Source organism: Nitrospirillum pindoramense, from assembly GCF_007827955.1.
In the GTDB taxonomy this organism is placed as follows: domain Bacteria; phylum Pseudomonadota; class Alphaproteobacteria; order Azospirillales; family Azospirillaceae; genus Nitrospirillum; species Nitrospirillum amazonense_B.
Genome location: NZ_VITR01000016.1, coordinates 1 through 115,094 on the forward strand (window position 1 = coordinate 1; position 115,094 = coordinate 115,094).

At 68.0% G+C, this 115,094-nt stretch carries 102 protein-coding genes, 1 tRNA gene and 1 riboswitch (1 of these 104 running past the window's edge); of the genes, 68 read left to right on the top strand and 35 right to left on the bottom strand.

The features are described 5' to 3' along the window. Positions 1-92: 92 nt before the first annotated feature. The 5 genes from FBZ90_RS22440 to FBZ90_RS22460 all read right to left on the bottom strand — a co-directional run bounded on the left by FBZ90_RS22440 (position 93) and on the right by FBZ90_RS22460 (position 4,139). The gene (locus FBZ90_RS22440) at positions 93-776 is read right to left on the bottom strand and encodes a phytanoyl-CoA dioxygenase family protein (protein ID WP_145735231.1); all 684 of its coding nucleotides are present in this window, start codon (positions 774-776) and stop codon (positions 93-95) included. Then, positions 773-2,047: a PQQ-dependent sugar dehydrogenase gene (locus tag FBZ90_RS22445; RefSeq protein ID WP_145735232.1), complete on the bottom strand. Its 1,275-nt coding sequence runs from the start codon at positions 2,045-2,047 to the stop codon at positions 773-775. Before FBZ90_RS22445 ends, FBZ90_RS22440 begins: the two co-directional genes overlap by 4 nt. A gap of 77 nt (positions 2,048-2,124) precedes the next feature. Then, positions 2,125-2,991 (bottom strand): aldo/keto reductase family oxidoreductase, encoded by an 867-nt coding sequence (locus FBZ90_RS22450; RefSeq protein ID WP_145735233.1) that lies wholly within the window; start codon positions 2,989-2,991, stop codon positions 2,125-2,127. A 191-nt stretch (positions 2,992-3,182) separates the two neighbouring features. Continuing rightward, positions 3,183-3,274 (bottom strand) — tRNA-Ser (locus tag FBZ90_RS22455). 94 nt (positions 3,275-3,368) lie between these two features. Beyond that, positions 3,369-4,139: a YggS family pyridoxal phosphate-dependent enzyme gene (locus FBZ90_RS22460; RefSeq protein WP_145735234.1), complete on the bottom strand. Its 771-nt coding sequence runs from the start codon at positions 4,137-4,139 to the stop codon at positions 3,369-3,371. Between the two features lie 188 nt (positions 4,140-4,327). On the opposite strand from FBZ90_RS22460, the gene FBZ90_RS22465 reads away from it, so the two are divergent. The 5 genes from FBZ90_RS22465 (at position 4,328) to holA (ending at position 10,576) form a co-directional block, all read left to right on the top strand. Then, a complete protein-coding gene (locus tag FBZ90_RS22465; protein ID WP_145735235.1) occupies positions 4,328-5,518 on the top strand; it encodes a porin in 1,191 nt (396 codons plus the stop codon). 137 nt (positions 5,519-5,655) lie between these two features. Beyond that, positions 5,656-6,198, top strand: a complete 543-nt coding sequence (locus tag FBZ90_RS22470) for a DUF3576 domain-containing protein (protein WP_246130697.1) — start codon at positions 5,656-5,658, stop codon at positions 6,196-6,198. 125 nt (positions 6,199-6,323) lie between these two features. Beyond that, positions 6,324-8,912, top strand: a complete 2,589-nt coding sequence (gene leuS, locus FBZ90_RS22475; protein ID WP_145735236.1) for a leucine--tRNA ligase — start codon at positions 6,324-6,326, stop codon at positions 8,910-8,912. Continuing rightward, a complete protein-coding gene (gene lptE / locus FBZ90_RS22480; protein ID WP_145735237.1) occupies positions 8,899-9,471 on the top strand; it encodes an LPS assembly lipoprotein LptE in 573 nt (190 codons plus the stop codon). Before leuS ends, lptE begins: the two co-directional genes overlap by 14 nt. A gap of 73 nt (positions 9,472-9,544) precedes the next feature. Next, a complete protein-coding gene (gene holA, locus FBZ90_RS22485; RefSeq protein ID WP_145735238.1) occupies positions 9,545-10,576 on the top strand; it encodes a DNA polymerase III subunit delta in 1,032 nt (343 codons plus the stop codon). A gap of 79 nt (positions 10,577-10,655) precedes the next feature. On the opposite strand, the gene FBZ90_RS22490 is transcribed toward holA, so the two are convergent. The 7 genes from FBZ90_RS22490 to FBZ90_RS22520 form a co-directional block, all read right to left on the bottom strand. Beyond that, entirely contained in the window at positions 10,656-11,561 is a 906-nt protein-coding gene (locus FBZ90_RS22490) for a ParB/RepB/Spo0J family partition protein (protein ID WP_420872614.1), read from the bottom strand. After that, positions 11,530-12,348, bottom strand: a complete 819-nt coding sequence (locus FBZ90_RS22495) for a ParA family protein (RefSeq protein ID WP_145735239.1) — start codon at positions 12,346-12,348, stop codon at positions 11,530-11,532. The genes FBZ90_RS22490 and FBZ90_RS22495 overlap by 32 nt, the downstream gene beginning before the upstream one ends. Next, positions 12,338-12,946: a 16S rRNA (guanine(527)-N(7))-methyltransferase RsmG gene (rsmG, locus tag FBZ90_RS22500; RefSeq protein WP_145735240.1), complete on the bottom strand. Its 609-nt coding sequence runs from the start codon at positions 12,944-12,946 to the stop codon at positions 12,338-12,340. The genes FBZ90_RS22495 and rsmG overlap by 11 nt, the downstream gene beginning before the upstream one ends. Continuing rightward, positions 12,943-14,844, bottom strand: coding sequence for a tRNA uridine-5-carboxymethylaminomethyl(34) synthesis enzyme MnmG (gene mnmG / locus FBZ90_RS22505; RefSeq protein ID WP_145735241.1), 1,902 nt, complete (start codon positions 14,842-14,844; stop codon positions 12,943-12,945). Before mnmG ends, rsmG begins: the two co-directional genes overlap by 4 nt. Before the next feature lie 239 nt (positions 14,845-15,083). Further along, entirely contained in the window at positions 15,084-16,424 is a 1,341-nt protein-coding gene (mnmE, locus tag FBZ90_RS22510) for a tRNA uridine-5-carboxymethylaminomethyl(34) synthesis GTPase MnmE (RefSeq protein ID WP_145735242.1), read from the bottom strand. 10 nt (positions 16,425-16,434) lie between these two features. Next, the gene (locus FBZ90_RS22515; protein ID WP_145735243.1) at positions 16,435-16,809 is read right to left on the bottom strand and encodes a (2Fe-2S) ferredoxin domain-containing protein; all 375 of its coding nucleotides are present in this window, start codon (positions 16,807-16,809) and stop codon (positions 16,435-16,437) included. Beyond that, entirely contained in the window at positions 16,806-17,060 is a 255-nt protein-coding gene (locus tag FBZ90_RS22520) for a DUF6489 family protein (protein WP_145735244.1), read from the bottom strand. Before FBZ90_RS22520 ends, FBZ90_RS22515 begins: the two co-directional genes overlap by 4 nt. Before the next feature lie 179 nt (positions 17,061-17,239). Here FBZ90_RS22520 and FBZ90_RS22525 point away from each other — a divergent pair, with 179 nt between their 5' ends. The 3 genes from FBZ90_RS22525 to FBZ90_RS22535 all read left to right on the top strand — a co-directional run bounded on the left by FBZ90_RS22525 (position 17,240) and on the right by FBZ90_RS22535 (position 21,213). Continuing rightward, positions 17,240-19,300: a thioredoxin domain-containing protein gene (locus FBZ90_RS22525; RefSeq protein ID WP_145735245.1), complete on the top strand. Its 2,061-nt coding sequence runs from the start codon at positions 17,240-17,242 to the stop codon at positions 19,298-19,300. A 118-nt stretch (positions 19,301-19,418) separates the two neighbouring features. Continuing rightward, positions 19,419-20,114, top strand: a complete 696-nt coding sequence (locus FBZ90_RS22530) for a dienelactone hydrolase family protein (RefSeq protein ID WP_145735246.1) — start codon at positions 19,419-19,421, stop codon at positions 20,112-20,114. A 124-nt stretch (positions 20,115-20,238) separates the two neighbouring features. After that, entirely contained in the window at positions 20,239-21,213 is a 975-nt protein-coding gene (locus FBZ90_RS22535; RefSeq protein ID WP_145735247.1) for a quinone oxidoreductase family protein, read from the top strand. Between the two features lie 2 nt (positions 21,214-21,215). On the opposite strand, the gene dnaQ is transcribed toward FBZ90_RS22535, so the two are convergent. The 5 genes from dnaQ to FBZ90_RS22560 are packed head-to-tail and all read right to left on the bottom strand — an operon-like array spanning position 21,216 to position 25,065. Then, positions 21,216-21,929, bottom strand: a complete 714-nt coding sequence (gene dnaQ / locus FBZ90_RS22540; RefSeq protein ID WP_145735248.1) for a DNA polymerase III subunit epsilon — start codon at positions 21,927-21,929, stop codon at positions 21,216-21,218. A 9-nt stretch (positions 21,930-21,938) separates the two neighbouring features. Continuing rightward, positions 21,939-22,583 carry a dephospho-CoA kinase gene (gene coaE, locus FBZ90_RS22545; protein WP_145735249.1) on the bottom strand — a complete coding sequence of 215 codons (645 nt, stop codon included), beginning with the start codon at positions 22,581-22,583 and terminating at the stop codon, positions 21,939-21,941. 59 nt (positions 22,584-22,642) lie between these two features. Continuing rightward, entirely contained in the window at positions 22,643-23,491 is an 849-nt protein-coding gene (locus FBZ90_RS22550) for a shikimate dehydrogenase (RefSeq protein ID WP_145735250.1), read from the bottom strand. A gap of 14 nt (positions 23,492-23,505) precedes the next feature. Beyond that, entirely contained in the window at positions 23,506-24,150 is a 645-nt protein-coding gene (locus FBZ90_RS22555; protein ID WP_145735251.1) for a Maf family protein, read from the bottom strand. Between the two features lie 6 nt (positions 24,151-24,156). Further along, on the bottom strand, positions 24,157-25,065 hold the full coding sequence (locus FBZ90_RS22560) for a pyruvate, water dikinase regulatory protein (protein ID WP_145735252.1): 909 nt from the start codon (positions 25,063-25,065) through the stop codon (positions 24,157-24,159). A gap of 468 nt (positions 25,066-25,533) precedes the next feature. Between FBZ90_RS22560 and hemE the strand changes: the two genes are divergently transcribed. The 6 genes from hemE (at position 25,534) to FBZ90_RS22590 (ending at position 31,252) form a co-directional block, all read left to right on the top strand. Further along, the gene (hemE, locus tag FBZ90_RS22565; protein WP_186456003.1) at positions 25,534-26,595 is read left to right on the top strand and encodes a uroporphyrinogen decarboxylase; all 1,062 of its coding nucleotides are present in this window, start codon (positions 25,534-25,536) and stop codon (positions 26,593-26,595) included. A gap of 60 nt (positions 26,596-26,655) precedes the next feature. Further along, entirely contained in the window at positions 26,656-27,750 is a 1,095-nt protein-coding gene (gene hemH / locus FBZ90_RS22570; RefSeq protein ID WP_145735253.1) for a ferrochelatase, read from the top strand. A 45-nt stretch (positions 27,751-27,795) separates the two neighbouring features. Further along, positions 27,796-28,224, top strand: a complete 429-nt coding sequence (gene hemJ, locus FBZ90_RS22575; RefSeq protein WP_145735254.1) for a protoporphyrinogen oxidase HemJ — start codon at positions 27,796-27,798, stop codon at positions 28,222-28,224. 379 nt (positions 28,225-28,603) lie between these two features. Beyond that, on the top strand, positions 28,604-29,866 hold the full coding sequence (gene rho / locus FBZ90_RS22580) for a transcription termination factor Rho (RefSeq protein ID WP_004271485.1): 1,263 nt from the start codon (positions 28,604-28,606) through the stop codon (positions 29,864-29,866). A gap of 274 nt (positions 29,867-30,140) precedes the next feature. Continuing rightward, positions 30,141-30,746 carry a response regulator transcription factor gene (locus tag FBZ90_RS22585; protein WP_145735255.1) on the top strand — a complete coding sequence of 202 codons (606 nt, stop codon included), beginning with the start codon at positions 30,141-30,143 and terminating at the stop codon, positions 30,744-30,746. Continuing rightward, positions 30,746-31,252, top strand: coding sequence for a hypothetical protein (locus FBZ90_RS22590; protein WP_145735256.1), 507 nt, complete (start codon positions 30,746-30,748; stop codon positions 31,250-31,252). The genes FBZ90_RS22585 and FBZ90_RS22590 overlap by 1 nt, the downstream gene beginning before the upstream one ends. 93 nt (positions 31,253-31,345) lie before the next feature. Here FBZ90_RS22590 and secB read toward each other — a convergent pair whose 3' ends face one another. Then, complete coding sequence (gene secB, locus FBZ90_RS22595) at positions 31,346-31,849, bottom strand: protein-export chaperone SecB (RefSeq protein WP_145735257.1); 504 nt, start codon at positions 31,847-31,849, stop codon at positions 31,346-31,348. 180 nt (positions 31,850-32,029) lie between these two features. Further along, positions 32,030-32,107: riboswitch (SAM riboswitch) on the top strand. A 61-nt stretch (positions 32,108-32,168) separates the two neighbouring features. Here secB and metZ point away from each other — a divergent pair. The 11 genes from metZ (at position 32,169) to FBZ90_RS22650 (ending at position 45,830) form a co-directional block, all read left to right on the top strand. Further along, positions 32,169-33,380, top strand: coding sequence for an O-succinylhomoserine sulfhydrylase (gene metZ / locus FBZ90_RS22600; RefSeq protein ID WP_145735258.1), 1,212 nt, complete (start codon positions 32,169-32,171; stop codon positions 33,378-33,380). Positions 33,381-33,517: 137 nt separating this feature from the next. Then, entirely contained in the window at positions 33,518-34,138 is a 621-nt protein-coding gene (locus FBZ90_RS22605) for a hypothetical protein (RefSeq protein ID WP_145735259.1), read from the top strand. Between the two features lie 360 nt (positions 34,139-34,498). After that, on the top strand, positions 34,499-37,363 hold the full coding sequence (locus FBZ90_RS22610; protein ID WP_246130705.1) for a [protein-PII] uridylyltransferase: 2,865 nt from the start codon (positions 34,499-34,501) through the stop codon (positions 37,361-37,363). 189 nt (positions 37,364-37,552) lie between these two features. After that, the gene (gene murJ, locus FBZ90_RS22615) at positions 37,553-39,109 is read left to right on the top strand and encodes a murein biosynthesis integral membrane protein MurJ (RefSeq protein WP_145735260.1); all 1,557 of its coding nucleotides are present in this window, start codon (positions 37,553-37,555) and stop codon (positions 39,107-39,109) included. Between the two features lie 99 nt (positions 39,110-39,208). Beyond that, entirely contained in the window at positions 39,209-40,207 is a 999-nt protein-coding gene (gene trpS / locus FBZ90_RS22620) for a tryptophan--tRNA ligase (protein ID WP_145735261.1), read from the top strand. Positions 40,208-40,354: 147 nt separating this feature from the next. Further along, positions 40,355-41,278 carry a sulfite exporter TauE/SafE family protein gene (locus FBZ90_RS22625; protein ID WP_145735262.1) on the top strand — a complete coding sequence of 308 codons (924 nt, stop codon included), beginning with the start codon at positions 40,355-40,357 and terminating at the stop codon, positions 41,276-41,278. After that, complete coding sequence (locus tag FBZ90_RS22630) at positions 41,275-42,036, top strand: TIGR02186 family protein (RefSeq protein ID WP_246130711.1); 762 nt, start codon at positions 41,275-41,277, stop codon at positions 42,034-42,036. The genes FBZ90_RS22625 and FBZ90_RS22630 overlap by 4 nt, the downstream gene beginning before the upstream one ends. Before the next feature lie 45 nt (positions 42,037-42,081). Next, a complete protein-coding gene (locus FBZ90_RS22635) occupies positions 42,082-42,591 on the top strand; it encodes a universal stress protein (protein ID WP_145735263.1) in 510 nt (169 codons plus the stop codon). A gap of 408 nt (positions 42,592-42,999) precedes the next feature. Further along, positions 43,000-43,554, top strand: coding sequence for a NifU family protein (locus FBZ90_RS22640; RefSeq protein ID WP_145735264.1), 555 nt, complete (start codon positions 43,000-43,002; stop codon positions 43,552-43,554). 462 nt (positions 43,555-44,016) lie between these two features. After that, on the top strand, positions 44,017-45,090 hold the full coding sequence (locus FBZ90_RS22645) for a glucosaminidase domain-containing protein (protein ID WP_186455996.1): 1,074 nt from the start codon (positions 44,017-44,019) through the stop codon (positions 45,088-45,090). A 149-nt stretch (positions 45,091-45,239) separates the two neighbouring features. Continuing rightward, complete coding sequence (locus tag FBZ90_RS22650; RefSeq protein WP_145735266.1) at positions 45,240-45,830, top strand: malonic semialdehyde reductase; 591 nt, start codon at positions 45,240-45,242, stop codon at positions 45,828-45,830. 9 nt (positions 45,831-45,839) lie between these two features. On the opposite strand, the gene ddpX is transcribed toward FBZ90_RS22650, so the two are convergent. Then, the gene (ddpX, locus tag FBZ90_RS22655) at positions 45,840-46,427 is read right to left on the bottom strand and encodes a D-alanyl-D-alanine dipeptidase (protein WP_145735267.1); all 588 of its coding nucleotides are present in this window, start codon (positions 46,425-46,427) and stop codon (positions 45,840-45,842) included. A 45-nt stretch (positions 46,428-46,472) separates the two neighbouring features. On the opposite strand from ddpX, the gene tsaB reads away from it, so the two are divergent. Both tsaB and FBZ90_RS22665 read left to right on the top strand, forming a co-directional pair. Continuing rightward, positions 46,473-47,258 (top strand): tRNA (adenosine(37)-N6)-threonylcarbamoyltransferase complex dimerization subunit type 1 TsaB, encoded by a 786-nt coding sequence (gene tsaB, locus FBZ90_RS22660; RefSeq protein ID WP_145735268.1) that lies wholly within the window; start codon positions 46,473-46,475, stop codon positions 47,256-47,258. Beyond that, entirely contained in the window at positions 47,255-47,755 is a 501-nt protein-coding gene (locus tag FBZ90_RS22665) for a GNAT family N-acetyltransferase (protein WP_246130719.1), read from the top strand. Before tsaB ends, FBZ90_RS22665 begins: the two co-directional genes overlap by 4 nt. A 43-nt stretch (positions 47,756-47,798) precedes the next feature. On the opposite strand, the gene FBZ90_RS22670 is transcribed toward FBZ90_RS22665, so the two are convergent. Then, positions 47,799-48,008, bottom strand: a complete 210-nt coding sequence (locus FBZ90_RS22670; protein WP_145735269.1) for a sulfurtransferase TusA family protein — start codon at positions 48,006-48,008, stop codon at positions 47,799-47,801. Between the two features lie 132 nt (positions 48,009-48,140). On the opposite strand from FBZ90_RS22670, the gene FBZ90_RS22675 reads away from it, so the two are divergent. The 11 genes from FBZ90_RS22675 to trmB all read left to right on the top strand — a co-directional run bounded on the left by FBZ90_RS22675 (position 48,141) and on the right by trmB (position 59,582). After that, positions 48,141-48,554 carry a Ros/MucR family transcriptional regulator gene (locus FBZ90_RS22675; protein ID WP_145735270.1) on the top strand — a complete coding sequence of 138 codons (414 nt, stop codon included), beginning with the start codon at positions 48,141-48,143 and terminating at the stop codon, positions 48,552-48,554. A 531-nt stretch (positions 48,555-49,085) separates the two neighbouring features. Further along, positions 49,086-49,901 carry a GNAT family N-acetyltransferase gene (locus tag FBZ90_RS22680; protein ID WP_145735271.1) on the top strand — a complete coding sequence of 272 codons (816 nt, stop codon included), beginning with the start codon at positions 49,086-49,088 and terminating at the stop codon, positions 49,899-49,901. Positions 49,902-49,951: 50 nt separating this feature from the next. Then, positions 49,952-50,827 carry a lysophospholipid acyltransferase family protein gene (locus FBZ90_RS22685; RefSeq protein ID WP_145735272.1) on the top strand — a complete coding sequence of 292 codons (876 nt, stop codon included), beginning with the start codon at positions 49,952-49,954 and terminating at the stop codon, positions 50,825-50,827. 173 nt (positions 50,828-51,000) lie between these two features. Continuing rightward, a complete protein-coding gene (gene miaB, locus FBZ90_RS22690) occupies positions 51,001-52,437 on the top strand; it encodes a tRNA (N6-isopentenyl adenosine(37)-C2)-methylthiotransferase MiaB (protein ID WP_420872615.1) in 1,437 nt (478 codons plus the stop codon). A 5-nt stretch (positions 52,438-52,442) separates the two neighbouring features. Next, positions 52,443-53,465 carry a PhoH family protein gene (locus FBZ90_RS22695; RefSeq protein ID WP_145735364.1) on the top strand — a complete coding sequence of 341 codons (1,023 nt, stop codon included), beginning with the start codon at positions 52,443-52,445 and terminating at the stop codon, positions 53,463-53,465. Further along, positions 53,462-54,064 (top strand): rRNA maturation RNase YbeY, encoded by a 603-nt coding sequence (gene ybeY, locus FBZ90_RS22700; protein ID WP_145735273.1) that lies wholly within the window; start codon positions 53,462-53,464, stop codon positions 54,062-54,064. Before FBZ90_RS22695 ends, ybeY begins: the two co-directional genes overlap by 4 nt. Positions 54,065-54,067: 3 nt before the next feature. After that, positions 54,068-54,994, top strand: coding sequence for a hemolysin family protein (locus tag FBZ90_RS22705; RefSeq protein WP_145735274.1), 927 nt, complete (start codon positions 54,068-54,070; stop codon positions 54,992-54,994). Positions 54,995-55,023: 29 nt separating this feature from the next. After that, positions 55,024-56,721 carry an apolipoprotein N-acyltransferase gene (gene lnt / locus FBZ90_RS22710; protein ID WP_145735275.1) on the top strand — a complete coding sequence of 566 codons (1,698 nt, stop codon included), beginning with the start codon at positions 55,024-55,026 and terminating at the stop codon, positions 56,719-56,721. Positions 56,722-56,982: 261 nt separating this feature from the next. Continuing rightward, positions 56,983-57,453 (top strand): helix-turn-helix domain-containing protein, encoded by a 471-nt coding sequence (locus FBZ90_RS22715; protein WP_145735276.1) that lies wholly within the window; start codon positions 56,983-56,985, stop codon positions 57,451-57,453. Between the two features lie 137 nt (positions 57,454-57,590). After that, a complete protein-coding gene (gene metK / locus FBZ90_RS22720; RefSeq protein ID WP_145735277.1) occupies positions 57,591-58,751 on the top strand; it encodes a methionine adenosyltransferase in 1,161 nt (386 codons plus the stop codon). 120 nt (positions 58,752-58,871) lie between these two features. Beyond that, positions 58,872-59,582, top strand: coding sequence for a tRNA (guanine(46)-N(7))-methyltransferase TrmB (gene trmB, locus FBZ90_RS22725; protein ID WP_145735278.1), 711 nt, complete (start codon positions 58,872-58,874; stop codon positions 59,580-59,582). A gap of 46 nt (positions 59,583-59,628) precedes the next feature. Here trmB and FBZ90_RS22730 read toward each other — a convergent pair whose 3' ends face one another. Next, positions 59,629-60,696 (bottom strand): serine hydrolase domain-containing protein, encoded by a 1,068-nt coding sequence (locus FBZ90_RS22730; protein ID WP_145735279.1) that lies wholly within the window; start codon positions 60,694-60,696, stop codon positions 59,629-59,631. After that, complete coding sequence (locus tag FBZ90_RS22735) at positions 60,690-61,346, bottom strand: alpha/beta hydrolase (RefSeq protein WP_246130722.1); 657 nt, start codon at positions 61,344-61,346, stop codon at positions 60,690-60,692. The genes FBZ90_RS22730 and FBZ90_RS22735 overlap by 7 nt, the downstream gene beginning before the upstream one ends. A 126-nt stretch (positions 61,347-61,472) precedes the next feature. On the opposite strand from FBZ90_RS22735, the gene FBZ90_RS22740 reads away from it, so the two are divergent. From FBZ90_RS22740 to mtnA, 5 genes are all read left to right on the top strand, one after another. Then, the gene (locus FBZ90_RS22740; RefSeq protein WP_145735281.1) at positions 61,473-62,774 is read left to right on the top strand and encodes a glycosyltransferase family 4 protein; all 1,302 of its coding nucleotides are present in this window, start codon (positions 61,473-61,475) and stop codon (positions 62,772-62,774) included. Next, positions 62,771-63,793, top strand: coding sequence for a glycosyltransferase family 9 protein (locus tag FBZ90_RS22745; RefSeq protein ID WP_246130724.1), 1,023 nt, complete (start codon positions 62,771-62,773; stop codon positions 63,791-63,793). The genes FBZ90_RS22740 and FBZ90_RS22745 overlap by 4 nt, the downstream gene beginning before the upstream one ends. Before the next feature lie 159 nt (positions 63,794-63,952). Continuing rightward, positions 63,953-65,941: a threonine--tRNA ligase gene (gene thrS / locus FBZ90_RS22750; protein WP_145735282.1), complete on the top strand. Its 1,989-nt coding sequence runs from the start codon at positions 63,953-63,955 to the stop codon at positions 65,939-65,941. A gap of 173 nt (positions 65,942-66,114) precedes the next feature. After that, entirely contained in the window at positions 66,115-66,651 is a 537-nt protein-coding gene (gene infC, locus FBZ90_RS22755; RefSeq protein ID WP_145735283.1) for a translation initiation factor IF-3, read from the top strand. Positions 66,652-66,911: 260 nt separating this feature from the next. After that, the gene (gene mtnA, locus FBZ90_RS22760; protein ID WP_145735284.1) at positions 66,912-68,036 is read left to right on the top strand and encodes an S-methyl-5-thioribose-1-phosphate isomerase; all 1,125 of its coding nucleotides are present in this window, start codon (positions 66,912-66,914) and stop codon (positions 68,034-68,036) included. 9 nt (positions 68,037-68,045) lie between these two features. On the opposite strand, the gene FBZ90_RS28170 is transcribed toward mtnA, so the two are convergent. From FBZ90_RS28170 to FBZ90_RS22780, 4 genes are all read right to left on the bottom strand, one after another. Then, positions 68,046-70,490: a serine hydrolase gene (locus FBZ90_RS28170; protein ID WP_211102261.1), complete on the bottom strand. Its 2,445-nt coding sequence runs from the start codon at positions 70,488-70,490 to the stop codon at positions 68,046-68,048. A gap of 125 nt (positions 70,491-70,615) precedes the next feature. Then, positions 70,616-71,953: an S-methyl-5-thioribose kinase gene (mtnK, locus tag FBZ90_RS22770; protein ID WP_145735285.1), complete on the bottom strand. Its 1,338-nt coding sequence runs from the start codon at positions 71,951-71,953 to the stop codon at positions 70,616-70,618. A gap of 136 nt (positions 71,954-72,089) precedes the next feature. Further along, the gene (locus FBZ90_RS22775; RefSeq protein WP_145735286.1) at positions 72,090-72,797 is read right to left on the bottom strand and encodes a class II aldolase/adducin family protein; all 708 of its coding nucleotides are present in this window, start codon (positions 72,795-72,797) and stop codon (positions 72,090-72,092) included. Beyond that, positions 72,797-73,393, bottom strand: a complete 597-nt coding sequence (locus tag FBZ90_RS22780) for an SH3 domain-containing protein (RefSeq protein WP_246130732.1) — start codon at positions 73,391-73,393, stop codon at positions 72,797-72,799. Before FBZ90_RS22780 ends, FBZ90_RS22775 begins: the two co-directional genes overlap by 1 nt. Before the next feature lie 242 nt (positions 73,394-73,635). On the opposite strand from FBZ90_RS22780, the gene FBZ90_RS22785 reads away from it, so the two are divergent. The 10 genes from FBZ90_RS22785 to FBZ90_RS22830 all read left to right on the top strand — a co-directional run bounded on the left by FBZ90_RS22785 (position 73,636) and on the right by FBZ90_RS22830 (position 85,950). Further along, positions 73,636-74,625 (top strand): 2-hydroxyacid dehydrogenase, encoded by a 990-nt coding sequence (locus FBZ90_RS22785; protein WP_145735287.1) that lies wholly within the window; start codon positions 73,636-73,638, stop codon positions 74,623-74,625. A gap of 406 nt (positions 74,626-75,031) precedes the next feature. Continuing rightward, complete coding sequence (gene rimP / locus FBZ90_RS22790) at positions 75,032-75,526, top strand: ribosome maturation factor RimP (protein WP_145735288.1); 495 nt, start codon at positions 75,032-75,034, stop codon at positions 75,524-75,526. 73 nt (positions 75,527-75,599) lie between these two features. After that, positions 75,600-77,099, top strand: coding sequence for a transcription termination factor NusA (nusA, locus tag FBZ90_RS22795; RefSeq protein ID WP_145735289.1), 1,500 nt, complete (start codon positions 75,600-75,602; stop codon positions 77,097-77,099). A gap of 27 nt (positions 77,100-77,126) precedes the next feature. Further along, positions 77,127-77,819, top strand: a complete 693-nt coding sequence (locus FBZ90_RS22800; protein WP_186455997.1) for an RNA-binding protein — start codon at positions 77,127-77,129, stop codon at positions 77,817-77,819. A 57-nt stretch (positions 77,820-77,876) separates the two neighbouring features. After that, complete coding sequence (gene infB / locus FBZ90_RS22805; RefSeq protein WP_145735290.1) at positions 77,877-80,615, top strand: translation initiation factor IF-2; 2,739 nt, start codon at positions 77,877-77,879, stop codon at positions 80,613-80,615. Positions 80,616-80,809: 194 nt separating this feature from the next. Next, positions 80,810-81,277, top strand: a complete 468-nt coding sequence (gene rbfA, locus FBZ90_RS22810) for a 30S ribosome-binding factor RbfA (protein ID WP_145735291.1) — start codon at positions 80,810-80,812, stop codon at positions 81,275-81,277. Beyond that, on the top strand, positions 81,267-82,208 hold the full coding sequence (truB, locus tag FBZ90_RS22815; RefSeq protein WP_145735292.1) for a tRNA pseudouridine(55) synthase TruB: 942 nt from the start codon (positions 81,267-81,269) through the stop codon (positions 82,206-82,208). Before rbfA ends, truB begins: the two co-directional genes overlap by 11 nt. A gap of 15 nt (positions 82,209-82,223) precedes the next feature. Further along, positions 82,224-82,493, top strand: coding sequence for a 30S ribosomal protein S15 (gene rpsO, locus FBZ90_RS22820; protein ID WP_004271802.1), 270 nt, complete (start codon positions 82,224-82,226; stop codon positions 82,491-82,493). A 294-nt stretch (positions 82,494-82,787) separates the two neighbouring features. After that, positions 82,788-84,917, top strand: a complete 2,130-nt coding sequence (gene pnp, locus FBZ90_RS22825; protein ID WP_145735293.1) for a polyribonucleotide nucleotidyltransferase — start codon at positions 82,788-82,790, stop codon at positions 84,915-84,917. Between the two features lie 388 nt (positions 84,918-85,305). Continuing rightward, a complete protein-coding gene (locus FBZ90_RS22830; RefSeq protein ID WP_145735294.1) occupies positions 85,306-85,950 on the top strand; it encodes an outer membrane protein in 645 nt (214 codons plus the stop codon). Positions 85,951-86,064: 114 nt separating this feature from the next. Here FBZ90_RS22830 and FBZ90_RS22835 read toward each other — a convergent pair whose 3' ends face one another. From FBZ90_RS22835 to FBZ90_RS22845, 3 genes are all read right to left on the bottom strand, one after another. Next, a complete protein-coding gene (locus FBZ90_RS22835) occupies positions 86,065-86,667 on the bottom strand; it encodes a YcbK family protein (RefSeq protein ID WP_145735295.1) in 603 nt (200 codons plus the stop codon). Beyond that, positions 86,664-87,335, bottom strand: coding sequence for a response regulator transcription factor (locus FBZ90_RS22840; protein ID WP_145735296.1), 672 nt, complete (start codon positions 87,333-87,335; stop codon positions 86,664-86,666). Before FBZ90_RS22840 ends, FBZ90_RS22835 begins: the two co-directional genes overlap by 4 nt. 123 nt (positions 87,336-87,458) lie before the next feature. Next, positions 87,459-88,343, bottom strand: coding sequence for a hypothetical protein (locus FBZ90_RS22845; protein ID WP_145735297.1), 885 nt, complete (start codon positions 88,341-88,343; stop codon positions 87,459-87,461). Positions 88,344-88,854: 511 nt separating this feature from the next. Here FBZ90_RS22845 and ribA point away from each other — a divergent pair. From ribA to irrA, 6 genes are all read left to right on the top strand, one after another. Further along, complete coding sequence (ribA, locus tag FBZ90_RS22850; RefSeq protein WP_145735298.1) at positions 88,855-90,006, top strand: GTP cyclohydrolase II; 1,152 nt, start codon at positions 88,855-88,857, stop codon at positions 90,004-90,006. 167 nt (positions 90,007-90,173) lie between these two features. After that, positions 90,174-91,976, top strand: a complete 1,803-nt coding sequence (locus tag FBZ90_RS22855) for a hypothetical protein (RefSeq protein ID WP_145735299.1) — start codon at positions 90,174-90,176, stop codon at positions 91,974-91,976. A 68-nt stretch (positions 91,977-92,044) separates the two neighbouring features. After that, positions 92,045-92,635 carry a L,D-transpeptidase family protein gene (locus FBZ90_RS22860; protein ID WP_145735300.1) on the top strand — a complete coding sequence of 197 codons (591 nt, stop codon included), beginning with the start codon at positions 92,045-92,047 and terminating at the stop codon, positions 92,633-92,635. Next, positions 92,632-93,384, top strand: coding sequence for a glycerophosphodiester phosphodiesterase (ugpQ, locus tag FBZ90_RS22865; RefSeq protein WP_186455998.1), 753 nt, complete (start codon positions 92,632-92,634; stop codon positions 93,382-93,384). The genes FBZ90_RS22860 and ugpQ overlap by 4 nt, the downstream gene beginning before the upstream one ends. Positions 93,385-93,597: 213 nt before the next feature. Then, complete coding sequence (locus FBZ90_RS22870; protein WP_246130745.1) at positions 93,598-94,995, top strand: NAD(P)H-dependent flavin oxidoreductase; 1,398 nt, start codon at positions 93,598-93,600, stop codon at positions 94,993-94,995. Between the two features lie 222 nt (positions 94,996-95,217). Continuing rightward, positions 95,218-95,661, top strand: coding sequence for an iron response transcriptional regulator IrrA (gene irrA, locus FBZ90_RS22875; protein WP_145735301.1), 444 nt, complete (start codon positions 95,218-95,220; stop codon positions 95,659-95,661). A 103-nt stretch (positions 95,662-95,764) separates the two neighbouring features. On the opposite strand, the gene FBZ90_RS27965 is transcribed toward irrA, so the two are convergent. Next, the gene (locus FBZ90_RS27965) at positions 95,765-96,190 is read right to left on the bottom strand and encodes a hypothetical protein (RefSeq protein ID WP_186455999.1); all 426 of its coding nucleotides are present in this window, start codon (positions 96,188-96,190) and stop codon (positions 95,765-95,767) included. A 214-nt stretch (positions 96,191-96,404) separates the two neighbouring features. Between FBZ90_RS27965 and FBZ90_RS22885 the strand changes: the two genes are divergently transcribed. Next, the gene (locus FBZ90_RS22885) at positions 96,405-97,082 is read left to right on the top strand and encodes an NAD(P)H-binding protein (protein ID WP_145735302.1); all 678 of its coding nucleotides are present in this window, start codon (positions 96,405-96,407) and stop codon (positions 97,080-97,082) included. Between the two features lie 2 nt (positions 97,083-97,084). Here FBZ90_RS22885 and FBZ90_RS22890 read toward each other — a convergent pair whose 3' ends face one another. Then, positions 97,085-97,666 carry a pyridoxamine 5'-phosphate oxidase family protein gene (locus FBZ90_RS22890; RefSeq protein ID WP_145735303.1) on the bottom strand — a complete coding sequence of 194 codons (582 nt, stop codon included), beginning with the start codon at positions 97,664-97,666 and terminating at the stop codon, positions 97,085-97,087. A gap of 194 nt (positions 97,667-97,860) precedes the next feature. Between FBZ90_RS22890 and FBZ90_RS22895 the strand changes: the two genes are divergently transcribed. The 6 genes from FBZ90_RS22895 (at position 97,861) to FBZ90_RS22920 (ending at position 104,936) form a co-directional block, all read left to right on the top strand. After that, on the top strand, positions 97,861-98,565 hold the full coding sequence (locus FBZ90_RS22895; protein ID WP_145735304.1) for a response regulator transcription factor: 705 nt from the start codon (positions 97,861-97,863) through the stop codon (positions 98,563-98,565). 10 nt (positions 98,566-98,575) lie between these two features. After that, entirely contained in the window at positions 98,576-100,369 is a 1,794-nt protein-coding gene (locus FBZ90_RS22900; RefSeq protein WP_246130747.1) for a stimulus-sensing domain-containing protein, read from the top strand. 173 nt (positions 100,370-100,542) lie between these two features. Further along, positions 100,543-101,751: a tryptophan synthase subunit beta gene (gene trpB, locus FBZ90_RS22905; protein WP_145735305.1), complete on the top strand. Its 1,209-nt coding sequence runs from the start codon at positions 100,543-100,545 to the stop codon at positions 101,749-101,751. Beyond that, positions 101,748-102,584, top strand: a complete 837-nt coding sequence (gene trpA, locus FBZ90_RS22910) for a tryptophan synthase subunit alpha (RefSeq protein WP_145735306.1) — start codon at positions 101,748-101,750, stop codon at positions 102,582-102,584. The genes trpB and trpA overlap by 4 nt, the downstream gene beginning before the upstream one ends. Before the next feature lie 108 nt (positions 102,585-102,692). Beyond that, entirely contained in the window at positions 102,693-103,610 is a 918-nt protein-coding gene (gene accD, locus FBZ90_RS22915) for an acetyl-CoA carboxylase, carboxyltransferase subunit beta (RefSeq protein WP_145735307.1), read from the top strand. 39 nt (positions 103,611-103,649) lie between these two features. Next, on the top strand, positions 103,650-104,936 hold the full coding sequence (locus FBZ90_RS22920; protein WP_211102265.1) for a bifunctional folylpolyglutamate synthase/dihydrofolate synthase: 1,287 nt from the start codon (positions 103,650-103,652) through the stop codon (positions 104,934-104,936). Positions 104,937-104,979: 43 nt separating this feature from the next. On the opposite strand, the gene FBZ90_RS22925 is transcribed toward FBZ90_RS22920, so the two are convergent. Together FBZ90_RS22925 and trxA are read right to left on the bottom strand one after the other, a co-directional pair. Next, complete coding sequence (locus tag FBZ90_RS22925) at positions 104,980-107,325, bottom strand: TonB-dependent receptor (protein WP_246130749.1); 2,346 nt, start codon at positions 107,323-107,325, stop codon at positions 104,980-104,982. A 214-nt stretch (positions 107,326-107,539) separates the two neighbouring features. Next, the gene (trxA, locus tag FBZ90_RS22930) at positions 107,540-107,854 is read right to left on the bottom strand and encodes a thioredoxin TrxA (protein WP_420872617.1); all 315 of its coding nucleotides are present in this window, start codon (positions 107,852-107,854) and stop codon (positions 107,540-107,542) included. A gap of 573 nt (positions 107,855-108,427) precedes the next feature. On the opposite strand from trxA, the gene FBZ90_RS22935 reads away from it, so the two are divergent. Then, on the top strand, positions 108,428-109,540 hold the full coding sequence (locus FBZ90_RS22935; RefSeq protein ID WP_145735310.1) for a hypothetical protein: 1,113 nt from the start codon (positions 108,428-108,430) through the stop codon (positions 109,538-109,540). Further along, on the top strand, positions 109,537-110,928 hold the full coding sequence (locus tag FBZ90_RS22940; protein ID WP_145735311.1) for a hypothetical protein: 1,392 nt from the start codon (positions 109,537-109,539) through the stop codon (positions 110,926-110,928). The genes FBZ90_RS22935 and FBZ90_RS22940 overlap by 4 nt, the downstream gene beginning before the upstream one ends. A 16-nt stretch (positions 110,929-110,944) precedes the next feature. Here FBZ90_RS22940 and addA read toward each other — a convergent pair whose 3' ends face one another. Together addA and addB are read right to left on the bottom strand one after the other, a co-directional pair. Continuing rightward, a complete protein-coding gene (addA, locus tag FBZ90_RS22945) occupies positions 110,945-114,577 on the bottom strand; it encodes a double-strand break repair helicase AddA (RefSeq protein ID WP_145735312.1) in 3,633 nt (1,210 codons plus the stop codon). Beyond that, positions 114,574-115,094, bottom strand: partial view of a double-strand break repair protein AddB gene (addB, locus tag FBZ90_RS22950; protein WP_145735313.1) — the final stretch only. 2,515 nt of this gene lie beyond the right edge of the window; only the last 521 of its 3,036 coding nucleotides appear in the window; its start codon lies beyond the right edge, outside the window; the stop codon is at positions 114,574-114,576. Before addB ends, addA begins: the two co-directional genes overlap by 4 nt.

Sequence of the window (115,094 nt, forward strand, 5' to 3'; positions counted from 1 at the left end):
CGAATGTCTCCGCCACGCATCCCATCCTCCTCATCGTCATGAGGAAGCGAATCACGACAGGAACTCAGACGAAAGGGTTTTTCCGCATCCTGCTAAACCCCCAGCCAGCGCAGCCCGCCCGGCAGGTCGCCGATGGCGTAGTCGACCTGCAGCACCCGCCGGCGCCGGGGGCGGGTGGCGGCGGCGGAGGCGTGCAGGATGAGGGTGGCGTAGAGCCAGACATCGCCGGCCTCCGCCAGGCACGCCACCTGGCCGCAGCGGCGCACCGTGTCTGCGATCTCGCCCTCGGCCACCCGGCCCAGGCGGTGGGATCCGGGCGCCACCAGCAACGGGGCGTTATCGACATCCACCGGGTCAAGATGGACGCGCAGGGTGACCATGCCGGCAAGCAGATCCGCCGGCGGCGTCCCATGAGCCAAGCCGTCCTTGACACTCCAGGGGCCATAGCCCGGCACCTCCGCCCGTGCCGCCACGGCGATGGTCCGGTCCTGGTGCCAACCCAGGGCCCAATTGCTGCCGGCCGTCTTGTCGAACAGGATGGCGCGTACCGGCCGGGCATCCAACCCCAGGGCGGGGACGGCCCCCAAGGCGGAGATGGCAAGGCGACCCACGGGGCCATCGGCGTTCAGGAAGGCGCCCAGTCCGGCGATGCCGTGCAGGCGCGCGCCCGCACGGACCGGGGGAACGTCGGACAGCACCTGGGTCAGCCGCGCCAGGTCGACCGGCGACAGCACGCCGGGGTGGCGCTCGGCGCCATCGCGGGCGAAGGTGGTCATGGCGCCCTGGCCCCCTTGGCCAGCCGCAACAGCGTGCCGTTATGGTCCTCCGTCACCAGCACGCTGCCATCGGGCAGGCGGGCCAGGGATACGGGCGTGCCCTGGGGGTGGTCGCCGGTCACGGCCTCCCAGCCCGAAATGATGTCCCGGATCGCGCCGGTGGGATGGCCGCGCGCGTCGATCGGCAGGGCCACGACGCGGTGGCCCGTGTCGCGATAGCCATGCAGGGTGATCAGCAGGGTGCCGGCCAGGCCGGGCAGCGGCCCCTCGGCATAGGGCAGCAGGCCCAGCGGGGCGGCGTGCGGCGGCAGCAACAGGGTGGGCGCCTGCTTGGCCTTGCAGTCGGCCACCGTGTAATGGCTGCGGTATTCCGGGCTGGGCACGCCATCGTCATAGCAATAGGGCCATCCGTAATCCGCCCCCTCCTTCACCACCAGATAGAGGTCGTGCGGCACCGCCTCGTCATCCAAAGCCGGGTCGGCGTCGGAGATGTTGTCGCGGGCGTTGGTGGCGGTGATCACCTGGTCGCCGGGCAAGACCGCCAGCGCCACAGCGTTGCGCAAGCCACGGGCATAGGGCCGCACGCCCGTGATGTCCACGGGGGCGGCACCGGGCGTCACATGCAGGATGACGCCTCGGGGCACGGCGCCCACCGTTTCCGGGCAGGCCACACCGGCGTCGGGCGGGGTGTCCTGGCCTTTCTTGCCACCCGGGCTTTCGCAATGGTCGGTGGCGGAGCCGACATTGACGAACAGCGACCCGTCCGGTGCCACCGCCAGGGCCGGCAGCGGGTGCAGCCCGGTCTTGGGCAGGCCGACAACCACGTCGCGCAGGCTGGCGGCCACGTCGGCGGCGTTGGGGTCGAGCGAGACGATGCGCCCCAGCACGCTCATGTACAGGCGCCCGTCCGGCGCCGGCGCCAAGGCGTGGGGCTCATCCAGGCCGGTCAGCAACACCTCCGGCGGCGCCTTGCCCAAATTCCTCAGGCGCAGCAGCCGGCCGTGGTTGTGACGCCAGCCGCCCCCCAGATCCACGACATAGAGGTCGGACCCCAGGACCGCCAAGCCCCGGACAAACCCCAGTTGACTGGCGACCAGACCGACGCACAGCCCTGGCGCCGTCGCCAGGTTCACCGCCGGATAGCCGTCGCACGTCCCCTGGGTGGTGTAGCCGACATGGACCCGGGCGTCCGCGGGCGTGGCCGCCGCCAGCAGGGCCAGCAGGCCGGCGCCCAGGACCTTGCGACCGTCGCGGATATGTCTGGCGGGCATCGCCCCCTCCCATGCCGATGGCTTCCGCACCAACATAGCGCGGGGACGGCGCCCGGCCAGCCGCTTCCTTCGCTTCCTCAATGGGCGGCGGGCGCCTCCGTCAGGACGTCCAGCTCGGCCATCACCTCATCCGTCAGCTGCAGCTCGGCCGCCGCCAGGTTCTCCCGCAGGTGCGCGACGGAGGAGGTGCCGGGGATCAGCAGGATGTTGGGCGACCGGCGCAGCAGCCAGGCCAATGCCACCTGCATCGGCGTGGCCCCCAACCGCGCCGCGACATCGGACAGGGCGGTGGACTGCAAGGGGGTGAAACCGCCCAGCGGGAAGAACGGCACATAGGCGGTGCCGTCGCGGGCCAGATCGTCAATCAGGGCGTCATCGGCGCGATGAACCAGGTTGTAGTGGTTCTGCACACAGGCCACGCGGCAGATGCGCCGGGCCTCCGCGATCTGGGCCGCGGTCACGTTGCTGACGCCGATATGGCGGATCAGGCCCCGGCGTTGCAGGTCGGCCAGCACGGTCAGGGGCGCCTCGATCGAGCCCTCGGCCGGCCCATGCACGTCGAACATGGCGCGCAGATTGACCACCTCCAGCACATCCAGGCCCAGGTTGCGCAGGTTGTCCTGCACCGCCTGGGTCAGCTGGTCCCGCGAGAAGGCCGGGTTCCACGAGCCGTCGCTTCCCCGCACGGCGCCGACCTTGGTGACGATGACCAGATCGTCGGCATAGGGGTGCAGCGCCTCGCGGATCAGTTGGTTGGTGACATGGGGCCCGTAGAAGTCACTGGTGTCGATGTGGTTGACGCCGGACTCGACGGCGGCGCGCAGCACGGCCAGCGCCGCGTCGCGGTCCCTGGGCGGACCGAACACGCCGGGCCCGGCCAACTGCATGGCGCCATAGCCCAGCCGATTCACGGCGCGGTGTCCAAGGGTATAAGTGCTGTTCATGGTGGGGCATCCCCTGTTCTGGAAGATGCCGTAGAAGTAGGCGCCGATGACGTGCGCGATAATCCAGCCCAATCGAAATGGGTTGTTCGGCAAATCGAACAGTGGGCGCCGGATAGGCGCGAACGCGAATAGGCGACGTCGCGCACGCCTCCGTGGGGGTCGCGTGGTTAGCGCTGTATTTTATGGGAAAGTGGCGGAGGGGATGGGATTCGAACCCACGATACGGTTTTGGCCGTATACCCGCTTTCCAGGCGAGCGCCTTCAACCACTCGGCCACCCCTCCGTCCGGAATGGGGCGGGACCATATAGAGACATGGCACCCACGGCAAGCGCCTTTTTTGGGTGCCCCGTTCCCGGCTGAATTTTCCGCGGAAACCTTAGCCTTCGCCCGCCTCCGCGCCCTCATGGATAGGTTCGGGGGCGGCTTCGGTGGCGGGTTTAAGCCGCTCGCCAAACAGGGCGGTGCCGACGCGAACCTGGGTGGCGCCCATGCGCACCGCCAGGTCGTAATCGCCGCTCATGCCCATGGACACCTCGGCCAAACCCGCCTTGCGCGCCAGGTCGGCCAACAAGGCGAAGTGCATGGCGGGTTCCTCCTCCGCCGGGGGGATGGCCATCAGGCCGGCGATCTCCAACCCGTGACTGTCGCGGCAAGCGGCCAGAAAGGCGGGCACGTCGGCGGGGGCGATGCCGGCCTTCTGCGCTTCCTCGCCCGTGTTCACCTCCACCAGCAGGCGGGGCAGGCGGCCCTGGCGCTTGCCTTCGGCGGCCAGCGCCTCGGCCAGGCGCTCGCGGTCCACCGTCTGGATGACATCGAACAGGGCCACGGCGTCCTTGACCTTGTTGGTCTGCAGGGGGCCGATCAGGTGCAGCTCGACATCGGGATACCGCGCCTTCAGCTCCGGCCACTTGGCCTTGGCCTCCTGCACCCGGTTCTCACCGAACACCCGCTGCCCGGCCTCGAGCGCCGCGCGGATCTTCTCCACCGGCTGGACCTTGGACACGGCCACCAGGCTGACGCCGGCCGGATCGCGGCCGACGGCATGGGCGGCGGCATCGATGACGCCGCGCACGGTGGCCAGGCGGGTGGCGACATCGGCATCCGCAGGCGGGGCGGGCGGGGCGGGGGGCTTGCTGGCGCGGGTCATGGCGGTGCCAAGGTTGTGTATGGGCGGTTGTGTGCCGACAGGATCGACGGTAAAGCGTGCTCCAGGCCAATGGGCGCCGGGCACGGGGGCAACTTTCCTGCGCCACGCCGCCCAAGGCAAGGCTCGCGTATCGGCATCCGCCGCCTATATCACTTGTTCCGCCGCATTTCCCGGACACGGAAGAGCCCATGACCCGCTTCAGGACCCGCCCCATCCCCGCCGTCCTGCGCCTTCCCCTGTGCGCCGCCCCCCTGTGCGCCGCCCCCCTGTGCGCCGCCTCCCTTTGCGCCGCCATCGCCGTGCTGGCCCCCCTGCACGCGGCCCGCGCCCAGGTCGACTATCACCTGTCGGGCGTGGCCCAGGGCGGGGTGGTCGGTACCGATCGGCCAGCGGCGGGGGACGCCCATTGGGACGCGGTCGGCGCCTATGCCGTCACCGGCAGCCTAGAGACGGTAACGGACAGCGGCGTGACCTACGGCGCGCTGCTGCGCGTCGGCTCAGGCAACACCGGGCGCAGCACCGACCGGCCGGGCAACGCCGACCGGCAGGGGATCGGCATCGACCAGGCCTATGTCTACGCCGCCGGCGGCTGGGGCAAGGTCCGCCTGGGCCAGAGCTGGGGGGCGTCGGAGCGGGCGACCGACCTGCTGCCTCTGCTGGTGGGCGGGGAGATGGACGGCTTCTGGACGCAGAGCGGACGCGTGCGGCCCCCAGGTACGGCGCTGGGCCGCGCCTATGCCGCCCGCGACAGCGACGACGCCACCAAGGTGGATTATGAGACGCCCCGCCTGTTCGGCCTGAAGGCCGGCCTTTCCTACGCCCCGGAGCGCCGGGCCTTCGGCCAGGACATCGTGGCCGCCAGCACCATCCCAGCCGAGACCAACTTCTGGGAGGGGGCCGTGAACTATCGGGGCGACTGGGGCCCCCTGCAGTATGAGCTGGGCGCCGCCTACAACCATGCCGACGCCGCCCACGGCTGGCTGCGCGACACCTCCACCGTCACGCTGGCCGGCGGCCTGACCTATGGCGGCTTCACGGTGGGCACGGTGCTGTTCGACGATGGCGACAGCGGCCTGCTGCGCAACCGTACCGCCCCCTCCCCCGGCGACACCCGGGGCGCCACTGTGCAGGGCACCTACGAGAACGGCCCCTATGGCCTGACCCTGTTCTGGCACGGCAGCGAGACGGAGAATTGGACGACCTACCAGGCCTATGGCCTGGGTTTGTCGTGGAAGGTGAGGGGAGACACCACCCTGGGTCTGGACCTGATCCACTGGGCTGCGGATCTGGAGAGCGGCAACCCGGCCGCGATGGCGGGACAGTCCAGTCCGCACCCGACAGGTAACGTGGCCACCGCCGTGGTAGAATTCCGTTTCTAGGTTTCCGTCCACCGCCGCCCGTCCCCATCCGCGCGCACCATCCCCCGCGCCCCACCCTGCGCCAACGTTACGCTTCGTCACGGCCGCTTGGCCGGCCTTGCGTCCCAGCGGCTTTTTTGATCTAAGGAACCGTTCTCGTGACCCTGGGTGACAATCACATGCCGTCGCGCTCCGCTTTTTTCATTGGCCGCTCCCTCCTGGTTGCCGGACTTCTGCTTTCCACGTCCGCTTGCTCCTGGCTGGGCTGGGGCGATGACGACGACGCGAAGGCCGCCCCCAAGCCCGTCTCGATCCTGATGCGCCAGAACACCTCTGGCCCGGTCGGCACGTCCAACACCGCCGTGCAGGCGGTGGGCCCGACGGTCAACGCCTTCCTGTGGCGCGCGTCGCTGGACACCATCGGCTTCCTGCCGCTGATTTCGGCCGACCCCTACACCGGCGTGATCATCACCGACTGGTACAGCCCGCCCAGCACCCCGGGCGAGCGGTTCAAGATCAACCTGTACGTCCTGGACAGCACGCTGCGCGCCGATGGCGTGCGCGTGACCGTGTTCCGCCAGGTCGACCAGGGTGGCCAGTGGCGCGACGCCACCGTGGCCGCCGAAACCAACAGCCAGCTTGAGGACACCGTCCTCACCCGGGCGCGTCAGCTGCGCATCCAGCAGGCCCCCCCGAAGTAAGCTGATCCATCGCCGGCGGGCGACTGTCTCCTCTCGCAACGCCCCGGCGCCCGCCGGGAGGGGGTGACGCCCCGGCCCTTCCGGGCTGATGGCCGGCGCGACACCCGAGAGAAGGCGGTTTTTCCATGTCCCGGTACAATGTCAGGGAAAACGAGGCGAAGTGGCAGTCGGCCTGGGCCGACCGGAACAGCTTCGCCGTTTCCGCGGACCCTGCCCGGCCGAAGTATTTCGTCCTGGAGATGTTCCCCTATCCCTCGGGGCGCATCCACATGGGCCACGTCCGCAATTACACCATCGGCGACGTGATCGCCCGCTACAAGCGGGCCAAGGGCTTCAACGTCCTGCATCCCATGGGCTGGGATGCCTTCGGCCTGCCGGCGGAAAACGCCGCGCTGGAGCGCAAGGTCCACCCCGGCAAGTGGACGTACGAGAACATCGCCACGATGCGGGGCCAGTTGCAGTCCATGGGCCTGGCCATCGACTGGAACCGCGAGATCGCCACTTGCCGTCCGGAATATTACCGGCACGAGCAGAAGATGTTCCTGGATTTCCTGAAGGCCGGCCTGGCCTATCGCAAGGAAAGCTGGGTCAACTGGGACCCCGTCGACAACACCGTGCTGGCCAACGAGCAGGTGGTGGACGGCCGCGGCTGGCGCACCGGCGCGCTGGTGGAAAAGCGCAAGCTGTCGCAATGGTTCCTGAAGATCACCCACTTCGCCGACGATCTGCTGTCGGCCCTGGCCACGCTGGACCGCTGGCCGGAAAAAGTGCGGATCATGCAGGAGAACTGGATCGGCAAGTCCACCGGCCTGCGCTTCCGTTTCCAGCTGACGGCACCCGAGGGTATTTCGACGGAGCCTGAAGTCGAGGTGTTCACCACCCGGCCAGACACCCTGTTCGGCGCCAGCTTCGTCGGCATCTCCCCTAACCACCCCATCGCCTTGGCGCTGGCGGAGAAGAACCCGGCCGTGGCCGAGTTCATCGCCGACTGCAACCGCGTCGGCACCTCGGAAGAGGCCATCGAGACGGCGGAGAAGAAGGGCTTCGACACCGGCATCACCGCCGAGCATCCCTTCGTGCCCGGCTGGACGCTGCCGGTGTACATCGCCAACTTCGTGCTGATGGAATACGGCACCGGCGCCATCTTCGGCTGCCCGGCGCACGACCAGCGCGACCTGGACTTCGCCCGCAAGTACGGCCTGAAGGTCACCCCCGTGGTGGTGCCGGAGGGTGAGGACCCGGCGACGTTCGACGTGGGCACGGAGGCCTATACCGGCCCGGGCCTGCTGCGCAATTCCCAGTTCCTGGACGGCATGGACGTGGAGGCCGCCAAGCAGGCGGCCGGTGAGCGCATCGAGGCCATGGGCCGTGGCCAGCGCACCACCATCTTCCGCCTGCGCGACTGGGGCGTGTCGCGCCAGCGCTATTGGGGCTGCCCCATCCCGGTCATCCATTGCCCCAGCTGCGGGCTGGTGCACGTGCCGGAGGACCAGCTGCCGGTGACGCTGCCGGATGATGTGACCTTCGACCAGCCGGGCAACCCGCTGGACCGCCACCCGACATGGAAGCATGTGGCCTGCCCCACCTGCGGCACGGCGGCGGTGCGCGAGACCGACACCTTCGACACCTTCATCGAGTCGAGCTGGTATTTCCTGCGTTTCGCCAGCCCGCGCGTCGAAGGCCAGGCTTTCAACCGGGAGGAGGCGGCCTACTGGCTGCCGGTCGACCAGTACATCGGTGGCATCGAGCACGCGGTGCTGCACCTGCTGTACGCGCGCTTCTGGACACGCGCCCTGTCCCATGTCGGCTACACCGACCTGAAGGAACCGTTCGAGGGACTGTTCACCCAGGGCATGGTGACCCACGCGACCTACCAGGACGCCGAGGGCAAGTGGCTGCTGCCGTCGGACGTGGACGTGGTGGACGGCAAGTCGGTGCAGCGCGAGGGCGGCGGCCCGGTGACCGTCGGTCCCATCATCAAGATGTCGAAGTCCAAGAAGAACGTGGTGGACCCGGCGCACATCATCGACACCTACGGTGCCGACGCCGCCCGCCTGTTCATGCTGTCCGACAGCCCGCCGGACCGCGACCTGGAATGGACCGAGGCCGGCATCGACGGCGCCTGGCGCTTCATCAACCGCCTGTGGCGCCTGGTGACGGAGCCGTCCGTCACCCTGCCGCCCGCCGGCACGTCCATCCCGGCCGAACTGTCGCCGCTGGCCACCGATGCGCGCCGCATGGTGCACAAGACCGTGGCCGCCATCGGCGAGGACCTGGAGCGTTTCCGCTTCAACAAGGCGGTGGCCCGCATCCGCGAGTTGTCCAACGCCTTGGAGAAGCTGGACGGCAAGGCCGGTGCTGATGCCGGTGACGCCGCCGTGCTGCGCGAGGGGTTGGAGGTGCTGGTGCGCCTGATCGGCCCGATGATGCCGCACCTGGCTGAGGAGTTGTGGTCCGTGCTGGGTCATGACACCCTGCTGGTCGACTCGGTCTGGCCGGTGGCGGATGAAGCTCTGGCGACCGAGGACACCGCCACCGTGGCGGTGCAGGTCAATGGCAAGCTGCGCGCCACCCTGCACCTGCCCAAGGACATCGCCAAGGAAGAGGCCGAGGCGCTGGCCCTGGCGGAGCCCAACGTGCAGCGCGCCCTGGAGGGAAAGCCCGTGCGCAAGGTCATCGTCGTACCCAACCGGGTGATCAATGTTGTCGTCTGACCCCGGCTTCAAGGCCGTGATCCGCAAGGCGGTGGTGGGAGTGATACTGGCGGCGGCGCCCCTGGCGCTGTCCGCCTGCGGCTTCCACACCGTCTACGGGGACCACAGCCTGTCGGGCAAGCCGTCGACGCGGTCGCAAATGGCGTCGGTATCCATCGACATCATCCCCGACCGTATCGGCCAGATGCTGCGCAACAACCTGATCGACCGCTTCTACCAGGATGACGGTCGGCCGGTGAAGCCGGATTACCGTCTGAACGTGCGCATGAATTCCTACAAGGAAGACCTGGGTATCCAGCGCGACGCCACCGCCACCCGCGCCCGCTTGCACGTCATGGCCGATTACCAACTGATCGACAACAAGACGGGCAAAACGCTGTACCGCACCTCCAGCCGGTCCATCGTCAGCTACGACATCTCAGAGGCGCAATACTCCACCATGGTCACCGAGCAGGACGCCTATGATCGCGCCCTGACCGAATTGGCGGAGGAGATCACCACGCGCCTGTCGCTGTATTTCGACCGTGGATCGGTGGTCCAATCAGCCAAGGACAAGTAAGGTTCTTGGCGTTGTTTCGTGTTGATGGGCCGCCACCGACCGGGGCGGCCCTTTTCACTCCCGGGAGGCGCCCGTGAAGGTCCAGCCGCGCAACGCCGATGGCTTCTGCAAAAGCCCCGCCGCCGGCATCGTCGCCGTCCTGGTCTATGGCCCCGACACCGGCCTGGTGCGGGAGCGCGCCAAGACGCTGGCCCGCGCGGTGGTCGCCGACCTGAACGACCCCTTCCGTGTCAGCGACCTGAAGGCCGACCAGATCAGCGGCGACGGCGCCCGCCTGAATGACGAGATGGCGGCCATGGCCCTGACCGGCGGCCGCCGGCTGGTGCGGGTGCGTGACGCCGACGAGTCGGTCACTGTCGCCTTCCAGGCCCTGCTGAAGCAGCCGCCCAGCGGCGACACCCTGGCGGTGGTGGAAGCGGGCGACCTGGGGAAATCGTCCAAGCTGCGCGCCCTGTTCGAGTCGGACGACAAGGCCGCCGCCATCGCCTGCTATGTGGAGGAGGAGGGGGAGCTGGCGGTGACCATCGCCCGCATCCTGGGGGAGCACAAGCTGACCATCGACACCGACGCCCGCGACTGGCTGGCCGCCAATTTGGTGGGCGACCGCGCCGTGGCGCGCGGCGAGGTGGACAAGCTGGCCATCTACATGATGGGGGCCAGCCGCGTGACGCTGGAGGATGTGCGCACCGTCATCGGCGACAGCGCCGCCCTGGACATGGATGAGCCGGCCCTGGCCGCCGCCGATGGCGACATCGCCAGCATCGACCGGGCGTTGGGCCGTTTGTTCGGGGAGGGGACCAGCCCTGTCCCCATCCTGCGGTCCGCCCAACGCCATTTCCAGCGTCTGCAAATGGCCGTCTACCACACCACCCGGGGGCAAACAGCGCAGCAGGCGGTGAAGGCTCTGCGGCCGCCGGTGTTCTTCAAGATGGAAAACCAAATCACCAACCAGGTGCGGCGCTGGACCCTACCGAACCTGGCCCTGGCCCTGGACCGCCTGATGGACGCGGAAGCCGACTGCAAACGCACCAACATGCCGGATGAGACCCTGTGCGCCCGCGCGTTTTTCCAAGTGGCGCAGCTGGCCAGACGGTCGGGCGCGTAAAGCCCGTCCCCCGATAAAAAAAGCGCCGTCAGTGATGGCACTGATGGCGCTTTTTTTATGAGCTATACATGCCCGAAGTTCAGAAGCGCTGCTTCAGCCGCGCCAGCAACCCGTCCAACTGGTCCAGGTTGGCGTAATGCACGGTCAGGCTGCCGGCCTGGCCCTTGGCCTTCAGCGCCACTTTCAGGCCCAGCTCGGCCGCCAGCTCCTTCTCCAGCGCCAGGGTGTCGGCGGTCTTGGGGGCGGGGGCGGGACGGGCGGCCGGATTGGCGGCGTCCTTCACCAACTGTTCCGTCTGGCGGACGTTCAGGCCGCGCTTCACCACCTCACGCGCCAAGGCGAGGGGATCAGCGGCGGTCAGCAGGGCGCGGGCGTGGCCCATGGTCAGGCTGCCATCTTGCACCAGCGCCTTCACGGCGTCGGGCAGGGCCAGCAGGCGCAGCATGTTGGCGACATGGCTGCGGCTCTTGCCCACGGCGCGGGCCAGATCCTCTTGCGTGTGGTTGAACTCATCCATCAGGCGCTGGAAGCCCTCGGCCTCTTCCAGGGGCGTCAGGTCCTGGCGCTGGATGTTCTCGACCAGCGCGATTTCCAAGGCCTCGCGGTCGGTCAGCGACCGCACCACCACCGGCACCTCGTGCAAACCGGCCAGCTGGGCGGCGCGCCAGCGGCGCTCACCCGCGATGATCTCGTAGCGGGCGCTGCCACCGACGCCGCCATCCTCCAGCTTGCGCACCAGGATGGGCTGCAGCACGCCGCGTTCGCGGATGCTGTCCACCAGGCTGCGGATGGCCTCCTCGTCAAAGTGGCGGCGGGGCTGATAGCGGCCGGGATGCAGCAGCTCAATGGGCAGCGTCCGGGGCGGACGGCCCTTTTCCACCGGCTCCTGCTCGTCCGCCACCTCGGCAAACAGCGCGGACAGGCCGCGCCCCAGGTTGCTGCGCTTCTTCATCTCATCCATGGACTGACTGCCGGTTACGCTCACGCTTCAAAACCTCTCCCGCCAAATGAATATAGGCCTGGGCGCCCGCCGACTTCAGATCGTAGAGCAGCACCGGCTTGCCGTGGCTGGGCGCCTCGGAGACACGGACATTGCGGGGGATGACCGTCTCATAGACTTTTTCGCCGAAGAAGCCGCGCACGTCGGCGGCCACCATGTCAGACAGGTTGTTGCGCCGGTCGAACATGGTCAGCACCACGCCCTGGATTTCCAGGCTAGGGTTGAAGGTGCGCTTCACCCGTTCGATGGTGCGGATCAGCTGCGACAGGCCCTCCAGGGCGTAAAACTCGCATTGCAGCGGCACGAGCACCGAATCGGCCGCCGCCAGAGCATTCAGGGTCAGCAACCCCAGGGCTGGGGGGCAGTCGATCAAGATATAGTCGTAATCGGCGCCGGCGCTGGACAGGGCGTCGCGCAGGCGAAACTCGCGCCGCTCCAGCTCCACCAATTCCAGCTCGGCGCCCGACAGGTCGGCGGAGGCGGTGACCACGAACAGCTTGGGAATGCTGGTGCCGCGCACCGCGGCCGCCACCGTCGTCTCGCCGAACAGCAACTCATAGGTGCCGACGCCGCGTTCCGTCCGGCCGATGCCCAGGCCGGTAGAGGCGTTGCCCTGCGGATCGTTGTCCACGATCAGCACGCGCTTGCCGGTGGCCGCCAGGGCGGTACCCAGGTTGATGGTGGTCGTGGTCTTGCCCACGCCGCCCTTCTGGTTGGCAAGGGCGAGGATGCGCGCTCGCTTCGGCGCGGGGGTGGGGGCGTCAGCGGGCACGGGCGATCTCACCAAGAATAAGGATGGTCCCCGATGGGTCCGTGATGCTGGGGACTTGGGAGACGGTCATTGTCCAGGATTGGGCGGCGAGGGTCAATTCCTCGGCGGCGGTCCTGCCCTTCAGGAACAGGCACTGCCCCCCCGGTTTCAGGAAACGATAGCCCCAGTCCAGCAGTTCGGGCAGGGCGGCCAGGGCGCGGGCGGTCACCACGTCGGCCACGATCTCCGGCGCTTGTTCGATACGCTGGGCGTGTACCGTGACCTGGGTCCCGGTGGCCCGCGCCACCTCCCGCAGGAAGGTGGCCTTGCGCGTATCGCTTTCGATCAGGTGAACGTCGGGCACGCCCAGGATGGCCATGACCAGGCCGGGAAACCCAGCGCCGCTGCCCATGTCCACCTGTGTATGTGTGCCAGGCGGCAGCAGGGCGTACAGCTGGGCGCTGTCCGCCATATGGCGTTCCCAGACATCGGCCACGGTGGACTTGGCCACCAGGTTGATGGCGGGATTCCACTTGGCCAGCAGCTGGGCATAGACGGTAAGCCGGTCCAGTGTTTCACGTGAAACAGCGAACCGGGCGGCGAAATCGGCAGGGGTCATGCGGCACTCGTGGTGTCGTCGGTATGGGCGGGCCCAGGGGCCGGGCGGGCAGGGCGCTTTTTGACATGCCGCAGCAAGGCGGTCAGCGCCGCCGGCGTCATGCCCGGAATACGCGCGGCGGCCCCCAGGGTGGCGGGGCGTACCTGGCGCAGCTTGGTGCGGATTTCGGCGGATAGGGAGGCGATGGCATCCACGTCCAGGTCCACGGGCAGGGCCAAGGCCTCATCCCGGCGGAAGGCGCGGATATCCGCCTCCTGCCGATCGAGATAGCCGGCATAGCGCCCGTCGATTTCCACCTGCTCCGCGATCTCCGGCGTGAAGCCGTTCAGCTCCGGCCAAATGGCGCCCAGGCGGGCCAGGTCGATGTCGGGGTAACGCAGCAGGTCGGCGACGCTGCGGCGCACGCCGTCCTGGTTGATGGTCAGGCCATGCTTGGCCAGCTCATTGGGCGTGGCCGACAGGGTGCCGGCCAACTGGCGCGCGTGGTCCAGGGCGACCAGCTTGGCGCCGAAGGCGGCTGCGCGCACCTCACCCACACAGCCCAGGGAAAGCCCACGGGGGGTCAGGCGCTGGTCGGCATTGTCGGCCCGCAGCAACAGACGGTATTCCGCCCGGCTGGTGAACATGCGGTAGGGTTCCGACGTGCCCCGGGTGATCAGGTCGTCGATCATCACGCCGATGTAGGATTCGGCGCGGTCCAACACGAAAGGCGCGGAACCGGACACGACCAGGGCCGCGTTCAGACCAGCCACCAAACCCTGGGCCGCCGCCTCCTCATACCCTGTGGTGCCGTTGATCTGGCCGGCCAGGAACAGGCGGGGCAGGCGGCGAGTCTCCAGCGTGGGCCCGAGTTCGCGCGGGTCGACGTAATCGTATTCGATGGCATAGCCCGGCCGCAGCATGGTGACATGCTCCAGCCCGGGGATGGCCTTCAGGATCTCCAGCTGCACGTCACGGGGCAGGGAGGTGGAGATGCCGTTGGGATAGACGGTGTCGTCGTCCAGGCCCTCCGGCTCCAGGAAGATCTGGTGCCTCTCCTTGTCGGCGAAGCGGACGATCTTGTCCTCCACCGACGGGCAGTAGCGCGGGCCAATGCCCTCGATCTGCCCGGAATACATGGGCGCGCGGTGCAGGTTGGCGCGAATGACCTCATGCACCCGCGCACTGGTCCACGTGATGTGGCAGGGCACCTGCGGCGTGGTGATCCGATCCGTAAGGTAGGAGAAGGGCGGCGGCGGATCGTCGCCCGGCTGCATCTCCAAGCTGGCCCAATCGATGGTGCGACCATCCAGGCGCGGCGGGGTGCCGGTCTTCAGACGACCCAAAGGGAAGCCCACGCGCATCAGCGTCTCGGACAGGCCCAGGGCCGGCGCCTCCCCCACACGGCCGGCGGGGATCTTCTCCTCACCGATGTGGATCAGGCCCCGCAGGAAGGTACCGGTGGTCAGCACCACGGCCCCGGCCATGACCGTCTCACCGGCGGCGGTGACGATACCGGCCACCCGGCCCTGGGCGTCGATCACCAGATCCTCGACGGCGGCGGCCACCAGGGTCAGGTTCTCCTGCTCCGCCAGGGTAGCCTGCATAGCTTGGCGGTACAGCTTGCGGTCCGCCTGGGCCCGCGGACCGCGGACGGCAGGGCCCTTGGATTTGTTCAGCACGCGGAACTGGATGCCGGCACGGTCGGTCACCCGGCCCATGACCCCGTCCATGGCGTCGATCTCACGGACAAGGTGGCCCTTGCCCAGGCCGCCGATGGCCGGGTTGCAGCTCATCTCCCCCACCGTGTCGAGACGGTGGGTGTACAGGGCGGTGCGGGCGCCCAGCCGCGCGGCGGCGGCGGCGGCTTCGCAGCCAGCATGGCCGGCGCCAACCACAATGACGTCATAGGTTTGCATGGCGCGGACTTTAGGGGTGGGGGCCGGATGAGTCAAAGGGCGCCAAGGGATAACGGCCATGAATCCGTGAGGCACACCCGATGTTTCACGTGAAACATCCATTTCCCGACCCCCAAGCGCCGGGCGCCTGCTCCGCAGGCTTGGCTTCCTCGTTTTGCGGTCCGCCGACGCTTCCCGCAAAACTCCGGCGGATGCGGTCGCATCCTACAACGGCAGGACCATCATGCCGCTGAATAGCCTCACTTCCCGATGCAGAAGTCCCGGAAGATGACGTCCAGCAAGTCCTCCACATCGACCCGTCCGGTGATCCGGCCCAGGGCCCGCGCGGCAAGCCGAACATCCTCGGCCGCCAGCTCCGGCAAGTCGGCGCGCAAGGCCCGCGCCAAGGCGGCGCGGCAATCTTCCAGCGCTTGACGATGCCGGGCGCGGGTGAGGGAGGGGGCGGCGCCCGGCATCAGGCGGTCGCCGACGATACGCTGCAGCGCCGCCAGCAGATCGGCTAGGCCTTCGCCCGTGGCGGCGGAAACGGCGATGGCGGTACGCCCCGCCACCATGGACGGCACATAGGTGCACAGGTCGCGTTTGTTCAGCACCACCAGCGCGTCACCGTCAGCCAGGGCTAAGGTGGCTTCCGCCCCATCCCCGATGTTCCACGTGGAACAATCCAGCACCAGCAGCTTCAGGTCGGCCTTCTCCGCCCGGGCCAGCGCCCGGCGGATGCCCTCCCGCTCAATCTCATCGGCGGCGTCGCGCAAGCCGGCAGTGTCGGCCAGGATGACCGGGAAACCACCTAGATCCAGGTTCACCTCGATCACATCGCGCGTCGTGCCGGCGGTGGCGGAGACAATGGCCGCGTCCCGTCGGGCCAGGGCGTTCAGCAGGCTGGACTTGCCGGCATTGGGCGCGCCCAGGATGGCGATGGAAAAGCCCTCGCGCAGGCGCTCGCCCCGGTGCCCATCCGCCAGATGGCCCCCGATTTCCTGGTACAGGCTGGTCAGCACTGGCACCACGGCCGGCGCCAAGCCATGGGGCAGGTCCTCATCCGGGAAGTCGATGTCCGCCTCCAGATGGGCCAAGGCCCGTACCAGGCGGTGACGCCAGCCCTCGTACAACTGCCCTAAGGCGCCGTCCATCTGGCGCAAGGCCTGGCGCCGCTGGGCGGCCGTCTCAGCGTCCACCAGATCGGCGATGGCCTCCGCCTCCGTCAGGTCCAGCTTGCCGGCCTCGAAGGCGCGCCGGCTGAACTCACCCGGCTCCGCCACGCGCAGGCCCTGCGCCGTCAGCGCCTCGCTGGCTGCCGCCAGGACCGCGCGGCCCCCGTGCAGGTGCAGCTCCGCCACGTCCTCACCGGTGAAACTGTCCGGCGCCGGGAACCAAAGCACCAGCGCCTGGTCGAAGACCTCACCCCCCTGGTCCTTCAGCCGGGCCAGCGTGGCCCGGCGCGGCGGGGGAAGGGAGCGCCCCATCAGGGCTGAGAGGGCGGCCCCGGCCTTGGGACCGGACAGGCGGATGACCTGGACACCGCCCCGGCCGGGGGCGGAGGCCAGGGCGAAAATAGTGTCGGTGCTGTAGAGGGACATGGGGGTTGGGTCAGTCTGCGGCGGCGGCTTTGCGGGCGCGGTGCGCCGGCACTTTCTCATCCGGATATAGCATCAAGCGCTCCACCCGGCCGCCCTCCACCAGGTGAGTCTTCACAATTTCATCGACGTCGCCGGTGGTGGCGCAGGTGTACCAGACGCCCTCCGGATAGATCACCAGCGTCGGCCCCAATTCACACCGGTCCAGGCAGCCGGCGGCGTTGACCCGCACCTTCTTGCCCAGGCCGGCCTCCTTGGCGGCGGCCTTCATATGGTCGCGCAAGGCTTCTGAGCCTTTTTCCTTGCAGCAGCCGCGGGGATGGCCGGGCGCCCGCTCATTGGTGCAAAAGAAGACGTGTCGGTCGAAATAGGGTGCGGGATCGGTCACTTCGTATCCTTGCCCCCGCCCATGGCGGAGGTCATCTGGTTCCACATCATTTTCTGCAACTGCTCGAACCCTTGGATGCCCACGGGCAGCCAGGTTTTCAACAAGGCGTCCGGGTCCATGGCCGCCAAGTTGGCGCTGATGCGGTCCTGCATCTGCCGCATCAGGGCGTCCTGCATGGGCTTCACATCCGGCAGCCCCAGGAAAGCACGTGCCTCTTCCGGGGTGCAATCGACGTCGACGGTTATTTTCATGGGGGAAACCTTCCTGTTCGGTTGACCTCTAAAGCCATGGGCCGGGGCACTAACAAGGGTTAGGTCCCTGCAACCCCGTCTCTTTTTTCTGACCTTCACTGTAGCGGAGGCTACAGTGGGGTCAAAGCGGCACGGAACCTTCAACGGCCTCATCATTCAGTCCAAAGAGCGTGAACCCCATGGCGGTATCGGATACGACACAAGCGGCGGCGAACCTTTTGGTTCATGAAACCAGCCCCTACCTGCTGCAGCACAAGGACAACCCGGTTCATTGGCGCGCCTGGGGACCGGAAGCGTTCGCCGAGGCCCAGGCGCTGGGCAAGCCCATACTGTTGTCCGTGGGCTATGCCGCCTGCCATTGGTGCCATGTCATGGCCCATGAAAGCTTTGAGAATCAGGCCATCGCCAGTCTGATGAACGACCTGTTCGTCAACATCAAGGTGGACCGGGAGGAACGGCCGGACGTGGACCAGGTCTACCAGCAGGCGCTGTCCTTGCTGGGTCAGCAGGGTGGCTGGCCCCTGACCATGTTCCTGACGCCCAAGGGGGAGCCGTTCTGGGGCGGTACCTATTTCCCGCCCAGCGGCCGCTATGGCCGGCCCGGTTTCCCTGATGTGCTGCAGGGCGTGGCGGAAACTTACGCCCAGGACCCCGGCAAGGTCAGCCGCAACGTGAAGGCCCTGGGCGACGCGCTGGCCCGCCTATCCCAGGGCAACCCGGGGGAGGCGGTGACCATCGGCGCCCTGAACGCGGTGGCCGATCGCCTGGTACGGGAGGTCGACCCCTTCCTGGGCGGCATCAACGGCGCGCCCAAGTTTCCGCAGCCCAGCATCTTCGACTTGCTGTGGCGCGCCCACCTGCGCACCGGCCGCACGGACCTGCGCGACGCCGTCATCACCACCCTGACCCATATGGCCAATGGCGGCATCTACGACCACTTGGCCGGTGGCTTCGCCCGCTATTCCACGGACGAACAGTGGCTGGTCCCGCATTTCGAGAAGATGCTGTACGACAACGCCCAACTGGTGGCGTTGATGACCCAGGTGTGGCAGGGCACCCGGGACCCGCTGCTGGAGGTCCGGGTCCGGGAGACCGTGGGCTGGGTGCTGAATGAAATGAAGGTGCCGGGCGGTGCCTTCGGCGCCACCCTGGATGCCGACAGCGAAGGAGAGGAGGGGCGCTTCTACGTCTGGACCAAGGCGGAAGTCGACCGCCTGCTGGGCGAGGATGCCGAGCTGTTCCGCGTCCACTATGACGTGACCGAACTGGGCAATTGGGAAGGCCACACCATCCTGAACCGACGCACGCCCCTGGCGCCGGGCAGTGCCGAGGAAAACCGCCTGGCCCATGCCCGCGCCCGCCTGCTGAAGGCGCGGGCCCTGCGCATCCGCCCCGGCTGGGACGACAAGGTGCTGGCCGACTGGAACGGCCTGATGATCGCGGCCCTGGCCCGCGCCGGCTTCGTCTTCGAACAACCCGGGTGGATCGAGGCCGCCATCGACGCCTATACCCATGTTGTAACAAGCCTGGGCCATAGTGGCGCGGACGGGTTGGATCGCCTGTACCACAGCGGCCGGGGCGGCCGGGCCCGTCATGCCGGTTTGCTGGAAGACTACGCCAACATGGGGAAGGCCGCCCTGACGCTGCATGAGATCACGGGCGAGGTCGCCTTCCTGGACCAGGCCGCGCGCTGGACGGCAACGCTGGACCACCATTTCTGGGATGAGGCCGACGGCGGCTATTACACCACGGCCGATGACGTGGGCGACCTGCTGATCCGCCCGCGCCACGCCCACGACAACGCCGTGCCCGCCGGCAACGGCACCCAGTTGGGCAATCTCACGCGCCTGTGGATGCTGACGGGGCAGGACGGCTACCGCGCCCGCGCGGACACGCTGATGTCAGCCTTCAGCGGTGAGCTGGGACGCAACTTCTTTCCGCTGTCGACCTTCCTCAACACGGCCGAAACGCTGCTGAACGGGGTGCAGGTCGTGCTGGTGGGCGAGGCGGATGAGGTGGAGCCCTTCAACGCCGTCTTGCGCAACCAGTCGCGGCCGACCCTGGTGGTCAGCCGCCTGCCGCCGGGACAGAACCTGCCGGAGCCGCATCCGGCAGCCGGCAAGGCCATGCTGGGCGGCAAGGCGACCGCCTATGTCTGCCAGGACATGCGCTGCTCGCTGCCCGTGACCACGCCGGAAGCCTTAGACGCCCTGCTGGCCTCTAGCGCTTCCGGCCAATGACGGGAACGGGAACGGCCATCACGGTGACAGGCCCCGCGCCAACCGCTACTATAGGCCCATTAAGAAACGACCCGTTTTTTAACCACGGCACTTGGCAACCAAATCAAAGGGGTAGCGCATGACCACTGTGACGATCGAAGCCACCGACGGTGGCAGTTTCGACGGCTATCTGGCCATCCCGAGCAGCGGCAAGGGCCCGGGCCTGGTGCTGATCCAGGAGATATTCGGCGTCAACGCCAACATGCGCGCCCTGTGCGACCATTACGCGGCGTTGGGCTATACGGCGCTGTGCCCCGACCTGTTCTGGCGGCAGGAGCCGGGCGTGCAGCTGACCGACAAGACCGAGGCCGAATGGCAGCGGGCCTTCCAGCTGTACAACGGCTTCAGCGAGGCCAGCGGGGTGGAGGATCTGATCGCCAGCGTCAATTTCCTGCGCGAACATGAGGCGACCGGCCGCAAGGTCGGCACCCTGGGCTATTGCCTGGGCGGCAAGCTGGCCTTCCTGATGGCCACGCGCTCCGATGCCGACGCCAACGTCAGCTATTACGGCGTGGGGCTGGACGGCGCGCTGGGGGAGATCAGCGCCATCACCAAGCCGCTGCTGCTGCACACCGCCGGCAAGGACAAGTTCTCCTCCGATGAGACGCGCGCGAAGGTGAGCGCCGCCATCGAAGGCAACCACCTCATCACCCAATACCTATACACCGACCAGGATCACGCCTTCGCCCGCGTGGGTGGGGAGCATTACGATGCCGCGGCCGCCGACCTGGCCAACCAGCGCACCGCCACCTTCCTGAAAGAGACACTGTCTTAAGCCGCCCCTCAGGCGCCGGCATTCGCCGGCTTCGTCATCCTCACCGCCTCCTCCAGCTCCATGAGGGCTTCACCTCATGGAGCTGGTTTCAACTTCGTCCACTCGCCCGTATCAGGAGCCAAGCATGGTCCACGCCATCCGCATCCACCAGACCGGCGGTCCGGAGGTGATGAAGTGGGAGGAGGTGGCGGTGGGGGAACCGGGGCCCGGTCAGGTCCGCCTGCGCCAAACAGCCGTCGGGCTGAACTACATCGACGTCTATGTCCGCACCGGCCTCTACAAGAATCCACTGCCCTTGATCCCGGGCATGGAGGCGGCGGGCGTGGTGGAGGCGGTGGGCCCCGACGTCTATTACTTCAAGGTTGGCGACCGGGTGGGCTATTGCACTGGCGGCACCGGCGGTTATGCCGAGGCGCGGCTGTATCCGGCCGAACGCCTGATCCACCTGCCCGACGGCATCGACGACCAGACCGGGGCCGCCATGCTGCTGCAGGGCCTCACCGCGCATTACCTGCTGCACCGGACCTTCCCGGTGAAGCCGGGGCAGACCATCCTGTTGCACGCCGCCGCCGGCGGGGTGGGGCTGATCGCCTGCCAGTGGGCAAAGGCGCTGGGCGCCACCGTCATCGGCACCGTGGGGTCGGACGAGAAGGCGGAACTGGCCCGCGCCAATGGCTGCGACCACGCCATCGTCTATACCCGCGAAAACTTCGTGGAGCGGGTCAAGGAAATCACCAACGGACAGGGCGTGCCCGTCGTCTACGACAGCATCGGCAAGGACACGTTCTACCAGAGCCTGGACTGCCTCAGCCGTCTGGGCACCATGGTCAGCTTTGGCAACGCCTCGGGCCCCGTGGGCGCCGTGGATATCAGCATCCTGAACACCAAGGGGTCGCTGTTCCTGACCCGGCCATCGCTGGGCGGCTACGTCGCCACCACCCAGGAACTGCGTGACAGCGCCAACGCCCTGTTCGCCGCCGTGCTATCCGGCAAGGTGAAGATCGACGTGCGCCAGACCTTCGCGCTGAAGGACGCCGCCCAGGCCCACATCGCCCTGGAGGCCCGCCGCACCACCGGTTCCACGGTGCTGCTGCCGTAGGATCAGCCGGCGGTTGCCGTCGCCGGTTCGTCCCCCGCCAGCCACAGCGGCGACTTGATGGCCTTGAGGAAGGCGGCGTGGGCCTCCAGTTCCTCGGGCGAGGCGGCGTGCGGCCGCGGCGCGCGGAACACGCGGGTTTCCTCAACCACCACCAGGCCGACCTCAGTCGTCTTCGCCGTGGCGGCGCCCAGCACCAGGTCGGGCTGGCGCCCGCCCATCAGTTCCAGATAGACCTCGGCCAGCAACTGGGCGTCGAGCAGCGCGCCGTGATAGGTGCGGCCGGAATTGTCGATGCCGAAGCGGCGGCACAGGGCGTCCAGGCTGGCCGGCGCGCCGGGGAAACGCTTGCGCGCCATGGCCACGGTGTCGACCGAGCGCGCCATGGGCATGGTCTTCATGCCCAGGCGGGTGAACTCCGCGTTCAGGAAGCCCATGTCGAAGCTGGCGTTGTGGATGATCAGCGGGCTGTCCTGGATGAAATCCAGGAAGTCGCCGGCCACGGCGGCGAACACCGGCTTGTCCGACAGGAAGGCGGCCGACAGGCCGTGCACGGCCTCCGCCTCCGCCGGCATGTCGCGTTCCGGGTTGATGTAGGCGTGCCAGCTGTTGCCCGTGGCCACGTGGTTCAACAGCTCCACGCAGCCGATTTCCACCACGCGGTCGCCGCTCAAGGCATTCACGCCGGTGGTTTCGGTATCGAGAACGATTTCACGCATGGGAACGGGCTACCTGGCTCTACGGATCGACGACGGACGGGGGCGGGGCGGCCAGACGCGGCCGCTCTTCCCCGACAGCAGTGTGACAATGCCGGCCAGCCGCCGCAAGGTCAGCGCGCGGCCCAGGCCCGTGGGCACGATGAAATCCGCCCGCCGCCGCTTCTCGGCATCCGGCATCTGCCGGCGCAGGATGGCGTCCAGCTTCCCGGGGTTCATGCCCGGCCGGGCCAGCACCCGGGCGCGTTGCAGGCTGCGCGGGGCGGAAACGACGGCTACACGGTCGCAGTTGACCTGCCCCCCCGTCTCGAACAGCAGAGGGACGTCCAGCACCGCCACCTTGGCCCCAGCCGCGGCCGACCGGCGCAAGAACCGGTCCCGCGCCTGGGCCACCAGGGGGTGGACGATGGCCTCCAGCCGCCGCAGCGCCGGGGTGTTGCCCATGACCTCCGCCGACAGCAGCTGCCGGTCCACCGCCCCATCGCGCACGACACCGGGGAAGGCCTGGGCGATAGGCGCCACCGCCGCACCCCCCTTGGCATAGAGGCGATGCACCGTGGCGTCGCTGTCATGCACCGGGCAGCCCAGGCGGCGCAGCATGGCAGCGGCCGTGGACTTGCCCATGCCGATGGAGCCGGTAAGGCCGAGTACGATCACCGGACCGTCCCCCTCCAGACCATGATCACAACCCTGACCATAACCCTGACCATGGCCGGTCAGTCCCCGAAGACGGCGGTGTACAGCGCGTCCGTCACCTGGGGCGCCTGGCCGAACCAAGCCTCGAACCCGGGGCGGCCCTGGTGCAGCAACATGCCGCGCCCATCGACCACGACATGACCCCGGGCCTGGGCCGCCGCCAGCAGGGGCGTTTCCACCGGGGTGTAGACGATGTCGGTCACCACGGCGTCCCGGGGCAGGGCGTCCAAGGCCAGGTCCAGGGGCGGATGGCCCACCATGCCCTGGGTCGTGGCATTGGCCAGGACATGCGCATCGGCCAGGGCGTCCGCGCGGTCATCCCAGGGGACGGCGGTCACCGGACAGGTCACACCGGGCCCCAGCTCCGCCACCAGTTCCTGGGCCCGCGCCAAGGTGCGGTTCACCAGGCGGATTTCCGGCACGCCGGCATCGGCCAGCGCCACCACCAGCGACCGGGCGGCACCGCCGGCGCCGATGATGACCGCCGGCCCCGTCGCGGCTGTCCAGCCGGGGGCGCCGGCCTTCAGGTTCTCGATGAAGCCGAAGCCATCGGTGTTGCGACCCTCCAGCGTGCCGTCGGGATGGACGATGACGGTGTTGACCGCCCCCATGCGCCGGGCGGTCGCGTCCACCCGGTCCACGGTACGGAACGCGGCTTCTTTATGCGGAACCGTGACATTACAGCCGGCGAAGCCCAGGGCGGGCAGGGCGCGCAGGGCCTGCTCGATGCGGTCCGGTGCCACGGCCAGGGGCACATAGGCGCCGTCGATGCCGTAGTGCGCCAGCCAGTACCCGTGCAGCCGGGGGCTGCGGCTATGTCCCACCGGCCAGCCCATGACGCCGGCCACCTTCGCCTTGCCGCTGATCATATCCCCGTGTTCCCTCAATCCGGCAGCACGCCGCGCACGCGCAGGAAGCTCAGCAGCGGCAGCAACGGCAGGCCCAGGATGGTGAAGTGGTCGCCGGCCACGCGGCTGAACAGCTGGGCGCCCAGACCTTCCAGCTGGTAGCCCCCGACGGACGTCAGGACCGCGTCGCCGGCGGCGTCCAGATAGCGCTGGATGAAGGCATCGCTCAGCGGCCGCATGGTCAGCTTGGCCTGGTCGGTCTGATGCCAGACGCGGCTGTTGTTGTGGAACAGCACGGCGGTGGTCACCAGCCGGTGGGTGCGGCCGGACAGGGCGCGCAATTGCTCCGCCGCCGCCTGCCGGTCCTCCGGCTTGTCGAACCAGCGGCCTTCGCATTCCAGCATCTGGTCGGCGCCGATGACATAGGCGCCCGGCACCTTGGCCGCGACGCGGCTGGCTTTCAGCTCGGCCAAGGCCTCCGCCGTTTCCTCCACCGTCAGGCCCGCGGCCTTGCAGGACAGCTTGACCTCATCCTCATCCACGCCGGGGCGGTGGGCCACCACCTCCAGCCCCGCGTGGCGCAGCATGGACAGGCGCGTGACGCTGCCGGACGCCAGCACCACGGGCTGTGTCGCCAGCACCGGAGTCAAGGAGGCCGGCGGAATATCCTCAGATGACATGCGAACTCACATTCCAGAATGGGGCGGGCGGGGGGACAGGCGCGGACCCTCCGCCGGCTCTCCCACCGGGTTGAGGGGCGGGGCACCCGCCGGCCGCCGGCGGGCCAGCAGCATGAGGATTTCGGCCGCCGTCTCCTCGATGGAGCGGCGGGTGACGTCGATGACGGGCCAACCCTTGCGGCTGTACAGGCGACGCGCCTCCGACAGTTCGGAGCGCACCTGCTCGGGATCGACGTAGCTGGTTTCCTCGCCCTGGTTCAACAGGCGCAGGCGGTTGCGGCGGATTTGGATCAGCCGTTCCGGGTCCTTGGTCAGGCCCACCACCAGGGGACGCGACACCTGGTCCAGCTCCGGCGGCAGGGGACAGCCGGGGACGAAGGGGATGTTGGCCGCCTTGATGCCCCGGTTGGCCAGATAGATGCAGGTCGGCGTCTTGGAGGTGCGCGAGACGCCGACCAGGATGACGTCGGCCTGGTGCAGTTCCCAAGCCGTCTGGCCATCGTCATGGCCCAGGGCGAAATCCATGGCGTCGATGCGGCTGAAATATTCCGCGTCCAGCGCGTGCTGCCTACCCGGCTGGCTCTGGCTTTCCAGGCCCAGATAGGCCGCCAGTGAATTGATCAAATGGTCCAGCACCGGCACGCAAGGGATGCCGATCTCCCGGCAGGTGTCCTGCAGGCGGCGGCGCAGCCGTTCATTCACCAGGGTGAACATGACCAGACCCGGATTATCGCGGATGCCGTCGATGACCATCTCCAGCTGCCGGTCGGTGCGGACCAGGTTCCAGAAATGCTCGACGGGTTCGACATGGTCAAACTGCGAAACGCAGGCGCGGGCCACGGAATTGATGGTCTCGCCGGTGGCGTCCGACACCAGATGCAGATGGAATTCCTTGGTTTGGGGCGTCTGGGTCAAGGGCGTCGCTCCGGCAACGGGTAGAGAAGACAGGCCTGGGGACCTGTGGACCTAATCTGGGGAAAACCGGCGGACAAAACGGGAAAAAACACCCTCCGCCGGATCCCGGTCCTGTTCCATACAGGCTCCGCGGGATCCCGTGCAGAGGGAATCCGCCCCTGGGGTAAAAGTCCGTCACCCCGTGGAACAACCGGGGCAATGCGACGCGCGTCGCACTTATCCCCAGGATCCCCAGACATCACGAACTCTATAGCATTCCAGGGTTCTCGCCATAAACCCCGCAGCACCATCCACAGTCCCTTCCTTCGTCCCGGGATCCCGCGATCGCTGTGGATGAAATCAGGACGAATTTGAATTCCCGTTATCCACAGGACCAACCACCACCCCATTCCTTTTTCAATTTAAGTCAGAGTAGAAAAGGGGCCTGTGGGAAAACTTCTGGCCCGGCCGCCGGTGTGGCCCGCCCTCATGGAGACCGCCTTGTCCCAGATCCAGCCGGACCGTCTGCTGCTCCGTACCCTCAAGGGTGAGATTTCGCCCCGGCCGCCGTTCTGGCTGATGCGCCAGGCCGGGCGCTATCTGCCCGAATACCGCGAGGTACGGGCCCAGGCCGGCGGCTTCCTCGACCTGTGCCTGAATCCGGATCTGGCGACCGAGGTGACCCTGCAGCCCATCCGCCGCTATGGCATGGACGCCGCCATCCTGTTTTCCGACATCCTGATCCTGCCGCACGCCCTGGGGCAGAAGGTGTGGTTCGCGGAAGGGGAGGGCCCCCGGCTGGATCCCATCCGCGATCAGGCCGGACTGGACCGTCTGGACGTGGCCAACCTGACGGCGCGGGCCGAGCCGGTTTATGAGGCTGTCCGGCGTATCCGGGCGGCGCTGCCGGACACCGTGGCGCTCATCGGCTTCGCGGGCAGCCCCTGGACCGTGGCGACCTATATGGTCGAAGGAGCGGGGTCCAAGGAGTTCCTGCACGCCAAGGGATGGGCCTATGCGAATCCGGCCGGCTTCCAGCGCCTGATCGACCTGCTGGTCGACACCACCGTCACCCATCTCTCCGGCCAGATCGAGGCGGGGGCTGAGGTGGTGCAACTGTTTGACAGCTGGGCCGGCGCGCTGGCGCCCGCGGAATTCGCCCGCTGGTCCATCGCCCCCACCCGGGCCATCGTGCGGGCCCTGAAGGACAAGCATCCGGGGGTCCCCGTCATCGGCTTTCCGCGCGGGGCGGGGATCAATATCCAGGCCTATGTGGAGCAGACCGGGGTGGATGCCGTCAGCCTGGACACGTCCGTCCCGCTGGACTGGGCCGCCACGGCCCTGCAAAGCCGGGTCCCGGTGCAGGGCAACCTCGACCCCCTGGCCCTGGTGGCGGGGGGGGAGGCGATGCGCCGCGCCGCCACGGACATCCTGACCACGCTGGGCAAGGGCCCCTTCATCTTCAATCTGGGGCATGGCATCGTGCAGCAGACGCCGCCGGAGCATGTCGCCGAGTTGGCGCGTCTTATCCACGACTGGCCTTCCGCCTGATCCAGGCGACAGCCCCAGCCGTATCGCTTCCCGTCCCGACCGACCGCCGACCGAGCCCCCATGAGCCCGCTGCCCCTTCCCGAGACCGCGTCCGACGCGGCGCCCAAGACCGCCCATGGCCGGCGCATCGCCGTCGTCCTGTTCAATCTGGGCGGCCCTGATCGCCTGGAGGCGGTACGTCCCTTCCTCTACAACCTGTTCCGCGACCCGGCCATCATCCGGCTGCCGGCACCCTTGCGGCAGATGGTGGCGCACCTGATCTCCAGCAGGCGCGACAAGGTCGCCCAGGAGATCTACCGGACGCTGGGCGGCGGTTCCCCCCTTTTGCCCAACACCGAAGCCCAGGCCCGCGCGCTGGAACAGCAGCTGTGGGACATCGGAACGGTCCGGGCCTTCGTCTGCATGCGCTATTGGCATCCCTTCAGCGACGCCGTGGCCCATGATGTGAAAGACTGGGAACCGGATGAGGTGATCCTACTGCCCCTGTATCCGCAATTCTCCACCACCACCACCGCCTCCAGCCTCAAGGACTGGCATCGCGCGGCCAAGGCGGCGGGGCTGAAGGCGCCCAGCCGCGCCCTCTGCTGCTATCCGGATGAGCCAGGCTTCGTCGCCGCCACGGCCAAGCTGGTGCGGGCCGCCGTGGACGAGGCCTCGCAGCATGGCAAGCCCCGTGTGCTGTTCTCGTCCCACGGCCTGCCGGAAAAGGTGGTGAAGGACGGCGACCCCTATCAGTTCCAGTGCGAGCGCACCGCCCAGGCGGTGGTCAAGGCCCTGCGCATCGACGGACTGGACTGGGTTTCCTGCTACCAGAGCCGTGTCGGGCCCATGAAGTGGATCGGCCCGTCGACGGATGAGGAGATCCGGCGGGCCGGCCAGGACAAGGTGCCGGTGGTGGTGGCCCCCATCGCCTTCGTCTCCGAACATTCCGAAACCCTGGTGGAGATCGAGCACGAGTACCGCCACCTGGCGCAGGAGCTGGGCGTGCCCTATTTCGTCAGGGTGCCGACGGTGGGGGTGGAAGCCGCCTTCATCCAGGGCCTGGCCGGTCTGGTCCGCCAGGCGCTGACCCGCGCATCGGGCGGGCCGGTGCTCTGCGGCACGGGCCTGCGCCTATGCCCCGCCGGCAAAGCCGGTTGCCCTCAGGCGGTATGACCGTCATAAGAGGCCAACGCGGTCAACCGGGCGAGGCGACACCCCATGTATCTCTGGATCAAAGCCATCCACGTCATCGCCGTCATCTCGTGGATGGCGGGCCTGCTCTATCTGCCCCGGCTGTTCGTCTACCACTGCGCCGCGCCCGTGGGCTCCCCCCAGTCGGAAACCTTCAAGGTTATGGAGCGGCGCCTGCTGCGGGCCATCATGAACCCGGCCATGATCGTGGCCTGGGCTTGCGGTCTGGCCATGATCACCCTGGATCCGGGACTGCTGAAGGGGGCCGGCTGGCTGCATGCCAAGCTGTCGCTGGTGGTGCTGATGACCGTGGCGCACATGGCCATGGCGCGCTGGCGCCGCGATTTCGCGGAGGATCGCAATATCCGCCCGCAGCGCTTCTACCGCATCGCCAATGAGGTGCCGACCCTGCTGATGATCGGCATCGTCATCCTGGTCATCGTGCGGCCGTTCTGACCCCCGTTATTGCACCGTTCAAGTTCCAGGCCCAGCCCAGGCTATTCAGGCCTAAGTCCATTGCGCCCGCCGGATCCAGGTCTTTTTGTTTTGACTTGTCCTCGGTTCCTGTACTAATCCTGAAACAGGTCAAGGCCCGTAACATCGGGGTGATCCCGAGTCGCCCCGTAACCGGGCGCCAGGCTCGTGAGGCATCCCCGCCCCCCTCCCCGGGATGGGCGCAGCGAGGCCAAATTTCCCCGAACTTTCCGTCCCCGGTGTTGCCGTTCTTTTTCCCAGGCGATGCCATCCTTCCACCCCACACACCCTATTTCATGAGGCCGGGGCCGACGGCCAAGCCCGTCGTCTTTCCATCCCGGGTCTCCCCGACAGGACGAAGATGAATCTCCAAGAGTTGAAGGCTAAGTCGCCCGCCGAGCTGCTGGCGTTCGCGGAAGAGCTGCAGATCGAGAACGCGGGCACCCTGCGCAAGCAGGACATGATGTTCGCCATCCTGAAGCAGCTGGCCGAAAACGACGTGCCGATCTTCGGCGAAGGCGTGCTGGAGGTTCTGCAGGACGGCTTCGGCTTCCTGCGCTCGCCTGAGAGCAACTATCTGCCGGGTCCGGACGACATCTACGTCAGCCCCAGCCAGGTGCGCCGCTTCGGCCTGCGTACTGGCGACACGGTGGAAGGCCAGATCCGCTCGCCCAAGGATGGCGAGCGCTATTTCGCCCTGCTCAAGGTCGGGTCCATCAACTTCGACCACCCGGACAAGGTGCGTCACCGCATCAACTTCGACAACCTGACCCCGCTCTACCCCGAAGAGCGGTTGAAGCTGGAAATCGAGGATCCGGTCCGCAACAAGAAGGACATGACCACCCGGGTCATCGACCTGGTGGCCCCGCTGGGCAAGGGTCAGCGCGCCCTGATCGTGGCGCCGCCCCGCACGGGTAAGACGGTGATGTTGCAGAACATCGCCCATTCCATCGCCACCAACCATCCGGAAGTTTACCTCATCGTTCTGCTGATCGATGAGCGTCCGGAAGAAGTCACCGACATGGCCCGCTCCGTCCGGGGCGAGGTCATCAGCTCCACCTTCGACGAGCCGGCCACCCGCCACGTGCAGGTGACCGAGATGGTGCTGGAAAAGGCCAAGCGCCTGGTCGAGCACAAGCGTGACGTCGTCATCCTGCTGGACAGCATCACCCGCCTGGCGCGCGCCTACAACACCGTGGTTCCGTCCTCGGGCAAGGTGCTGACCGGTGGTGTGGACGCGAACGCCCTGCAGCGGCCGAAGCGCTTCTTCGGCGCCGCCCGCAATATCGAGGAAGGCGGCAGCCTGACCATCATCGCCACCGCGCTGATCGACACCGGCTCGCGCATGGACGAAGTGATCTTCGAAGAGTTCAAGGGCACCGGTAACTCGGAAATCGTTCTGGACCGCAAGCTGTCGGACAAGCGCGTCTTCCCCGCGATCGATATCCAGAAGTCCGGCACCCGAAAGGAAGAGTTGTTGGTGGAAAAGGGAACCATGGCCAAGATGTGGATCCTACGCCGCATCTTGAACCCGATGGGCGCCACCGACGCCGTGGAATTCCTGATCGACAAGCTGAAGCAGAGCAAGCAGAATTCGGAATTCTTCGAGAGCATGAACCAGTAAGAAGAATTACAGTAACGATATCAAAGGTGCCATCGTTTGCCGGTGGCACCTTTTTTATTATGAAATAAAACAACAGAAGCGCTGTAAACCATTCGTTAACCATAGCGCCACGGCCTTTGCGCCCATCGGGCCGATCTGCCGCCTAGTCATACTCAATTGCGGCATATAAGCATTTTCTGCTTGCATGACCCTTGCAGACGCTGAAAAAAGGTTCAAATAGCAGGGCTTAGTGGTCTATCCTTTTGGATAGAACAACCGCCGGGGGTCGTCTCAGATGCGCTTAATGATTGCCGATGACCATGGTCTGGTACGCGACGCGTTGTCTTCGCATATCGAAAGACAGGCGCCGGGTGCGGTCGTCGTGGGTGTCGCCAGTGTGGATGAGGCCGTGACGGTGCTGCGGCGGGACAGCGCCATCGACCTCTTGATCCTGGACCTGCGCATGCCGGGGATGAACGGCCTTGATGGGCTGCAGCAGGTGCGGACCGAATTCCCCGCCCTGAAGGTGGCGCTGATGTCGGGCCTGGCCCGACCGGATGAGATCCGGGGCGCCTTCACCCGCGGGGCCGTGGGCTTCCTGCCCAAGACGCTCAGCGCGGCTGAACTGCTGTCCGCCATCCAGACCATGCTGCAGGGTGAGCGCTTCATCCCGGCCGATCTCAACACCGCCGACACCGCCGATGGCGCCAGCTTCACCCGGCGTGAACGCGAGGTGCTGGACTACCTGCTGCAGGGCCGCTCCAACAAGGAGATCGCGCGCTCGCTGGAACTGGAAGAGGTAACGGTGAAGCTGCACGTCCGGGGCATCTGCCGCAAGCTGGGCGCCAAGAACCGTACCCAGGCGGTGATGCGCGCGGTGGAGATGGGCATCGCCAGCTGATGGCCCCCCCCATCGGTCAGTCCTCTGGCAACACCGATGACGCGAAGGTGGAGGGCCGCATGGTCCCCGCCAATTTCCTGCATGACCTGAACAACCTGCTGACGGCCATCCACGGCTATTCCTCATTGCTGGCGGTGGATCTGCCGGCAGGGGGGATGGAACAGGATTTCGCCGCCCGCATCCTGGCAGCGGCCGAGGAGGCCCGGCTGCTGGTGGCCCGGGTGCCGCGCCCACGGCCCGTGGTCGCCCTGCGTGTCTTGCTCGTCGGGCGAGCCATGGACAGGCTGGCCGGCGCGCTGGAAACGCTGGGCCTGGAGATCACCCTGGCGGCGTCCGCGCGCGAGGCGCAGGCCGTGCTGGCGGATGGCGGTGGCGATTGGCAGGTTGTGGCCGGCACCAAGGCCGCGTTGGCCGGCTTGGACGGTTATGGCCTGCCCTTGGCGGCGGTTCCTGCTGGCGCCGATGCCGTCACTGTCGACGCCCTGATCCGCGCCGCGCGCGGTTGAGCTTTCTTTCCGGCAAAAGAAAACCGCCCGGGCCGTGAGGCGCCGGGCGGCTTTGATGGGCAACAGTGGCCGGGCTTACGCCCCGATCAAGGCTTACGCCTGGGCCATATCTTCCGGCTTTTCAGCCGCCAGCACCTGGCGACGGTACAGATCCACGAAATCCAGCGGCTGCAGCATCAGCGGCGGGAAGCCGCCGTCGCGCACCGCGTCGGATACGATGGCGCGGGCGAACGGGAACAGCAGGCGCGGCGCCTCGATCAGCAGGACAGCGCGGGTCTGGTCGACCGGCATGGGCGGCATGGAGAAGATGCCGGCGTAGGACAGTTCCACGATGAAGGCGGTGCGCCCGTCGTGATTGGCCTCGGCGCGGATGTTCAGCGCGACCTCATGGACGTTTTCCGCCACGTTGCGGGCCTGCACGTCGACCTGCAGGTCGACCTTGGGCTGCTGGCCGTTCATCAGGCTGGCGGGGGCGTTCGGGTTCTCGAACGACAGATCCCGGACGTATTGGGCATTGACCACCAGCGGCAGCATGCCGGCGCCTTCGGTGGCGGTGCTTCCGTTGGCGGCGCCGTTCAGGCTGGTCTCATCGGACATAGGTCTGGGACTCCCGGTAAAAGCAAATCAGCTATTCCGCAGAAGCGGACTGACGCGCGCGGGACTAGCACGGAAGCGGCTGGCCGGCAACCGCGCTTTATGATTCGGCGTCACCGACGCCGTCCGGCATTGTCATGATGACAACGTCACCGTTGACGCTCGCCCCGGCGTGGGCCTAAAAGCGGTTTCCGTGGTGATTTGCTGACCGGCTTGCAGACCACGTTAAACAAGCTGCTAAAAGGTCGGGCCGTACATAAGGTACACCGACCACACCGCCGCCCTCGCCGGTCGCGGTTGCCTTATGATCGGAGTGACGGCCATGGGCCAGACGCCTGAAAACCCCGCTTCCACCGCCCTCACGGTCCGCCCCCGCACCCAGCTGGTGCATGGCGGCACGCGCCGCAGCGGCTTCGAGGAAACCTCCGAAGCGCTGTTCCTGACCTCGGGCTTCATCTACGCCAGTGCCGAGGAGGCCGAGGCCGCCTTCGTCAACGATGGCTCGCGCTTCGTCTATTCCCGCTTCCGCAATCCCACCGTGGCCATGCTGGAGGAACGGCTGGCCGGCTATGAGGGCTTCAGCCGCTGTATCGCCACGGCCAGCGGCATGGCGGCCGTGCATCTGGCGGTCATGGGGCTGCTGAAGGCCGGCGACCGGGTGGTGGCACCGCACGCGCTGTTCGGGTCCTGCCTCTACATCATCAAGGATCTGGCGCCGCGCTACGGCATCCAGTGCACCCTGGTGGACGGCACGGATCTGAAGCAGTGGGAAGAGGCGCTGTCCACCCCGGCCACCGTCGTTTTCCTGGAAAGCCCCAGCAACCCCACCATGCAGGTGGTGGATGTGGCCGCCGTGGCGGATCTGGCCCACAAGGCCGGCGCCCGCGTCGTGGTCGATAACGTCTTCGCCACCCCGGTGCTGCAACGGCCCAAGGAATTGGGCGCCGATGTGGTCGTCTATTCCGCTACCAAGCATATCGACGGCCAGGGCCGCTGCCTGGGCGGTGCCGTGCTGTGCGATGACGAGGTGGCGGCCCTAATCTCCCCCGTCCTGCGCCACACCGGCCCGTCCATGAGCCCCTTCAACGCCTGGGTGCTGCTGAAGGGCCTGGAGACGCTGGAACTGCGCGTCAACGCGCAGGCCACGTCCGCCCTGGCGCTGGCCCAGTTCCTGGAAAGCCAACCGGCGGTGGCGACGGTGCTGTATCCCGGCCTGCCCAGCCATCCCCAGCATGACCTGGCCATGCGCCAGATGAAGACCGGCGGCACGCTCATCACCTTTGACGTGAAGGGTGGCAAGGAGGCGGCGTTCCGCCTGCTGAACACGCTGAAGATCATCAAGATCTCCAACAACCTGGGCGATGCCAAAAGCCTCATCACCCACAACGCCACCACCACCCACCAGCGCCTGACCGATGAGGAGAAGGCCAAGGTGGGCATCGGCGCCGGCACCCTGCGGCTGTCCGTGGGCCTGGAGGATGCGGACGACCTGCGTGACGATCTGGCCGCCGGCCTGGCCGCCGCCGCCGGCTGACCGGCTGCGTAAACATCGGCCCTGGGCACAATTCAACTTTCGTCTCAGGTGAGGACACAACTTCCCCTGTGGACGGTCGTCGGCGTTTCCCCTAATGTTGCGGTGCAACAACGCAGCGCAACATGGGGAGCGCTTACGTGCCCGACCGGCATTTCCCTTACCCCCAAGCCCCGCGACCGCCCAAGCGGCCGCGCCGGGGGCGCATCGGCATGGTTCTTCCCGGCACGCCGGAGGCCATGCACCTGAAGCGGGCCCAGGTGGAACTGGACCGGGTGGCGACGCGGGTCCATGAAACCGCCTTCGCCTCGGCCCACACCATCACCGCCCGGCTCGGCCTCCTGGCCCAGACCGGCGGCGACCCGGTCGCCCTGGGCACCAACCCCGAATTTGAGCGCATGGGCCGTGAAAAGGTCGAGGCGTTCGCGGACTCCGCCCTCGCCCTGGTGGGGGGGATGCGCGCCTTCCAGGACGCGTGGTGGCGCTGGCGCGACCACCAGGTGGACGCGTTGGGCGAATTCGCCCGCGCCACCTGGTCTTCATGGCATCCCGGCGATTGGGTGACGGCGGAACGCCGCCTGGTCACCTCCACCCTGCGCGCCGCCACCGGCGCTTTCACCCGTTTCAGCCATGCCACCAGCCGCCTGGGCGGGCTGGGCCTGGCCCCCATCCACCGTGCCGCCTCGGCCAACGCCCGGCGCCTGTCGCTGGTGCCCCGGTTTCTGCCGCGGCGCGGCGACGCGCCGGAGGGGGGTCGATAGCGTCAGGAAGGGCCCCTGGACAGGGAGGGGGCCCAAAAAAAGGTAGTCAGCCTGAAGCCTGGGAATCGAAACAACAAAATCCGGGAGGCGGCCATGGGACAGAAGGGCAGGGGGGAAACCCCCGGAAGATCGGGATCGGGTGGTACGGACCTGCTGGACCGTCCGGCCAGCGCGGCGCCGACCCCGTCCGACACTAAATGGTTAGGCAAGGCATCGGCCCGCGCATGGAGTGATGCGTGGGAAAAAGTTTGTGCCATACTCCCCGTCCGTCCCGGGACCCGCGGTGCTGGTGCCCCGATCCTGGATGATGCCCGCCTGGCCGGTTTGACACGCCGGGCTTTGCCAGAGACCCGTCGCCCCATGTCTTCCACCGCCAAGACCACCCCCACCGCCTCTTCCGCACCGGCGGGCACGCTGCCGGAGGATGACCGGGTGGTGGAGGCCCTGCCAACAGCCGAACTGCTGACCACCCGCCTGGCCAACTTGGCGGATGGCGATCTGCGACCGGACGCGCTGCGCGCCGGTATCCTGGCCCTGATGCGCCAGACGCTGGACCTGGGCCGCGCCCAGATCCGCCGCCGCTTGGAAGGCGGCGGCCGGGGGGAGGTCTGCCTGCGTGAGGCCACGGCCCTGACCGACGCCATCGTGGTGTCGCTGGCGGACTTCGCCCTGCATCGTGTTTTCCCGACTGCGGGCCCTACCCGGGGCGAACAGTTCGCCGTGGTGGCCACCGGCGGCTATGGCCGCAAGGAGATGGCGCCCTTCTCCGACGTCGACCTGCTGTTCCTGCTGCCCTACAAGCGCACGCCGCGCATCGAGCAGGTGGTGGAATACGTCCTGTACCTGCTGTGGGATCTGGGGCTGAAGGTCGGCCACGCCGTGCGGTCGGTGGATGAGTGCGTGCGCCAGGCCCTGGGCGACATCACCATCCGCACCAGCCTGCTGGAGGCCCGCTTCCTCTATGGTGACGACAAGCTGTTCGCGGAATTCCGCAAGCGCTTCGCCAAGGAGGTGGTGGCCCACACCGGCCCCGCCTTCATCGAGGCCAAGCTGGCCGAGCGCGACAGCCGCCACCTGAAGTTCTGCGACAGCCGCTATGTGCTGGAACCGAACGTGAAGGAGGGCAAGGGCGGCCTGCGCGACCTGCAGACCCTGTTCTGGATCGCCAAGTACGTCTACCAGGTCGACAAGGTGAAGGATCTGGTGGCCAACGGCGTGCTGCTGGCCGAGGAGGCGCAGCGCTTCGCCAAGGCGCAGAACTTCCTGTGGACCTGCCGCTGCCACCTGCACTACCTGACCGGCCGGGGTGAGGATCGCCTGACCTTCGACGTGCAGGGCGAGATGGCGCGCCGCCTGGGCTATACCGACCACGCCGGCACCAGCGACGTCGAACGCTTCATGAAGCACTACTTCCTGATGGCCAAGGATGTGGGGGATCTGACCCGCATCCTGTGCGCCACCCTGGAACAGGAAAGCCAGCGGCCGCCCCGCTTTGCCTTCCTGCGGCGGCTGAAGCCCAGTGAGCTGGAAGGCTTCGTCATCGACAACGGCCGTCTCAGCATCCGGGATGAGCGGCATTTCCGCGATAAGCCGGTGGACATGGTGCGCCTGTTCCGCGTGGCGCAGTGGCACAACCTGGACATCCATCCCAAGGCGCTGCGCGCGCTGGCGCGCTCCATCTCCGCCCTGGGTCCGAAGGTGCGCAACGATCCGGAAGCCAACCGGCTGTTCCTGGAAATCCTGGGGTCGCGCAAGGATCCCGAGGTCACGCTGCGCCGCATGAACGAGGCCGGGGTGCTGGGCCGTTTCCTGCCGGATTTCGGCCGGGTCGTGGCCCAGATGCAGTACGACATGTACCACATGTTCACGGTGGACGAGCACACGCTGTTCGCCATGGGCATCCTGCACGACATCGACAAGGGCAACCTGAAGGACGAGGTGCCGCTGGCCTGCGAGGTCATCCATACCCTCAGCTCCAAGCGCGCCCTGTCGGTCGCCCTGCTGCTGCATGACGTGGCCAAGGGCCGGGGTGGCGACCACTCCATCCTGGGCGCCAAGGTGGCGGAAAAGCTGTGCCCCCGCCTGGGCATGACGGAGGAGGAGACGGAAACGGTGGCCTGGCTGGTGCGCCAGCACCTGACCATGTCCATCGTCGCCTTCAAGCGCGATCTGGATGACGAGAAGACCATCCGCGACTTCATCGACATCGTGAAGTCGCCGGAGCGGCTGAAACTGCTGCTGGTCCTGACCGTGGCCGACATCCGCGCCGTGGGTCCCGGCCGCTGGAACAACTGGAAGGCCACGCTGCTACGCCAACTGTATTGGCGGGCCGAGGAAATGATGTCCGGCGGCGTCGTGGGGTCCGATGGGCGGGAGGCGCGCATCATCAACGCGCAGGGCGCGTTGCGCGCCCAGTTGACGGATTGGTCGCCGGCCGATGTCGACCACCACCTGGCGCTGGGCTACCCCAATTACTGGCTGGCCTTCGACCCGCCCACCCTGGCCCAGCATGCCCGCCTGATCCATGAGGCGGAGGCAAAGCAGGCGCCGCTGACCATCGAGACCCGCTACGATCCCGGCCGCTCGGTGACGGAGGTGACGATCTACACCGCCGACCATGCCGGCCTGTTCTCCCGCCTGGCCGGGGCCATGGCGCTGGCCGGCGGCGACATCGTGGACGCGCGCATCACCACCATGACCAATGGCATGGCGCTGGACGTCTTCTCCCTGCAGGGTGCCGGCACCAGTGGCGCCCGCTTCGACAGCGGGGATAAACGGGCACGGCTGAAGTCCAGCGTGGAGAAGGCGCTGGCCGGCGATATCAAGCTGGCGCCGGAGCTGGCGAAGCGCGCCTCACCCTTGCCGTCGCGCACCCGGGTGTTCCGCGTGCCGCCGCGCGTGCTGGTCGACAACAAGGCCAGCGCCGGCTACACGGTCATCGAGGTCAACGGCCGCGACCGCCCCGGCCTGCTGTATGACCTGACCCGGGCGCTGACGGCGCTGAACCTGCAGATCGCCTCGGCCAAGATCTCCACCTACGGCAACGCCGCCGTCGACGTCTTCTATGTGAAGGACATCTTCGGCCTGAAGGTGGCGCATGAGGCCAAGCTGGCCCAGATCCGCAAGGAACTGCTGGCCGTGCTGGACGAGCCGGATCCGGCGGCGGAACAGCCCAAGGCCAAGCCGCCGGCCCGGCGTCGCTCCACCGCCGCGGCGGCCGAGTGAGGTCGACGACGTGCTGCGTGGTCTGGGCCTGTTTCAGTTTCCCCTGGGCCCCGACTGGGGCCGCCGGGGCTTTTCGGGGAGCGGCAGCGGACTGAAAAGCGGGGAAGCCAAGCCGGCGGATGCCGGCGCCCAGCGCCTCAGGGAACATGAAAACTGGCACCTTCGCCAGTTTTCATATACTCCGCGCCCATGAGCTTCGCGCGCGCTACCGCCACCGTCGGCGGCCTCACCCTCATTTCCCGCGTCGGCGGGTTCGTCCGTGACCTGCTGACCGCCTGGGTACTGGGGGCGGGGGTGTCGGCCGACATCTTCATCGTGGCGCAGCGCCTGCCCAACTACTTCCGCTCCATGTTCGCGGAAGGGGCCTTCACCGTCAGCTTCGTGCCCATGTACTCGGCCGACCTGAAGGCGCGGGGGCGGGGGCCGGCGGACCAGTTCGCCGACCAGGCGCTGTCCTTCATGGTGCTGGTGCTGCTGCCCATCACCGCCCTGGTGATGATGGCCATGCCCTGGGTGATGCTGGGCCTGGCCAGCGGCTACGCCGACCAGCCGGACCATTTCTCCCGCCTGGTGGAGTTGGGGCGCATCACCTTCCCCTATCTCATGTTCATTTCCATCACCGCCCTGCAGACCGGCGTGCTGAACGCCCTGGGGCGGTTCGCGCCGGGGGCGGCGGCGCCCATCGCCTTCAACATCTGCATGATCGCGGCCCTGGGCTGCACCGTCTGGCTGCACCTGGAGGCCAATTTGGGCCAGGCCTGGGGCCTGACCATCTCGGGCATGGTGCAGATGATCTGGCTGGCGGTGTCCTGCCACCGGGCGGGGGTCAGCCTGCGCCTGACCTGGCCGCGCCTGACGCCGGACCTGCGACGGCTGTTCCGCCAGATGGTGCCGGGCGCCATCAGCGCCAGTGTCATCCAGATCAACCTGATCATCGGCACCCATGTGGCGTCGCTGCTGCCCTCGGGCTCCATTTCCTATCTCTATTATGCCGATCGCCTGAACCAGCTGCCGCTGGGCGTCATCGGCATCGCCATCGGCACCGCCCTGCTGCCCACCCTGTCCCGCCATGTCCAGGCTGGGGAGCGGGACGCCATCGACCACCATGTCAGCCGGGGGATCGAGTTCGGTCTGCTGCTGGCCCTGCCGGCGGCCTTCGCCCTGGGCCTGGTGCCGGAGCCCATCTACAAGGCGCTGTTCCACGGCGGCCGCTTCGGCCTGGCGGAGGCGCACCAGACCGCCTTGGCGCTGGCCGTCTATGCCCCCGGCATCCCGGCCTATGTCGCGTCCAAGGTGCTGACCGCCATCTACTTCGCCCACCAGGACACGCGCACCCCCATGCGCATCGCCATCGCCACCCTGGTGGGCAACATGGTGCTGGCCACCGTGCTGGCGCTGTACACGCCCCTGGCCCATGTCGGCATCGCGCTCGCCAGCACGATCACCGCCTGGGGCAACATCAGCCTGCTGGCCCTGTCGCTGGCCCGGCGCGGCTGGCTGCGGCTGGACCGCCAGCTGCTGACCCGGGCACCGCGCATCCTGGCGGCCAGCCTGGTCATGGCCGGCTGCCTGCTGCCGCTGGCCCACGTGCTGGATCCCTATTTCGTGGACAGTGTCTGGGTGCGCGTGCCGGCGTTGGCCGCCCTGGTGACGGCGGGCCTGGCTGTCTATGGCATCGCCGTGGTCGCGCTGCGCGGCGTGGTCATTTCCGACTTCCTGGCGCGCTTGCGGCGGCGTCGGAAGTAAGAGTTCACGGGAGGACGGGGCCCCTCTGGCTTGACCGAAAGCGGGGCGGGGCCCTACCTTCCCCATCCGGTTTTATCATCTGGCCCAAGGTTCCATCCCATGACCCGCATTTTCTCCGGCATGCAGCCGACCCGCCTGCTCCACCTCGGCAATTATCTGGGCGCGCTGCGGAACTGGGTGGATTTGCAGGACCAGTATGAATGCATCTTCTGCGTCGTGGATTTGCACGCCCTGACCCTGCCGCAGGACGCCCCGACGCTGACCAAGAACATCCGCGCCGTGGCCGCGGCCTACATCGCCGCCGGCATCGATCCCGACCGTAACCTGATCTACAACCAGTCGGCCGTGTCGGGCCATTCGGAACTGGCCTGGATCTTCTCCTGCCACACCCCCATGGGCTGGCTGAACCGCATGACCCAGTTCAAGGAGAAGGCGGGCAAGCAGAAGGACATGGCGGCCCTGGGCCTCTACGCCTATCCCGTGCTGATGGCCGCCGACATCCTGCTGTACAAGGCGACCCACGTCCCGGTGGGCGAGGACCAGAAGCAGCACCTGGAACTGGCCCGCGACATCGCCGGCGCCTTCAACCGTTTCTATGAAAAGGACGTCTTCCCCCTGCCGGAACCGCAGATCCTGGGGGAGGCCACCCGGGTGATGAGCCTGCGCGACGGCACCAAGAAGATGAGCAAGTCGGACGAGTCCGATTACAGCCGCATCAACCTGACGGACGACGCCGACGCCATCGCCCTGAAGATCCGCAAGGCCAAGACCGATCCGGAGCCGCTGCCGGCCACGCTGGAGGAATTGGCCAAGCGGGCCGAGGCCGACAACCTGGTCACCATCTACGCGGCGCTGGAGAACATCTCCAAGCAGGACGCATTGTCCCGCCACGCCGGCGCCACCTTCTCCGCCTTCAAGGCCGATCTGTGCGACCTGGCGGTGGCCAAGCTGTCGCCCATCACCGCCAAGATGAACCAGCTGCTGGCCGACCCGGCCGAGCTGGACCGGATCCTGCGCAAGGGCGCCGACAAGGCCAACGAGATCGCGGCCCAGACCATGGCCGAGGTGAAGGACATCGTGGGCCTGCTGCGGCCGTAAACCGCACAGGGGTTTCGGGGCTTTGAGATCAGCGGCACGGGGCCCGTCCCCGTGCCGCTTTTCTTTTGGGCGGACGGCAAGTCCCATGGCCCACGCCTGGCCGCTCAGGTAGAGTGGTTTTCATGGCCGGCACGCCTTAAGGGTCCCATGCAAATCTACCTGCCGATCGCCGAAATGTCGGTCAATGTCTTCTGGGTGCTGGGCCTGGGCGCCATGGTCGGCTTCCTGTCGGGCCTGTTCGGCGTGGGCGGCGGCTTCCTCATGACGCCGCTGCTGATCTTCATCGGCGTGCCGCCGGCGGTGGCGGTGGGCACCCAGGCCAACCAGCTGGTCGGGGCCGGCGTCTCCGGCGTCATGTACCATTGGCGCAAGCGCAACGTGGATGTGAAGCTGGGCCTGGTCATGCAGGCCGGCGGCATCGTCGGCACCGTGCTGGGCGTGCTGCTGTTCGGCATGTTGCAGCGGCTGGGCCATATCGATCTGGTCATCTCACTGTCCTACGTCATCTTCCTGGGCGGCATCAGCGGCCTGATGCTGATGGAAAGCGTGCGCGCCCTGTTCCGGGGGCGGCGCAAGGGGGCGACCCGGGGCAAGCTGCACCACCACACCTGGCTGCATGGCCTGCCGTTCAAGATGCGCTTCCCCCGCTCGCGGCTGTACATCAGCGTGCTTCTGCCGGTGGGCATCGGCTTCATCGGGGGCGTGCTGGTGGCCATCATGGGCATCGGCGGCGGCTTCCTGCTGGTGCCGGCCATGATCTACATCCTGGGCATGCCCACCACCCTGGTGGCCGGGACCTCGCTGTTGCAGATCATCCTGACCACGGGCGTGGCCGCGGTGCTGCAGGCGGCGACCAACCACACGGTCGATATCCTGCTGGCCCTCATGCTGCTGGTCGGCGGCGTGCTGGGCGCCCAGCTGGGGTCCCGCGCCAGCGGCTACCTCAAGGGCGAACAGGCCCGCGCCCTGCTGGCGCTGACCGTCCTGGGGGTGGCGGTGAAACTGGCGGTGGACCTGGTGCTGACGCCCGACGACCTTTATTCCATCACCACCACGGCGGGCCCAAAATGACGGTCCCGCGCCGCAAGAAGGTGATGGTGATGCTAGCGTTGCTGGCATTCTGCATGCCTACGCCGTGGATGCCCGCGCGGGCCCAGACCCTAGTCGCGGATCTGTCCAGCCACCTGATCGCCATCACCACCGGCTTCACCGGCACCGACGTGGTGCTGTTCGGCGCCATAGACCAGCCCGGCGACGTCGCCGTGGTGATCGAGGGGCCGGAAACATCCCAGACCGTGCGGCGCAAGGACCGCATCGCCGGCATCTGGATCAACAACGAAACCCTGAAATTCTCGCATGTCCCCGGCTTCTACGGCGTCGCCAGCAACAAGCCGCTGGATGCGCTGCTGCCACCGGCGGTCGCCCAGCGCCATGAAATCGGCCTCGATCATGTGCGCATGCTGCCCCGCGTCGATGCCGATGCGGCCACGGTGGCGGAATTTCGCGCCGCCCTGATCCGCAACAAGCAGCGCGAGGGCCTCTACGGCACCGAGGTTGGGGAGGTGGTGTTCCTGGGCCAGCGCCTGTTCCGCACCTCCATCAGCTTCCCCGCCAACGTGCCCATCGGCCTATACACCGTCAGTGTCTATCTCATCCGCGACCGTGACGTGGTGGGGGCGCAGACGACGCCCCTGGCCGTCAGCAAGATCGGCTTTTCCGCCGACATCTTCGACTTCGCCCAGCATGACGGCCTGGCTTATGGCGTGATGGGCGTGCTGTTGGCGGTGGGCGCCGGCTGGCTGGCCGGCAGCGTCTTCCGCAAGGGCTGATGGCCCGATCGTTTCAACCGGTTCAACAGAGGGGGGCCGCGTCCCATGTCCATCGATGATCCCACCCCTGGCGTCTCCCCCGCTGCCGATTGCCCCACCCGCATCTTCCTGGTGGTGGTGGATGAGACGGAGGAGATGACCGTCGCCCTGCACTATGCCGCCCGCCGCGCCCGCAGCACCGGCGGCCGCGTTGCCCTTTTGCATTGCATCGAGCCGGGCGATTTCCAGCATTGGGCGGCGGTGGAGGACCTGATGCGCCAGGAACGCCGGGAGGAGGCGGAGCAACTGCTGCAGCGCCTGGCCCGCGACGTGGTGGACATCTGCGGTTCGCCCCCGGCCCTATACCTGCGCGAGGGCGACACCCGGGACGAACTGCTGGCCCTGATCGCGGAGGAGCCGTCCATCTCCATCCTGGTGCTGGCCGCCGGCACCGGCACCGCCGGGCCCGGCCCCCTCATCACCTATATCGTGGGCAAGATGTCGGGCACGCTACGCATCCCCATCACCATCGTTCCGGGTTCGCTGAATGACCTGCAGCTGGACGCGATAACATAAGCGCGCCACAAGTGTCGGCCCGCCCGCGGGCTGCCGTGGAGGGGGGGCCCAGGCGGCGTATTTTGACTCGTTGCGGGGCTGTTTTAAAACTGTGACCCGTGTTTTTAAAAGCCGTGACGGCCGTCATTCCGCTTTTGAAAATCCGTACTTTTAAAATACGCCATTGGTTGCAGTCGCGGGGACGGATCCTCTGCCCAGATGCCACTAATTCCGGGAGAATTCCGCGATTTCGCGGGCTTGTTTCGAGGCCGTGCCAGTTGCGGCGGAGGGTCGCGCAGACCGGGTTTGCTGCCTGGCGCCTTGATATTGGCGGACAGTCGCCCCATTTTGGCTAAAATGCTGATGCACATACGGCGCGCTGTCGTATTTTAAGTCCGCATTTCCGTGTTGTCTTTCAAGGTTTTCCAGATGTTCATCCAGACCGAGGACACCCCCAATCCGGCCACCCTGAAGTTCATTCCGGGCCGGGAGGTGTTGGCGCGGGGGACGGCCGACTTTGCCGACCGGACGGCTGCCGACCGCTCGCCCTTGGCGCAGGCGCTGTTCGACGTCGATGGCGTGGAACGCGTTTTCCTGGGCGGTGATTTCGTCACCGTGACCAAGGGCGGGAACCAGGATTGGTTCACGCTGAAGCCCCAGATTCTGGGCCGGATCATGGAGCATTTCGCCGCCGGCCGCCCCGTCCTGCTGGACGAAGCGGAAGACGGCCACAGCGAGGGTGAAGAAGAAGATTCCGAGATCATCACCCAAATCAAGGAATTGCTGGATACCCGCGTCCGTCCCGCCGTGGCACAGGATGGTGGCGACATCACTTTCCACGGTTTCGACAAGGGTATCGTCTACTTGAGCATGAAGGGTTCCTGCGCCGGATGCCCCAGTTCGACGGCGACATTGAAGGCCGGCATCGAAAACATGCTGCGTTACTACATTCCTGAGGTTGTCGAAGTCCGCGCCGCCCGCTAGTATGCGCGCCGCCCACCCCCCAACAAAGGACGGGGGAAGGATGTTTGTGGGCGGTACCCGATGGGGGGAGCGACGGAAAAGCGTCCCCACCCGGGTGTAAGTTCCCGTCCAGCCATGCCGGCCTGGAGAATGGCCCACATAGTGGCGGGCCCATTGGGCATGGCTGAACGGATTATCCCGGATTTGATTTCCGGCAGCAAAAACGTCCCATGGACGCGTACCCCGGTCGCCCTATGTCCCTAAGCTGTGGACGCGATCGATGGGGCGGGCGTCTGGACGTTCCTCGGTAACTGTTCGGAGCATTCATTAATGGCGAAGGTCGACACTGCGGGGATTCCCGCGCAGCGCTGGCTGGCTATTGGTTCCGTGCTCGTGATGGTTTTCGCGGTGTTCCCGTTAACCCTCGCTGAGCTGGCGTCCGGAAGCGGTCCGCTTCTGGCCCCCACCGGTTTCATTGTCCCCGTGACGCGCCCGACCCCTCCGGTCTTGGCCCAGGCACCGCAGCAACCCGCCGCCGTCCAGCCCAAGCTGGACGCGCAGAACCTGCTGGCCCTGTTCAAGGAAAAGAATTTCACGTTGGATGAGGTGCGTACGGGCGAGCGTCCCGTGCCGCGCATCGTGCTGGCCGGCCTGCCCCGTGACCTGGGCAAGATGGACAGCGTCGATGATCGCAAGCAGATCTTCGTGAACACCATGCTGCCCCTGGTGCTGCTGGTGAACGAGGAGATCGAGCGTGACCGCGCCCGCCTGACCGCCCTGCGCGACAGCATGAAGGGCATACCGGCCGATGCCGCCAAGGCCGGTGGCCCGGCCGCCGTGTCCGTCAACGCCAACGTCGCCGCCGCTGCTCCGGTGGATGCACCGGTGGGGGGAAAGGTCGTGGCGGCCGCCATCCATACCCCGGCACCGGGCGTGGCCCCTCATGGTGCCGCTGAGGCCGTCCCGGCCACGGCTGCTGCTGCCCCTGCTGGCGCAGCCCTGTCGCCGCTGGATCAGGTGTGGGTGGCCCGCCTGGCCGCCCGCTACGGCATGGACCCCACCCGCAAGATCGACCTGGACGCCCTGCTGCGCCGGGTGGACGTGGTGCCGGTGTCCATGGCGCTGGCCCAGGCGGCGGAGGAAAGCGGCTGGGGCACCTCCCGCTTCGCCCAGCACGGCAACGCCCTGTTCGGCCAGCTGACCTGGTCGGAGGAGGAGAAGGAGGGCATCACCCCGCGCAACCGCCATCCCGGTGACACCTCCCGCTTCCGCAAGTTCGAGGATCTGCTGGAGTGCGTGCGCGTCTACATGCAGAACCTGAACACGCATGACGCCTACGCGCAGTTCCGGGCCACCCGCGCCACCCTGCGTAAGCAGGGCAAGCCGCTGGACACCCTGCTGCTGCTCAACACGCTGGACAAGTATTCGGAGCTGGGGCCGGTGTACGTGAAGGCGGTGCGTTCCCTTATCCGTAGCAACAATCTGCGCGATTTCGATCAAGCGGTGCTGCATAACGAACCGCAGCAGATCGTGGTGCAGGTCAAACGCGCCAGCTAACGGTCACGGCCCAGCTTATCGTGGCCACCCGGCGCTCTTGATGGTTTCTTGATTTTCCCGGTGGCGCCGGACCGGCAGTGTTGGCGCCACCGATCCCCGGCATCGTCCGGGGCCAACCCGGACGATCACCAGGCAGGAAAACCATACCCATGAGCGAACCCCTGAGCGAGGCAGGCAAGGACCTGCTGTTCCGCACCGCCCGCACCCAGAACGGCTGGCTGGACAAGCCGGTGCCCGAGGCCCTGCTGCGTGAGCTGTACGACCTGTTCAAGTTCGGGCCAACCAGCGCCAACGCCAGTCCCGCCCGCGTCGTCTTCGTGACCAGCCCGGAAGGCAAGCAGCGGCTGAAGCCCGCCCTGTCCGGCAACAACACGGAAAAGACGATGACGGCGCCGGTCACCGCCATCATCGGCCATGACCTGGAATTCTATGAGCAGCTTCCCCGCCTGTTCCCCCACGCCGACGCCCGGTCGTGGTTCACCAGCAGCGAGGAATTGGCCCGCACCACGGCCTTCCGCAACGGCACCCTTCAGGGCGCCTATCTCATACTGGCCGCCCGCTCCCTGGGGCTGGATTGCGGGCCCATGTCCGGCTTCGACAACGCCAAGGTGGATGCCGAGTTCTTCCCCGGGGGCACGGTGAAGTCCAACTTCCTGTGCAATCTGGGCTACGGCGATCCGTCCAAGGTTTTCCCGCGCCTGCCTCGCCTGGCGTTCGAAGAGGCGTGCAGCATCGTTTGAGCGTTCCTGTCAGCCCTGGGCCGAGGCTGCCAGCCTTGGGCCCAGGGCGCCGTCGTCCACCAGCGGGTAGAGGTGGGCGTCCGGCAACTGGTAATGCCACCACTCCGCCGGATAATGCGTCCAGCCCGCCACGGCCATGATGCCCAGCAGCAGGGCCCGGTTGCGCTGGGCCGCCGGGCTGACCGTGTCATCCCCGTGATGCGCCTGCGGGCTCATGTCGTCGAAGCCCGTCCCCATTTCCAGTGGCGTTCCGTCGGCCTGGGCCAGGGTCAGGTCCACGGCCACCCCCCGCGTGTGGTTGGACCCTGACCGCGGGTCCGCGATGAACACCGGATCCGGCAGGGCGCGCCACAGCGCCCATTGCGTCTGGGGCGGGCGGTAGGCATCGAACACCCGCAGCCGCAAGCCCAGCGCGCCGGCGCGAATCACGGCGCGGCCTAGACGCTCGGCCGCCTCCGGGTGCAGCAGGCAGGCCGGACGCGCGTACAGGGGGCTTCCCGTCAGGTTGTCCGCCGTGGCATAGCGAAGGTCCAGGTCGACGTCGAACCCCATCTCCGGGGCGATGGTCACGAAACGCGGCTGGCCGGTGGGCGCCATGGTCGTCTGCTGCCTTGCTTGGGACTGTTTTAGGGAAACCGCCATATGGGCCAATCGAGCGGCCAATCCAGCACCGGCGCGCCGGCCGACGGCCCCACGATAGCATTGGGCATCGACACCGCCACCAGCGTCTGCGCCGTGGCGCTGTGGCGTTTCGATCCGGCCACGGGACACTCCGAGGCCCTGGCGGCACGGGCCGAGCCCCTGTCCCGGGGCCAGGCGGAGCGGCTTCTGCCCCTGGTGGGGGAGGTGTTGGCCCAGGCTGGCCTGGACTACGCCGCCATCGACCGCCATGGCGTCACCATCGGCCCCGGCGCCTTCACCGGCCTGCGCGTCGGCTTGGCGGCGGCGCGGGGCCTGGCGCTGGCGTCCGGTCGCCCGCTGATGGGGATCACCGGGCTGGAGGCCTTCGCCCACGCCGCCGTTCATGGCCTGGGCGGCCCCCTTGTGCCGGCTGGCTGGTCCGCCCCCGCCCCCCTGTTGGTCGCCATCGACAGCCGGCGCGAGGATTTTTACCTGCAGGCGTTCGATCCCGCAGGGCGCGCGCTGTCCCCGCCGGAGGCCGTGTTGCCGGCCGACGTGCCGGCCTTCGCCGCCCGCTTCGCCGGTCCGCCCGTGCTGCTGGGCGATGCCGCGCCGGCGGTGGCCGCCGTCCTGGCCGCTGCGGGCTGTGACCACACCGTCGCCGCCCTGGCCCCGGAGGGGCCGGCGCTGGCGGTGGCGCGCCTGGCGGCGATGGCCACCCCGGCGATGCTGGCGGCCCACCCGGCCAACCCCCTGTACATCCGAGCGCCCGACGTCACGGTGGCCCCGCCCGGGGCCGGACGATGACGTCCTCCTGGCATGTCCGCCCGGCACTGGCGGCGGAGGTTGAGGTGCTGGCGGCGGTGCATGCCCTGTGCTTCGCTGACGCGACTGTCGCCGGGCCGGCCTGGTCGGCCCAGGCCATCGCCGACCTTCTCAGTCTGCCGGGCGTGGCCGCCCTCATGATCCTGGATGGCGATCAACCACCGGGCTTGCCCTTGGGCATGGCCCTGATCCGCACGGTGGTGGATGAGGCGGAGATACTGACCATCGGGGTTATCCCGGATGCCAGAGGCCGGGGGTTGGGCGCCGCCCTGGTTCAGGCCTGCGTCGACAGGGCCGCCTCGGCCGGGGCCGCCGCCCTTTATTTGGAAGTGGCGGAAACCAACACGCCAGCCCGCCGCCTTTACGCCGCCACCGGTTTCGAGCCCGTCGGCCGGCGGGCAAATTACTACCACCTCGCCGGCCAGCCCGTGGCCGCGATGCTCCTTCGCCGGGAAGTCTCCGCAGGTGGAACGGCGTAAAATAAGCTGACTGCCGGGCGGCAACAAAAAAAGCGGGTAGAGTTCACCGCGTCACACGTATGCGATGTACGCCTTCCGGCATGTCAATCCGCTCCGGTCCACGCATCTCCACTGTATATCCATGTTCAACCAAGGATCGGGGCACGTTGTGCAGCGGCTCACCGCTGTTGAGGCGAATTTCCAGCGTTTCACCCGGCTTCAGCTTTTCGACCGCAAGTTTGGCTCTGACAAAGGTAATAGGGCAAACTTGCATCGTTATATCCAAAAGACTGATTATAGCTGTCTCGCTTGTCACTCTATCCTCGCACGATGGACTTGAACGTTATTGCCATGCCTATGGTTTAGACTTATACAAGTCAGGTACTGAATCCTTGGAGTAAGGAAAATGACCGGTCCGTCCGCGGCGAATGAGTTGTTGTCCCTGACCACGGAAATTGTTTCCGCCCATGTCTCCAATAATACCGTCCCACCCGCCGATCTGACCGGGCTGATCGAGCAGGTCTACAAAACCCTGACCAACATCGGCCAGGACCAGCCGGCGGCCGTGGAAAAGCCTCAGCCCGCCGTTCCGATCAAGCGCTCGGTCACGCCTGAATACATTGTGTGCCTTGAGGATGGGAAAAAGCTGAAAATGCTGAAGCGCCATCTGAAGACGGCCTACAACATGACGCCCGAGGAATACCGGGAGAAGTGGTCGCTGCCGACGGACTATCCCATGGTGGCGCCGAATTACGCCAAGCAACGCTCGCGCTTGGCCAAGGAAATCGGCCTGGGCACCCGGGCGCGCGGTGACGCCTGACGCCCGTGCGTGGCTGATCCGGCCGGCCCCGGCCGGGGTAATCCTCCCGATAGCCGTCGCGCATGGTAGGCCTGCGCCGTGACACGGGCGGCCCGGTTCGATGCCGGCGTCAAGGCTGGTGTTCCAGGCTTTGAGGGACGGGAGAAGGGTAAGGGGGTGACGGCTGGCCGGTCGGGCTGCCGTCCTGTCCTCTATCCAGCGACATCGGGCACTTAAGGTGCCTTCGCTATCTCCAGGGACGTCCCAGGGGCCCGTCCGGCGCCACCGCGGTTCCGGTCGCTGCGCCACATCCCTGGCGAGATCGCCCGGAATATTTCTACAGCCTAACAGACCCGTGAATGTTTCGTGACCCGGTGGGGTTGGGGCACATGACTCGGTTGACCGCCCCGCCGCGCTTTGTGGTATGCCAATGGCGGAAGCGTTTTTCCGGGGGCCATAAGCCCGGCTTCGACAGGCCGGGACTTCGGACGGGAAACGCGTCACTCAAATCGCGACCGCCTCTGGCGCCGCTCAAGGACCGCGAACGAGAGCATGGCTGACATCACGATCGACGCTCTGACCTCTGGCGATCTTCGCATGGGGAGCTTGGAGGTCCGCCTGGCCGAGACGAAGGCCGAGGTTGAGGCCGCCCAGGCCATTCGCTACCGGGTCTTCTACGAAGAGATGGAAGCGCAAGCGACGCCGGAAATGGCGCGCCTGCGCCGCGATTTCGATGATTTCGACCCGCTTTGCGATCATCTGCTGGTGATCGACCATGCCCAGGGCGCCGGCGCCGCCGGTGTCGTGGGCACCTACCGGCTGATCCGCCGCGCCGCCGCCGCTCGCGCCGGCTCCTTCTACTCCAGCGATGAATACGATATCTCGCGGCTGGAGGAGTACCGGGGCGAGATTCTGGAGCTGGGCCGGTCGTGCGTCGATGCGGCTTACCGCAGCCGTCACGCCATGCAGTTGCTGTGGCGCGGCATCGCGGCCTACGTCGCGGTTTATGACATCCACCTGCTGTTCGGGTGCGCCAGCCTGCCGGGGACCGATCCCAAGGCGCTGGCCCTGCCGCTGTCCTACCTGCACTACCACCACCTGGCGCCGCCGGCCCTGCGCCCCGTCGCCCTGCCGCACCGCTACGTCGACATGCGCCTGATGGCGGAGCATGACGTGGACGCGCGCCGGGGCCTGGCCCTGGTGCCGCCGCTGATCAAGGGCTATCTGCGCCTGGGCGGTTTCGTGGGCGACGGCGCCGTGGTCGATCACCAGTTCAACACCACCGACGTTTCCATCGTGGTGAAGACCGACATGATCACCGACAAGTACCTCCGCCACTACGAACGGCGCGGATCGGCGTTGATCTGATCCTGCCGGCATCCCATTCGTTTTCATTCGCACCCGGAGGAGGGCATTCCATGGCGATCGGCTCCACCCGTGCCGGTTTCCTGCGCCTGGCCCTCTACATGGCGTGGACCTTCCTGTGCATCCCCGTGCAGGCGGCCCTGGTGTCGCTCAACCTGCCGGGACAGGCGCGCTTTCCCCGCTTTTACCACCGGGTGTGCTGCCGCCTGATGCTGGCGCTGGACGTGGACGTGGTGGGCCAGCCCTCGGTGGACCGGCCGACGCTGTTCGTCTCCAACCATTCCTCCTACCTGGACATCCCGGTCCTGGGCTCCGTCATCCCGTGCTCCTTCGTGGCCAAGTCCGAGGTGGGCCTATGGCCGCTGTTCGGCCTGCTGGCCAAGCTGCAGCGCACCGTCTTCGTCAACCGCGCCAACAAGCGCGAGGCGGGCAAGCAGCGCGATGACATGGCCGGCCGCCTGATCGCCGGTGACAGCCTGGTGCTGTTCCCCGAGGGCACCAGCAGCGACGGCAATCGGGTCCTGCCCTTCAAGACGGCGCTGTTCGCCGTGGCCAACACCCAGGTGGAGGGCCGTGCCGTGGCGGTTCAGCCGGTCAGCGTCGTCTGCACCCACCTGGACAACCTGCCCCTGGGCCATGATCTGCGTCCCCTGTACGCCTGGTATGGCGACATGGAGCTGCCGCCCCACCTCTGGCAGATGATCGGTGCCGGCCGCCTGCGCATCCGGGTGGAGTTCCATCCCGTGGTGTCGCTGGAGGATTTCAGCTCACGCAAGGCCCTGGCGGACCATTGCTGGCAGGTGGTGGCCGCTGGCGTGGACCGCGCCGTGGCTGGCCGCTGGTCGCGTCCGGTGCCGGTGGCCCGGCCCGCCGCCCCGGCCGGTATCGGGCCGGAAGCCGCGACGGGGGCGGCCAGGGGGATGGCTTGACCCTGCCGCTTTGTCGGAGGGGAACGGCCCCGGCTGGACCCTGTGTTGACCCATGCCCACCTTGACTACGACCGCCGGCCGCCCGATGTTACGGTCCGCGCGCCAGCCCTGGGCCGGCGCGCCTTTTGTGTTCGTGCGGTGTTCCCGGGCCAAGGGCCGGCAGGGGCAGGGAGTTGGGTGTGGCGACCTCGCGTAAGAAGCTGTTCATCAAGACCTATGGCTGCCAGATGAACGTCTATGACAGCGGCCGCATGGCCGACGTCCTGGCGCCGCTGGGCTATGAACCGGCGGAGGAGGCCGAGGGGGCCGACATGGTCATCCTCAACACCTGCCACATTCGCGAGAAGGCGTCGGAGAAGGTCTATTCCGAGCTGGGCCGCCTGCGCCTGCAGCAGCAGGAGAAGGCCGCGCAGGGTGAGCGCATGATCATCGCCGTGGCCGGCTGCGTCGCCCAGGCCGAGGGCGCGGAGATCATGGCCCGCGCGCCCCATGTCGACATGGTGTTCGGCCCGCAGACCTATCACCAGCTGCCGGAGATGGTCACCCGGGCCGTGCGCGGCGCCGGTGGTGTCATCAACACCGACTTCCCGGTGGAAAGCAAATTCGACCTGCTGCCGGGCGAGGGCGCCACGCCGCAGGGACCATCTGCCTTCGTCTCCGTCCAGGAGGGATGCGACAAGTTCTGCACCTTCTGCGTCGTGCCCTATACGCGCGGTGCCGAATACTCCCGCTCCGCCACGCAGATCCTGGAAGAGACGCGGCGCATGGTGGCCAACGGCACGGTGGAAATCACCCTGCTGGGCCAGAACGTCAACGCCTACCACGGCGAAGGTCCCGGCGGTGGCACCTGGGGTCTGGGCCGGCTGATCCGTGAACTGGCGGAGATCGACGGGCTTGCCCGCATCCGCTACACCACCTCCCACCCCCGGGACATGGATGACGACCTGATCCGTGCCCATGGCGAGGTGCCGCAGCTCATGCCCTTCGTCCATTTGCCGGTGCAAAGCGGGTCGGATCGCATCCTGGCGGCCATGAACCGCAAGCACACCGCCGACGATTATCGCCGCATCGTCGACAAGCTGCGCGCCGCCCGGCCGGGCCTGGCGCTTAGCAGCGACTTCATCGTCGGCTTCCCCGGCGAGACAGTGGAGGATTTCGCCGCCACCCTGCGGCTGATCACCGACGTCGGCTTCGCCAGCGCCTATTCCTTCAAGTACAGCGCCCGCCCCGGCACCCCCGCCGCCGCCATGGCGGAGGGGCGTTTGACCGAGGATGACAAGTCGGAACGGCTGGAGGCGGTGCAGACCCTGCTGGCCGAACAGCAGCGCGCCTTCAACGCCAGCCTGCTGGGCACGGTGCAGGAGGTGCTGTTCGACCGGCGCGGCAAGCATGCGGGCCAGTTGCTGGGCCGCAGCCCCCACATGCAGGCGGTCCACGCCGCCGCCCCCGACCGCCTGCTGGGCCAGGTGGTCCCGGTGCGCATCACCGCCGCCTCGGCCAGCAGCCTGGGCGGCGAGGTCGTCACCACCGAAACGGTTCTGGGGAACAAAACCGCCCCGTCCGGTGTCGCCCCCGACATCAAGGCCAATCATCAGGAGATGACGGCGTGACCCACGTGTCCGGAACGGACCAGCGCATCGACCTGCAGTTCGATGACAATCGCCTGCTTCCCCTGCTGTTCGGGGAACATGAACAGTATCTGAGCCGCATCGAGCGCCAGTTGGGGGTCAGCCTCATCAGCCGCGGCAACTGCCTGACCATCTCCGGTCCGGAAGATGCCACCGGGGCTGCGCGCGCCGCCCTGGACGCCCTGTGGGAACGGCTGAAGCGGGGCATGCCCGTCGGCCCGGCCGAGGTGGATGCCGCCATGCGCATCGCCACCGGGGTTGATGCCGAAAGCCGGGGCCGGGCCCTGGCCTCCATCACCCGGCCCGAGGCGGTGCTGAAGACCCGCCGCCGCGACATCACCCCCCGCTCCCCCACCCAGGCCGCCTACCTCAAGGCGCTGGCGGAGAACGAGCTGGTGTTCGGCCTGGGCCCCGCCGGCACGGGCAAGACCTACCTGGCCATGGCGCAGGCGGTGTCGCTGCTGATCACCGGCCGGGTGGACCGTATCGTCCTGTCCCGCCCGGCGGTGGAGGCGGGGGAGAAGCTGGGCTTTCTGCCCGGCGACATGCGCGAGAAGGTGGACCCCTACCTGCGCCCGCTGTACGACGCGCTCTACGACATGCTGCCGGCGGAGCAGGTGGCCAAGCGCCTGGGCTCGGGCGAGATCGAGGTGGCGCCCCTGGCGTTCATGCGCGGCCGCACGTTGGCCAACGCCTTCGTCGTGCTGGACGAGGCGCAGAACACCACGCCCATGCAGATGAAGATGTTCCTGACCCGCCTGGGCGAGGGCAGCCGCATGGCCATCACCGGCGACCTCAGCCAGGTGGATTTGCCCGGCGGCGTGAAGTCCGGCCTGCGCGAGGCGGTTGAGGTGCTGGAGGGCGTGCAGGGTGCCGCCTTCGTCCATTTCTCCGCCGCCGACGTGGTGCGCCATCCGCTGGTGGGCCGCATCGTCGATGCCTATGACCGCGCCGACGCCCGCCGCAAGCGGCCGGCGGAAATGGCCAAGGCACCGGAGACCGAGGAATGACCGTGGACACCGCCCGGGCCGATGCCCTCGAAATCATCGTCGAGGTCGAGGCCGGTGACTGGGAAGCCACCATCCCCGGGGTCGAGGAGGTGGTGACCAAGGCCGCGCGCAAGGCCCTGGTTCGGGCGCTGGCGGTGGATGCCGACGCCCTGCCGGAAGGGGAGGGCGAGGTGTCCATCCTGCTGTCCGACAACGCCACCGTGCGCGTGCTGAACCACCAGTACCGGGGCAAGGACAAGCCCACCAACGTCTTGTCCTTCCCCATGCTGGGGGACGAGGACGAGGATGAGGACGAGGAATTTGAGCTGCCGGAAGGGATGGACCGGCCGCCCTATCTGCTGGGCGACATCATCCTGGCGTATGAAACCTTGATGACGGAGGCGGCGGAACAGAACAAACCCGTCGCCAACCACTTGACCCACCTTGTGATCCATGGCGTGCTGCACTTATTGGGCTATGATCACATTGAGGACGCCGAGGCCGAGACCATGGAACGGCTGGAGACGGCGATCCTGGCGGACATGGGCATAGCCGATCCCTACCGGGACGGTGCCGGCCCCACCCGCGAAGACCCTCAGAGCGAAGAGACCACGCGCTAAACGATGGCCGATCTTTCCGACAGTCGAACGCCCCGTGAAGACGGGGCCGAAGATCACGGGTCACTGACCCAGCAATTCCGGGGCTGGCTGCGGGCTGCCCTGGGCGGGCGCGTGGATCCCACGCTGCGCGACACCATCGAAGAGCTGATCGAGGACAGCAGCGCGGACGAAACGTCCGTGGGCGGCAATGAGCGCACGCTGCTGGCCAACATACTGAAGCTCCGGGGCCGCACCGTGGTCGACATCATGGTGCCGCGTGCCGACATCCTGGGCATCGAGGCCTCGATCAGCCTGCCGGATCTGATCCGGCGGTTTTCCGAGGACGCGCACTCGCGCATGCCGGTCTATCGCGAGACGCTGGACGATGTCATCGGCATGGTCCACATCAAGGACATCCTGGCGGTGGTGGCCGACCAGCGGCCCTTCGACCTGGAATCCATCGTGCGTGAGGTGCAGATCGTGGCGCCCAGCATGCCGGTCCTGGACCTGCTGCTGCACATGCGCCAGGCGCACCAGCACATGGCCCTGGTGGTGGACGAGTTCGGCGGCATCGACGGCCTGGTGACCATCGAGGATTTGGTGGAGGAGATCGTCGGCGAGATCGAGGACGAACATGACGACGCGGTGCAGCCGCGCATCGTGGAACGCCCCGACGGCACCCTGATCGCCGACGCCCGCCTGCCTCTGGAGGATTTCGAGGCCCGCGTCGGCCCCGTCCTGGACGAGGAGGAGCGGGAGGAGGTCGACACCCTGGGCGGCCTGGTCTTCTCTCTGGCCGGCCGCATCCCCCGCCGGGGCGAGACGCTGGTCCATCCCTCGGGCATCGAGTTCGAGGTGGTGGACGCCGACCCCCGCCGCATCAAGCGGCTGCGCGTGCGCAACCTCCCCGCGTCGGCCAGCCAGGACCAGCCCTTGGCGACGGGTTCCTGACGCCCCCGTAACCGGAGACCATTCCCATCGTGAGTCTGCCCGACCGTCTGGCCCGCCTCGCCACCCGTCTGCGCGAGGGCGGCCGTTGGCGCCGCCTGGGCTTGGCCGCCCTGCTGGGTGGCCTCGCCACGCTGGCCATGCCCCCCGTGAACGCCATCCCGGTGCTGTGGTTGGCCTTCCCTGGCCTGATTTGGCTGCTGGATGGGGTGGAGCGTCCGGCCGCCGCCTTCTGGACCGGCCTGGCCTTCGCCTTCGGCCATTTCGTGTTGGGCCTGTACTGGGTGGGGGCGGCGCTGCTGGTCTTCCCCCGTTTCTGGCCCATGCTGCCCTTGGCCGTGGCCGGCCTGCCGTTCCTGCTGGGCCTGTTCGTGGGGACGGGCACCTTGGCCTGGTGGGCCCTGGTGCGGCGCTTTCGGATCGGAGGTGGCTCCCGCTGCCTGCTGTTCGCCGTGGTGTGGACGGTGGTGGAATATGCGCGCGGCCATGCCTTCACCGGCTTTCCCTGGAACCTGATGGGCTATGTCTGGGTCGGCCTGCCCGGCCCAGCGCAGGTCGCCTCCCTGGTCGGGGTTTATGGTCTGACCTTGCTGACGGTGTTGCCTGCCTGCTTGCCGGCGGTGCTGGCCGATGGTGGCCGCCGTCCCTGGATGGCCCCGGCGGCGGGCCTGGGCCTGGTGGCCCTGATGACCGTCTACGGCATCGCGCGCGTGCCGGCGGGCGAGGCGCCGCTGGTGCAGGGGGTCATGCTGCGCCTGGTGCAGCCCAACATCCCCCAGTCCGACAAGTGGAACGCGCAGCTGGAACTGGATCATGTCCGCCTGCTGCTGGCCCTGTCGCGCCAATCGCAGCCCCCGGGGCAGCCCCCCGTCACCACCCTGATCTGGCCGGAGACGGCCGTGCCCTACCTGCTGGAGGATGAGCCGGAGCTGCTGAAGGCGGTGGGCCAGGTGACGCCGCCGGGCGGCCTGACCCTTACGGGCACCCTACGGCTGACGCCGGCGGGCCAGCCTGGGGCCGAGGACGGCACCGACACTTATTGGAACAGCCTGGTGGTGGTGAACGACCAGGGCCAGGTGCTGGACCATTACGACAAGGCCCACCTAGTGCCGTTCGGCGAATACACCCCTTTGCGCCGCTGGCTGCCCCTGCGGGCGGTGGCGCTGGTGTCGCCGGGCAATTCCATCCTGGGATCGGGGCCGGGGCCCCGCACCTTGGACCTGCCCGGCCTGCCGCCGGTCAGCCCGCTGATCTGTTACGAGATCATCTTCCCCGGCATGGTGACGGCGCAGGAGGCCGGCACCAAGGTTGCGTCCAAAGGGGATGCGCCCAATGGGGACGCCGCCAAGGGGGGTGCGACAAAAGATGCCTCCCCCCCGGCGCGGCCCCGCTGGCTGCTGAACGTCACCAACGACGCCTGGTACGGCATCACCGCCGGGCCGCACCAGCACCTGGCCATCGCCACCATGCGCGCCATCGAGGAAGGGTTGCCCCTGGTGCGGGCCGCCAATACCGGCATTTCGGCGGTGGTGGATCCCTACGGCCGCGAATTGGGCCGCCTGGCGCTGGGGACGCGCGGGGTGCTTGACCTTCCCCTGCCTGAACCGACGATTCAGCCTACGCCTTATGCCCGATGGGGTGATGGCCCCTTGGCCGCTTTACTCTTGGCCGTAATGGGCGTTATCTATTTTTTCACGCTTCGGCTGTATCAGGGTAGGCAGTGCCCTTGATGCCCATGCCGGAAGTCCGTGATTGGCCGCACCAGGACCCGTGGCGCCGCCGTTGGGGTTTTTAACCCCGCGATTGTCACCGGGATCCGGCGCCGGCCTGTGATCGAATGGATCATGCGCCCCCGCGCAAGGCCCGGTTTCCGGGCAACGGACCGAACAAGGGCCAGGGAGTGGGACGGTGGGATGCAGGCGGTGCGCCTTGACCGTCCGGGAGCGCTTGGCTTAGGGTCGTAATCGATCCGTAACGTGAGGATTTGGATCATGGAGAGTGCAGTTGTGGCCCGCCGTTCCACCGGTGGGCGGCCTCGGATCGGGAAACCCAACCCGATCGACGTCCATGTCGGCAGCCGCGTGCGCCTGCGCCGCACCCTGCTGGGCATGAGCCAGGAAAAGCTGGGGGAGGCCATCGGCCTGACCTTCCAGCAGGTGCAGAAGTACGAGCGCGGGGCCAACCGCATCGGTGCCTCGCGCCTGTTCGACCTGTCGCGCGTGCTGGACGTGCCGGTGTCCTTCTTCTTCGACGACATGGCCGGCGACACGCCGAACGACGTCGTGGATGAGGCCCTGTCCCCGGACATGGGCTTCGATGCCGACCCGATGGCCAAGCGCGAGACGCTGGAACTGGTCCGCGCCTACTACCGCATTTCCGATCCCGCCGTGCGCAAGCGCCTGTTCGAACTGACCAAGGCCGTCGCCAATTCCGGTGTGGAATCTGTGGCCGACGTTGCGTGATGGGGCCCTGCCTCTTGACCGCGCTGTAGAAGCCTGCGAAAAACGCCGCCTGGCTGCATAAGCCCGCGCGGCGTTTTTTTGTCGATATAAAATCGCTCCGCCGTAAATAGCCGTCGTTACATTAGTCGAGGCGTCCCGTGGCCCAATCCAATTACGTCTTCACCAGCGAGTCCGTTTCCGAAGGTCATCCGGACAAGGTCTGCGACCAAATCTCTGACGGGGTGGTCGATCTCTTCCTGGCCCAAGATCCGTACGCCCGCGTGGCCTGCGAAACCTTGGCCACGACCAACCGCATCGTCATCGCCGGTGAGGTGCGCGGCCCCGAAGGCCTGCTGAAGGAAATCGAAGGCGTCGCCCGCGAGACGGTGAAGGCCATCGGCTACGAGCAGGAAGGCTTCCACTGGAAGACGGCCGAGGTGCAGTGCTACCTGCATGCCCAGTCCGCGGACATCGCGGTCGGCGTCGACGCCGCCGGCAACAAGGACGAGGGCGCCGGCGACCAGGGCATCATGTTCGGGTACGCCTGCCGCGAAACCGACGACCTGATGCCGGCCCCCATCCACTATTCCCACCGCATCCTGAAGTCGCTGGCCGACGCGCGCCATGGCGGCGTGAAGGAACTGGGCCCCGACGCCAAGAGCCAGGTCAGCCTGCAGTACGTGGACGGCAAGCCGGTGCGCGCCACCTCGGTCGTCGTCTCCACGCAGCATGCCGAGGGCCTGGACCAGGATGCCGTGCGCGAGATCGTGCGCCCGCATGTGCTGAAGATCCTGCCGGAAGGCTGGATGTGCGATGAGGCCCATTTCTACGTGAACCCCACTGGCCGCTTCGTCATCGGCGGCCCGGACGGTGACGCCGGCCTGACCGGCCGCAAGATCATCGTCGACACCTACGGCGGTGCCGCCCCGCACGGCGGCGGCGCCTTCTCCGGCAAGGACCCGACCAAGGTGGACCGTTCGGCCGCCTATGCCGCGCGCTACCTGGCCAAGAACGTGGTGGGCGCCGGCCTGGCCGACCGCTGCACCATCCAGCTCAGCTACGCCATCGGCGTGTCGCACCCGCTGTCGGTCTACATCGACACCGCCGGCACCGGCCGGGTGGATGAGGAGAAGCTGTCCGACGTCCTGCGTCAGCTGATGAACCTCAGCCCCCGCGGCATCCGCGAGCACCTGAAGCTGAACCGCCCCATCTACGCCCGCACGGCGGCCTATGGCCATTTCGGCCGCACGCCGGACGCCGACGGCGGCTTCTCCTGGGAGAAGCTGGACCTGGTGGACGAGCTGAAGCGCGCGTTCTAAGGTTTGCCCTGTCCTGACGCCGGGGGCCTTGGCCGATCGATGGATCGCCAAGGCCCTTGGCTTTTCTGACCGCCTTTCCGCCCCTTGCCCGTCCTTGCCCTTGCCGTCCCTGATCGCATCATGACCGACGACACCCCCGTCCAGCACCGCCCCCTGCTTTACGGGCGTCGTCGCGGCCGGCCCCTGCGCCAGCATCGCACCAGCCTGATCGATGAGCTGCTGCCGCGCCTGCAATTGGATCCGCCGGCGGCGGGGGGGATCATCGACCCCGCGACCCTGTTCCCCACCCCCAAGCGCGACCTGTGGTTCGAGGTGGGCTTCGGCGGCGGTGAGCATCTGGCCGAACAGGCTGCCGCCAACCCCGACATCGGCTTCATCGGGTGTGAGCCCTTCATCAACGGCGTCGCCAACCTGCTGCAGCATGTCGAGGCCAAGGACCTGTCCGGCAACATCCGCATCTGTCCGGATGACGCCCGCCCCATCCTGGACGCCCTGCCCGAGGCCAGCGTGGGCCGCGTCTTCGTGCTGTTCGCCGACCCTTGGCCCAAGCTGCGCCACGCCGAACGCCGTTTCATCGGTCCCGCCAACCTGCCGCGCCTGGCGCGCGTGCTGAAGGACGGCGCCGAGCTGCGCCTGGCCACCGATGACCAGCAGCTGTGCCGCTGGATGCTGGAACATGCCTGGCGCTACCCTGACTTTGAATGGCTGGCTGACAAGGCGGCCGACTGGCGCGTGCCGCCGGCCGACTGGGTCCAGACCCGCTATGAACAGAAGGCCCTGGAGGCCGGTCGGGTGCCGGTGTACCTGCGCTTCCGGAGGCGGGATCGTTAGTTCCTCAAGCGCCGGCGGCGCTGTTGGGCCTACGGCATGATGGGGGTCACGCGCGAGGGGCCGCGCCCAGCAGCGCGTCGGCGAACTGGTCCATGGTCTTCTGGGACAAGGCGGTGTTGTTCATCAGCACCACCGTGCGTCGGCCGTCCAGCCGATGGCCCAGTACCAGGCGATAGCCCGCGGTGCGTCCCGTTTCCCAGCCCGCCAGAACGGTGCGCCCCTGGATGGTCAGGCGGCGCACCCGTCCGCCCAGGGCGTAGTCCTCGGCGGGCACCTCCACATGGGTCAGCTGGCGGCGGGACTCCACCGTCAGGAAATCGGTGTCGAACACCCGGTGGGCGGCGCGCATCAGGTCGGGGGCCGTGCTGGCATAGCCGCCCGAGGCCGCCAGATAGGGCCGGCGGTCATTGCGCCAGCGGTCAGGCGGATTGACGGTGCGATACGAGGGGGCCGCCGCCGTCAGCATGGCGTCTGTCGCCCCCGTCGCTTTCAGGCCCAGCGGCTCCAGGGTGATGGACCGTACCGCCGCCTGGAAGGGCAGGCCGGTCACCCGCTCCACCGCCGCGATGACCACGATCCAGTTCACCGGGTGATAGTCGAACCGGGCACCCGGCTCGAACGCCAGATCGCCCTGGCCAAAGCGGGCAAGGGCCTGGGTTGTGGTCAGGTCGGCCTGCAACAGGGTGGGGTCGGCCTTGGCCTGGGCGATGAACAGGTTGGGCAGGCCGCTGGCATTGCACAGCAGGCGGCGCAGCGTCAGCCTGGCGCCGGTGTCGGCGCGATAGTCGGGCAGGGCCTGGGTCAGGGGCGCATCCAGGTCCAGCAGGCCGCGCTCCACCAGCTTCAGCACCGTCACCGTGGTCAGCCATTTGCTGATGGAGGCGATGGCGTAGGGGGTGTCGGCCCTGGCCGGCGCCTTGGCCTCGATATCGGCATAGCCCACGGTGCGGACGTAATCGGGCTTGCCCGCCCGGCCCAGCATGACCACGCCCTGAAATCCGGCATCCCGGACGAAGGCGTCCACCACGCCGTCAGGATGCTCGGCTGATAAGGCTGGAACGGACAGCAGCGGCAGCGCGGCCCCGGCCTGCAACAACGTGCGGCGATTCAGCATGGGTCCCCTCCATCCAGCAGCTCACCCACCTGGCGGGTGATCAGGTCCAGATCCTGGGGCCGGGACAGGCGGTGGTCGCCGTCCTTGACCAGGGTGACGCGCACGTCGTCATGGGTGATGGCGGCGGCCAGGTCCAGGCTGGTTTGCCAGGGCACGTCGGGGTCGCGCTGGCCGTGGATCAGGCGCACCGGCACCGGCGGCAGGGCCAGGGGCCGGTCCAGTAGCAGGTGGCGCCGGCCGTCCTCGATCAGGGCCTTGGTGATGGGATAACCCGCGTCATCGTAGAGGGAGGGCTGGCGCCATTCGCCGTCGCGCTCCAGCGTGGTGCGGGCCTCCGCCTCCATGCGCGCCCACATCAGCCGTTCGGTGAAGTCCGGCGCCGGGGCGATGCCCACCAGGGCGCGCACCCGCTCCGGCCGGGCCAGGGCGGCCAGCAGCGTGATCCAGCCGCCCATGCTGGATCCCACCAGGATCTGCGGCCCCTCCGTCACCTGGTCCAGTACCGCGATGGCGTCGTCCGCCCAAGTGCCGATGGTGCCGTCGCGGAAATCGCCGCTTGAGGCGCCGTGACCCTGGTAGTCGAAACGGACGAAGGCGTGGCCACGGTCCCGCGTGTAGGCTTCCAAAGCTGTCGCCTTGCTGCCGGTCATGTCGGACTTCAGGCCGCCCAGAAAGACAATTCCGGGGCCGCGTCCGGCGCTACGTCGATAGGCTATGGTGGCGGCCCCCCGCTGTAAGCTATGTATCGACGTCCCCGCCATTTTTGCCTTCCCCGAATGACCTTGACCCACGCTCCCGGCACCCTAACGGCCTCGACCGACACCGGCAATCCCGCGCCGGCCCCCCATGGGGCCAGTTCCGATGGGACCGCCGATGCCACCGATATCGCCGGTTGGTTTGGCGGTGGCCGGCCCGTGGTGCTGCAGGTCATCCCCAGCCTGGTGACGGGGGGGGCGGAGCGCGGGTGCATCGACATGGCCGCCGCCCTCATGCGCGCCGGGGGCACCGCCCTGGTGGCCTCCAGCGGCGGCCCCATGGCGCGTGAGCTGGAACGGTACAAGGCCGAGCACATCACCCTGCCGCTGGCCTCCAAGAACCCCTTCACCATCTGGCGCAACGCCGCCAGGCTGGAATCCCTGATCCGCCAGCGCGGCGTGGACATCATCCACGCGCGGTCGCGCGCGCCGGCTTGGAGCGCCTGGCTGGCGGCGCGGCGCACCGGCATCCCCTTCGTCACCACCTTCCATGCCCCGTACAACTTCAAGGGCGAGATGAAGCGCCGCTATAACGCGGTCATGGGCAAGGGTGACCGCGTCATCGCCGTTTCCCGCTTTGTGGCGGAGCATGTGGCGGACAAGTATGGCGTTGGGCCGGACCGGCTGCGCACCATTCCGCGCGGGGTCGACACCTTCACCCTGGATCCGGAGCGGGTCAGCCAGGAACGGCTGATCAAGCTGGCGCGCGACTGGCGCCTGCCGGAGGACCAGCGCATCATCCTGCTTCCCGGTCGGCTGACCCGCTGGAAGGGGCAACTGGACCTGATCGAGGCCATCGCCCGGCTGGGGCGCGATGACGTGCGCGCCGTGCTGGTGGGCTCCGACCAGGGGCGGACGGAGTATCGGGCGGAACTGGTGGCGCGCATCCGTGAACTGGGCCTGGAAGGCCAGGTCACCATCGCCGACCATTGCAACGACATGGCGGCGGCCTACCTGCTGTCCGACGTGGTGGTCAGCGCCTCGGCCCAGCCCGAGGCGTTCGGCCGCGTGATCGTCGAGGCCCAGGCCATGGGCAAGCCGGTCATCGTCACCAACCACGGCGCCGTGGCGGAAACAGTAATTGATGGCGAGACGGGGCTGGTGGTGCCGCCGGGTGACCCCGCCACCATGGCCGCCGCCATTGGCGAGGCCTTGGCGCTGGACAGCCTGCAACGCCGGGCCCTGGCCGCCGACGCGCGCCGCTTCGTGCTGCAGAACTACACCCGCGAACGCATGTGCGACGCCACGCTGGGTGTGTATGCCGAGTTGCTGCACCTGCGTGCCACGGTCGGTATGGCGGCCTACCGCAAGGCCGGCCCGTGACGGTGCCCACCGGGCCCGCGTCCGGTACGGAACCTGCGTCCAGCACGGAACGCATCCTGGTCATCCGCCTGGGTGCGCTGGGCGACCTGGTGCAATGCTTCGACGCCTTCCAGGCTATCCGCCGCCGCCATCCATCGGCCCACATCACCCTGCTGACCGGGTCGGCCTTCGTCGGCTTCGGCCGGACCATGCCCTGGTTCGACGCCGTGTGGGCCGACCCGCGGGGCCGCAACCCGCTGGCCTATCTGCGCCTGCGCTCCCGCTTGCGCGCCGGCGGCTTCGACACCATCTATGACCTGCAGAACAAGCCGCGCACGGCCCGGTACTTCTGGCTGATGGGCCCCGGGCGCCGGCCGCTGTGGTCTGGTGCCGCCAAGGGGGCCGCCTTTCCGCTGCCCCAGGTGGCGGGGCTGCACAACCACGACCGCTACCGCGTGCAGCTTGAGGCCGCTGGCGTTCCCGATACCGGCCCCGCCGATCTGGGCTGGCTGGCGGGGGAGGTAGGCGCGTTGGCGCCGGAGGGGCCCTTCGTCCTGCTGGTGCCGGGCTGCTCCCCCCATTTGCCGCACAAGCGCTGGCCGGCGGACCGCTATGCCGCGCTAGGGCGGCGCCTGGCGGACCGGGGCCTGACGCCTGTCGTGGTGGGCACCGAGGCCGACCGCGACGCCGCCCAAGCCATCGTCCGGGACTGTCCCTGGGCGGTGGATCTGGTGGGGCGCACCAGCCTGGCCCAGTTGGCCAGCCTGGCGCGCCGGGCCGAGGGGGCGGTGGGCAACGACACCGGCCCCATTTTCCTGACGGCGGCGCTGGGCTGCCCAACGCTGATGATCATGTCGCACCACACCGATCCCGCGCGCTCCGCCCCCTGGGGGCCCGACGCCACCTGGATCAAGGTGCTGGACCTGGCGGACCTGGGCGTGGACGCGGTGGAGACGGCCCTGCGGTTGAGGCCCAAGCCGGATATTGGGCCGGATATCGGGCCGGATGGGGAACCAGACAGGGAAAACGGTGCGGTTTAGGCCGATTTTTCCACTTGTTGCGCGTGTCTGTGCCCCGGGCGACACAGCCATGCGGCGCTTATGACCCGCCAGCCGGCTTACCCCCGGGCCCAACGCTTGACAGTTCCGCCCCCGCTACCCAAAGTCGCCTTTCTTCAATTAGGACAAACCCTGAACGCCATGACGACCGCCGAGAACCTTGACCAGCCCCAGATCGCGATCACGCTGCCCGACGGCAACGTGCGAACTTACGCGGCGGGCGTGACGGGCCTGGAGGTCGCGCAGTCGATCTCCAAGAGCCTGGCCAAGGCCGCGCTGGCCGTCACGGTGGATGGGGAGGAGCGCGACCTGTCGCGCCCCATTGAGCAGGACGCCAAGCTCGCCATCCTGACGCGCGACGCGCCCTACGCGCTGGAACTGATCCGCCACGACTGCGCCCACATCCTGGCGGAGGCGGTGCAGCAGCTGTACCCTGGCACGCAGGTCACCATCGGCCCCGCGATATCCACGGGCTTCTACTACGACTTCGCCCGGGATGAGCCGTTCACGCCCGACGACCTGGTGAAGATCGAGAAGCGCATGCACGAGATCGTGGATGCGGACAGCCCCTTCACGCGTGAGGTTTGGGACCGGGACGAGGCCATCGCCCACTTCAAGTCCATCGGGGAGCATTACAAGGCCGAGATCATCGGCGACATCCCGGCGGGTGAGAAGATCACCATCTATCGCCAGGGCGGCTGGTACGACCTCTGCCGCGGCCCGCATCTGCCGTCCACCTCCAAGATCGGCCACGCCTTCAAGCTGATGAAGGTGGCGGGCGCCTATTGGCGCGGCGACAGCCGCAACCCCATGCTTCAGCGCATCTACGGCACCGCCTGGCGGACGGAGAAGGAGCTGGCGGAGCACCTGCACCAGATCGAGGAAGCGGAGAAGCGCGACCATCGCAAGCTGGGCCGCGAGATGGACCTGTTCCACCTGCAGGAAGAGGCGGCGGGCAGCGTTTTCTGGCACCCCAAGGGCTGGACCCTGTGGCAGGCGCTGGAACGCTACATCCGTGCCAAGCTGAAGGAGGCAGGCTACCTGGAAGTGCGCACGCCGCAGCTCTACGACAGCAGCCTGTTCAAGGCGTCGGGCCACTGGGACATGTATGGCGACAACATGTTCAAGATCCGGGAGTCGGTGGACGACCAGGGCCGAGAGAAGTTCCTGGGCGTCAAGCCGATGAACTGCCCGGCCCACGTCCAGATCTTCCGCCAGGGCCTGAAGAGCTACCGCGACCTGCCCATGCGCCTGGCGGAGTTCGGCGCCTGCCACCGCAACGAGCCCTCGGGCGCGCTGCACGGCATCCTGCGTGTCCGCGCCTTCACCCAGGACGACGCCCACATCTTCTGCACCGAGGACCAGGTGCCGTCCGAGGCGGCGGATTACTTCAAGCTGCAGCTGGGCGTGTACAAGGACCTGGGCTTCGACAAGATCGCCGTGAAGCTGGCGCTGCGCCCCGACGTGCGCGCCGGCAGCGACGAGGTGTGGGACAAGGCCGAGCAGGGCCTGCGCGACGCCCTGACCGCCAACGGCCTGGAGTTCGAGGAGTTGCCCGGCGAGGGCGCCTTCTACGGCCCCAAGGTGGAATTCCACCTGACCGACGCCATCGGCCGCACCTGGCAGTGCGGCACCCTGCAGCTGGACTTCGTGCTGCCGGAACGCCTGGACGCCAGCTACATCGGCGCCGACGGCGCCCGGCACCGGCCGGTAATGCTGCACCGGGCCATCCTGGGCTCGTTCGAGCGCTTCATCGGCATGATGATCGAGCACTATGCCGGCAAGTTCCCGCTCTGGCTGTCGCCCGTCCAGGCCACGGTCTGCACCATCACGTCGGAGGCCGACGCCTACGCCGAGGAGGTGGCCAAGATCATGGGCAAGGCCGGCCTGCGCGTCGATGTCGACACCCGCAACGAGAAGATCAACCTGAAGGTCCGCGAGCATTCGCTGGCCAAGGTGCCGGTCCTGGTGGTGGTCGGTGGGCGCGAGGCGGAAAACCGCACCGTGGCCCTGCGTCGCCTGGGCGGCAAGGACCAGGAGCTGCTGTCGCTTGACGAAGCGGTGGCGGCGCTTAAGCTTGAGGCGCGGGCGCCTGTTCCTTCGGAGGGAGTGACGGAAGCCGCGTTCTGAGGATAATTATGGTCTGACCAGCGCCCAACGGGGCTGTGGAGAGAAATCCGCAGTTGCGCGGCGCTGGCTTTTCTTACAAGTACACATAATCACTTTTTATCCGGTGATGCCGCCCGCCCCATCCTGGGGCCCCCACCCACCCGGCGGCCACCGTAAACCAGGGAGAAGGTTCCATAGCCAGGCCCAGCCAAGAGTCGGCCCCCACCCGTGAGGGGCCGCGCGTTAACCGGGAGATCAACGCTCGTTCCGTCCGCCTCATCGACGCCGCTGGCGAGATGGTTGGCGTCGTTAGTCTGCGCGATGCACTGATCGCCGCCGAAGAGGCCGGCCTCGACTTGGTCGAGGTCTCGCCCAACGCCGAGCCCCCCGTCTGCAAGATCCTCGACTACGGCAAGTTCAAGTACGAGGCGCAGAAGAAGGCCGCGGAAGCGCGCAAGAAGCAGAAGATCATCGAAGTCAAAGAGATCAAGCTGCGCCCCAACATCGACGACAACGACTACGACGTGAAGATGCGCGCCGCGCGCCGCTTCCTGGAGGAAGGCGACAAGGTGAAGGTCACCATGCGCTTCCGCGGCCGTGAAATGGCCCACCAGGATCTGGGCATGAACGTGCTGGTGCGCGTGAAGGAACTCCTGGAAGACCTGGCCAAGGTCGAACAGATGCCCAAGCTGGAAGGCAAGCAGATGATCATGATCATGGCTCCGAAGTGAGCCCTGGACAGATCCTCCGCCGGCGCTGACCGCAACGGATGCCAAAGGCCCTCGGAACCCCGGTTCCGGGGGCCTTGTGTTTTCGGTTGTTCCCTCAGGCGCCGGGCGCCCGCATCCGCGGGCTTGGCTCGTCCTCGATTTCCAGTCCGCTTCGCTCCCCAGAAATCTCCGGCGCCCGCAGTCGCGGGCTACGGCGGCATGAGTCAGAATCTCATGCCGCTGGTATAAGGGGCGAAACGGATGAAAGAGGGAGAAGCCTCATGAAGGTGGCGGGCAAGGCGATGCGGACCATCTGGCTGGAAGAGGATGGCCAAGGCGTCGGCATCATCGACCAGACGCGGCTGCCCTTCCGGTTCGAGACGCTGATCCTTTCCGACGTGGCGGCCATGGCCACGGCCATCGCCACCATGCAGGTGCGGGGCGCCCCCCTGATCGGCGCGGCGGCGGCCTATGGCATGGCGCTGGCCATGGCGGCGGGGGTGGAGGATGGCGATGTGGAACGGGCGCATGCCCGCCTCATGGCCACCCGGCCCACGGCGGTTAACCTGCGCTGGGCCCTGGACCGCATGCGCGAGGTGCTGCTGCTGACCCCGCCGGGAGACAGGCGGGAGCGGGCCTATGCCGAGGCGGCGGCCATCGCGGACGAGGACGTGGACATCTGCCGCGCCATCGGCCGCCACGGCCTGCACCTGATCCGCGCCGCGCACCAGCGCAATCCCGACCGCCCGGTACGCATCCTGACCCACTGCAACGCCGGCTGGCTGGCCACGGTGGACTGGGGCACGGCCACGGCGCCAATCTATTTGGCGCATGAGGCCGGCATCCCCCTGCATGTCTGGGTGGATGAGACGCGGCCGCGCAACCAGGGCGCCTTCCTCACCGCCTGGGAACTGGGCCAGCACGGGGTGCCCCATGCCGTCATCCCCGACAATACCGGCGGCCACCTGATGCAGCATGGCCAGGTGGACCTGGTCATCGTCGGCACCGACCGCACCACCGCCCGGGGCGACGTCGCCAACAAGATCGGCACCTATCTCAAGGCCCTGGCCGCCAAGGACAACGACGTCCCCTTCTATGTCGCGCTCCCCTCCAGCACCATAGACTGGACGCTGGAGGATGGCGTCGCCGGCATTCCCATTGAGGAACGCTCAGGGGACGAGGTGGCGCGCATCACCGGCCTGGCCGATCACGGCGGGCTGGAGACCGTGCGTCTGGTGCCGCAGGACAGCCCGGCGGTGAACTACGCCTTCGACGTCACACCCGCGCGGCTCATCACCGGGCTCATCACCGAACGCGGCGTATGCAGCCCGCCGGACCTGGCCCAGCTGTTTCCCGACCACCAGCCGCCGGAACGGATGGGCCAAGTGCCGGTCAACGACGAGTAGGCCGGCGGCTTACCGGGGCGTCCATGCCGAGGCGGCGGCCAGGAAGGCGGCCGTCTCCTCGTGCGGCTCCATGGTTTCGGGCGGAAAATAGCTGAGCTTGACGACCACGGTGCGCGTGGCGGGGTCGACGAAGATGTATTGGCCTTGCAGGCCGATGGCCTGGAACGCCTGCCCGCCCGGCACCCACCATTGATAGCCATAGCCCGGTCCCGGTCCGCCCGTCGGCCTGGTCGACTCCCGCACCCATTCCGGCGACACGATCTGATGGCCGTTCGCCTGGCCATCCTGCAGCATCATCTGGCCGATGCGGGCGAAGTCGCGCAGCGTGGCGTTGAAGCCGGCGCCGTTGAACTCCCGCCCCGTACCCGGCGGGCCGTCCATGATGAAAAAGCCGTCCCGTTCCGCCCCCAGCGGCTCCCACAGGCGCTGCGCCGTATAGGCGGCCAGGGTGCTGCCTCCGCTCACCCGTTCCAGCAGCCAGCCCAGCACGGCCGTGTCCAGGGTCTTGTATTGCCAAACCTCGCCGGGCGGGTGGAGGCGCTTCACGGTGCGCGCCGCGTCGGCGAAGCGGACGACGTTCTCGACCAGCGCCAGCTCATGGTTGCGGGCGGCGATGCCGGGATGGGCGAAATCGTACCGCTCCTCATAATCGACGCCGGAGCGCATCTGCAGGATCTGCCGGATGGTCACGCCGTCGTACCCGCCGCCCTTCAGTTCGGGCAGGTACTGCGTGATCCGGTCATCCAGCGACTTGATGCGCCCCTCCTGCACGGCGCAGCCGATCAGGATGGAGGTGATGGACTTGGTCATCGACCATGCCATGAAGCGCGTCTGGTCAGTGGTGTTGTTGCGGTAAATCTCCGACACGATGCGGCCGTCCTTCATGACCAGCAGCGCGTTGGTATAGGTGCGCTCCAGGAACTGCTCGGCCGTGTAGGACTGCCCCTGGAAGCTGTAGCGGAAGTCCAGCGGATGCTGCGATTGCGGCAACGCCCAGACCGGGCCGGAGCGGGCCACCGTCCGGGTGGTGAACAGCTGGTCCATGTCGCGGAAGGTCAGCGCGTTGACATCCGCGTCGTTCATCTTGCGCCGCAGATCCTGCACCGCGGGCGGCACGGTGGACTTGGGCAGCGACGGGTCCGGCGGCGGCGCCGGATAGGCCAGCGCCGCCGAGGCGGCGATCACGCCGGCGGTTAAGGTGGCGGCCAGGAACAGCGTACCGCTGCGTGCCCGTTTTGATGACATGATGCCCTCCCTTCGTTCTTCGAGAGGGGCATTGTCAGATGGATCGCGAACGGCCGCGTCTCCCAAATGGGATATGGCGGGCTGGCGCCCGGCGACGCTGACGGCCAGCGAGGCGCAGACGCGGCGGACCAGTTCCGACTGGCGGGGGCATCCGGTCTTGGCCAGGGCCCGCTTCAGCTGGATACGCGCGGTGCCCTCGGAAATGCCGCGCTGCCGGGCGTAGTCGCCCAGCGACAATCCGTTGCACAGGCCGGCGGTCAGGCGCGCCTCCGCCAGGGACAGGCCGAACAGGTCGGCGACCAGCGCGGGGGACACGTCCAGGGGGCGCCCCGGCTCGCTCAGCAGCAGGACCACCACGTCCCGCGGTTCCGCCGGCGGGATACCCTGTGGCGGCGATGACGCCAGGGCCATCACCTGGACCGCGGCATCGCCCTCGCCCCTGCCCAGGGTCAAATAGTGCGGCTCTGAAAGGGAGCCTTCGGCCGCCCAGGCCAGAAGGGCGCGCAGGGGCCGGGCGTCGCCGGGGTGGACGGCGCGGACATGGCCGGCCATCAGGCGAAGGGCGGTGGAACCGTTGAGAAGGGCGCGCGCCGACGGGTTCGCCCAGATGAGGCGGCCGGCGCCATCGCACAGTGCCATGCCGGCCCCCAGCCTCCCACTCGCGTCCCTGAGCAGGTCGGCCTGCCGCACGGCGGCCTGGAACTGTCCGCCCAGCTCGACGGCCTGCCGCAGGTGGGGCAGCAGCTGGGCGGTCAGCGCTTCCTCCTCCGCCCCCAGGGGCCGGTCGCACACCGCCGAGCGGTGCAGCACCAGCGCCAGGCAGCGGCCGGGCGCCAGCTCGATGACGCCGGTGAGGTTGGCCCCCAGGCGCAGCAGGCGCCGGCGCCGTTGTATCTCAATCAATTCGGCGGAGCCCGGCGGGAAAATCTCCTCGTCGCGGCTCAGCGCCGCCTGGGGTGGCGGTCCGCCCATGCCGATCTTCAGCCGGGGATTGCTGTCGTTGTTGAACACCCGGTCATGCTCATGCCGGTGCGCCGTGGAGTGGGAATCCCGGACCGTCCACATCGGGTGGAAGCGGCCTTCCCGGTACTCGAGTATCTGGACCACGGCGCTGATCACCGACAGGCGGTCGCACAGCTGGTCCAACACGGCGGGCCACCGCTCCGGCGCGGAGGGACACGCATACAGGCCGAGCAGCAACTCCTGCATTGGAACCCCCCAGCTTGGTCCGGACGGGTACGTCCCGATTATTAGTTATTCTAAATATTTATTATACACATTAATATTTATGGGGGAAGAGGTCCCGCGTGCCCGTGCGCGCGGGACCCCGCGCCTTACAACGCGTCCCACCCCAACCCACGCCTATCAACCGGCCCCACCGCCGTGACGGTCCGCCGGACATGGCGGGCGGCCTCCGTCACCGACTTGATGGTGGGATAGCGGCCGGTCTCCACCATCAATGACCGGGCCAGCGCCAGGCAGCGGGTCTCGCACAGGGCCCGCAGATCGGGATCGGCGATGGTCTCCAGGTCCATGTTGTGGGCCAGGCCCAGGATGCGGCGGGTGATCTTGGCGCCGGCGAAGCCCAGGGCGTCGGTGAACAGCCGGTCCAGGTAGGTCCGGCGTTCCGTCTCCAGGCAGGCGGTGCCCTCCGGTCCGGCGAACAAGGCGGCGGGATAGGCGTCGCCCTCGCCGCTGGTACGCCACAGGTGCAGGAACTTGGCCCGGAACAGGGTCCACAGCTCCTCCACCGTCGCCAGCACCCAGTCTTGATAGGCGTCGCGGGGATGCTCCTCCGTGGCGTGCCCGTCCTGGGACAGGTAGTTCAGCAGCAGGTTGCCGATGATGGCGCCGACGTCGAAGCCCATGGGGCCGAAGAAGGCGAACTCCGGGTCGATGACCCGCGTGTCCGTCTCCGTCACCATGATGGACCCGGTGTGCAGGTCGCCGTGGATCAGCGCCTCGGGGCTGGCCATGAACTTCAGCTTCAGCCGGCTGGCGGCCAGCTTCCACGCCGTGTCCGTCCGCACCGCCTCGGCCGTGGCGTCCAGCTGCGGGCTGGTCCATCGGTTGTGGGGATGCTTCATGTAGGGCTGGGTGAAGATCACGTCCTCCGTCAGGCGGCAGAGGGCGTCGTTGGCGGTGAAGGCCGCCACCAGGGGCCGCTTCTTGGAGGCGGGCAGGGCCAGGTCGCTGGTGGCGTAGAGGGTGCCGGCCAGATAGTCGCTGACATGCTCCGCCAGCTTGGGATAGCGGATGCCCTGGACCAGGCCCCGGCGCAGGATGACGTGGGGGCTCAGCCGCTCCATCACGATGGCGTACAGCGCCGGATCGTAATGCAGCAGGGCGGGCGCGCGCCCCGCGGCGCCAGCGGCGTGCAGGGCCATGGCCCGCTGCTCGAACCAGGCGCGGTTGAGGTCAAGCGGCCAGCCTTCGCCCACCAGGCGCAGATAAGGCAGGGATTGCTTCACACACAGGCCAGCGGTCCGGCCGTCATGGCCGGGTCCCTCCACCAGGAAGACCAGATTCAGGTTGCCGTCGCCCACCTCGTTCACCCGCCAGTCGGCGGGGGTGCCGCCCAGGCGGTTGGCCAGGGCCGGCACGGCGGCCAGGAAGGCGGGCAGGGTCGCTTCGCTCAGCGGGGCATAGCCCGGCGGCGTCTCCAGGGTCATCAGGGGCGCACTCCCAGTTGTTTCGCCGCCGCCTCGACGGGCGGCGCTGGAAGGCAGTGTGGGCCCGAACGGACGCCTCCGTCCAGGCGCGCATATGGCGAGGCCCTCCGGCGGCGGGAGTGGCCCGCCGTTGGTCTCAATCCATGCGGGTGGGAAACTCCAGGGCCTGCGGCGTGCCGGGGGGCAGGTCCTTGGGCTGGCGGCCGTAGGTGGCGAAGCGACGCAGCACCTCCGCCATCTCCTCCTCCCCCAGGATGACCGGCGTGCCCATCATGCGGGCGTGCCAGTATTGGCGGGCCAGGGTCTCGACCTCCACCGCCAGGTCCAGGGCCCGGCGCAAATTGGCGCCGAAGGCGATCATGCCGTGGTTGGCCAGCAGGCAGGCGCGGCGCGGACCCAGGGCGGCCATCATGGCGTCCGACAGGGCGGCGGTCCCGAAGGTGGCGTAGTCCGCCACCTCGATGCGGGTGCCGCCGGCCACGGCCACCATGTAGTGGAAGGCCGGGATGGCCTCGCGCAGGCAGGCCAGGGCGGTGCAGAAGGTGGAATGGGTGTGCACCACGGCGCCCGCCGGGGGGCGCTCCTGGTAGATGGCCAGATGCATGCGCCATTCACTGGATGGCAGCAGGGCGCCGCGATAGCGCCCCGCCAGGTCCATGAAGACGATGTCGCCGGGGGTCAGATCCTCATAGGGCACGCCGGAGGGGGTGACCAGGAAGCCGCCGTCGCAGCGGGCGCTGACATTGCCGGCCTTGCCCTGGTTGATGCCCAGGCCGTTCATGGCCCGGGCGGTGTCGATCACGGCCTGACGCAGGCCGTCGTCGTCCGGTGTGGCCAGGGACATCACTCACCCACCTCTTCCTTGGGGTAGACGCCCCAGACCTCGTCCCGCTGCAGCCAGCCGCGGAACCCGCCCACGTCCACCTGGCACCAGCCGCCCTTGCACTTGCGCAGCTTGGCGATCACGCCGGGGTCCAGTTGGGCCACGGCCTCGGCGGTGGCGGTGGCGTCGCGGCGCAGGGTGCGGAGCTGCTGCCCGGTCACGACGATGCCGCGCCGGCCGGACAGGGTGCTCTGGTGCACCCAGCCTTGCGTGCCCTCCACGTCGCGGATGCGGCGCCAGGTGTCGAATTCCGCCGTGATTTCCACCGGCATGCCGGCCCTCACGAAGACCCATTCCACGGGATAGCGCACGCCGGGGCCGGTGCGGACATTCACCTCGTTGGACTTGAGGGTGGCGAAGCGCGGCACCGGCATGCCGGTGCGGACGATCGCGTCGGGGTGGGCGGCGTCGCCCTGCTGCTCCGTCTCCTGCTGGTCGCTGGCCGCGCCCGTGCCGTCGGTGCCGGCATGGGCGGGTGGGGCGGCCAAGGACGACAGGGCGGCGAAGGCCAGGACCATTACGCCCACGGGCAGCGCGTGCCGAAGGAACCTGACCATAGGCGACCGTTTCAAAGGCTGTCCCCATTCTTGGGAAAAGAGGGCGTTGGGACGGACCGGGCGGGGTGCCGCCCGGTGTTTCGGTCCCCAATAGAAATCGGTCCCTCGCCCGGGTCAAGCGCCGCCCCGTCGCGACCCCCGCCCGCGCTGGATACCCCTGCCGGGAGGGGGTGGGACTTGTGGGCCGCTGGACAGGACCCCGTCCCCGCTGCTATGGCAGGGACGCTATCTCGGGAGGAATCATGTCCGAGCGAAAAAAGCCCCTGGTCATCGTGACGCGCAAGCTTCCCGACGTCATTGAGACGCGGATGATGGAGCTGTTCGACACCCGGCTTTCCACTGACGACCATCCCATGAGCCCCGCCGAACTGGCGGAGGCGATGAAGGTCGCCACCGTTCTCGTCCCCACTGTCACCGACCGCCTGGACGCCAACGTCCTGGCCCATGCCGGGCCTCAGCTGAAGCTGATCGCCAACTTCGGGAACGGCGTCGACCATATCGACCTGAAGGCCGCGCGGGAGCGTGGCATCATGGTCACCAACACGCCCGGCGTCCTGACCGAGGACACGGCCGACATGACCATGGCCCTGATCCTGGCGACCGCGCGGCGCGTGAGCGAGGGCGAGCGCCTGATCCGCACCGGCCAGTGGACGGGCTGGGCGCCGACGCAGATGCTGGGCACCCGCATCTGGGGCAAGCGCCTGGGCATCGTCGGCATGGGCCGCATCGGCCAGGCGTTGGCCCGGCGCGCACGCGGCTTCGGCCTGTCGGTGCACTACCACAACCGGCACCGCGTCCATCCCGAGATCGAGCAGGAACTGGAGGCCACCTATTGGGAAAGCCTGGACCAGATGCTGGCGCGGATGGACATCATCTCCATCAACTGCCCGCACACCCCGGCGACCTACCACCTGCTGTCCGCCCGCCGCCTGAACCTGCTGCGTCCCAACAGCATCATCGTCAACACCGCCCGCGGCGAGGTGATCGATGAGAACGAGCTGACGCGCAAGCTGGCCAAGGGCGAGATCGGCGCCGCCGGCCTGGACGTGTTCGAACAGGAACCGGCCGTCAACCCCAAGCTGCTGACGCTGTCCAACGTGGTGCTGCTTCCCCATATGGGCTCCGCCACCATCGAGGGCCGCCAGGACATGGGCGAAAAGGTCATCGTCAACATCAAGACCTTCGTCGATGGGCACAAACCGCCCGACCGGGTCATTGAATCCATGTTCTGAGCCGGCGGAAAAAAGCGGGCGGGGCGGTTCGACTGGGCCGTCCGCCCCTCTTGACCCGGCCTCTTTTTCACACCATGTTGCGGTTGATGGTGGGTTGATGCCACCATCACTGGTGGGGACGCCGACAACCAGCGGCGACGCTGGCCTGCGTCCCTTCCGACACATGGCGGATCGCGCATGAAAACCCTTTGCGCGAAACGCCGTGACGACTATGATCCGCCGCAGCAATCCTCATAACGATCCGGCCATCAACAATCGGGTGGCTGGCTGGAACGCTTTGCGGGTGGGCCATTGGCCCACTTTTTTTATTATCTGGGGTCGGCGATGTCAGGCGGGCAAGTTTCGCCCCATATCCGTCCCCACAAAGGCGGGGACGGCCCGGTCGGCCGTTCCCTGGAAGAGATCGATGGACGTACAGGAACGCATCGCCGGCATCATCGCCCCCTCGGTTGAGGCCATGGGCTACGACCTGGTGCGCGTGCTGTTGACGGGCAACGCCCGCCCGACGCTGCAGATCATGGCCGAGCGGCTGGACGGCGCCGCCATGACGGTGGACGACTGCGCGGAGATCAGCCGCGCGGTGTCGGCCCTGCTGGACGTGGAAGACCCCATCGAGGTGGCGTACACGCTGGAGGTCAGCAGCCCCGGTATCGACCGGCCGCTGACCCGGCTGAAGGATTTTGAGCGCTTCGCGGGTTTCGAGGTGCGGGTGGAGACGTCGCAGCCGGTGGATGACCGGCGCCGCTTCATCGGCATGCTGAAGGGCGTCGAGGATGGCAAGGTGCTGGTGGACATGCCCACCGGCCCGGCCGCCGTGCCCTTCGACCTGATCCTGCGGGCCAAGCTGGTGATGAACGACGCGCTGCTGAAGGCCGCCGCCGAGGGCAAGCACCAGCACTGACCCCGTTTTTCGTGTTTCGGTACCGTTTCAACAGTCGTTCTTACTGACGTAACAGAAGGCAAGGTTCGCTTCGATGGAACTGCTTCAAGTCGCTGACGCCGTCGCCCGCGAGAAGAACATCGACAAAGAGCATGTGCTCGAGGCGATGGAAGAGGCCATTAAGAAGGCGGGCCGTTCCAAGTACGGCCACGAGCACGACATCCGCGCCCGCATCGACCGCAAGACCGGCGACATCCATCTGATGCGCTACCTTGAGGTGGTGGAGACGGTCGAGGATGAGGCGACGCAGGTTTCCGTGGCCCAGGCCAAGCGCAAGCGCCCGGACGCCAAGGTCGGTGATTTCCTGATCGACCCGCTGCCCCCGATCGATTTCGGCCGCATCGCCGCCCAGACGGCCAAGCAGGTCATCGTGCAGAAGGTGCGCGAGGCCGAGCGTGACCGCCAGTACGACGAGTACAAGGACCGCATGGGCGATATCGTCAACGGTCTGGTCAAGCGCGTGGAATACGGCAACGTGACCGTGGACCTGGGCCGCGCCGAAGCCGTGCTGCGCCGTGACGAATGCCTGCCGCGTGAGCATTTCAAGAACGGCGACCGCGTGCGCGCCTTCATCTACGACGTGCGGCGTGAGCCGCGCGGCCCGCAGATTTTCCTGTCGCGCACCCATCCCGCCTTCATGGCCGGCCTGTTCAAGCAGGAAGTGCCGGAAATCTATGACGGCATCATCGAGATCAAGGCCGTGGCCCGCGACCCGGGCAGCCGCGCCAAGATCGCCGTCATCAGCAATGACAGCGCCATCGACCCCGTGGGCGCCTGCGTCGGCATGCGCGGCAGCCGCGTCCAGGCCGTGGTGGGCGAGCTGCAGGGCGAGAAGATCGACATCATCCCCTGGAACCGGGACGCCGCCACCTTCGTGGTGAACGCCCTGGCCCCGGCCGAGGTGGCCAAGGTGGTGCTGGACGAGGAAACGAAGCGCATCGAGGTGGTGGTGCCCGACGACCAGCTGTCGCTGGCCATCGGCCGCCGTGGCCAGAACGTTCGCCTGGCGTCCATGCTGACCGGCTGGGACATCGACATCATGACGGAGCAGGAGGAATCCGACCGTCGCACCGAGGAATTCAAGACCCGGTCGCAGATGTTCATCGAGGCCCTGGACGTTGACGACGTCATCGCCCATCTGCTGGTTGCCGAAGGCTTCTCCTCCGTCGAGGAAATCGCCTATGTCGATACCGAGGAACTGACCTCCATCGACGCTTTCGACGAGGACGTGGCCGAGGAACTGCGGGAACGCGCCCGCAACTTCCTGGAAGAGCAGAACAACCGCCTGGAAAACCGCCGCAAGGAACTGGGTGTCACCGACGAGGTGGCGGCCATCGAGGCGCTGACCGCGCCCATGCTGGTCAAGCTGGGTGAGAAGGGCGTAAAGACACTGGACGATTTCGCTGACCTGGCGGGTGACGAACTGATCGAAATCCTGGGTAAGGACGCCATGAGCGAGGACGAGGCCAATGAGTTGATCATGGCCGCGCGCGCCCACTGGTTCGCGGACGAAGAGTCCGGCGCCGACGCCTGAGGAAGGGTTAGGATAGGAAGGTAGAATATGGTCGCCCCTCAGGCTTCCGGGCCGGCGGTGACACCGGATCCCGACACGCCGCTGCTGCCGGAAGGCGAGGCGGAGGCGGTCGGGGGGGCCAAGAGCCCTCTGCGCCGCTGCATCGCCAGCGGCGTGGTGGGGTCGAAGGACGGGATGATCCGTTTTGTCGTCGGACCTGACGGCACGGTCGTCCCCGACGTGGAGGAAACCCTGCCCGGACGCGGGCTGTGGTTGACGGCGGACCCCGCCTTGGTTGAAAAGGCGGTCGCCAAAGGTTTGTTCGCCAAGGCGGCGCGCCGGTCGGTGCGCACCCCGGCGGATTTGAGGGCCCTGGTGACGGGGTTGTTGCGTCGCCGCTGTCTGGACCTGGTCGGGCTTGCCCGGCGGGGCGGCCAGGCGGTGGCGGGATTTGAGAAGGTGGCCGCGGCGCTGCGCGCCAAGGCCATCGGTACGCGGCCGGGCATAGGGCTGAGGCTGGAGGCGTCCGATGGGGCTGCCGACGGCCGGTCCAAGCTGGACGCGCTGTCCCCCGGCATCCCGGTGGTCGATATCTTCGACCGGGGGGAGCTGGGCATGGCGCTGGGCCGCGATGACGCGGTGCATGCCGTGGTGGGCACTGGACCTTTGGTCCAACGCCTGCAGCGGGAGGCGGAAAGGCTGGGTGCCCTGACACGGGGCGCCAGGCCCAGCGCTGGGTAAGGGATGGCCCGGGGGCAAATGCCCCGGGGCGACAACGATGAAACAGTCGGATATCGGATGACTGATACGAGCGACCAGGACCGCAAGAAGTTGAGCCTTACCGGTCGAGGCAAGCTGGAGCTGAAGAAGACGGTGGACGCGGGATCCGTGCGCCAAAGCTTCTCGCACGGCCGAACCAAGACCGTTGCGGTTGAGGTCAAGCGCAAGCGAACCTTCGAACAGGGCGCCCGTCCGGGCGTGGCCGATGGCGGCGCCGCCGCCCGTGCCGCGGCCGAAGGCCGTCCCGCCCAGGGTGGCGGCCGTGGCCAGCCGGCCCGTGGTGGCGCCCCCCGCCAGCTGACGGACAGCGAGCGCGAAGCCCGTCTGCGCGCCCTGCGCGCCATGGGCGAGAACGCCGCCCACGAGGATGTGGTCGACGATCTGCAGGACGAGATCATCGCCGATGATCTGGTCGTGGACGACGCCGCCCCGGTGGAAACGGCGCCCGCGCCCGAGCCCGTGGTCGAGGAGCCGGCCAACGACGGCCCCCTGGACGACGAGACCCTGCGTCGCCGCGAGCTGGAAGAGCTGCGGATGATCCAGGAGGAGGAAAAGCGCGTCGCCGCCGAGGCGGAGAAGCGCCGCCAGGACGAAGAGAACAAGCGCAAGGAGGCCGAGGCCGCCCGCAAGGCCGAGGAGGCCCCGCGCGCCGCCCGTCCCGCCGCCGGTGGCGCCGCCACGACGACGACGACGGCCGCCACGGACGCCGCCGCCCCGCGTGGTCCGCTGACCGCACGCGCCGTCGATGACGATGAGGAAGATGGTCGCCGCCGCGCCGGCCCCGGTGGCGCCGCGAAGACCGCCAAGGCTCCCGCCCCCGCCCCGGCCAAGGCCGCCAAGGGTGGCGAACGCCGCCGCAACACCGGCAAGCTGACCATCTCCCAGGCGCTGAGCGACGAAGGCGGTGGCCAGCGTGGCCGCAGCATGGCCGCGCTCCGCCGTGCCCGTGAACGCGAGAAGCAGCGCCTGACCGGGCGTCAGGATACGCAAAAAGTGACCCGCGACGTCATCATCCCCGAAGTCATCACCGTGCAGGAACTGGCCAACCGTATGGCCGAGCGCGGTGCCGACGTGATCAAGGCGCTGATGCGTATGGGCGTGATGGCCACCATCACCCAGAACATCGACACCGACACGGCCGAGCTGATCGTGACGGAATTCGGCCACCGCGCGCACCGCGTGTCGGAAGCCGACGTCGAGGTGGGCGTGAAGGGTGAGGTCGACCGCGACGAGGATCTGTCGGCGCGTCCGCCGGTCGTCACCGTCATGGGTCACGTCGACCACGGCAAGACCTCGCTGCTGGACGCCCTGCGCCACACCGACGTCGCCAGCCGCGAGGCCGGCGGCATCACCCAGCACATTGGCGCCTATCAGGTGCAGCTGGCTTCCGGTTCGCGCATCACCTTCATCGACACCCCCGGCCACGCCGCCTTCACCGAGATGCGCGCCCGCGGCGCCAACGTCACGGACGTGGTGGTGCTGGTGGTGGCCGCCGACGACGGCGTCATGCCGCAGACGGTCGAAGCCATCCAGCACGCCAAGGCGGCCGAGGTTCCGATCATCATCGCCATCAACAAGTGCGACCTGCCCGGGGCCAAGCCGGACCGGGTGCGGCAGGAACTGCTGCAGCACGGGCTGGTGGTCGAGGCCATGGGCGGCGACGTCCTGGACGTGGAAGTGTCGGCCAAGACGGGCAAGGGCCTGGACAAGCTGGAGGAGAACATCCTCCTGCAGGCCGAAATCCTGGAACTCAAGGCCAACCCCAACCGTACCGCCGAAGGCGTGGTCGTCGAGGCCAAGCTGGAACGTGGCCGTGGTTCCGTCGCCACCATGCTGGTGCAGCGCGGCACGCTGAAGGTGGGCGACATCGTCGTCGCTGGCAGCGAGTGGGGCCGTGTGCGCGCCCTGGTCAACGACCGCGGCCAGAACGTGGACAGCGCCAGCCCCGCCACCCCGGTGGAGGTGCTGGGCCTGAACGCCACGCCGCTGGCCGGTGACGAATTCTCGGTGGTGGAGAGCGAGGCCCGTGCCCGCGAAATCACCGAGTTCCGTCAGCGCAAGAAGCGGGAGGCCCAGGTCGCCCAGTCGGCGCGTGGTTCGCTGGAACAGATGTTCAAGCAGATCCAGGCCGGCGAGGTGAAGGAACTGCCGCTGGTCATCAAGGGCGACGTGCAGGGCTCCATCGAGGCCATTTCCGGCACCCTGGAAAAGCTGGCCGGCGACAATTCCGAGGTCAAGGTGCGCGTCCTGCACTCCGGTGTGGGCGCCATCAACGAGAGCGACGTCACGCTGGCCAACGCCTCGCGCGGCATCATCATCGGCTTCAACGTCCGCGCCAACCCGCAGGCCCGCGAGATGGCCAAGCGGGACAGCGCGGAAATCCGCTACTACTCGGTCATCTACGACATCATCGACGATGTCCGTGCCCTTCTGACGGGCATGCTGAAGCCCACCCTGCGCGAACGCTTCCTGGGCAACGCGCAGATCCTGGAGGTGTTCAACATCACCAAGGTCGGCAAGGTCGGTGGCTGCCGTGTCACGGAAGGCATCGTCAAGCGCGGTGCGGGCGTCCGCCTGCTGCGCGACAACGTCGTCATCCACGAAGGCACGCTCAAGACGCTCAAGCGCTTCAAGGACGAAGTCAAGGAAGTGCGCGAAGGTTACGAGTGCGGCATGGCGTTCGAGAACTACGACAACATCCAGCCGGGCGACGTCATCGAAGCCTATGAGATGGAAGAGGTGGCCCGCGCCCTGTAAGGGGCGCCGGCATCCTCCTCCGGCTGGATCACAGTATCTGCCTGACACCCCGGCCGTCCGGTCCAACCCCGGACGGCCGTTTTGGCTCCTCACCCGAGCCGTTTGGGCCCAGCGCCGTCCCTCTGGTGGACGGGCGGGCCGGCCCCCCCTTTCGAGCGACATCGGGGCGGGGCCCTTTATTAGGATAATGACCCATGAGCCGACATGGTGACGCCGGCCTGCGCGCCGGCAAGGCCCCCTCTCAACGTCAGCTGCGTGTGGGCGAGGAATTGCGCCATGCCCTGGCCGAGATCCTGAGGCGGGCCGATTTCCGCGATCCCGACCTGCATGACCTGAACGTGACGGTCAGCGAGGTGCGCATCAGCCCTGACCTGAAGAACGCCACCGCCTTCATCATGCCGCTGGGCGGCGGCCATCCCGAGCAGGTCAAGGCGCTGAACCGCGTGTCCGCCTATCTGCGCAGCCAGGTGGCCAAGGCCATGCGCCTGCAGCACGTGCCGCGCCTCAGCTTCCAGATCGACGTGTCCTTCGACTACGCCCAGCGCATCGACCAGCTGCTGCACCGCCCCGACGTGCAGCGCGACCTGGATCATGAGGCCGGCGCCGAGGGTGCCGCCGAGCACGAGGATGGCGAGGGCGCGGAGCCTCACGATGGCCCGTAAGCGCAAGGGCCGGCCCTTGCACGGCTGGCTGGTGCTGGACAAGCCGCCGGGCATGACCAGCACCCAGGCCATGGCCAAGGTGCGCTGGCTGATGCAGGCGGAAAAGGCCGGCCATGCCGGCACGCTGGACCCCATCGCCACCGGCATCCTGCCCATCGCCTTCGGCGAGGCCACCAAGACGGTGTCCTATGCCATGGATTGCAGCAAGACCTACCGCTTCACCCTGCGCTTCGGCGAGGCGCGCACCACCGACGACCTGGCGGGGGAGGTGACGGCCACGCACGACCACCGCCCCAGCGACGAGGCCATCGAGGCGGCGCTGGAGAATTTCCAGGGCGAGATCAGCCAGGTACCGCCCCAGTTCTCCGCCATCAAGGTGGCGGGGGAACGCGCCTATGACCTGGCGCGCGAGGGCGAGCGGGTGGATTTGGCGCCGCGCATCGTGCGGGTGGACAGCTTCCTGCTGACCGGCCGTCCCGATGCCGACCATGCCGAGTTCGAGGTGGAGTGCGGCAAGGGCACCTATATGCGCTCGCTGGCGCGCGATCTGGCCCTGGCGCTGGGCACGGTGGGCCATGTGTCCGTCCTGCGCCGTCTGCGGGTCGGGCGCTTCACCATGGATCAGGCGATTTCGCTTGACGAATTGGAACGGGTGGCGCAGACACCCACGGTCGAAGGACTTCTGCAACCGATCGAGACCGCGCTGGACGACATCCCGGCGCTGGCCCTGGCGGAAGCGGAAGCGCACCGACTGAGACACGGACAAACGGTGGCGCTGCTGCGCCGTCATGATCTGGAACGGCTCGACGCCATTCACGATCAGCTGGCGGGCGGGGAGCCCATCGCGCTTGCCATTTGTGGTGGCAAGCCGGTGGCGTTGGTTCATGTCGAGGGGGCGGAGGTCCGTCCGGTGCGCGTTTTGAACCTCTAAGTGACGGAGACGACGATGTCGATCACTGCCGAGCGCAAGCAGGCGCTCATTGCCGAGTACAAGACCGCCGAAGGCGACACCGGTTCGCCCGAGGTGCAGGTTGCGATCCTGACGGAACGCATCACCAACCTGACCGATCACATGAAGTCCCACAACAAGGACTTCCACTCCCGCCGTGGCCTGCTGGTCATGGTCAGCCAGCGCCGCAGCCTGCTGGACTACCTGAAGCGCAAGGACGTCGCCCGTTACACGTCGCTGATTCAGCGTCTGGGCCTGCGTCGCTAAGGGTATGGTCTGGACGGCGCCGCCGGCGCAAGCGACCGCAGTGACCGGTGGTACCGGCCACCCGCCTTCCGGCGGGTCCGGCGCCCCGACGCTGCCGTTCGGCGCGCGGATCGCGGTCCGGATGATCCAAAAGCGGATGAGTGCGGTTATTGAGTAGTGCAGATGGCCAGCCGGGGCGGACCCGGCTGGCCATCTGTCATTTAAAGGTTTCTAATGCGGGTGCTGCCGATAGGGCCCCGGCTCGGCCGTCCAATCCGGGACGTGATCCGAGTATCGGATGGAAGGAAGAAAGATATGTTCAAGGTTTTCCGTAAAGAGATGGAATGGGGCGGCCGCAAGCTGGTCCTCGAAACGGGCAAGGTCGCCCGTCAGGCTGATGGCGCTGTCATCGCCACCTACGGCGACACGGTCGTGCTCTGCACCGCCGTCGGCGCCAAGTCGGTCAAGCCCGGCCAGGACTTTTTTCCCCTGACCGTCAATTACCAGGAAAAGGCTTTCGCCGCCGGCAAGATCCCCGGCGGCTTTTTCAAGCGTGAGGGTCGCCCGACCGAGAAGGAGGTGCTGACCTCCCGCCTCATCGACCGCCCCATCCGCCCGCTGTTCATCGATGGCTTCCGCAACGAGGTGCAGGTCGTCTGCACCGTGCTCAGCCATGATCTGGAAAACGATCCCGACATCGTCGCCATGATCGGCGCCTCCGCCGCCCTGACGCTGTCCGGCCTGCCCTTCCTGGGCCCGGTCGGCGGCGCCCGCGTCGGCTACAAGGATGGCGAGTTCATCCTGAACCCGACGCTGGAGCAGGTGGAAACCACCGACCTGGACCTGGTGGTCGCCGGTACGCAGGAAGGCGTGCTGATGGTCGAATCGGAAGCCAAGGAGCTGTCCGAGGAGATCATGCTGAAGGCCGTCATGTTCGGCCACACCGCCTTCCAGCCGGTGATCAACATGATCATCGACCTGGCCGAGCAGGCCGCCAAGGACCCGTGGGACCTGCCGGCGCCGGCCTATGACAAGGCCGCGCTGAAGGCCAAGCTGAGCGAACTGGTGGGCGCCGACATCCGCGCGGCCTACACCCTGACCGTGAAGCAGGAACGCTATGAGGCCGTCAGCACCGCCAAGAAGAAGGCGGTCGAGGCCCTGACCGCCGAGGGCGCCTACACCGCCGAAGCGGTCGGCAGCACCTTCAAGGACCTGGAAGCCGACGTGCTGCGCGGCACGGTCCTGGAGACCGGCAAGCGCATCGACGGCCGCACCACCGTCGACATCCGCCCCATCGTGGCGGAAGTGGGCGTGCTGCCCCGGGCCCACGGTTCGGCGCTGTTCACCCGCGGCGAGACCCAAGCCCTGGTGGTCGCCACCCTGGGCACCGCCCAGGATGAGCAGATCGTGGACGCGCTGGAAGGCGAATACCGCGAAAACTTCATGCTGCACTACAACTTCCCCCCGTACTCCGTGGGTGAAGCCGGCCGCATGGGCAGCCCGGGCCGCCGTGAAATCGGCCATGGCAAGCTGGCGTGGCGCGCCGTGCACCCGCTGCTGCCGGCCAAGGAAGCCTTCCCCTACACCCTGCGTCTGGTCTCCGAGATCACCGAGTCCAACGGCTCGTCCTCCATGGCCACCGTCTGCGGCACCTCGCTGGCGCTGATGGATGCCGGTGTGCCGCTGCCGCGCCCCGTGGCCGGCATCGCCATGGGCCTGATCAAGGAAGACACCGGCGTCGCCGTGCTGTCCGACATCCTGGGTGACGAGGATCACCTGGGCGACATGGACTTCAAGGTGGCCGGCACCGAGGCGGGCGTGACCGCCCTGCAGATGGACATCAAGATCACCTCGATCACCGAGGAGATCATGAAGGTCGCCCTGGCCCAGGCCAAGGACGGCCGCCTGCACATCCTGGGCGAGATGGCCAAGGCCATCGGCGGCGCCCGCGAGGCGGTGAACCAGAACGCCCCGCGCATCACCGTGATCAACATCCCGAAGGAGAAGATCCGCGACGTGATCGGCTCCGGCGGCAAGGTGATCCGCGAGATCGTGGAGCAGACCGGCGCCAAGATCGACATCGAGGACGACGGCACCGTCAAGGTGGCGGCCGTGGACAGCAAGGCGTCCGACGCCGCCATCAAGTGGATCAAGGGCATCGTCGCCGAGCCCGAGCTGGGCGAGATCTACGTCGGCAAGGTCGTGAAGGTCATGGACTTCGGCGCCTTCGTGAACTTCCTGGGCGCCCGTGACGGCCTGGTCCACATCTCCGAACTGTCACCGCAGCGCGTGGCCAAGGTCACCGATGTGGTCAACCAGGGCGACGAGGTGAAGGTGAAGGTCCTGGGCTTCGACGATCGCGGCAAGGTGAAGCTGTCGATGAAGGTGGTCGACCAGGCCACCGGCGAAGACCTGAGCAAGAAGGACAAGGCCGAGGAGGCCTGATCCGCTTTAAGGCTTAGGCAGGCGGTTTCGGCCCCTGCCTTTGGTCGAGGAATGAGCCGCCCGGGGTAGCCCGGGCGGCTTTTTCTATGTCTTCAGAGCCTCGACAACGATTCATTTGTGGCGAAGTCTGGGCAGTAATCCGGTTTGGCCATGAATTAAGGGCTGAGTATTGATTTACAGCCGTGCGCTCAGGGCATGGAAAGTGTGACGCTCCTCACAGGTTAGAGGTCTCGCAAGGGCGTAATGAATCGATCACCCATCAGTAGTTACCCGCAGTAGTAACGGATGGACTGAAGGCAGTGACGAAACATTGCCAAGACACGCCAAGGTTTCATTGTTTGCAATGATGGAATTACGGCGAAATTAGGGACCTTAAAGGAGAGTTACCATGTCGCATTTGCGGACTATTGTTTTCGCCGCGTCGGCTCTGGTCGCGGTCGCCGCGACCCCGGCTCTGGCGCAGAGCACGTTCGACGGCGGCTATGTTGGTGCCAACGCCGGCTATGACTGGTTCAACGCGCGTCAGCGGGCCACCGTCGGCGGCCAGCAGAGCACCCCCGCCCGTGAGACCCAGGGTTTCAACGGCGGCCTCTTCGCCGGCTACGGCCAGACCGTTTACGACAACATCTATGTCGGCGCCGAAGGCGAAGCCAATTTCTACACCGGTGACCGGACCTACGGCGACGCCCTGGGCAGCTACCGCGTGCAGCCCAACTACAGCGCCGGCGTCAGCGCCCGCCTGGGTTACGTGGTCCAGCCCGACCTGCTGCTGTTCGGCCGCGTGGGCTACCAGCACACCTCCATCGACACGACCAACGCCCTGACCGGCGGCGCTTCCCGCCAGTACGCCCAGGACTATGACGGTGTGAAGTACGGCGTCGGCGCCGATTACGCCATCGACGAGCACCTGTTCACCCGTATCGAGTACGACTACACCGACTACTCGCACTCCACGCGGGATCTGGCCGGTGGCCAGCTGCGCTCGACCCCGCAAGAAAGCCAGGTCCGCGTCGGCGTCGGCATCCGCTTCTGATAAAAGCGTGCCCTCATGAGGAAAAGGCCCGGGCTCACCCCCGGGCCTTTTTCATTTCCGCGGCAGCTATCTTTCCCAACATCCCATAGGACGCGACCGCATCCGGCGAACCAGTCACCGCGTGGAATAAGTCGCCCAGGTGCGTACCGGCCCCGTGTCCACATGGGTGTGGCCGCTGCCGTCGTAGAAGGCGGCGCCCCCACGCTGCATGGTCTTGGCGATCTCGGTGATGGCGTCACCCTTCAGCGCCGGGATGCGGATGTCGGCGGCGCGGCCCTGCATGTGGAAGCTCTCGCGGGCGGCGTTGCGGTTGACCTTGACCAGGGCGGCATTGGTTTCCGGCGAGCGATAGCCCGACAGGATGTCCACCTGGGTGGTGGGCGGCAGGCTGGCGCGCAGGATGACGCCACTGATGAAATCCATCAGCGCGGGATCGATATCGTGGGTTTCGCCGGTGTGGCGGTCGCGCATGATGTGCGCCACCTCTGCCATGGCGCGGCTGTCATAGGCGCCGTCGTGCCAGTAGATGACGTCGATCTTTTCCTTGCTGGGCGGGTGCACCAGCACGATGCGGCGGATGGCCGCCGTGTTGGCCGGTGGCAGGTCGGCTTCCGCCGGCGGGACGGGAAAGGGTTTGGGCGAACCGCCGCAGGCCGCGACCGCCAGCATCAGGGAAACGGATGCCGCGCGGGCCAGGCGGAAGGGGAAGTTGATCATGGGGTCAGTCGATATCCGCCGGGTTCCGTCACCAGCAGGACGGCGTTGGCCGGGTCCCGCTCCATCTTCTGCCGCAGGCGGTAGATATGGGTTTCCAAGGTGTGGGTGGTGACGCCTTCATTGTAATTCCACACCTGGTCCAACAGTTGTTCGCGGCTGACGACACCGCCGCCCGCGCGATGCAGGAAAGCCAGGATCTGCGCCTCCTTGTCGGTCAGGCGGGTCTCGTTGCCCGTGCCTTCCTCGCGCAGGGTGCGGGCCAGGGCGCGGAACTCATAGGGACCAATGCGCAGGGCCGGGTCGTCACCCGTGGGGCGGGCATGCTGGCGCAGCTTGGCCAGCAGCGCGCCGATGCGGAAGGGCTTCACCAGCCGGTCGCTGCATCCGGGCACGTCCGGTTCCCCTTCCATGGCCATCAGCAGGATGGGGCTGTCGATCCCGGCCTGGCGCAGGGCGGCGCAAAGGGCGGCGCCCTCCATATCCGGCAGGCGGCTGGCCAACAGGATGGCCTCGAACGTTTCCGCCTGCGCGGCGGCCAGGGCGGTTGCGCCATCGGTCGCCTGGCGCACGTCGAATTCCTCCAGGCTGCTCAACTGCTCCGCCAGCAAATGGCGTAGGGTCTCGTCATCCTCAACCAGCAACAGCTTCTTGGCGCCTGGGGTCGTCATCGGCCTGGACTAGGGGAAGTTGGGTGGCGGTTCCGTCGACTTATTAGCACGGGTGCGGATGGTTCGCACGAGGGGCGTCGCCGGGGGGAGAGGGGCGGAGGGTGTAAACCAAGAGGGCGCGTCCTAACGCCGCGCCAGGATGTCGGCGTGGCCCACGGTCATCTCGGCCCGCAGGACGGCGGCGCGGCGACGCTCCCCCCACGCCCCGATGCGGTCGGCCGCCGCCGGGTCGCGGGCCGCGGCCTGGGCCGCCAGCATGGATACCAGGTGCAGTTGGGCCTGACGACCGCGCAGCCCCGATAGCCGCCAATCCGACCGGGCCCCGTCCAGGCGATAGCCCGCGGCCTCCAGCTTGGTCACCAGCGCGGATGACGCCTGGTCACCCAGCGGCGGACCGAAGCCGTGGTCGCGGTTGGCGCTTTCCTGCGCCAACGCCACCACCAAGCCGTCGTCCGGATCCTCCGGCGTCCATGTCAGGCGGCCGTCCTGCACCCCCGTGGCCAGTACGGGGGGCAGGCCGCTGGCAATCAGTTCGGTTATGAAATGATCCAGCCATTCCGCCGATACCCGGTCGAAGAAGGCGTTACCGGCAACGCCGTCATGACGTTGAATGCCCAGGTCGTGCAGGTCGGTCGACATGTCTTGGCGGATCAGGGTCAGCCGGCTGCGCAGGTCATCGCCGAACAGGACCAACTCAGCCACCGCGCCATCGACGGCGTTGCGCGCCATGCGCCAACCTGATTCATGCGCCCAGCGCTGCATGCGGTCCGACACGCCGGCCAGCAGGTCGGCGTCGGTGTCCATCAGGGTCCAGTCCTGGATCATGCGGCCCAGGCGGGGCAGCAGATGGCGCACGTTGGCGCCCAGCCCGGCGCCCAAGTCCAGGATGTGCGGGCGGGATGGCACCATGCGGGCGAATTCCCAGGCCAGCTCGATGGCCCGCGCCTTGTCATCCAGCGGCTCCCGCAGGGCGTGCCAGTCGCCGTCGATGACCTGGGGTTGGATCATGCGGCGCCTCTGCCGCCGGCGCGGGGCGCCGACCGGGGAAGGGGGAAGACCGGAACGGGGGCACGGAACATCCGTGGGGGTCCTGAAGTAACGGGCGGCGCGCACGGGCCGGGGCTGAATGGAAAACCGTCGCACCGGGGTGGACGCCGAATAGTAGCCGCCGCGCCTTGACTTGGTCCATCCCGCGAATGCGCTGTTACTTTGGTGTCTCCGCACGGGAAAAGCCATGGCGCGATCGGTCATATCAAGCCGCCATAGGGCAAGGGGCAAGCGTCGGGGGCGGTCGCATGGCGGATTATTCCCGCCATCCCTCTCCGGCGGGCCCTCCCGGCGGGCTGGGTACCCATGCAACGCTAGCGCTTCGCGCCCGCGCACGGGGCCGATACCGTGCTGGTCGGTGGAACTGGTTGTGCCGGGCGGGGCGAATGACCATGTTCTGCCCATTACCCGTGCTGTTGACGCGTCCCGATACGCGGCCGTCCCTCCTTCCTGTGTCGCCTGGATCATCCGCATGTCGCTCGCCGCCGAACCGATTTCACCCCTGATGCGGACCGCCAGCCGTTCCGTGCAGCGCGCGGTGTCCGAACTCCGTCGCGGCGACTTGGTGATGCTTCAGGGCGGCGACGGCCGGGCCCTGCTGGTTCGCGCGGCGGAGATGACGGACGCGCCGGCCCTGGCCCTGGTGCGTCAGATCGCGGGGGGCGAGCCCGCCCTGGTCCTGACCGACAAGCGCGCCATCGCCGCGGGCATCCTGGCCCAGGCGGTTGAACCGGCCCATGCCGATCCGATGGGCGCCGGCACCGTGGTGGTCGCCCCCGCGCAGGGGCTGACGCCGGATCTGGTCCGGGTGCTGGCCGATCCCACCCGCCCGGGTTCCGCCCAGGCCGTGCAACCCGCTGTCCGCCCGTTCCCGTCGGCGGAGGGCGAGGCCCTGCTGCTGGTGAAGCTGGCCCGCCTGCTGCCCGCCGTCATCGTGGCCGAGGTGGCCGCGGACCGCGCCGACGAGGTGGCGGGGCGCAACGACCTGCTGACCGTGCGGGGCGCCGATGTCCAGGCTTACCAGGCGGCGGGGGAATCCACCCTGCGCCAGGTGGTGGAGGCGTCCGTGCCCCTGGCGGATGCGGAAAACACCCGCCTGATCGCCTTCCGCGCCCCGGATGGCGGCGTGGAGCATCTGGCCATCCTGATCGGTACCCCCGACCCGGCGCAGCCGGTGCTGACCCGCCTGCATTCCGAATGCTTCACCGGCGACCTGCTGGGCTCGCTGCGCTGCGACTGCGGCGCCCAGTTGCGCGGCGCCATCCGCGAGATCGCGGCCCAGGGCAGCGGCGTGGTGCTGTACCTGGCGCAAGAGGGCCGCAATATTGGCCTCATGAACAAGCTGCGCGCCTATCGTCTGCAGGACGCCGGCGTCGACACGGTGGACGCCAACCTGATGGTGGGCTTTGAGGCGGACGAGCGCACCTATCTGCCGGCCGCAACCATGCTGAAGGCCCTGGGCTTCAACGCCGTGCGCCTGATGACCAACAACCCGGACAAGCTGGCGCAGCTGGCCCGCTGGGGCGTGCAGGTGGTGGACCGCGTTCCCCATATCTTCCCCGCGAACGGCCACAACATCGCCTATCTGCGGACCAAGGCGGAAAAGGCCGGTCACCTGTTGTGATCCGCCCGCTGGCGGGGGTCGCCCGGTAAAACCCGCTGGTCCCGCCCGGTTGAATCTGCCGATGGGCGCTTTGGGTCGGGTGGGAATTTTAGTCAGTATATTGAAAATCCTTATATTTTTGGCTGGCATATCGCTTGCTTGAGGGTATGGGTGCAGGAGAAAGCCCCATGACCCCCAGCGTCCAGTCCGCCCTGTCGCCGACCTACCCCGATCCCGTCCTGGCGGGTGGTGTCGGCACGGCCGCGTCCGCGACCGGGCAGGGCGGCACCGGCCTGGCGGGGGTGCCGGAGGACTTCCAGAATCAGCTGGACCAGCAGGTGGCCCAGGACAGCGCGGTGAAGGCCGCCGGCCTGCCCGGCCAAGGGGCGGCGGCGGTCCAGGCCCAGGTGGCGGCGGCGCACAAGGACAACCACCTGTCCTTCTGGGACGTCGTCGACGTCATCAACCCGCTGCAGCATATCCCCGTCATCAGCACGATCTACCGTGAGATCACGGGCGACACCATCAAGGCCCCGGCCAAGATCCTGGGCGGCCTGCTGTATGGCGGCCCCATCGGCATGGCGCTGGCCACCGGCGACGCCTTCATCGAGGAAGAGACGGGCGAGGACGTGGGCGGCCACGTCATGGACGCCCTGGGCTTGGGCCACCATCACAAGGTCGGCACGGTCACGCTGGACCCGGATGACGAACGGGGCGGCGGCAAGGGGCGCCAGGGGGGACAGGAGCAGCCCGACGAGGCCCCGACCGCTGGCCGCGCGCCCGTGGCCAAGGTCGAGTCCCTGGTGTTGGCGCCCCAGGCACCCGATCTCCAGGCAAACCAGACCGCCGCCGCGCCGGCCACGCCCGCTCCGGGGCAGATGGTCCGCACCAGTTCCATTCCCGCCGATGCTGGCCCCACGGGTGCCGTTCCTACCGGTGCCGTTCCCACTGGTGCCGTGCCGGGCCTGGCCACGCCGGCCTCCACCCTCAAATCGCCGGGCCTGAACGCCGCGGGCAACGCCCAGGGCCAGGCCTTCCCCAACCTGGCGGCGGTGCCCGCCATGGCCGTCGCCGCGCCCGGCGCGAACCCCACCCAGGCCCTGGCGCAGCAGGCGACCCAGGTCACCAACGCCACCCAGGCCTTGGCGCAGTCCGCCAACGCCGCCGCCAATATCGGCGTCGGCACCCAGTCCATGCCCATGGGGGCGGCGCCGCAGCTGATGCCGGCCCAGGCCGCCGCCATGGCCAAGCCCGCCGCCGCATCCGATGCCGGGACCCACCTGGGGCAGAAGCAGGCCCACGGCCTGACCCTGGCCAACTATCGCGCCATGGCGGGTGCTGGCGCCGGTGCCCCCACCGGCCGCACCCTGGTCGCCCCCAGCTATATCCAGAACATCAAGTCGGCCGCCGTCGGCCCCACCGTGCTGCAGACCGGTGCTGTCCAGGCCAACGCCGCCCAATCACAGGCGGCCCAATCACAGGCGGCCCAATCACAGGCGGCCCAGTCCCAGGCGGTTCAATCCCCCGCCACCCTGGCCGCCGCGTCCCATCCCGCCATGATCCAGGTGATGGACGGCGGCGCCGCGCAGCCGGCACAGGCACAGCGCACCACGCCGGTACCGCAGGCCATCCAGGCCTACAACAACGCCATGGGTCAGGATACGGCGACCTTGCTGGCCCAGGCCACCGCCGCGTCGGCCAGCATCAACGGCACCAGCACCCCCACCGGCGCCCAGCCCACCGGCGTCCAACCCACCGGCACCCAGCCGGCCATATCCCAGCCTGCCCCGTCCGGCGGTACGCTGTCGGCCAGCGCCGCCCCGCCGGCCGGGGTTGCCAGCGGTCAAGCGGCGCCCCAGACCGGCGCCGCGATCATCAGCAGCGCCAGCGGCAGCCCGCCCCCGCTGCCCAAGCAGTTCATCGCCGATATCATGATGGCCAACCTGGCCAAGTACCAGGCGATGAAGGACGCCCAGGGCGCCGCCCACTAAGGGGGCCGGTCGGCGTTGCCAAGTGATCGGGGGTCCCGTCGCCCCGGTGTCCAGGCTATAGAAGGGGGATGGACATTCATCTGATCCCCGATCCCCTCGACCCCGCCTCCGCCGGTTCCGGTGGGGGCCATCGCTTGCGCTGGCTCGACCCGCAGGGTGGCACCCAGGAGGGCGCATGCGTCATCGGCCGGGGCGGCGTCATCGCCGACAAGCGTGAAGGGGACGGGGGCACGCCCGTGGGCTGCTTCCCACTGCGCCGCGTGCTTTACCGCCCCGACCGTACCCCGGCTCCCGTGACGGCCCTGCCGCTGGCGGCCATCGCGCCGACGGACGGCTGGTGCGACGATCCCGGGCACGCGGCCTACAACCGCCCGGTGACGCTGCCGTTCCCCGCCAGCCATGAGGTAATGTGGCGGGACGACCACGTCTACGACATCGTCGTCGTGCTGGGGCATAACGACGACCCGCCCGTGCCCGGCCTGGGCAGCGCCATCTTCATGCACCTGACGCGGCCCGACCGCGCGGCCACCGCCGGCTGCACCGCCCTGGAGGCGGACGATCTGCGCCGGCTTCTGTCCCACTGCCGGCCCGGCGACCGGCTGTGCGTTCCGTCCCCGGGGACCTTGCCCGCCATCCTGCCGTCCAAGGACACACCATGAGCGATATCCTGCCCTTGGGGCCCTTGCCCCGCCTGATCGGCCACCGGGGTGCCGCCCGCCACGCGCCGGAAAACACGCTGGCCGGTATCCGCATGGCGGCGGCCCAGGGGGCGAAGTGGGTGGAGGTGGATGTCAAGCTGACGGCCGACCTGGTGCCGGTGCTGATGCATGACGACACGCTGGACCGCACCACGGATGGCACGGGGCCGGCCAAGGACATGACGCTGGACGCCCTGCGCGCCCTCGACGCCGGGTCCTGGTTCTCACCCGCCTTCCGGGGGGAGAAGGTGCCGACGCTGGTGGAGGTCATTCAGCTGGTTCTGGCCCTGAACCTGGGTATCAACCTGGAGATCAAGCCCTGCCCAGGGCGGGAGGAGGAGACGGCCGGCGTCGCCCTGACGCTGGCCTATTCCCTGTGGCCGGACGACAGGCCGCCGCCCCTGGTCTCCTCCTTCGCCGACGCGTCGCTGGACATGGCGCGCCAGGTGGTGCCGCGCTGGCCCCTGGGCTATCTCATCGACCGGCGGCCGCCCAACTGGCGCCAGCGGGTGGAAGCGCTGGACGTCAGCACCATCAATGTGAACGCCCGCAGGGAGGACGCCGCCAGCATTCGGGAGTATAAGTCCACCGGGCGGCCGGTGCTGGCCTACACGGTCAACACGGTGCCCATGGCGCGGGAGGTGCTGGGCTGGGGGGTGTCGTCGGTATTCACCGACACGCCCAGCGGCCTGGCCGGCATCGCGGGCTGAACAGGACAAGGGGATGCGGACGGGCGTGGGTCAAAACATCGGTCGCGGTCCGCGTAAACAGGACGAGAGGCCTTTCGTCCGACCCGGTTTTCCTATATCCAGCCTGCGTCATGTTAGCGGCCGCCCGCCGCGACCCTATATGTATTGGGGGCCGAACCACCGTCCGCGTGCCAGTGGGCTTGGTTGAACGGCCTGGTTTGCAGGAGACGTGAGTTGAAGGCGCTGCGGCCCTTGGTGATGTCCGGTAAGGAAGTGCTGCCCGTCGTCGAAGGCGGCAAAGGCATTTCCGTGTCCAACGGCGAAAGCTCCGGCGCGTGGGCGTCGGCGGGCGGCGTGGGGACCTTCTCGGGTGTCAACGCTGACGCCTATGACGAGAACGGCGCCCTGATTCCGCAGCTCTACCACGGCAAGACCCGGCGGGAACGGCATGAGGAGCTGATCCGTCATTCCATCCGCGGCGGCATTTACCAGGCCCGCGTGGCGCATGAGACGGCCGGCGGCGAAGGCCGCGTCCACATGAATGTCCTGTGGGAAATGGCGGCGGCCGAGCAGATCCTGCACGGCGTGCTGGAGGGGGCCCAGGGCCTGATCCACGGCATCACCTGCGGGGCGGGCATGCCCTACCGCGTGGCCGAGATCGCGGTGAAGCACGGCGTCCATTACTACCCCATCGTCTCGTCCGCCCGCGCCTTCCGGGCCCTGTGGCTGCGCGCGTACAACAAGTTCCGCGACTTCCTGGGCGGCGTGGTCTATGAGGACCCGTGGCTGGCCGGCGGCCACAACGGCCTGTCCAACAGCGAAGATCCGCTGAAGCCCGAGGACCCCTATCCGCGCGTGAAGGCCCTGCGCGAGATGATGAACAGCTTCGGCCTGAATGAGACGCCCATCATCATGGCGGGCGGCGTCTGGTGGCTGTCGGAATGGGAAGACTGGCTGGACAATCCCGAGATCGGGCCCATCGCCTTCCAGTTCGGCACCCGGCCGCTGCTGACCCAGGAAAGCCCCATTTCGGACGCGTGGAAGCAGCGTCTGCTGACCCTGAAGAAGGGCGATGTCTACCTGAACCACTTCTCCCCCACGGGCTTCTATTCCTCCGCCGTCAGCAACCCCTTCCTGGAAGAGCTGAAGGGCCGGGCCGAGCGCCAGGTGGCCTATTCGGTGGAGCCGGTGGGCGACCTGACCGCCGAATTCATGGTGGGCCCGCGCGGCCGGCCGGTTTACCTCACGGAGCATGACCGCGAGCGGGCGCAGGGCTGGGTGGCTGGCGGCAACAGCGTCGCCCTGAAAACCCCTGACACCACCCTGATCTTCGTCGACCCCGCCCAGGCGGCGGTCATCCGCCAGGACCAGATCGATTGCATGGGCTGCCTGTCGGCCTGCAACTTCTCCAACTGGGCGCAGAACGAGGAAGGCACGACCGGGCGTCGCGCCGATCCCCGGTCCTTCTGCATCCAGAAGACCCTGCAGAACATCAGCCACTCCGAGGATGTGGAGCACCAGCTGATGTTCGCCGGCCACAACGCTTACCGCTTCGCCAGCGACCCCTGGTACCAGAACGGCTTCGTGCCGACGGTGAAGCAGTTGGTGGAGCGGATCGCGACGGGGTACTGAGTCGCGGATCGCGACGGGTTGCTGAGCGCGGATCATGGCTACGGCGGCACGGGGGGATATGTCGTGCCGCCGGCTGAATGGTGGGTGCCCGCAACCTTTTCCCCAGGCGCAGTCCAGGTCAGCGCCTTTAAATCTGGATTCATTCCAAATTTCATGGCTGAATAGCGGAAATCCTAGGGGATCGGGGCTTTTCCGGTCCGTACCCTTGCCCATATGCAGACCATGACCGACCTGATCCACGCCCCCACCCCTGCTGAGGACCCCGGCATCCAGGCGACCGACCGTCTGGCGCGCGCCGGTCTGCGACCCACCCGCCAGCGCGTGGCGCTGGCCAAGCTGCTGTTTGATGGCCGGGACCGCCATGTGACGGCGGAACAGTTGCACGGCCAAGCGTCGACCGCCGACATGCGGGTGTCGCTGGCCACCGTCTACAACACCCTGCACCAGTTCACCGAAGCGGGCCTGCTGCGTGAGGTGGTGGTGGAGGCGGGACGGTCCTACTTCGACACCAACGTCTCGGACCACCACCATTTCTTCGTCGAGGGCAGCGGTCATCTGCTGGACATTCCGGGCCACGCCCTGGAGGTCAGCGGCCTGCCGGAGGCGCCGGCCGGCACCCGCGTGGCCCGCGTGGACGTCATCATCCGCCTCAGCGCTGGTGGCTGAGCCGCCAGCCCCTGTGGCCGGCATCGCTGTCGCTGACCTCACCGAATGACAGAAGGCCGGTCCCAGCGGGGCCGGCCTTCGTCTTGTCCAGGTCGACGGGCGCCTACCTGACGGTCTCAAGCGGCCTGGCCGCCGGCGTGCCCCTGGGCGCGGCCACGGGAGGGTAGGGGCTTTCAGTATCGAACATGCCGATGCTGTCGGGGTCGTAGGGGAACCAGTTGGGTTTGGTGTCATCCGAACCGGGCTTGCCCGGCGGCACGGGCGCCAGGGCGTGGCCCGACGGTTTGCCCGGCCCGCCCTTGGCCCTCACCTGGTGCAGGCCATAGATGGCCGCCAGGCCCAGGGTGGGCCCCAACACCATCAGGCTGGCGCCCCAGGCCAGGATGGCGATGTCCATCTTCAGATCAAGGTCGGGCAGCAAGAGCTGGGCGGCGCCATACACGGCCAGTTCGGACATGCCGAAAACCAGACCAAGGGTGATGGCGTTGAAAGCAGGCACGTCCTGAAGGATCTGAGTGTCCTTTTTCATAACAGCCTCCCTATTTTATTACATGAATGATGCGCTCAGTTTTCGAATTCCGCCACTACCCATTTGGGCATCTCGAACAGATGGCGTGAGGCCTTTCGCAATTGCGAAATAAAACCGATCTCGCGGTGCAATACCGAGGCCGCCGCCTGTTTCCTTAACGCCCGCGTCTCGTGGTAAGGTCCCGCGATTTCGCGTTTTTCGGAGATGTCAGGGTATGGACACGGCGGCGGGTTTGCGGGTTTTGCTGGCGGGGGGCACGGGCCTGGTGGGCGGCCACACCCTGAACCTGCTGTTGAAGTCGCCCAAGGTGGCGCAGGTGGTCAGCCTGGTGCGCAAGCCCACGGGCATGACCCATCCCAAGCTGCGTGAGCTGGTGGTGGATTTCGCCACCCTGGGCGACCTGCCGGCGGACGTGCGGGTGGACGCCGTGTTGTGCGCCCTGGGCACCACGCGCAAGGAGGCCGGCAGCGACGCCGCCTTCCAGGACGTCGATCTGAAATATGTGGTGGCGGTGGCCAAGGCCGCGCGCCGCGCCGGCGCCACCTTCTTCGGCGGCGTCTCCTCCGTCGATGCCGACTCGACCTCCCGCCATCTCTACCTGAAGACCAAGGGCATGATGGAGGATTACGTGGCCACCCTAGGCTTCACCTCCCGCCATTTCCTGCGGCCCTCGCTGCTGCTGGGCAAGCGCCGGCAGGACCGGCCGATGGAGCGCCTCCTCCAGGCGCTGGCGCCCCTGGTCGGCCCCTTCCTGGGTGGCCGGCTGGAAAAGTACCGCCCCATCCCCGCAACGGTGGTGGCCGCCGCCCTGGTGACCACCGCCAGCCAGCCCGCCATCGGCGGCGTGCGCACCCATGAGTACAGCGCCATCCGGTCCCTGGCGGGGCTGTAGGATCACACCTTGAGATCGGCCGCCGTCAGCCAGTGGATGCGGCCGAAGCCCGCGACCAGGTGGGCTTGGGCGATGTCCATGCGCCAGAAACGGAAATCGGGGAAATCGGCGTACAGGGCGGCCGAGGGGTGACGGTCCAGGTAGGCGGCGCGCGCCGCCTCAGCCTCGGCGCCGGCCAGGGGGGCGATACGCCCCATGACCGACAGGCGCGGGCCGGTCAGCGGGTTCTCCAACCCGGATGTGTCCTCGAACAGCAGGGCGGCGCGGCCATCCTGGCGCAGGTTGCGGGTGTGCAGCGCCAGTTCCGACAGCAGCAGCAAGGGCCGCCCGTCGGTGTCCAGCGCCACCATCACCAGCGAGGGGTAGGGCCAGCCGCCCATCGACGCCGCGTCGCCGTTCCCCGTGTCCTGGTCCGATGGTGCTGCCCCCGATGGCGCCATCAACGTGGCCAGCGTGGCCTGGGGCCGTCCGGCCAGCAGCGTCCGCGCCGTCTCGCGCGCTGCCGCCAGGGCGTCTGGGGGCCGGTCGGCAGGCGGCGTGGCCTCGGCCGGGGCACCGGGGCCGGGGGATGTATCGGGGGGCATTGTCACCAGCGTTCCTCCACCCATTTCTTTGGATCAGGGGCCGGTCCCTTGCGGACTATTTCGCAAGTGGCAGGGGCGGCTGCATACTGCGCCGTAATCATGCCATAGTGCGGGCCAATCTGGTGAACTGGGGCTGTCCTCCGGCATGTTGCCGGATGGCGGCCGGGGCAAGTGTGAGAAGAGGGGTAAACTCCGTGGTTCAGACCATCGCGCTGGTTGACGATGACCGCAACATCCTGACTTCCGTCTCCATCGCGCTGGAGGCGGAGGGGTACGAGGTGCGCACCTACACCGACGGGGATGAGGCCCACCGCGCGCTCAGCTCCCGGCCGGTGGACTTGGCCGTCCTGGACATCAAGATGCCGCGCATGGATGGGATGGAGCTGCTGCAGCGCATCCGCCAGAACTCGGCCATGCCCGTCATCTTCCTCACCTCCAAGGATGATGAGATCGATGAGTTGCAGGGCCTGCGCATGGGCGCCGACGACTACATCAAGAAGCCCTTCTCCCAGCGCCTGCTGATCGAACGCATCAAGGCCCTGCTGCGGCGCGAGGTCTTGAACGCCACCGGCGGCAAGGGGACCGTGGAACCGGGCTCCGTCATGGTGCGGGGAGAGCTGGTGCTGGACAACGCCCGCCACTCTTGCACCTGGAAGGGACAGGAGATCGACCTGACGGTGACCGAATTCCTGCTGGTCAAGGCGCTGGCCCAGCGCCCCGGGCACGTGAAAAGCCGCGACCAGCTGATGGACGCCGCCTATGGCGAACACATCTATGTCGACGATCGCACCATCGACAGCCACGTGAAGCGCCTGCGCAAGAAGTTCAAGGTGGCCGATGCGGACTTCGCCCAGATCGAAACCCTGTACGGCGTGGGCTACAAGTACCGCGACGCCTGAGGCAAGGTAGATGCTCAAGGACATGCTGGCACGGCGCGCGGTTCCCGCAGGCGGGGCCCCGGCGGCGCAGGACATGGGGGACGCCCCCGTGCGACGCGGCGCCAAGCCCGAGGGGGAGGGCGAGGGCAAGGCGGTGGTGCGCCCCCGCCGCCGCCGGTCGTACGGCGTCATCTCGCCCCTGACGCGTCACATCCTGACCGTCAACCTGCTGGCCCTGGCCCTGCTGCTGTCGGGCCTGCTGTACCTGGAGCGCTATCAGGACTGGCTGGTGCAGCGCCAGCTGGATGTCCTGACCACCGAAGCCAGCATCTTCGCCGGCGCCCTGGGCGAAAGCGCCATGGAGCCCAGCACCGACGAGTTCAACGAACCCTCCGGCACCTTGTCGTGGACCATGGCCAGCCAGGTGGTGCGCCGCCTGGGCGATACCACCGACCGGCGTTTCCGCCTGTACGACACCAAGGGCAAGCTGCAGGCCGACAGCCGCGTGCTGAGCCTGGCCAAGGGCACGCGCGTGCAGATCGAGGAACTGCCGCCCTTGCCCGATGGCAACCAGCTGACGCAGCTGGGCATAGACCTCTACAACGCCATCGTCCGCGCCCTGCCCACCCGCGACCACCTGCCGGTCTACCCCGAGGGGCGCGCCACCGACGGCACGCACTTCCCCGATGTGCAGAAGGCCCTGAACGGCGAATCCTCCACCCATGTCTGGCGTGTAGCCGGCGACGCCGGCAAGCAGGACATGGTGCTGACCGTGGCCGTGCCCATCCAGCGCTACAAGCAGGTGCTGGGCGCGGTGCTGATCAGCCGCAGCGGGTCGGAGATCGATACCGAGGTGCGCGAGTTCCGCGTGAACATCCTGAAGGTGTTCGGCGGCGTCATCGTGCTGACGGTCCTGATGTCGATCTATCTGGCCAGCACCATCGTGCGCCCCATCCGCCGCCTGGCGGCGGCGGCGGACGACGTGCGCTACGGCCATGGCCGCCAGGCGGTGCTGCCCGACTTTTCCGGCCGGCATGACGAGATCGGCGACCTGTCGCAATCGCTGCGCGCCATGACCTCGGCCCTGTGGGACCGCATGGACGCCATCGAGCGCTTCGCCGCCGACGTGGCGCATGAGATCAAGAACCCGCTGACCTCCATGCGCAGCGCTGTGGAGACGGTGCAGCTGGTGAAGGATGAGACGCGGCTGCGCAAGCTGTTGGGCATCATCGCCGACGACGTGGGCCGCCTCGACCGCCTGATCAGCGACATCTCCAACGCCAGCCGCCTGGATGCGGAGCTGAGCCGGGCGGAGGCCAACTCCGTCGACCTGCGGCGCATGCTGACCATGTTCAAGGACATCCACGACAACACGCTGGGCGCCCGCGACGAGGATGAGGACGACGACACCCCGCCGCCGCCGACGGTGGCGGTGGACCTGCCGCCGGCCAACCGCAACCTGGTGGTCCCGGGCATCGAGGGCCGCCTGACCCAGGTGTTCCAGAACCTGATCTCCAACGCCCTGTCCTTCTCCCCGCCCGGGGGCAAGGTGGTGCTGGCGGCCAAGGTGGTGGGCGACCGGGTGGAGATCACCTGCACCGACGACGGCCCCGGCATCCCCGCCGGCAAGACCGAGGCCATCTTCGACCGCTTCTATACCGAGCGGCCGGCGGGCGAGAAGTTCGGCACCCACTCGGGGCTGGGCCTCTCCATCTCCAAGCAGATCGTGGAGGCACACAACGGCCGCATCTTCGCCGCCAACCGCACCGACTCGACCGGCAAGGTGCTGGGCGCGGTGTTCACGGTGCAGCTGCCGCGGGGCTGAGATAATCCATACGCGTAATTAAGTTGCTGGATCACGGGCCGGCACGCATGGCCGGCATTTTGGCCCGGCGGCGCCGGCGGTCTTGAAATCGCCGTCAGGGCCGGTATCGTCGGCGGCCTACTTGCCCTTGGGTCCAACCAGGGTGAGCCCAGCTGACATGAGAGCCCCGCCCCATGAGCTTGAACACCTACCGCGCCGGTCCAGACGAGCACGGCCATTTCGGCATCTACGGGGGGCGCTTCGTCGCCGAAACCCTGATGCCCCTGATCCTTGACCTGGAAAAGGCGTACACCGCCGCCAAGGACGACCCGGCCTTCAAGGCCGAAATGGGCTATTACCTGAGCCAGTATGTCGGCCGCCCCAGCAAGCTGTACTTCGCCGAGCGCCTGACCAATGAGCTGGGCGGCGCCAAGATCTACCTGAAGCGCGAAGAGCTGAACCACACCGGCGCGCACAAGATCAACAACTGCATCGGCCAGATCCTGCTGGCCAAGCGCATGGGCAAGACCCGCATCATCGCCGAGACGGGCGCCGGCCAGCACGGTGTGGCCACGGCCACCGTTTGCGCCCTGTTCGGCCTGCCCTGCACCATCTACATGGGCGAGGTCGACATCGCCCGCCAGCAGCCCAACGTCTTCCGCATGAAGCTGTTGGGGGCGGAGGTGAAGCCCGTCGTCTCCGGCTCGCGCACCCTCAAGGACGCGATGAACGAGGCGCTGCGCGACTGGGTCACCAACGTCGGCGACACCTTCTACATCATCGGCACCACCGCCGGCCCGCACCCCTATCCGGCCCTGGTGCGCGACTTCCAGTCCATCATCGGCCATGAGGTGCGCGAGCAGATGGTGGCCATGGAAGGCCGCCTGCCCGACACGCTGGTGGCCTGCATCGGCGGCGGCTCCAACGCCCTGGGCTTGTTCCACCCCTTCCTGGACGACGCCGAGGTCGCCATGGTGGCGGTGGAGGCGGCGGGCCACGGCATCGCCACGGGCGCGCATGCCGCGTCGCTGACCGGCGGCCGCCCCGGCGTGCTGCACGGCAACCGCACCTACCTGCTGCAGGATGAGGACGGGCAGATCGTGGAGGGGCACTCCATCTCCGCCGGCCTGGATTACCCCGGCATCGGGCCGGAGCATTCCTGGCTGCATGACGTGGGCCGGGTGACCTATGTCAGCGCCACGGACACGGAGGCGCTGGACGCCTTCCAGCGCCTGTCGAAGGTAGAGGGCATCATCCCGGCGCTGGAATCGGCCCATGCCCTGGCCGAGGTCATCCGCCGCGCCCCCACCCTGCCCAAGGATCACCTGATGGTCGTGAACCTCAGCGGCCGGGGCGACAAGGACATCTTCACCGTCGCCCGCGAACTGGGGGTCAGCCTGTGAGCACCGTATCTTCTCGCATTGATCGCCGCTTCGCCGCGCTGAAGGCGGAGGGCCGCGCCGGCCTGGTCGCGTTCATCACCGCCGGCGACCCGGACCACGACACCTGCCTGAACCTGCTGAAGGGCCTGCCGGGCGCCGGCGCCGACCTGATCGAGCTGGGCATGCCCTTCACCGATCCCATGGCGGACGGCCCGGCCATCCAGGCGTCCACCCTGCGGGCGCTGGCCGCCGGTGCCCGCATGTCGCGCACGCTGGACCTGGTGCGCGCCTTCCGGTCGGGCGACGTGGACACGCCCATCATCCTCATGGGCTATTACAATCCCATCTACGCCTATGGTGTTGAGCGCTTCCTGGCCGACGCCAAGTCCGCCGGGGTGGATGGCCTGATCGTCGTCGACCTGCCGCCGGAAGAGGATGGGGAGCTGTGCCTGCCCGCCCACGCCGCAGGGGTTAACTTCATCCGCCTGGCCACGCCGACCACGGACAAGGCCCGCCTGCCGGCCGTGTTGGCCAACACCAGCGGCTTCATCTACTACGTTTCCATCGCCGGCATCACCGGGGCGGGCTCCGCCACCAGCGACGCCATCGCCGCCGCCGTCGCCCACCTGCGGACGGGGACCGACCTGCCGGTGGCCGTGGGCTTCGGTATCACCACGCCGGAGGGGGCGGCCGATGTGGCCCGGGTGGCGGACGCCGCCGTGGTGGGCAGCGCCATCGTCCGCCGGCTGGAGGCCAACCTGGACGCCGACGCCAAGGCCAAGCCCGGCCTGGTGGCCGATGTGCTGGGTTTCGTGGGTGAATTGGCGGCTGGGGTGCGCGGCGCGCGGAAATAGGCTACAAGATCGACTTTCGCCTATCGGGGGCGCGCCTTCGGGTGCCGCCCCTTTGGTGTTTGTCAGCGCCGGCCCCGGCACGGCGGCTGTCTTTCCAAGGTTATGCACATGAACTGGCTCACGAACTTCGTCCGTCCCAAGATCCGGGCCCTGGTGTCCAAGAAAGAGGTGCCGGACAATCTGTGGCACAAGTGCCCGTCCTGCGGCGCCATGATCTTCCACCGCGATTTGGAAGAGAACCTGCATGTCTGCCAGCACTGTGGCTTCCACATGCGCCTGGATCCGCTGCAGCGCCTGCGCATGACCCTGGACGCCGGCTTCCAGACCATCGAGCTGCCCAAGCCGGTGGTGGACCCGCTGAAGTTCCGTGACCAGAAGCGCTACACCGACCGCCTGAAGGACGCGCAGTCCAAGACGGGCCGTCCCGACGCCATCGTCGTGGCCCATGGCCGCATCGATGGCCGCGCGGCCGTGGTCGCCGCCTTCGACTTCACCTTCATGGGCGGCTCCATGGGCATGGCGGTGGGCGAGGGCCTGCTGGCCGCGGCCAAGCTGGCCGTGTTGCAGCAGGCGCCGCTGATCGTCGTTCCGGCCTCGGGTGGCGCCCGCATGCAGGAAGGCATCCTGTCGCTGATGCAGATGCCCCGCACCATCATCGCGGCCGAGATGGTGAAGGAGGCGGGCCTGCCCTTCCTCGTCATCCTGACCGACCCGACCACCGGCGGCGTCACGGCCAGCTTCGCCATGCTGGGCGACATCCACATCGCCGAGCCGGGCGCGCAGATCGGCTTCGCCGGCGCGCGCGTCATCGAGAGCACCATCCGCGAGACCCTGCCGGAAGGCTTCCAGCGGTCGGAGTACCTGCTGGAACACGGCATGGTGGACATGGTGGTGCACCGGCGTGAGATGAAGGGCATGCTGGCCCGCGTCATCGACCTGCTGCGCAGTCCCGGCCCCGGCGCCGACGTGGTGCGCATCCCCACCGAACCGTCGCGCCCGCGCCCGGTGCCGGTGAACGGCCGCTAAGACAGGCAACCAGGGACGTTGGAGAGGGGGGACGCGCCCGTGGCGGATCTGGACCAGGTGCTGGCCCGGCTGGGCCAGTTGCATCCCAAGGTCATCGACCTGTCGCTGGACCGGGTGAAGCGGTTGCTGGACCGGCTGGGCCGGCCCCAGGACCGCCTGCCCCCCGTCGTCCACGTCGCCGGCACCAATGGCAAGGGCAGCACCATCGCCTTCCTGCGCGCCATGCTGGAGGCGGCGGGCCACCGGGTGCATGTCTATACCAGCCCCCATCTGGTCCGCTTCAATGAGCGGGTGCGCCTGGCCGGCCGCCTGGTGGATGACGCCGCCCTGGTGACCCTGCTGGAACGGTGCGAGGCCGCCAACCAGGGCGACCCCATCACCATCTTCGAAATCATCACCTGCGCCGCCTTCCTGGCCTATTCCGAGGTGCCGGCCGACGTGCTGCTGCTGGAAACCGGCCTGGGCGGGCGGCTGGACGCCACCAACGTGGTGGACCGGCCGGCCGTCGCCGTCGTCACCCGCATCTCCTTCGACCACACCCAGTTTCTGGGCGACACGCTGGCGGCCATCGCGGGCGAAAAGGCCGGCATCTTCAAGGCCGGTTGCCCCGCCGTGGTCGGACCGCAGGCGCCGGACGTGCCCCTGTCCGTCTTCCGTGACCGCGCCGCCGCCTTGGGCGCGCCGCTGTCCGTTGCCGGAGCGGACTGGTCGGCGCTGCCCAGCGATATCGGGTTCCGGTTCGAAGGCTATGGCCGCACGCTGGACCTGCCCATGCCCGGCCTGCTGGGCACCCACCAGATCGGCAACGCCGGCACCGCCATCGCCGCCTTGCAACACCTGCCCCTGACGGTGCGGGACGCCGACATCGTCGCCGGCCTGGCCACGGTGGAATGGCCCGGCCGCCTGCAGCGCCTGACGCGCGGCCCCCTGGCCGACCTGCTGCCCGGGACGCAGCTCTGGCTGGATGGTGGTCACAACGACTCGGCGGGCGAGGTGCTGGGCGTGCAGGCTGGGCGCTGGACCGGCACTGGTGAAGCGCTGGACCTGGTGGTGGGCATGATCACCAGCAAGGTGCCGGCGGACTTCCTGCGGCCCATCGCCCCCAATGTCCGCCGCCTGGTGGCGATCTCCATCCCGGGCGAGGACGCGACCCGCCCCGCCGCCGACATCGCCGAGGCCGCCCGCGCGGTCGGCATCCCCGAGGTGACCGAGGCCGCCAGCCCGGCGGACGCCATCGCCTGGCTGGCCAAGCAGGGTGCTGCGCCCCGCACCCTGATCTGCGGCTCGCTTTACCTGGCGGGCTGCATCCTGGCCGATAACGGCTGAAGCGGGTTGAGCTGAGGGGGAACGGGCTGACGGGGCGCCGCCCTCACCAATGCACCTCCACCGAGCCGCCGATGGTGCGCGGGGCGCCGATGATGGCGCGGTTCTGGGAGGTCAACAGGTAATCCGCGTAATGCTCGTCCGTGAGGTTGTTCACGAACAGGTACGCCCCCCACAGCCCGGCATCATAACCCACGCGGGTGTTGACGATGGTGCGGGCGCCCACGCGGGATTGGCTCTGGTTGGTACCGATCACGGTGAACACGGCGTCGCGCCAGTTGGCGTTCAGGTTGGCGACGAAGCCTTCGCCGAAATGCAGGTTCACCCCGCCCGCCACCGTCCAGTGCGGGGCGTAGGGGAATTGTGATCCCGTCAGGTCCACGGTGGCGCTGCCCCCGTTGGGAATGTGCAGTTCATCGAACTTGGTGCGCAGATAGCCGAGGGAGGCGTACCAGTCCACCACGGGGCTGATCTTGTGCGTGGTCTCCAGCTCAAAACCGTAGAGGTGCGACTTGCCGGCGTTGACGGTGTTGTAGTCGTAGACGTTATCGCTGAAACGGGCGGTGACCTGCTGGTCGCTCCAGTCCGTGTAGAAGGCGTTGGCGTTCACCGCCAGCGACCCGTCCAGCCAGGTGGACCGGACGGAGCCCTCATAGTTCCAGCTGTATTCCGGGTCGTAGGGCACCAGGGTGGCGTGGGCCGCGTTCTGGCTGGACCCGCCGGAACGATAACCGCGCTGCACCGTGAAGGCCGTCACCAGATCGGGCGTCCAATCCATGGAAACGCCCGCCTTGGGCAGGAAGGCGTCGAAGGTGCGCTGGTTGGACGCGGCGGCTGAGGATGCCTGGCTCACGATGCCGGCCACCCCCCGGTTGATGGCCTGGATGGCCAGGTTCAGCGGCGTGCCCGCGGCGCCGAAGGTGGCGGGGTCGGGGTAGGTGCCGGTGAATTGGGTGGCGGTGCCGGCGCCATACCGGTTCTGTTCATGGTCGTAGCGGAAGCCGGCCAACAGCGACAGCTGGTCGGTCAGACGATAGCGGCCGTCGCCGAACAGGGCCGCCGTTTCCACCTGCTGCGGCTGGTGCGACGTATAGGCCACCGGGATCTCGGGTAGGACCTTGCCGTAGGCGGCGCTGATGGCGCTGGCCGTGGCGGCGGGGAAGCCGCCGCTGCGTAGCAGGTTGGTGATGGTCGTCAGCGGCGTGGTGACGGTGACGTGGCTGTCGGCGTCGACTGTCAGGTCGCGGTTGTAGTACCAGCCCCCCAGCAGGCCGCTGAACCGCTCATCCTGATAGTTCAGGCGCAATTCCTCGGTATAGGTCGTGGCCTTGGTCTTGTTGTCCACCACCTGCAGATCCTGGGGCGTGCCGTCGCTGTCCTGGCTGGCGTCCTGCTTCAGCCGGTTCCAGGAGGCGACGTTGGTCAGGGTCAGCGTGTCGCTCAGGCGGTAGGACAGGTTCAGGGTGGCGATGTCCGTGTCCACCTTGCCGATGTTGGGCCGGTTGGAGAACGAGGTGCGGTGGTCGTAATAATCGGGCACGTCGGTGCGGACGTACTGGTAGAGATAACCGCCGTCGCGCCGCGCCCGGTCATAGCTCAGCACCGCCGTCAGGTCGGGCAGGGCCTTGGGCGTCCATTTCAGCTTGCCGCGCAGGTTCAGGCTGCGCAGCGCGTCCTCATGGTCGTCCAGCACGACGTTCTTGATGATGCCGTCGTTGACGCGCCGCTCCGCCGAGACGCGCAGGCCCAGTTCATCGGTCACCAGCGGGCCGCCGGCGGCGGCGGAAAAGGTGCGCTCCTGCTGGTCCGTCCACTGCACGCGGGCGTCGCCCGTCCAGTGGTCCAGCGACGGGTCGCGGGTGGTGATGACCACGGCGCCCGCCATGGCGTTCAGCCCCTGCAGGGTGGATTGCGGCCCGCGCAGGATCTCCACCTGCGACACGTCCCACATCCCGGTCGGTCCACCGAACAGGGCGGCGCTGGGGATGGGCGCGCCGTCGACATAGACGGTGGCGGCGTCGGCGTTGCCGGCGTTGGACACGCCGGTATTGCCGATACCGCGTATGGTGAAGCCCGAGGCGCCGTAGGTTTGCGAAAGGTTGGCCGTGCGGTCGTAGATGTCCTGGATGGTCTGGATGTTTTCCTGCGCGATGCGCGCCGCCGTGGTGACGGCCACGCTGGCCGTCGTCTCCTTCAGGGTGCGGTTGGTCTTTTCACCCGTGACGATGATGTCGTCCAACCCCTCGCTACCGGCTTCCACCCCCGACGCGGCCGCCGGAGCCGCCCCGGAGGCGGCGTCGTCGGCCCCTGCGGCCAGGGCAGGGCCCAAGGGTGACCAGGACAGCGCGGTCATGGCCAGAAGAATGTAGGAATAGCTTGTTTTGGCTCGCATTTTTGTCCCCCTCTTTTTGGGGGACCCTAATCGCACTACAATTAAGAATCAATATCATTCGCATGGAGTGCCCGCGATGCATCTCGGGCTTCGCTTGGGTCACCGAGATCTGGGCCCCCGAGATTGGGGCAAAGAGAAAGGCGGGCGCCCTGGGGATGCCCGCCTTCTTCTCACACACGATGCCTTGTGGTCCCTTGGAGGGGACTGGACAGGGTCACAGGTTGGACTTGACCCAGTCGGTCAGGGCCTGCTTCGGCAGGGCGCCGACCTTGGTGGCGACCACTTCGCCGTCCTTGAACAGCATCAGGGTCGGCACGCCGCGCACGCCGTACTTGCCGGGGGTCAGGGGGTTGTCGTCGATGTCCAGCTTGGCCACGGTCAACTGGCCATTCAGCTCATCGGCGATGGCCTCCAGGGACGGGGCGATCATCTTGCAGGGGCCGCACCAGGTTGCCCAGAAATCGACCAGCACGGGGCCCGAGGCCTGCTTCACGTCGGCGTCGAAGCTGCTGTCCGTCACCTTCACCATATTCTCGCTCATAACGCTATCCTTGGCTGCTAGGGCTCCCGTCGCTCGGGGGTACCTAGGGTGGCCCTACCTAGTAAGGGTAGGTGCGCGGGGGTCCGCGCCCTTTTCACCGCTAAATGTAGGGGGCCGGGGCGGGTATGGTCAAGGCGGGGCCAAACGGGGATCAGGGCGGTGGCCAGCGCCCCTTGAAAAGCGGCAAATTCTTCCCCCGCCCGGTGGCCACGGCAGACGAATGTGCCGGCCCTGATCCCGCCGAGCCCGGGGAGATTCCGCGCCGGTCGAAAGCTGATCCGCCGGGCAGGGCAAGGCGCGTTGAAATGTTTTGCCGGCCCTGCGGCCTTTTTGAGGTGGCGCTACGTTTGTACGCCGTACAAAAGGAGGTGCCTGGCCGGTCCAGTAAATGGCCCGGTATTTGCTTACAAATTTGTGCAGGGGTATCGTCGGCGCCCCGGAGCGGCCTGTCACAATTGATCATTTATCTGGAATATTTCCTTTGGATAGGAGAGGCTAAGCCCACTTCCCCCTAATTGGGAAGCGGCGGCCTTAGGGACAGCGGGGGCGGCGGTTTCTGGGATGAGCCAACCGAAAACTTTGGATACATCGCCGGGTACGTTTGGCGAGCGGGGGATATCCGTCCCCTTCACCACGCCTATGCTGAGCCAGGCCCGCATGCGCCCCAACCGCCAGGGTGAGTTGGAGTTCCTGTTGCCCAGCTTCAACGGTGGCAGAGGCATGTACATCATGCCCTGGCGGTCCCTGCCGGCGGTCATGACCGTCACCCTGCACGACCGCCTGCTGCACGACGCCCTGCTGGACCTCCGCCAGTATTCGCCCGAAACGGTACGCCAGGCGGTGCTGGCCGTGCAGGCCACGGGCGTCGCCGGGGGCGACGCCTCGCTGGCGGCGGAAAAGACCCTGGCCCTGGACACCGGCTACCAGGCGCTGACCCAGTTCACCCTGGTCACGGAACTTCTGAAACTGGCCCGCTTGGATGCGGGCGACCTGCTGGCCACCGGCATGACCGGCACGGAAAGCCGCCGCCTGATGCGCGCCGCCCTGGGGCAGTTGGCGCAGCGCGCCACCATGCCGGCGGAGGAGATGGTGCAGCGGGTGGAAACCTTCACCGCCCTGATCGCTCCCGTCGGCCTGCCGCAATGCCAGCAGCTGGGCCGCCTGCGCATGGCGGTGGGGGAGCTGGAGCGCACGCGCGCGAGCCTGCTGCGCTGGTCCACCACCGATTTCTCCGAGGTGTCGCAGTTGGCCGTGTTCGTGGCGGATACGGCCAAGGCGGCGCTGGACATGTCGCGCGACCGGCTGGCGCGGCTGGACGCCCGCTGCCGCGACCTGGGGGCCATCGCCGGCGATTTCCGGGCCCTGCGCGCCACGGTGGCGGAGGAGGTGGCCCGAATCGGCTGGCTCATGGATGGGTGGCCCTTCCTCATCCGCCTGTGGGACAGCGTGTCCGACCGTCCGCTGGAAACGCAGCAGTCGACCATGGGCGAACTGTTCCGCCTGGCTCCCCTGGTGCCCGTGGGTGAGGGCGGCAAGGAGCCGTCGGCCTATGAGCTGGAGGCCTTGAGCAAGATACAGACGCGCTGGCTGCGCATGGGCGAGGACTGGCGCACCGGCGCCTTGGACATGCCCGCGGTGATGCGGATCGAAGCCCTGAAGGCGACGCTGTCATGACCGATGCCGCCATCGCCCAGTGGCAGACCCTGGCGCGCGACGCCACCCGGCTCAGCGACGCGAAGTTCCTGCAAATCTACGCCCTGCTGGAACAGCTGGGGGACAAGCCCGGCATCGCCGGCGCCTTCGACGCCATGCGACCCCGCCTGACGCAACTGCGCCCGCCCCGGCGGCCGACCGTGTCGCGTCTGTTCTTTCGCCCGGCGGAGGATCTGTTCGACGATCCCGCCGTCTATACCCGCCGTTTGCAACGCGTTTCGCGCGGCACCTTGCCCACCTGCTGGAAGCTGGTGCGCGCCCGCCTGGAATCCGCCCTGGTCGATGGCGTGGCCCAGGACATCCTGAAGGCCGATCCCCGCGACCCGCGCGTCATGGCGCGGGTGGGCGCCCCCTTGTGGGAGGCCGGTGCCCAGGCGCTGGCCGCCATCGCCCACGAGGCGGACAGCAACCTGCGCTTCATGGTCGACAATTTCGGCCGTGACGACGACGTTCTGCGCCAAATCCAGACGCTGCGTGACGTGTTGCTGTTGGGCTCCGTCATCGAGGATCTGAAGCAGCGGCTGCCGGAACGCCCCATCGGCGACCTGGCGGAAAGCCATGTCGAGGCCATCAAGACTGTCATGGCCCAGTTGGGTGGGGCGGAAAAGCCGCAGGCCTCGGCGCCGGTGCTGCTGGTGCTGACGGCCCGCATGCTGCGGCCCGGCGTGGTGCTGAAAATGCTGACCGACATGAGGGTCACCGGCAACAGCCAGGTGGAGCGCGACGCCCTGACGCGCGACCTGTCGGGCGTGGTGGTGGGCAACCTGCTGCGCCAGACCGGCAGCATGGCCAAGGCGCACGAAGCGGTGCCGGGTTCGGGGACCGCCGGTGCCGCGGCGACGGACCCGGCGCACCGGCTGGGGGCGCTGGCCGCCGTGGCGGAACGGCTGACCGATGGCCTCACCTCGGTCAACGACAGCGTCGCCGTCCTGCGCGACAAGAAGACCGCTGACCGCGTGGCCGCCGCCCGCAGCGAGATCGGCGAGTTCGTGCTGAGCACCGTGCTGGGGGATGTGGAAAAGACCCTGGCGGGGTTGATGTACGCCGCCCGCACCGGCATCGCCACCCCGCCGGACGACATGAGGCGGGCCGAGATCGCGGCCCTGGCGCTGAAGCGGTCCGCCAAGCTGGCCGGTCCCTTGGGCATCCAGCGCGAGGTCGCCGCCAAGATTACGGAGATCCGGCGCGAGATCGACCGGCAGACCGACCGCATGATGTCCGCCCCCGGCGCCCGGGGCGATCCGGAGGTGCGCCGCCAGATGTTCAACCACCTGCGCCTGGTGGAAATCCTGTCCGGGTCGGACGAGGCGGAGCGGATGTACCGGGACTGGAGCCGCCGCCTGGGCTGATCGTTTTCCCGTGGGGTCAGGTCAGCGCCACGGCATCCATGCGGCCGGGATCGACCTCGGTGATGAAGGGGCCGTCGGTCCACAGCAGCAGGCAGCGGATGGCCAGGCCCGGATAGATGCGCCGCAGGGCGTGCCGGTAGGCGGCCATCTGTGAGACATAGAGGCCGGGTATCTCCTCCGCCGTCCGGGGTGGCGGGCGGTTGGTCTTGAAGTCGACGATCTTGACCTCGGTTTCCGTCACCACCAGCCGGTCGATCTGGGCCGCCAGGGGGCGGGTGCCCACCGTTCCCACCAGGGGCACCTCCGCGCGGCTGCCGGGGCCGAACAGGTCGGCGAAGTCCGGATGGTCCAGCACCCGCAGGGTTTCCGCCCAGATCTCCTCCCGCGCCGCCTCATCCAACCCATGCGCCGGCCGGGCCAGCCAGCGGCGGGCGGCGGCGGGCCGCTCCGCCACCGGCATCTCGGGCAGCAACTGCAACAGCCTGTGGATCAGGGTGCCACGCTTGAAGCGCCGCGCCTCCCGCGCCTTTCCGTCACCCAGGGGGCCGTCACCCAGGGGGCCATCACCCAGGGGACCTTGTTCCCCGGAGGGGGGGCCCAGGGGGGAACGCACGGCCGGCTCCTCCCCGTCCGGGCGGGACGGCGCCAGGGGGCGGGACGGGGCGGGTTCGGCCGCCGGCGGGGCCAGCACCCAGGCGGGGGCGGGCGGAATGGCCTCCCCATCCTGGCGCGCGGCGCGCTGGGCCGGTGGGGGCCGCGTCTGCGGTTCGGCCAGCACGCGCCCGTCCCCCGTCCATCCCTGGCGCGACACCGTGGTCAGGTCGAAGGGGTGGTGGGTGGCGATGGTGGACAGCGCCCGTTCCGTTAGCCGGAACCAGGTGTCGTCGCTGGTGGCCGTCTTGCCTTCGTAACCGCAGACATGCAGCCGGTCCTCCGCCCGGGTCAGGGCGACATACAGCAGGCGGCGGTATTCCTGGTCGCGGCGGCGGTCGGCGGCGGCGCGGGCGGCTCGGGTCTTGGTATCCTCCTGCTCCCGCCGGGGGGCGTAAAGGGGCACGCCGGGGGCCTGGTCCGCGCTGTCGCCGTCGTCCTCGTCGTTGGCCTGGGGCCACAGGATGCGGGGGCTGGTCACCGGCTTGCGCGTGGTGTCGGGCAGAATGACCACCGGCGCCTGCAAGCCTTTCGAACCGTGGACGGTCATGATGCGCACCTGGCCACCCTCTGGTCCCCGGTCCTTGGCGCCGGTGTCCAGCTCGCGCTTCACCTCGGTCTGGCCGGCGGCCAGCCAGTGCAGGAAACTTTGCAGCGACGGCGGATGCGCGCGGTCGAAGCCCAGGCACAGGGTCAGGAACTCATCCACCGGGTCGATGGCCTCGGCCCCCAGGCGGCCCAGCAGGGCGCGCCGGCCGCTGACGGCGTCGGCCGGGCAGGGGCGGGTCAGCAACCCGGCGAACAGCTCATAGGGCGCGGTGTAGTCCACCTCGCCCAGCAGGCGGCGCAGCCAGGCATAGGCGGGGCGGAAGCGCGCGTCCGTCTCCGCCCGCTTCACCAACGCCGGCCACAGATGCCCCCCGCGCCCTTGGGCCAGGGCGAACAGCGCCTCCTCATCCAGGCCGACGAAGGGGCTTTTCAGCACCGTGGCCAGGGTCAGGTCGTCCTCGGGCATCAGCAGGAACTGGCCCACCGCCATCAAATCCATGACGGCCAGCTGTTCCGTCAGCACCATGCGGTCCACGCCCGCCACCGGCACGCGCCGCTCCTTCAGCGCCCGCACCAACTGCTGGACGAAGGCGTTGCGGCGGCGGACCAGCACCAGGATATCGCCGGCGGTCAGGGACCGGCCACGCGCCTCCAGCACCTCCCCCTGGGCGATCCAATGGGCGATCTGGTCGGCGATGACGGTGGCCAGGCGCGCCTGGGGCCTGTCCTCCGGCTCATGGTTCAGGGGAGGCGACCAGGCCGGCGTCTCCACCCCGTCGCCGGGCCGCACCAGGGGCCACAGCTCCACCTTGCCCGCCATGCCCTGGCGGAAGGGACGGTGGCGGATGGCCTGGGCCGACACGCCGTCCCGCGCCTCTTGCTGGGCGAACACCGTGTCCACCGCCTGCAGCACCGCGCCGACGGAACGGAAGGACGTTTCCAGGTCCACAATGGCCCAGGGCCGTTCCGCCGCCTGCACCCGCGCCTGGAAGGTGCGGCGCATGCGGGCGAACTCCGCCGGGTCGGCGCCCTGGAAACTGAAGATGGACTGCTTCTCGTCACCCACCACGAACAGGGTGCGGCGCACGTTTGACTGGCCCTCGCCGGCGAAGAACTCCTCCGCCAGGGCGCTCACCACCCGCCATTGCTCCGGGTTGGTGTCCTGCGCCTCGTCGATCAGGATGTGGTCCAGGCCGCCGTCCAGCTTGTACAGCACCCAGGCGCAGGCCTGGGCCTCCCCCGTCAGCAGGGCGCTGGCCGCCAGGATCAGGTCGTCGAAGTCCAGCTGCGCCCGGCTGTCCTTCCAGCGCTGATAGCCTTCCAGCATGCTGCCGGCCAGGGTCAGCAGGCTGGCGGTGGAATGGGCCACGGTGACGGCGCGCAGACGCTCCTGCAACGCGACCAGCCGCGCGCCTTCCTGGGCCAGGATGTCGGGCGTGCGGGGGTTGGCGGCGGTGGCGTCCTTGCCCGCCAGCTTGGCGCGCACCGTGCCTTCCGCCGTCAGGAATTGGCGGCGCCAGGTGTCGAAGTCGGTCAGGCGGCGCTCCGGCTGGTCCAGCCACAGCTGGATGGCCAGGCCCCGCTCCACATCCGTCTTGGTGCCCACGGCCAGGGCGGCGCAGGCCGCGCGCAGGCCGGTGACGTCCAGGGCCTCGTCCCGGCAACCGGCCGCCAGCACCGCGCCCTCCGTCTCGCCCGGACCGACCTCCAGGTGGCGGAACAGGGCGGCAATGGTGCCGTCCAGGCCCGCCTCCGGGCCGCCGCCCGGCTTGGCATGCGCCTCCAGGATGCGGCGGATGCGGCCGCGCTGGGCCACCAGGTCGGCCAGCAGCTCGGCGAAGCTCTCCTCGTTCAGGGCGCCGGCCAGGCGCTTCAGGGCCCGGCCCAGGGGGGTGTCGGGCCGGTCCTGGGCCGACGCCAGCATGTGGGCCTGCGCCTCGGCCAGGGCTTCCGCCGCCGTGCGGTCATCCATGACCTGGAAATTGGGCGGCAGCCGCGCCTCCAGCGGGAAGCGGCGCAGCAGTGACTGGCAGAAGGCGTGGATGGTCTGGATCTTCATGCCGCCGGCGGTGTCCAGCACGCGGGCGAACAGGCGGCGGGCGGTCAGCACCTCATCCCGCGTGGGCGGGCGGCCGTTCAGCTCGGCCAGGGCCTGGGTCAGGTCGCCATCCGGCATCACCGCCCATCCCGCCAGGCGTTCCGCGATGCGATTCGCCATTTCGGCGGCGGCCGCCTTGGTGAAGGTCAGGCACAGGATGCGGCCCGGCTCGGTGCCGGCCAGCATCAGCCGCACCACCCGGTCGGTCAGCACCTTGGTCTTGCCGGTACCGGCCGACGCCCCCACCCAGACGGAGGTTTCGGGGTCTGACGCCTGGCGCTGCTTGACTGTGGGGTCGATGGGCCGACTCGGGGGCAGGGAGGGTCCCTGGGACGGGCTGATCTCGCTCATGCCTCGCCCCCATCGCCCACGGACCATTCCGCCACGCGCGCCAGATGCAGGTAATCGGAATAGCGCGGCGCCATGCCCGGCCGGGGCTGCGAGCGATAGGGCGTGCTCTCCTGGTCGAACAGGTCGATCAACTGGCGCAGGCCCTCCACCGCCTCCGCCGCCAGGCGGGCGGGGTCCAGCTTCAGCGCCACCACCTGGCCGGCGGGTTCCCCCCCCGTCAGGCGCCAGAACGCCAGCTGCTCCACCACCGGCACGCGCAGGCCGAACCCGCCGGCCAGGGCGATGGCGGCCTCCAGCGGCAATTGCGGGGCGAAGCCCAGCTCCACGTCGCGCGCGCGCGGTGGGGTGCCGGTCTTGTAGTCGATGATGGCGACGGACCCGTCGGGGTGGCGGTCGATACGGTCGGCCTTGGCGATGATTTCGAACGGCTTGTACGCCGTCTCCACGGTCAGGATGCCCTTGGCCTCGGTCGCCAGGGGTTGCAATCCGCCCGCCCGGCGGTCGCGCTCCAGCGCTA

Bases quoted from the DNA above. Each gene is read 5' to 3' on its own strand.
- FBZ90_RS22440 (WP_145735231.1), bottom strand. From the start codon at position 776: ATGACCACCTTCGCCCGCGATGGCGCCGAGCGCCACCCCGGCGTGCTG.
- FBZ90_RS22445 (WP_145735232.1), bottom strand. From the start codon at position 2,047: ATGCCCGCCAGACATATCCGCGACGGTCGCAAGGTCCTGGGCGCCGGC.
- FBZ90_RS22450 (WP_145735233.1), bottom strand. From the start codon at position 2,991: ATGAACAGCACTTATACCCTTGGACACCGCGCCGTGAATCGGCTGGGC.
- FBZ90_RS22460 (WP_145735234.1), bottom strand. From the start codon at position 4,139: ATGACCCGCGCCAGCAAGCCCCCCGCCCCGCCCGCCCCGCCTGCGGAT.
- FBZ90_RS22465 (WP_145735235.1), top strand. From the start codon at position 4,328: ATGACCCGCTTCAGGACCCGCCCCATCCCCGCCGTCCTGCGCCTTCCC.
- leuS (WP_145735236.1), top strand. From the start codon at position 6,324: ATGTCCCGGTACAATGTCAGGGAAAACGAGGCGAAGTGGCAGTCGGCC.
- lptE (WP_145735237.1), top strand. From the start codon at position 8,899: ATGTTGTCGTCTGACCCCGGCTTCAAGGCCGTGATCCGCAAGGCGGTG.
- rsmG (WP_145735240.1), bottom strand. From the start codon at position 12,946: ATGACCCCTGCCGATTTCGCCGCCCGGTTCGCTGTTTCACGTGAAACA.
- mnmG (WP_145735241.1), bottom strand. From the start codon at position 14,844: ATGCAAACCTATGACGTCATTGTGGTTGGCGCCGGCCATGCTGGCTGC.
- mnmE (WP_145735242.1), bottom strand. From the start codon at position 16,424: ATGTCCCTCTACAGCACCGACACTATTTTCGCCCTGGCCTCCGCCCCC.
- FBZ90_RS22520 (WP_145735244.1), bottom strand. From the start codon at position 17,060: ATGAAAATAACCGTCGACGTCGATTGCACCCCGGAAGAGGCACGTGCT.
- FBZ90_RS22525 (WP_145735245.1), top strand. From the start codon at position 17,240: ATGGCGGTATCGGATACGACACAAGCGGCGGCGAACCTTTTGGTTCAT.
- FBZ90_RS22530 (WP_145735246.1), top strand. From the start codon at position 19,419: ATGACCACTGTGACGATCGAAGCCACCGACGGTGGCAGTTTCGACGGC.
- FBZ90_RS22535 (WP_145735247.1), top strand. From the start codon at position 20,239: ATGGTCCACGCCATCCGCATCCACCAGACCGGCGGTCCGGAGGTGATG.
- dnaQ (WP_145735248.1), bottom strand. From the start codon at position 21,929: ATGCGTGAAATCGTTCTCGATACCGAAACCACCGGCGTGAATGCCTTG.
- FBZ90_RS22550 (WP_145735250.1), bottom strand. From the start codon at position 23,491: ATGATCAGCGGCAAGGCGAAGGTGGCCGGCGTCATGGGCTGGCCGGTG.
- FBZ90_RS22555 (WP_145735251.1), bottom strand. From the start codon at position 24,150: ATGTCATCTGAGGATATTCCGCCGGCCTCCTTGACTCCGGTGCTGGCG.
- hemE (WP_186456003.1), top strand. From the start codon at position 25,534: ATGGAGACCGCCTTGTCCCAGATCCAGCCGGACCGTCTGCTGCTCCGT.
- hemH (WP_145735253.1), top strand. From the start codon at position 26,656: ATGAGCCCGCTGCCCCTTCCCGAGACCGCGTCCGACGCGGCGCCCAAG.
- hemJ (WP_145735254.1), top strand. From the start codon at position 27,796: ATGTATCTCTGGATCAAAGCCATCCACGTCATCGCCGTCATCTCGTGG.
- rho (WP_004271485.1), top strand. From the start codon at position 28,604: ATGAATCTCCAAGAGTTGAAGGCTAAGTCGCCCGCCGAGCTGCTGGCG.
- FBZ90_RS22585 (WP_145735255.1), top strand. From the start codon at position 30,141: ATGCGCTTAATGATTGCCGATGACCATGGTCTGGTACGCGACGCGTTG.
- FBZ90_RS22590 (WP_145735256.1), top strand. From the start codon at position 30,746: ATGGCCCCCCCCATCGGTCAGTCCTCTGGCAACACCGATGACGCGAAG.
- secB (WP_145735257.1), bottom strand. From the start codon at position 31,849: ATGTCCGATGAGACCAGCCTGAACGGCGCCGCCAACGGAAGCACCGCC.
- metZ (WP_145735258.1), top strand. From the start codon at position 32,169: ATGGGCCAGACGCCTGAAAACCCCGCTTCCACCGCCCTCACGGTCCGC.
- FBZ90_RS22610 (WP_246130705.1), top strand. From the start codon at position 34,499: ATGTCTTCCACCGCCAAGACCACCCCCACCGCCTCTTCCGCACCGGCG.
- murJ (WP_145735260.1), top strand. From the start codon at position 37,553: ATGAGCTTCGCGCGCGCTACCGCCACCGTCGGCGGCCTCACCCTCATT.
- trpS (WP_145735261.1), top strand. From the start codon at position 39,209: ATGACCCGCATTTTCTCCGGCATGCAGCCGACCCGCCTGCTCCACCTC.
- FBZ90_RS22625 (WP_145735262.1), top strand. From the start codon at position 40,355: ATGCAAATCTACCTGCCGATCGCCGAAATGTCGGTCAATGTCTTCTGG.
- FBZ90_RS22630 (WP_246130711.1), top strand. From the start codon at position 41,275: ATGACGGTCCCGCGCCGCAAGAAGGTGATGGTGATGCTAGCGTTGCTG.
- FBZ90_RS22635 (WP_145735263.1), top strand. From the start codon at position 42,082: ATGTCCATCGATGATCCCACCCCTGGCGTCTCCCCCGCTGCCGATTGC.
- FBZ90_RS22640 (WP_145735264.1), top strand. From the start codon at position 43,000: ATGTTCATCCAGACCGAGGACACCCCCAATCCGGCCACCCTGAAGTTC.
- FBZ90_RS22650 (WP_145735266.1), top strand. From the start codon at position 45,240: ATGAGCGAACCCCTGAGCGAGGCAGGCAAGGACCTGCTGTTCCGCACC.
- ddpX (WP_145735267.1), bottom strand. From the start codon at position 46,427: ATGGCGCCCACCGGCCAGCCGCGTTTCGTGACCATCGCCCCGGAGATG.
- tsaB (WP_145735268.1), top strand. From the start codon at position 46,473: ATGGGCCAATCGAGCGGCCAATCCAGCACCGGCGCGCCGGCCGACGGC.
- FBZ90_RS22665 (WP_246130719.1), top strand. From the start codon at position 47,255: ATGACGTCCTCCTGGCATGTCCGCCCGGCACTGGCGGCGGAGGTTGAG.
- FBZ90_RS22670 (WP_145735269.1), bottom strand. From the start codon at position 48,008: ATGCAAGTTTGCCCTATTACCTTTGTCAGAGCCAAACTTGCGGTCGAA.
- FBZ90_RS22675 (WP_145735270.1), top strand. From the start codon at position 48,141: ATGACCGGTCCGTCCGCGGCGAATGAGTTGTTGTCCCTGACCACGGAA.
- FBZ90_RS22680 (WP_145735271.1), top strand. From the start codon at position 49,086: ATGGCTGACATCACGATCGACGCTCTGACCTCTGGCGATCTTCGCATG.
- FBZ90_RS22685 (WP_145735272.1), top strand. From the start codon at position 49,952: ATGGCGATCGGCTCCACCCGTGCCGGTTTCCTGCGCCTGGCCCTCTAC.
- ybeY (WP_145735273.1), top strand. From the start codon at position 53,462: ATGACCGTGGACACCGCCCGGGCCGATGCCCTCGAAATCATCGTCGAG.
- FBZ90_RS22705 (WP_145735274.1), top strand. From the start codon at position 54,068: ATGGCCGATCTTTCCGACAGTCGAACGCCCCGTGAAGACGGGGCCGAA.
- FBZ90_RS22715 (WP_145735276.1), top strand. From the start codon at position 56,983: ATGGAGAGTGCAGTTGTGGCCCGCCGTTCCACCGGTGGGCGGCCTCGG.
- trmB (WP_145735278.1), top strand. From the start codon at position 58,872: ATGACCGACGACACCCCCGTCCAGCACCGCCCCCTGCTTTACGGGCGT.
- FBZ90_RS22730 (WP_145735279.1), bottom strand. From the start codon at position 60,696: ATGCTGAATCGCCGCACGTTGTTGCAGGCCGGGGCCGCGCTGCCGCTG.
- FBZ90_RS22735 (WP_246130722.1), bottom strand. From the start codon at position 61,346: ATGACCGGCAGCAAGGCGACAGCTTTGGAAGCCTACACGCGGGACCGT.
- FBZ90_RS22740 (WP_145735281.1), top strand. From the start codon at position 61,473: ATGACCTTGACCCACGCTCCCGGCACCCTAACGGCCTCGACCGACACC.
- thrS (WP_145735282.1), top strand. From the start codon at position 63,953: ATGACGACCGCCGAGAACCTTGACCAGCCCCAGATCGCGATCACGCTG.
- mtnA (WP_145735284.1), top strand. From the start codon at position 66,912: ATGAAGGTGGCGGGCAAGGCGATGCGGACCATCTGGCTGGAAGAGGAT.
- FBZ90_RS28170 (WP_211102261.1), bottom strand. From the start codon at position 70,490: ATGCAGGAGTTGCTGCTCGGCCTGTATGCGTGTCCCTCCGCGCCGGAG.
- mtnK (WP_145735285.1), bottom strand. From the start codon at position 71,953: ATGACCCTGGAGACGCCGCCGGGCTATGCCCCGCTGAGCGAAGCGACC.
- FBZ90_RS22775 (WP_145735286.1), bottom strand. From the start codon at position 72,797: ATGTCCCTGGCCACACCGGACGACGACGGCCTGCGTCAGGCCGTGATC.
- FBZ90_RS22780 (WP_246130732.1), bottom strand. From the start codon at position 73,393: ATGGTCAGGTTCCTTCGGCACGCGCTGCCCGTGGGCGTAATGGTCCTG.
- FBZ90_RS22785 (WP_145735287.1), top strand. From the start codon at position 73,636: ATGTCCGAGCGAAAAAAGCCCCTGGTCATCGTGACGCGCAAGCTTCCC.
- rimP (WP_145735288.1), top strand. From the start codon at position 75,032: ATGGACGTACAGGAACGCATCGCCGGCATCATCGCCCCCTCGGTTGAG.
- nusA (WP_145735289.1), top strand. From the start codon at position 75,600: ATGGAACTGCTTCAAGTCGCTGACGCCGTCGCCCGCGAGAAGAACATC.
- FBZ90_RS22800 (WP_186455997.1), top strand. From the start codon at position 77,127: ATGGTCGCCCCTCAGGCTTCCGGGCCGGCGGTGACACCGGATCCCGAC.
- infB (WP_145735290.1), top strand. From the start codon at position 77,877: ATGACTGATACGAGCGACCAGGACCGCAAGAAGTTGAGCCTTACCGGT.
- rbfA (WP_145735291.1), top strand. From the start codon at position 80,810: ATGAGCCGACATGGTGACGCCGGCCTGCGCGCCGGCAAGGCCCCCTCT.
- truB (WP_145735292.1), top strand. From the start codon at position 81,267: ATGGCCCGTAAGCGCAAGGGCCGGCCCTTGCACGGCTGGCTGGTGCTG.
- rpsO (WP_004271802.1), top strand. From the start codon at position 82,224: ATGTCGATCACTGCCGAGCGCAAGCAGGCGCTCATTGCCGAGTACAAG.
- pnp (WP_145735293.1), top strand. From the start codon at position 82,788: ATGTTCAAGGTTTTCCGTAAAGAGATGGAATGGGGCGGCCGCAAGCTG.
- FBZ90_RS22830 (WP_145735294.1), top strand. From the start codon at position 85,306: ATGTCGCATTTGCGGACTATTGTTTTCGCCGCGTCGGCTCTGGTCGCG.
- FBZ90_RS22835 (WP_145735295.1), bottom strand. From the start codon at position 86,667: ATGATCAACTTCCCCTTCCGCCTGGCCCGCGCGGCATCCGTTTCCCTG.
- FBZ90_RS22840 (WP_145735296.1), bottom strand. From the start codon at position 87,335: ATGACGACCCCAGGCGCCAAGAAGCTGTTGCTGGTTGAGGATGACGAG.
- FBZ90_RS22845 (WP_145735297.1), bottom strand. From the start codon at position 88,343: ATGATCCAACCCCAGGTCATCGACGGCGACTGGCACGCCCTGCGGGAG.
- ribA (WP_145735298.1), top strand. From the start codon at position 88,855: ATGTCGCTCGCCGCCGAACCGATTTCACCCCTGATGCGGACCGCCAGC.
- FBZ90_RS22855 (WP_145735299.1), top strand. From the start codon at position 90,174: ATGACCCCCAGCGTCCAGTCCGCCCTGTCGCCGACCTACCCCGATCCC.
- FBZ90_RS22860 (WP_145735300.1), top strand. From the start codon at position 92,045: ATGGACATTCATCTGATCCCCGATCCCCTCGACCCCGCCTCCGCCGGT.
- ugpQ (WP_186455998.1), top strand. From the start codon at position 92,632: ATGAGCGATATCCTGCCCTTGGGGCCCTTGCCCCGCCTGATCGGCCAC.
- irrA (WP_145735301.1), top strand. From the start codon at position 95,218: ATGACCGACCTGATCCACGCCCCCACCCCTGCTGAGGACCCCGGCATC.
- FBZ90_RS27965 (WP_186455999.1), bottom strand. From the start codon at position 96,190: ATGAAAAAGGACACTCAGATCCTTCAGGACGTGCCTGCTTTCAACGCC.
- FBZ90_RS22885 (WP_145735302.1), top strand. From the start codon at position 96,405: ATGGACACGGCGGCGGGTTTGCGGGTTTTGCTGGCGGGGGGCACGGGC.
- FBZ90_RS22890 (WP_145735303.1), bottom strand. From the start codon at position 97,666: ATGCCCCCCGATACATCCCCCGGCCCCGGTGCCCCGGCCGAGGCCACG.
- FBZ90_RS22900 (WP_246130747.1), top strand. From the start codon at position 98,576: ATGCTCAAGGACATGCTGGCACGGCGCGCGGTTCCCGCAGGCGGGGCC.
- trpB (WP_145735305.1), top strand. From the start codon at position 100,543: ATGAGCTTGAACACCTACCGCGCCGGTCCAGACGAGCACGGCCATTTC.
- accD (WP_145735307.1), top strand. From the start codon at position 102,693: ATGAACTGGCTCACGAACTTCGTCCGTCCCAAGATCCGGGCCCTGGTG.
- FBZ90_RS22925 (WP_246130749.1), bottom strand. From the start codon at position 107,325: ATGCGAGCCAAAACAAGCTATTCCTACATTCTTCTGGCCATGACCGCG.
- trxA (WP_420872617.1), bottom strand. From the start codon at position 107,854: ATGGTGAAGGTGACGGACAGCAGCTTCGACGCCGACGTGAAGCAGGCC.
- FBZ90_RS22935 (WP_145735310.1), top strand. From the start codon at position 108,428: ATGAGCCAACCGAAAACTTTGGATACATCGCCGGGTACGTTTGGCGAG.
- FBZ90_RS22940 (WP_145735311.1), top strand. From the start codon at position 109,537: ATGACCGATGCCGCCATCGCCCAGTGGCAGACCCTGGCGCGCGACGCC.
- addA (WP_145735312.1), bottom strand. From the start codon at position 114,577: ATGAGCGAGATCAGCCCGTCCCAGGGACCCTCCCTGCCCCCGAGTCGG.